The organism is Streptomyces sp. NPDC024632 (assembly GCF_055559175.1).
Genome location: NZ_JBVHLD010000006.1, coordinates 122727 through 234612, shown reverse-complemented (window position 1 = coordinate 234612; position 111886 = coordinate 122727). Strand labels below are relative to the sequence as shown.

At 70.6% G+C, this 111886-nt stretch carries 113 protein-coding genes, 4 tRNA genes and 1 pseudogene (1 of these 118 running past the window's edge); 28 read left to right on the top strand and 90 right to left on the bottom strand.

The window, feature by feature from the left end; translation table 11 throughout:
* Positions 1 to 807: the 3' portion of a DUF389 domain-containing protein gene (locus tag ACZ37P_RS14940; RefSeq protein ID WP_355340169.1), read on the top strand. 126 nt of this gene lie to the left of the window's left edge; the window shows 807 of its 933 coding nt (coding positions 127-933); its start codon lies off the left edge, out of view; the stop codon is at positions 805 to 807.
* Positions 808 to 838: 31 nt separating this feature from the next.
* Here ACZ37P_RS14940 and glmM read toward each other — a convergent pair whose 3' ends face one another.
* From glmM to ACZ37P_RS14920, 4 genes are all read right to left on the bottom strand, one after another.
* Positions 839 to 2197 (bottom strand): phosphoglucosamine mutase, encoded by a 1359-nt coding sequence (gene glmM, locus ACZ37P_RS14935; RefSeq protein WP_355340172.1) that lies wholly within the window; start codon positions 2195 to 2197, stop codon positions 839 to 841.
* A 250-nt stretch (positions 2198 to 2447) separates the two neighbouring features.
* Positions 2448 to 2963 carry a 30S ribosomal protein S9 gene (gene rpsI / locus ACZ37P_RS14930; protein ID WP_188283331.1) on the bottom strand — a complete coding sequence of 172 codons (516 nt, stop codon included), beginning with the start codon at positions 2961 to 2963 and terminating at the stop codon, positions 2448 to 2450.
* 39 nt (positions 2964 to 3002) lie between these two features.
* Complete coding sequence (gene rplM / locus ACZ37P_RS14925) at positions 3003 to 3446, bottom strand: 50S ribosomal protein L13 (RefSeq protein ID WP_355340175.1); 444 nt, start codon at positions 3444 to 3446, stop codon at positions 3003 to 3005.
* A 309-nt stretch (positions 3447 to 3755) separates the two neighbouring features.
* The gene (locus ACZ37P_RS14920) at positions 3756 to 5378 is read right to left on the bottom strand and encodes an ABC-F family ATP-binding cassette domain-containing protein (RefSeq protein WP_391050425.1); all 1623 of its coding nucleotides are present in this window, start codon (positions 5376 to 5378) and stop codon (positions 3756 to 3758) included.
* A 136-nt stretch (positions 5379 to 5514) separates the two neighbouring features.
* On the opposite strand from ACZ37P_RS14920, the gene ACZ37P_RS14915 reads away from it, so the two are divergent.
* Positions 5515 to 7011 carry a hypothetical protein gene (locus tag ACZ37P_RS14915; protein WP_467346703.1) on the top strand — a complete coding sequence of 499 codons (1497 nt, stop codon included), beginning with the start codon at positions 5515 to 5517 and terminating at the stop codon, positions 7009 to 7011.
* Here the strand turns inward: ACZ37P_RS14915 and truA are convergent.
* The 34 genes from truA to ACZ37P_RS14745 form a co-directional block, all read right to left on the bottom strand.
* Positions 7001 to 7873, bottom strand: coding sequence for a tRNA pseudouridine(38-40) synthase TruA (truA, locus tag ACZ37P_RS14910; RefSeq protein WP_355340183.1), 873 nt, complete (start codon positions 7871 to 7873; stop codon positions 7001 to 7003). The two genes, ACZ37P_RS14915 and truA, sit on opposite strands and share 11 nt — an antisense overlap.
* A 155-nt stretch (positions 7874 to 8028) precedes the next feature.
* Positions 8029 to 8580 carry a 50S ribosomal protein L17 gene (rplQ, locus tag ACZ37P_RS14905; RefSeq protein ID WP_355340186.1) on the bottom strand — a complete coding sequence of 184 codons (552 nt, stop codon included), beginning with the start codon at positions 8578 to 8580 and terminating at the stop codon, positions 8029 to 8031.
* 176 nt (positions 8581 to 8756) lie between these two features.
* A complete protein-coding gene (locus ACZ37P_RS14900; protein WP_033177813.1) occupies positions 8757 to 9779 on the bottom strand; it encodes a DNA-directed RNA polymerase subunit alpha in 1023 nt (340 codons plus the stop codon).
* Between the two features lie 127 nt (positions 9780 to 9906).
* Positions 9907 to 10533, bottom strand: a complete 627-nt coding sequence (gene rpsD / locus ACZ37P_RS14895; protein WP_355340190.1) for a 30S ribosomal protein S4 — start codon at positions 10531 to 10533, stop codon at positions 9907 to 9909.
* Between the two features lie 26 nt (positions 10534 to 10559).
* The gene (gene rpsK / locus ACZ37P_RS14890; RefSeq protein WP_006376016.1) at positions 10560 to 10964 is read right to left on the bottom strand and encodes a 30S ribosomal protein S11; all 405 of its coding nucleotides are present in this window, start codon (positions 10962 to 10964) and stop codon (positions 10560 to 10562) included.
* 68 nt (positions 10965 to 11032) lie between these two features.
* The gene (gene rpsM / locus ACZ37P_RS14885) at positions 11033 to 11413 is read right to left on the bottom strand and encodes a 30S ribosomal protein S13 (protein ID WP_188284659.1); all 381 of its coding nucleotides are present in this window, start codon (positions 11411 to 11413) and stop codon (positions 11033 to 11035) included.
* Between the two features lie 198 nt (positions 11414 to 11611).
* A complete protein-coding gene (gene rpmJ, locus ACZ37P_RS14880; RefSeq protein WP_003956441.1) occupies positions 11612 to 11725 on the bottom strand; it encodes a 50S ribosomal protein L36 in 114 nt (37 codons plus the stop codon).
* Positions 11726 to 11762: 37 nt separating this feature from the next.
* Complete coding sequence (gene infA, locus ACZ37P_RS14875) at positions 11763 to 11984, bottom strand: translation initiation factor IF-1 (RefSeq protein ID WP_003956442.1); 222 nt, start codon at positions 11982 to 11984, stop codon at positions 11763 to 11765.
* 162 nt (positions 11985 to 12146) lie between these two features.
* Positions 12147 to 12983 carry a type I methionyl aminopeptidase gene (gene map, locus ACZ37P_RS14870; protein WP_467346700.1) on the bottom strand — a complete coding sequence of 279 codons (837 nt, stop codon included), beginning with the start codon at positions 12981 to 12983 and terminating at the stop codon, positions 12147 to 12149.
* 133 nt (positions 12984 to 13116) lie between these two features.
* On the bottom strand, positions 13117 to 13776 hold the full coding sequence (locus ACZ37P_RS14865; protein ID WP_355340197.1) for an adenylate kinase: 660 nt from the start codon (positions 13774 to 13776) through the stop codon (positions 13117 to 13119).
* Positions 13776 to 15092 carry a preprotein translocase subunit SecY gene (secY, locus tag ACZ37P_RS14860; protein ID WP_093713225.1) on the bottom strand — a complete coding sequence of 439 codons (1317 nt, stop codon included), beginning with the start codon at positions 15090 to 15092 and terminating at the stop codon, positions 13776 to 13778. The genes ACZ37P_RS14865 and secY overlap by 1 nt, the downstream gene beginning before the upstream one ends.
* Before the next feature lie 257 nt (positions 15093 to 15349).
* Positions 15350 to 15805, bottom strand: a complete 456-nt coding sequence (rplO, locus tag ACZ37P_RS14855) for a 50S ribosomal protein L15 (RefSeq protein WP_355340200.1) — start codon at positions 15803 to 15805, stop codon at positions 15350 to 15352.
* Between the two features lie 2 nt (positions 15806 to 15807).
* A complete protein-coding gene (rpmD, locus tag ACZ37P_RS14850) occupies positions 15808 to 15990 on the bottom strand; it encodes a 50S ribosomal protein L30 (protein WP_030890715.1) in 183 nt (60 codons plus the stop codon).
* On the bottom strand, positions 15990 to 16595 hold the full coding sequence (rpsE, locus tag ACZ37P_RS14845) for a 30S ribosomal protein S5 (protein WP_093713222.1): 606 nt from the start codon (positions 16593 to 16595) through the stop codon (positions 15990 to 15992). Before rpsE ends, rpmD begins: the two co-directional genes overlap by 1 nt.
* A gap of 42 nt (positions 16596 to 16637) precedes the next feature.
* The gene (gene rplR, locus ACZ37P_RS14840; RefSeq protein ID WP_188284655.1) at positions 16638 to 17021 is read right to left on the bottom strand and encodes a 50S ribosomal protein L18; all 384 of its coding nucleotides are present in this window, start codon (positions 17019 to 17021) and stop codon (positions 16638 to 16640) included.
* A 2-nt stretch (positions 17022 to 17023) separates the two neighbouring features.
* A complete protein-coding gene (rplF, locus tag ACZ37P_RS14835; protein ID WP_188284654.1) occupies positions 17024 to 17563 on the bottom strand; it encodes a 50S ribosomal protein L6 in 540 nt (179 codons plus the stop codon).
* Between the two features lie 21 nt (positions 17564 to 17584).
* Positions 17585 to 17983 carry a 30S ribosomal protein S8 gene (gene rpsH / locus ACZ37P_RS14830; RefSeq protein ID WP_355340206.1) on the bottom strand — a complete coding sequence of 133 codons (399 nt, stop codon included), beginning with the start codon at positions 17981 to 17983 and terminating at the stop codon, positions 17585 to 17587.
* 231 nt (positions 17984 to 18214) lie between these two features.
* Positions 18215 to 18400, bottom strand: coding sequence for a type Z 30S ribosomal protein S14 (locus tag ACZ37P_RS14825; protein WP_030890724.1), 186 nt, complete (start codon positions 18398 to 18400; stop codon positions 18215 to 18217).
* A gap of 3 nt (positions 18401 to 18403) precedes the next feature.
* Entirely contained in the window at positions 18404 to 18973 is a 570-nt protein-coding gene (gene rplE / locus ACZ37P_RS14820; protein WP_188284652.1) for a 50S ribosomal protein L5, read from the bottom strand.
* Complete coding sequence (gene rplX / locus ACZ37P_RS14815) at positions 18973 to 19296, bottom strand: 50S ribosomal protein L24 (protein ID WP_188284651.1); 324 nt, start codon at positions 19294 to 19296, stop codon at positions 18973 to 18975. The genes rplE and rplX overlap by 1 nt, the downstream gene beginning before the upstream one ends.
* Positions 19297 to 19299: 3 nt before the next feature.
* Positions 19300 to 19668: a 50S ribosomal protein L14 gene (gene rplN / locus ACZ37P_RS14810; RefSeq protein WP_031524788.1), complete on the bottom strand. Its 369-nt coding sequence runs from the start codon at positions 19666 to 19668 to the stop codon at positions 19300 to 19302.
* 103 nt (positions 19669 to 19771) lie between these two features.
* On the bottom strand, positions 19772 to 20059 hold the full coding sequence (gene rpsQ / locus ACZ37P_RS14805; RefSeq protein ID WP_188284650.1) for a 30S ribosomal protein S17: 288 nt from the start codon (positions 20057 to 20059) through the stop codon (positions 19772 to 19774).
* Positions 20059 to 20292 carry a 50S ribosomal protein L29 gene (gene rpmC / locus ACZ37P_RS14800; protein ID WP_093713214.1) on the bottom strand — a complete coding sequence of 78 codons (234 nt, stop codon included), beginning with the start codon at positions 20290 to 20292 and terminating at the stop codon, positions 20059 to 20061. The genes rpsQ and rpmC overlap by 1 nt, the downstream gene beginning before the upstream one ends.
* Positions 20292 to 20711: a 50S ribosomal protein L16 gene (rplP, locus tag ACZ37P_RS14795; protein WP_188284648.1), complete on the bottom strand. Its 420-nt coding sequence runs from the start codon at positions 20709 to 20711 to the stop codon at positions 20292 to 20294. Before rplP ends, rpmC begins: the two co-directional genes overlap by 1 nt.
* 5 nt (positions 20712 to 20716) lie before the next feature.
* Positions 20717 to 21571 carry a 30S ribosomal protein S3 gene (rpsC, locus tag ACZ37P_RS14790; RefSeq protein WP_355340213.1) on the bottom strand — a complete coding sequence of 285 codons (855 nt, stop codon included), beginning with the start codon at positions 21569 to 21571 and terminating at the stop codon, positions 20717 to 20719.
* Entirely contained in the window at positions 21571 to 21918 is a 348-nt protein-coding gene (rplV, locus tag ACZ37P_RS14785; protein ID WP_188284646.1) for a 50S ribosomal protein L22, read from the bottom strand. Before rplV ends, rpsC begins: the two co-directional genes overlap by 1 nt.
* Positions 21919 to 21963: 45 nt before the next feature.
* The gene (rpsS, locus tag ACZ37P_RS14780; protein WP_033177798.1) at positions 21964 to 22245 is read right to left on the bottom strand and encodes a 30S ribosomal protein S19; all 282 of its coding nucleotides are present in this window, start codon (positions 22243 to 22245) and stop codon (positions 21964 to 21966) included.
* A 12-nt stretch (positions 22246 to 22257) separates the two neighbouring features.
* The gene (gene rplB / locus ACZ37P_RS14775; protein WP_073492405.1) at positions 22258 to 23094 is read right to left on the bottom strand and encodes a 50S ribosomal protein L2; all 837 of its coding nucleotides are present in this window, start codon (positions 23092 to 23094) and stop codon (positions 22258 to 22260) included.
* A 48-nt stretch (positions 23095 to 23142) separates the two neighbouring features.
* Positions 23143 to 23484, bottom strand: coding sequence for a 50S ribosomal protein L23 (rplW, locus tag ACZ37P_RS14770; RefSeq protein ID WP_188284643.1), 342 nt, complete (start codon positions 23482 to 23484; stop codon positions 23143 to 23145).
* Positions 23484 to 24170 carry a 50S ribosomal protein L4 gene (gene rplD, locus ACZ37P_RS14765; RefSeq protein ID WP_355340218.1) on the bottom strand — a complete coding sequence of 229 codons (687 nt, stop codon included), beginning with the start codon at positions 24168 to 24170 and terminating at the stop codon, positions 23484 to 23486. Before rplD ends, rplW begins: the two co-directional genes overlap by 1 nt.
* A 5-nt stretch (positions 24171 to 24175) precedes the next feature.
* Positions 24176 to 24820: a 50S ribosomal protein L3 gene (gene rplC, locus ACZ37P_RS14760; protein WP_188284641.1), complete on the bottom strand. Its 645-nt coding sequence runs from the start codon at positions 24818 to 24820 to the stop codon at positions 24176 to 24178.
* 14 nt (positions 24821 to 24834) lie between these two features.
* Positions 24835 to 25143: a 30S ribosomal protein S10 gene (rpsJ, locus tag ACZ37P_RS14755; RefSeq protein WP_014144312.1), complete on the bottom strand. Its 309-nt coding sequence runs from the start codon at positions 25141 to 25143 to the stop codon at positions 24835 to 24837.
* A gap of 407 nt (positions 25144 to 25550) precedes the next feature.
* Entirely contained in the window at positions 25551 to 26684 is a 1134-nt protein-coding gene (locus tag ACZ37P_RS14750; protein ID WP_467346690.1) for a hypothetical protein, read from the bottom strand.
* Between the two features lie 146 nt (positions 26685 to 26830).
* A complete protein-coding gene (locus tag ACZ37P_RS14745) occupies positions 26831 to 27049 on the bottom strand; it encodes a hypothetical protein (RefSeq protein ID WP_355340225.1) in 219 nt (72 codons plus the stop codon).
* A gap of 203 nt (positions 27050 to 27252) precedes the next feature.
* On the opposite strand from ACZ37P_RS14745, the gene ACZ37P_RS14740 reads away from it, so the two are divergent.
* The 3 genes from ACZ37P_RS14740 (at position 27253) to ACZ37P_RS14730 (ending at position 32136) form a co-directional block, all read left to right on the top strand.
* Positions 27253 to 27957 carry an ABC transporter ATP-binding protein gene (locus ACZ37P_RS14740; protein WP_355340228.1) on the top strand — a complete coding sequence of 235 codons (705 nt, stop codon included), beginning with the start codon at positions 27253 to 27255 and terminating at the stop codon, positions 27955 to 27957.
* Complete coding sequence (locus ACZ37P_RS14735; protein ID WP_467346688.1) at positions 27954 to 29720, top strand: hypothetical protein; 1767 nt, start codon at positions 27954 to 27956, stop codon at positions 29718 to 29720. The genes ACZ37P_RS14740 and ACZ37P_RS14735 overlap by 4 nt, the downstream gene beginning before the upstream one ends.
* A gap of 553 nt (positions 29721 to 30273) precedes the next feature.
* Positions 30274 to 32136 carry a PIG-L family deacetylase gene (locus tag ACZ37P_RS14730; RefSeq protein ID WP_467346686.1) on the top strand — a complete coding sequence of 621 codons (1863 nt, stop codon included), beginning with the start codon at positions 30274 to 30276 and terminating at the stop codon, positions 32134 to 32136.
* Positions 32137 to 32228: 92 nt separating this feature from the next.
* Here the strand turns inward: ACZ37P_RS14730 and tuf are convergent, their stop codons facing one another.
* The 14 genes from tuf to ACZ37P_RS14660 form a co-directional block, all read right to left on the bottom strand.
* Positions 32229 to 33422 (bottom strand): elongation factor Tu, encoded by a 1194-nt coding sequence (gene tuf, locus ACZ37P_RS14725; RefSeq protein ID WP_355340236.1) that lies wholly within the window; start codon positions 33420 to 33422, stop codon positions 32229 to 32231.
* A 184-nt stretch (positions 33423 to 33606) separates the two neighbouring features.
* Complete coding sequence (gene fusA, locus ACZ37P_RS14720) at positions 33607 to 35736, bottom strand: elongation factor G (protein WP_355340239.1); 2130 nt, start codon at positions 35734 to 35736, stop codon at positions 33607 to 33609.
* Positions 35737 to 35774: 38 nt separating this feature from the next.
* Positions 35775 to 36245 carry a 30S ribosomal protein S7 gene (gene rpsG, locus ACZ37P_RS14715; protein ID WP_093713199.1) on the bottom strand — a complete coding sequence of 157 codons (471 nt, stop codon included), beginning with the start codon at positions 36243 to 36245 and terminating at the stop codon, positions 35775 to 35777.
* 2 nt (positions 36246 to 36247) lie between these two features.
* Complete coding sequence (gene rpsL / locus ACZ37P_RS14710; RefSeq protein ID WP_014144289.1) at positions 36248 to 36619, bottom strand: 30S ribosomal protein S12; 372 nt, start codon at positions 36617 to 36619, stop codon at positions 36248 to 36250.
* A 250-nt stretch (positions 36620 to 36869) separates the two neighbouring features.
* Entirely contained in the window at positions 36870 to 37334 is a 465-nt protein-coding gene (locus ACZ37P_RS14705) for a DUF1707 and DUF4190 domain-containing protein (protein WP_366823801.1), read from the bottom strand.
* Between the two features lie 72 nt (positions 37335 to 37406).
* On the bottom strand, positions 37407 to 41306 hold the full coding sequence (locus ACZ37P_RS14700) for a DNA-directed RNA polymerase subunit beta' (RefSeq protein ID WP_355340247.1): 3900 nt from the start codon (positions 41304 to 41306) through the stop codon (positions 37407 to 37409).
* Positions 41307 to 41431: 125 nt separating this feature from the next.
* Complete coding sequence (gene rpoB, locus ACZ37P_RS14695; protein ID WP_355340250.1) at positions 41432 to 44917, bottom strand: DNA-directed RNA polymerase subunit beta; 3486 nt, start codon at positions 44915 to 44917, stop codon at positions 41432 to 41434.
* 584 nt (positions 44918 to 45501) lie between these two features.
* Positions 45502 to 45885: a 50S ribosomal protein L7/L12 gene (gene rplL, locus ACZ37P_RS14690; RefSeq protein WP_355340253.1), complete on the bottom strand. Its 384-nt coding sequence runs from the start codon at positions 45883 to 45885 to the stop codon at positions 45502 to 45504.
* An 84-nt stretch (positions 45886 to 45969) separates the two neighbouring features.
* On the bottom strand, positions 45970 to 46536 hold the full coding sequence (gene rplJ, locus ACZ37P_RS14685; protein WP_355340256.1) for a 50S ribosomal protein L10: 567 nt from the start codon (positions 46534 to 46536) through the stop codon (positions 45970 to 45972).
* Positions 46537 to 46889: 353 nt separating this feature from the next.
* Positions 46890 to 47615 (bottom strand): 50S ribosomal protein L1, encoded by a 726-nt coding sequence (gene rplA, locus ACZ37P_RS14680; RefSeq protein ID WP_355340259.1) that lies wholly within the window; start codon positions 47613 to 47615, stop codon positions 46890 to 46892.
* A gap of 101 nt (positions 47616 to 47716) precedes the next feature.
* Positions 47717 to 48151, bottom strand: coding sequence for a 50S ribosomal protein L11 (rplK, locus tag ACZ37P_RS14675; RefSeq protein ID WP_355340262.1), 435 nt, complete (start codon positions 48149 to 48151; stop codon positions 47717 to 47719).
* Positions 48152 to 48311: 160 nt separating this feature from the next.
* Positions 48312 to 49220, bottom strand: a complete 909-nt coding sequence (nusG, locus tag ACZ37P_RS14670; RefSeq protein ID WP_467346682.1) for a transcription termination/antitermination protein NusG — start codon at positions 49218 to 49220, stop codon at positions 48312 to 48314.
* 74 nt (positions 49221 to 49294) lie between these two features.
* Entirely contained in the window at positions 49295 to 49573 is a 279-nt protein-coding gene (secE, locus tag ACZ37P_RS14665) for a preprotein translocase subunit SecE (RefSeq protein WP_355340710.1), read from the bottom strand.
* Between the two features lie 106 nt (positions 49574 to 49679).
* A tRNA-Trp gene (locus tag ACZ37P_RS14660) sits at positions 49680 to 49752 on the bottom strand.
* Positions 49753 to 50107: 355 nt separating this feature from the next.
* Here ACZ37P_RS14660 and ACZ37P_RS14655 point away from each other — a divergent pair.
* Together ACZ37P_RS14655 and ACZ37P_RS14650 are read left to right on the top strand one after the other, a co-directional pair.
* Complete coding sequence (locus ACZ37P_RS14655; protein WP_355340268.1) at positions 50108 to 51346, top strand: pyridoxal phosphate-dependent aminotransferase; 1239 nt, start codon at positions 50108 to 50110, stop codon at positions 51344 to 51346.
* Positions 51347 to 51446: 100 nt separating this feature from the next.
* Complete coding sequence (locus tag ACZ37P_RS14650) at positions 51447 to 52565, top strand: adenosine deaminase (protein ID WP_467346681.1); 1119 nt, start codon at positions 51447 to 51449, stop codon at positions 52563 to 52565.
* On the opposite strand, the gene ACZ37P_RS14645 is transcribed toward ACZ37P_RS14650, so the two are convergent.
* From ACZ37P_RS14645 to ACZ37P_RS14610, 8 genes are all read right to left on the bottom strand, one after another.
* On the bottom strand, positions 52555 to 53610 hold the full coding sequence (locus tag ACZ37P_RS14645) for a UDP-N-acetylmuramate dehydrogenase (RefSeq protein ID WP_467346847.1): 1056 nt from the start codon (positions 53608 to 53610) through the stop codon (positions 52555 to 52557). The two genes, ACZ37P_RS14650 and ACZ37P_RS14645, sit on opposite strands and share 11 nt — an antisense overlap.
* 1033 nt (positions 53611 to 54643) lie before the next feature.
* The gene (locus ACZ37P_RS14640; RefSeq protein WP_355340274.1) at positions 54644 to 56089 is read right to left on the bottom strand and encodes an MFS transporter; all 1446 of its coding nucleotides are present in this window, start codon (positions 56087 to 56089) and stop codon (positions 54644 to 54646) included.
* Positions 56090 to 56206: 117 nt separating this feature from the next.
* The gene (locus ACZ37P_RS14635) at positions 56207 to 56764 is read right to left on the bottom strand and encodes a TetR/AcrR family transcriptional regulator (RefSeq protein ID WP_355340277.1); all 558 of its coding nucleotides are present in this window, start codon (positions 56762 to 56764) and stop codon (positions 56207 to 56209) included.
* A 110-nt stretch (positions 56765 to 56874) separates the two neighbouring features.
* Positions 56875 to 57303 (bottom strand): MaoC family dehydratase, encoded by a 429-nt coding sequence (locus tag ACZ37P_RS14630; RefSeq protein ID WP_355340280.1) that lies wholly within the window; start codon positions 57301 to 57303, stop codon positions 56875 to 56877.
* Positions 57300 to 57812, bottom strand: coding sequence for an FAS1-like dehydratase domain-containing protein (locus ACZ37P_RS14625; RefSeq protein WP_467346679.1), 513 nt, complete (start codon positions 57810 to 57812; stop codon positions 57300 to 57302). The genes ACZ37P_RS14630 and ACZ37P_RS14625 overlap by 4 nt, the downstream gene beginning before the upstream one ends.
* A gap of 201 nt (positions 57813 to 58013) precedes the next feature.
* Complete coding sequence (rpmG, locus tag ACZ37P_RS14620) at positions 58014 to 58178, bottom strand: 50S ribosomal protein L33 (RefSeq protein ID WP_004571794.1); 165 nt, start codon at positions 58176 to 58178, stop codon at positions 58014 to 58016.
* A gap of 86 nt (positions 58179 to 58264) precedes the next feature.
* Positions 58265 to 58337 (bottom strand) — tRNA-Met (locus tag ACZ37P_RS14615).
* 45 nt (positions 58338 to 58382) lie between these two features.
* Positions 58383 to 58455, bottom strand: a tRNA-Thr gene (locus ACZ37P_RS14610).
* Between the two features lie 576 nt (positions 58456 to 59031).
* Between ACZ37P_RS14610 and ACZ37P_RS14605 the strand changes: the two genes are divergently transcribed.
* Positions 59032 to 60309, top strand: coding sequence for an amidohydrolase family protein (locus tag ACZ37P_RS14605; protein ID WP_355340286.1), 1278 nt, complete (start codon positions 59032 to 59034; stop codon positions 60307 to 60309).
* Positions 60310 to 60319: 10 nt separating this feature from the next.
* The gene (locus ACZ37P_RS14600) at positions 60320 to 60979 is read left to right on the top strand and encodes an NAD(P)H-binding protein (RefSeq protein ID WP_402711208.1); all 660 of its coding nucleotides are present in this window, start codon (positions 60320 to 60322) and stop codon (positions 60977 to 60979) included.
* Positions 60980 to 61059: 80 nt separating this feature from the next.
* Here ACZ37P_RS14600 and ACZ37P_RS14595 read toward each other — a convergent pair.
* Positions 61060 to 61141 (bottom strand) — tRNA-Tyr (locus ACZ37P_RS14595).
* Positions 61142 to 61389: 248 nt separating this feature from the next.
* Here ACZ37P_RS14595 and ACZ37P_RS14590 point away from each other — a divergent pair.
* The 4 genes from ACZ37P_RS14590 (at position 61390) to ACZ37P_RS14575 (ending at position 64592) form a co-directional block, all read left to right on the top strand.
* The gene (locus tag ACZ37P_RS14590; protein WP_188284013.1) at positions 61390 to 61878 is read left to right on the top strand and encodes a YajQ family cyclic di-GMP-binding protein; all 489 of its coding nucleotides are present in this window, start codon (positions 61390 to 61392) and stop codon (positions 61876 to 61878) included.
* Positions 61879 to 62052: 174 nt separating this feature from the next.
* The gene (locus tag ACZ37P_RS14585) at positions 62053 to 62367 is read left to right on the top strand and encodes a hypothetical protein (RefSeq protein WP_355340301.1); all 315 of its coding nucleotides are present in this window, start codon (positions 62053 to 62055) and stop codon (positions 62365 to 62367) included.
* Positions 62364 to 63107 (top strand): hypothetical protein, encoded by a 744-nt coding sequence (locus ACZ37P_RS14580; RefSeq protein ID WP_467346676.1) that lies wholly within the window; start codon positions 62364 to 62366, stop codon positions 63105 to 63107. The genes ACZ37P_RS14585 and ACZ37P_RS14580 overlap by 4 nt, the downstream gene beginning before the upstream one ends.
* Before the next feature lie 3 nt (positions 63108 to 63110).
* A complete protein-coding gene (locus ACZ37P_RS14575) occupies positions 63111 to 64592 on the top strand; it encodes a WXG100 family type VII secretion target (protein ID WP_467346674.1) in 1482 nt (493 codons plus the stop codon).
* 134 nt (positions 64593 to 64726) lie between these two features.
* Here ACZ37P_RS14575 and ACZ37P_RS14570 read toward each other — a convergent pair whose 3' ends face one another.
* The 16 genes from ACZ37P_RS14570 to ACZ37P_RS14495 form a co-directional block, all read right to left on the bottom strand.
* Positions 64727 to 65446 carry a hypothetical protein gene (locus ACZ37P_RS14570; protein ID WP_391163457.1) on the bottom strand — a complete coding sequence of 240 codons (720 nt, stop codon included), beginning with the start codon at positions 65444 to 65446 and terminating at the stop codon, positions 64727 to 64729.
* A gap of 170 nt (positions 65447 to 65616) precedes the next feature.
* Positions 65617 to 66282 carry a hemerythrin domain-containing protein gene (locus tag ACZ37P_RS14565; protein WP_467346672.1) on the bottom strand — a complete coding sequence of 222 codons (666 nt, stop codon included), beginning with the start codon at positions 66280 to 66282 and terminating at the stop codon, positions 65617 to 65619.
* A gap of 134 nt (positions 66283 to 66416) precedes the next feature.
* On the bottom strand, positions 66417 to 66872 hold the full coding sequence (locus tag ACZ37P_RS14560) for a peroxiredoxin (RefSeq protein WP_355340316.1): 456 nt from the start codon (positions 66870 to 66872) through the stop codon (positions 66417 to 66419).
* A gap of 171 nt (positions 66873 to 67043) precedes the next feature.
* Positions 67044 to 67949 (bottom strand): MarR family winged helix-turn-helix transcriptional regulator, encoded by a 906-nt coding sequence (locus ACZ37P_RS14555; protein ID WP_355340319.1) that lies wholly within the window; start codon positions 67947 to 67949, stop codon positions 67044 to 67046.
* Positions 67950 to 68095: 146 nt separating this feature from the next.
* On the bottom strand, positions 68096 to 68488 hold the full coding sequence (locus tag ACZ37P_RS14550) for a YccF domain-containing protein (protein ID WP_391123696.1): 393 nt from the start codon (positions 68486 to 68488) through the stop codon (positions 68096 to 68098).
* Positions 68485 to 69342, bottom strand: coding sequence for a zinc metalloprotease HtpX (gene htpX / locus ACZ37P_RS14545; protein ID WP_188284004.1), 858 nt, complete (start codon positions 69340 to 69342; stop codon positions 68485 to 68487). The genes ACZ37P_RS14550 and htpX overlap by 4 nt, the downstream gene beginning before the upstream one ends.
* Positions 69343 to 69538: 196 nt before the next feature.
* Positions 69539 to 71143 (bottom strand): NADH-quinone oxidoreductase subunit N, encoded by a 1605-nt coding sequence (locus tag ACZ37P_RS14540; RefSeq protein WP_467346669.1) that lies wholly within the window; start codon positions 71141 to 71143, stop codon positions 69539 to 69541.
* Entirely contained in the window at positions 71143 to 72708 is a 1566-nt protein-coding gene (locus ACZ37P_RS14535; protein WP_467346668.1) for a complex I subunit 4 family protein, read from the bottom strand. Before ACZ37P_RS14535 ends, ACZ37P_RS14540 begins: the two co-directional genes overlap by 1 nt.
* Before the next feature lie 7 nt (positions 72709 to 72715).
* The gene (locus tag ACZ37P_RS14530; protein WP_355340333.1) at positions 72716 to 74710 is read right to left on the bottom strand and encodes an NADH-quinone oxidoreductase subunit 5 family protein; all 1995 of its coding nucleotides are present in this window, start codon (positions 74708 to 74710) and stop codon (positions 72716 to 72718) included.
* The gene (gene nuoK, locus ACZ37P_RS14525; RefSeq protein WP_391050406.1) at positions 74707 to 75123 is read right to left on the bottom strand and encodes an NADH-quinone oxidoreductase subunit NuoK; all 417 of its coding nucleotides are present in this window, start codon (positions 75121 to 75123) and stop codon (positions 74707 to 74709) included. The genes ACZ37P_RS14530 and nuoK overlap by 4 nt, the downstream gene beginning before the upstream one ends.
* Positions 75123 to 75797, bottom strand: a complete 675-nt coding sequence (locus ACZ37P_RS14520; RefSeq protein ID WP_467346665.1) for an NADH-quinone oxidoreductase subunit J family protein — start codon at positions 75795 to 75797, stop codon at positions 75123 to 75125. Before ACZ37P_RS14520 ends, nuoK begins: the two co-directional genes overlap by 1 nt.
* Positions 75794 to 76450 carry a NuoI/complex I 23 kDa subunit family protein gene (locus tag ACZ37P_RS14515; protein ID WP_467346664.1) on the bottom strand — a complete coding sequence of 219 codons (657 nt, stop codon included), beginning with the start codon at positions 76448 to 76450 and terminating at the stop codon, positions 75794 to 75796. The genes ACZ37P_RS14520 and ACZ37P_RS14515 overlap by 4 nt, the downstream gene beginning before the upstream one ends.
* 1 nt (position 76451) lies before the next feature.
* Positions 76452 to 77414 carry a complex I subunit 1/NuoH family protein gene (locus ACZ37P_RS14510; protein ID WP_355340345.1) on the bottom strand — a complete coding sequence of 321 codons (963 nt, stop codon included), beginning with the start codon at positions 77412 to 77414 and terminating at the stop codon, positions 76452 to 76454.
* Complete coding sequence (locus ACZ37P_RS14505) at positions 77407 to 78489, bottom strand: NADH-quinone oxidoreductase subunit C (protein WP_467346661.1); 1083 nt, start codon at positions 78487 to 78489, stop codon at positions 77407 to 77409. Before ACZ37P_RS14505 ends, ACZ37P_RS14510 begins: the two co-directional genes overlap by 8 nt.
* Positions 78486 to 79094: an NADH-quinone oxidoreductase subunit B gene (locus ACZ37P_RS14500; protein ID WP_355340351.1), complete on the bottom strand. Its 609-nt coding sequence runs from the start codon at positions 79092 to 79094 to the stop codon at positions 78486 to 78488. Before ACZ37P_RS14500 ends, ACZ37P_RS14505 begins: the two co-directional genes overlap by 4 nt.
* Entirely contained in the window at positions 79085 to 79453 is a 369-nt protein-coding gene (locus tag ACZ37P_RS14495; RefSeq protein ID WP_467346659.1) for an NADH-quinone oxidoreductase subunit A, read from the bottom strand. Before ACZ37P_RS14495 ends, ACZ37P_RS14500 begins: the two co-directional genes overlap by 10 nt.
* Before the next feature lie 248 nt (positions 79454 to 79701).
* Between ACZ37P_RS14495 and ACZ37P_RS14490 the strand changes: the two genes are divergently transcribed.
* Both ACZ37P_RS14490 and ACZ37P_RS14485 read left to right on the top strand, forming a co-directional pair.
* On the top strand, positions 79702 to 80898 hold the full coding sequence (locus ACZ37P_RS14490) for a sensor histidine kinase (protein WP_355340354.1): 1197 nt from the start codon (positions 79702 to 79704) through the stop codon (positions 80896 to 80898).
* A 167-nt stretch (positions 80899 to 81065) separates the two neighbouring features.
* Positions 81066 to 82397, top strand: coding sequence for a sensor histidine kinase (locus ACZ37P_RS14485; RefSeq protein WP_467346656.1), 1332 nt, complete (start codon positions 81066 to 81068; stop codon positions 82395 to 82397).
* Between the two features lie 200 nt (positions 82398 to 82597).
* On the opposite strand, the gene ACZ37P_RS14480 is transcribed toward ACZ37P_RS14485, so the two are convergent.
* Positions 82598 to 83566: a quinone oxidoreductase family protein gene (locus ACZ37P_RS14480; RefSeq protein ID WP_355340360.1), complete on the bottom strand. Its 969-nt coding sequence runs from the start codon at positions 83564 to 83566 to the stop codon at positions 82598 to 82600.
* Between the two features lie 159 nt (positions 83567 to 83725).
* Between ACZ37P_RS14480 and ACZ37P_RS14475 the strand changes: the two genes are divergently transcribed.
* The 3 genes from ACZ37P_RS14475 (at position 83726) to ACZ37P_RS14465 (ending at position 87604) form a co-directional block, all read left to right on the top strand.
* Positions 83726 to 84385, top strand: coding sequence for a response regulator transcription factor (locus ACZ37P_RS14475; protein ID WP_355340363.1), 660 nt, complete (start codon positions 83726 to 83728; stop codon positions 84383 to 84385).
* 206 nt (positions 84386 to 84591) lie between these two features.
* Complete coding sequence (locus tag ACZ37P_RS14470) at positions 84592 to 86547, top strand: 2-oxoacid:acceptor oxidoreductase subunit alpha (RefSeq protein ID WP_391050402.1); 1956 nt, start codon at positions 84592 to 84594, stop codon at positions 86545 to 86547.
* Positions 86540 to 87604 carry a 2-oxoacid:ferredoxin oxidoreductase subunit beta gene (locus ACZ37P_RS14465; RefSeq protein ID WP_355340369.1) on the top strand — a complete coding sequence of 355 codons (1065 nt, stop codon included), beginning with the start codon at positions 86540 to 86542 and terminating at the stop codon, positions 87602 to 87604. The genes ACZ37P_RS14470 and ACZ37P_RS14465 overlap by 8 nt, the downstream gene beginning before the upstream one ends.
* A gap of 102 nt (positions 87605 to 87706) precedes the next feature.
* On the opposite strand, the gene ACZ37P_RS14460 is transcribed toward ACZ37P_RS14465, so the two are convergent.
* From ACZ37P_RS14460 to ACZ37P_RS14440, 5 genes are all read right to left on the bottom strand, one after another.
* Positions 87707 to 88498, bottom strand: a complete 792-nt coding sequence (locus ACZ37P_RS14460) for an ABC transporter permease (protein WP_355340372.1) — start codon at positions 88496 to 88498, stop codon at positions 87707 to 87709.
* On the bottom strand, positions 88495 to 89481 hold the full coding sequence (locus ACZ37P_RS14455; protein ID WP_467346845.1) for an ATP-binding cassette domain-containing protein: 987 nt from the start codon (positions 89479 to 89481) through the stop codon (positions 88495 to 88497). Before ACZ37P_RS14455 ends, ACZ37P_RS14460 begins: the two co-directional genes overlap by 4 nt.
* Before the next feature lie 163 nt (positions 89482 to 89644).
* Positions 89645 to 90499, bottom strand: coding sequence for a DUF4097 family beta strand repeat-containing protein (locus tag ACZ37P_RS14450; RefSeq protein ID WP_355340375.1), 855 nt, complete (start codon positions 90497 to 90499; stop codon positions 89645 to 89647).
* A gap of 90 nt (positions 90500 to 90589) precedes the next feature.
* Positions 90590 to 91108: a toxin-antitoxin system HicB family antitoxin gene (locus ACZ37P_RS14445; RefSeq protein ID WP_355340378.1), complete on the bottom strand. Its 519-nt coding sequence runs from the start codon at positions 91106 to 91108 to the stop codon at positions 90590 to 90592.
* Positions 91109 to 91436: 328 nt separating this feature from the next.
* A complete protein-coding gene (locus tag ACZ37P_RS14440; RefSeq protein ID WP_467346652.1) occupies positions 91437 to 91805 on the bottom strand; it encodes a winged helix-turn-helix transcriptional regulator in 369 nt (122 codons plus the stop codon).
* A gap of 100 nt (positions 91806 to 91905) precedes the next feature.
* Here ACZ37P_RS14440 and ACZ37P_RS14435 point away from each other — a divergent pair, with 100 nt between their 5' ends.
* The 4 genes from ACZ37P_RS14435 (at position 91906) to ACZ37P_RS14420 (ending at position 97807) form a co-directional block, all read left to right on the top strand.
* Positions 91906 to 92787: an NmrA family NAD(P)-binding protein gene (locus tag ACZ37P_RS14435; protein ID WP_467346650.1), complete on the top strand. Its 882-nt coding sequence runs from the start codon at positions 91906 to 91908 to the stop codon at positions 92785 to 92787.
* Positions 92788 to 92997: 210 nt separating this feature from the next.
* A complete protein-coding gene (locus ACZ37P_RS14430) occupies positions 92998 to 95145 on the top strand; it encodes an acyltransferase family protein (RefSeq protein ID WP_467346648.1) in 2148 nt (715 codons plus the stop codon).
* A 144-nt stretch (positions 95146 to 95289) separates the two neighbouring features.
* Positions 95290 to 96246, top strand: a complete 957-nt coding sequence (rarD, locus tag ACZ37P_RS14425; RefSeq protein WP_355340390.1) for an EamA family transporter RarD — start codon at positions 95290 to 95292, stop codon at positions 96244 to 96246.
* Positions 96247 to 96391: 145 nt separating this feature from the next.
* Complete coding sequence (locus tag ACZ37P_RS14420; RefSeq protein ID WP_467346646.1) at positions 96392 to 97807, top strand: Ig-like domain-containing protein; 1416 nt, start codon at positions 96392 to 96394, stop codon at positions 97805 to 97807.
* Positions 97808 to 97866: 59 nt separating this feature from the next.
* Here ACZ37P_RS14420 and ACZ37P_RS14415 read toward each other — a convergent pair whose 3' ends face one another.
* A complete protein-coding gene (locus tag ACZ37P_RS14415) occupies positions 97867 to 98319 on the bottom strand; it encodes an ATP-binding protein (protein WP_355340396.1) in 453 nt (150 codons plus the stop codon).
* A gap of 356 nt (positions 98320 to 98675) precedes the next feature.
* Between ACZ37P_RS14415 and ACZ37P_RS14410 the strand changes: the two genes are divergently transcribed.
* Positions 98676 to 99545 (top strand): helix-turn-helix domain-containing protein, encoded by an 870-nt coding sequence (locus ACZ37P_RS14410; protein WP_402711227.1) that lies wholly within the window; start codon positions 98676 to 98678, stop codon positions 99543 to 99545.
* Complete coding sequence (locus ACZ37P_RS14405) at positions 99542 to 99739, top strand: DUF397 domain-containing protein (protein WP_402711228.1); 198 nt, start codon at positions 99542 to 99544, stop codon at positions 99737 to 99739. The genes ACZ37P_RS14410 and ACZ37P_RS14405 overlap by 4 nt, the downstream gene beginning before the upstream one ends.
* A 307-nt stretch (positions 99740 to 100046) precedes the next feature.
* Here ACZ37P_RS14405 and ACZ37P_RS14400 read toward each other — a convergent pair whose 3' ends face one another.
* The 6 genes from ACZ37P_RS14400 to ACZ37P_RS14375 all read right to left on the bottom strand — a co-directional run bounded on the left by ACZ37P_RS14400 (position 100047) and on the right by ACZ37P_RS14375 (position 106306).
* Positions 100047 to 100454, bottom strand: coding sequence for a DUF4259 domain-containing protein (locus tag ACZ37P_RS14400; protein ID WP_467346643.1), 408 nt, complete (start codon positions 100452 to 100454; stop codon positions 100047 to 100049).
* Positions 100455 to 100470: 16 nt separating this feature from the next.
* The gene (locus ACZ37P_RS14395) at positions 100471 to 101334 is read right to left on the bottom strand and encodes an NAD-dependent protein deacetylase (RefSeq protein WP_391163488.1); all 864 of its coding nucleotides are present in this window, start codon (positions 101332 to 101334) and stop codon (positions 100471 to 100473) included.
* 42 nt (positions 101335 to 101376) lie between these two features.
* The gene (locus ACZ37P_RS14390; RefSeq protein WP_355340408.1) at positions 101377 to 102267 is read right to left on the bottom strand and encodes an ABC transporter permease; all 891 of its coding nucleotides are present in this window, start codon (positions 102265 to 102267) and stop codon (positions 101377 to 101379) included.
* 223 nt (positions 102268 to 102490) lie between these two features.
* On the bottom strand, positions 102491 to 103501 hold the full coding sequence (locus tag ACZ37P_RS14385; protein ID WP_467346640.1) for an ABC transporter ATP-binding protein: 1011 nt from the start codon (positions 103499 to 103501) through the stop codon (positions 102491 to 102493).
* A 155-nt stretch (positions 103502 to 103656) separates the two neighbouring features.
* A complete protein-coding gene (locus ACZ37P_RS14380; RefSeq protein ID WP_467346639.1) occupies positions 103657 to 104976 on the bottom strand; it encodes a LolA family protein in 1320 nt (439 codons plus the stop codon).
* Between the two features lie 310 nt (positions 104977 to 105286).
* Positions 105287 to 106306 carry a polyprenyl synthetase family protein gene (locus tag ACZ37P_RS14375; RefSeq protein WP_355340417.1) on the bottom strand — a complete coding sequence of 340 codons (1020 nt, stop codon included), beginning with the start codon at positions 106304 to 106306 and terminating at the stop codon, positions 105287 to 105289.
* Positions 106307 to 106853: 547 nt separating this feature from the next.
* On the opposite strand from ACZ37P_RS14375, the gene egtA reads away from it, so the two are divergent.
* The 4 genes and pseudogenes from egtA to egtD all read left to right on the top strand — a co-directional run bounded on the left by egtA (position 106854) and on the right by egtD (position 111709).
* Positions 106854 to 108128 (top strand): ergothioneine biosynthesis glutamate--cysteine ligase EgtA, encoded by a 1275-nt coding sequence (gene egtA / locus ACZ37P_RS14370; RefSeq protein ID WP_355340420.1) that lies wholly within the window; start codon positions 106854 to 106856, stop codon positions 108126 to 108128.
* Between the two features lie 324 nt (positions 108129 to 108452).
* Positions 108453 to 109817 carry an ergothioneine biosynthesis protein EgtB gene (egtB, locus tag ACZ37P_RS14365; protein ID WP_467346638.1) on the top strand — a complete coding sequence of 455 codons (1365 nt, stop codon included), beginning with the start codon at positions 108453 to 108455 and terminating at the stop codon, positions 109815 to 109817.
* Positions 109817 to 110608: pseudogene (egtC, locus tag ACZ37P_RS14360) on the top strand (ergothioneine biosynthesis protein EgtC); the annotation flags it as partial. The gene egtB and the pseudogene egtC, both read left to right, overlap by 1 nt.
* Before the next feature lie 108 nt (positions 110609 to 110716).
* Entirely contained in the window at positions 110717 to 111709 is a 993-nt protein-coding gene (gene egtD / locus ACZ37P_RS14355; RefSeq protein WP_355340722.1) for an L-histidine N(alpha)-methyltransferase, read from the top strand.
* Positions 111710 to 111886: the final 177 nt, after the last annotated feature.

Genomic DNA, 111886 nt, shown 5'->3' with positions numbered 1-111886 from the left:
GTGCTGACCTGCGACGTGGCGCGGGAGGCGGCCGACGGCCTGCTGGCCGGGCTGCGTGAGCTGGGCGTGGCGGAGACCGGTTCGATCGCGGTCGAGAACATCGACCTGACGCTGTCGACGAGCGCGGAGAAGGCCGAGGAGGACGCGCCGGGCGAGGGCGCGGACGCGGTGCTGTGGGAGTCGCTGGTCGAGGAGACCCACGAGGAGTCGACGCTGACGGTCACGTACATCGCGTTCCTGACGGTGGCGACGATGCTGGCCGCGTACGGCGTGATGCTGGACAGCTCGATCCTGATCGTCGGCGCGATGGTGGTCGGGCCGGAGTTCGGGCCGCTGGCCGGGATCTGTACGGGGGTGGTGCGGCGTCAGCGCCGCCTGGTGGGGCGGTCGGTGGCGGCGCTGCTGATCGGCTTCCCGGTGGCGATGCTGATCACCGGCGGGTTCAGCGATCTGATGAGCCTGTTCGGGCTGTTCACGCAGGCGCGGTTCGACGCGCCGCACCCGGCGACGGAGTTCATCTGGCAGCCGACGTGGGATTCGTTCGTCGTCGCGTTCCTCGCCGGGATCGCCGGAATCCTCTCCCTGACCTCGTCCAAGTCGGGCGCGCTGGTGGGCGTGGCGATCTCGGTGACGACGGTGCCGGCCGCCGCGAACGCCGCCCTGGGGATCAGCTACGGGGCCTGGGGCGAGGCGTGGGGCTCCACCTTGCAGCTCGTGATCAACCTGGCGGGCATCGCGGTGGCGGGCACGTTGACGCTGCTCGCCCAGAAGTGGCTCTGGGCGAAGCGGCACGTACCCGCCGGCTGACGACGTACGGTCGGCCCCCGCGCGGGGCGGCTCAGCCCAGGGTGGACTTGACGACGTCGGCCAGCCGCCCGGCGACGGACTGGGCGTGGTCGATGTCGGCGGCCTCGACCATCACGCGCACCAGCGGCTCGGTGCCGGAGGGCCGCAGCAGGACCCGGCCGGTGGTGCCCAGCTCGGTCTCGGCCTCGGCGACGGCGGTCAGCAGCTCGGGCGTGGAGTCGACGCGGCTCTTGTCGACGTCCGGCACATTGACCAGCACCTGCGGCAGCCGCACCATGACCCCGGCCAGGTCGGCCAGGGTGCGCTTGGTGGCGGCGACGCGGGCGGCCAGCAGCAGACCGGTCAGGGTGCCGTCGCCGGTGGTGGCGTGGTCGAGCACGATGACGTGCCCGGACTGCTCGCCGCCGAGCGCGTACCCGTGCTCCTTCATCGCTTCCAGGACGTAGCGGTCGCCGACGGCGGTCTGCACCATCTCGATGCCTTCGCGTTCCATCGCCAGCTTGAAGCCGAGGTTGGACATCACGGTGCCGACGACGGTGTTCTCGCGCAGGGCGCCGCGCTCGCGCAGCGACAGGGCGAGGATCGCGAGGATCTGGTCGCCGTCGACCTCCTCACCGGTGGCGTCGACGGCCAGGCAGCGGTCGGCGTCGCCGTCGTGCGCGATGCCGAAGTCGGCGCCGTGCTCGACCACGGCGGCCTTCAGCAGCTCCAGGTGGGTGGAGCCGCAGCCGTCGTTGATGTTGAGCCCGTCGGGCTGGGCGCCGATGGTGATGATCTCGGCACCGGCGCGCGAGAACGCCTCGGGCGAGACGCGGGAGGCCGCGCCGTGCGCCTCGTCCAGGACGACCTTCAGGCCGTCGAGGCGGTTGGGCAGCACCGCGATGAGGTGGGCCACGTACTGGTCGAAGCCCTCGTCGTAGTCGCGGACCCGGCCGACGCCGCCGCCGGTCGGGCGGTTCCAGGGGGCGCCGGTGCGGTGCTCCTCGTAGATCGCCTCGATCCGCTCCTCCAGCTCGTCGTCGAGCTTGTGGCCGCCGCGCGCCAGGAACTTCACGCCGTTGTCCGGCATCGCGTTGTGGCTCGCGGAGAGCATCACGCCGAGGTCGGCGCCCAGCGCGCCGGTGAGATACGCCACCGCCGGGGTGGGCAGCACACCGACCCGCAGGACGTCCACGCCCGCGCTCGCGAGGCCCGCCACGACGGCCGCCTCCAGGAATTCGCCCGAGGCGCGCGGGTCGCGCCCCACGACCGCCACCGGCCGGTGGCCCGCGAAGCTGCCCGCTTCGCCGAGCACGTGTGCCGCCGCGACCGACAGGCCGAGAGCAAGCTCGGCGGTGAGGTCGGCGTTGGCCATGCCCCGCACGCCGTCGGTGCCGAAGAGTCGTCCCACAGTGTTTCCTCCGATGATCCGTGCGGTCGTGCGGCCGTCCCGGGACGCGACGATCCCTGCGCCGCCGGGCCTCCCGTGCCCCGCGGTCCGCGCCCCCGGTGCGGGGACATGGCTCCACCATCCAGGGCTCAGAGCCATATCAACAGACAAATGTGCCGATTCCCAGGAATGCGAACGCCTCGGAGGCACAAAGTGTCTCCGAGGCGTTCGATGCGCCCGGCGCGGGTTTGGTTCCCGCGCCGGAGGCGACTTAGCGCTTGCTGAACTGCGGGGCCTTGCGGGCCTTCTTCAGACCGGCCTTCTTCCGCTCGACCGCGCGGTCGTCACGGGTCAGGAAGCCGGCCTTCTTCAGCGGGCCGCGGTTGTTGTCCACGTCCGCCTCGTTGAGCGCGCGGGCGACGCCCAGGCGCAGGGCACCGGCCTGGCCGGAGATGCCGCCGCCGCTGATGCGGGCCACGACGTCGTACCGGTTGTCCAGCTCGAGCACCTTGAAGGGCTCGTTGACTTCCTGCTGGTGCACCTTGTTGGGGAAGTAGCCCTCAAGGGTGCGGCCGTTGATCTTCCACTTGCCGCTGCCCGGAACGATCCGGACACGGGCGATGGACTGCTTGCGGCGGCCGGTGCCGGCGGCCGGCTGCGGGTCGCCGAAGCGCGAGGCGAGCGACTCGGAGGTGTACTCCGACTCGGGGGTCTCGGACTCGAAGGTCGTGATCTCCTCGAAGGTCTCTTCACCCTCGACGACGGTCTCGGCAGTGGTCTCAGCCACGATTCTCCTCAGATTCTTTCTGGTAGCTGGTGGCCGGTACTACTGCGCGACCTGGGTGATCTCGAACGGCACCGGCTGCTGGGCAGCGTGCGGGTGCTGGTCGCCCGAGTAGACCTTCAGCTTCGAGAGCATCTGACGGCCCAGGGTGTTCTTCGGGAGCATGCCCTTGATGGCCTTCTCCACGGCCTTCTCCGGGTTCTTGTCGAGCAGCTCGTCGTAGCGCACGGAGCGCAGGCCGCCCGGGTACCCGGAGTGGCGGTACGCCATCTTCTGGGTCTTCTTGTTGCCCGACAGGTGCACCTTGTCGGCGTTGATGATGATGACGAAGTCACCGGTGTCGACGTGCGGGGCGTAGATGGGCTTGTGCTTGCCCCGCAGGAGGGTCGCGGCCTGGGTGGCCAGACGGCCCAGGACAACGTCCTGCGCGTCGATTACGTGCCACTGGCGGGTGACATCGCCGGGCTTGGGGCTGAACGTACGCACGGTCGCCTTCGCTTCTTCAGTGATGGTGTCTCCACGAGCCCGTGAGGGGCCGGGGAAACGGGTCCTTGTACAAGGCCACCCGGACGATCAGGCCAGCCCTGGCGGCATTCGGGGACGCAACCCGTCTGCCTGCCGCTGGTCATCGGCCCGGTGGACCGGCGTAAGGGCCCCTCACGTGAGATAGAGCAAGCCAATACGCATAACGACATCGAAGAATACCCGCGCGCCCCCGTACGGGTCAAAACGCGTCGGATTCCCGGGCCGGGAGGGGCCGTTCGGGACCCGTGGGGACCGGGCGTCCGCCGGGCCCTACCGCTTGCGCTCGACCCGCCGCTCGTCCCAGACCGGCTCGGTGGACTCCCTGACCAGACCGTCGGACCCGAAGACCAGATAGCGGTCGAAACTGCGCGCGAACCACCGGTCGTGCGTCACCGCGAGCACCGTGCCGTCGTACGACTCCAGGCCCTCCTGAAGGGCCTCGGCGCTCTCCAGGTCGAGGTTGTCCGTGGGCTCGTCCAGCAGCAGCGCGGTGGTCCCGGCCAGCTCCATGAGCAGGATCTGGAAGCGGGCCTGCTGTCCGCCGGAGAGCTTGTCGAAGGGCTGGTCGCCCTGCCGCTCCAGCTCGTACCGCCGCAGGACGCCCATGGCGCGGCCCCGGTCGTGCGCGTGGTCGCCCCACAGGATGTCGACCAGGGTGCGGCCGAGCAGTTCCGGGTGCGCGTGGGTCTGCGCGAAGTGGCCGGGCACCACCCGCGCGCCGAGCTTGAACGTCCCGGTGTGCGCGACGCTCCCGTCCCCGGCGAGCAGCCGCAGGAAGTGCGACTTCCCCGACCCGTTGGAGCCGAGCACCGCGACCCGCTCGCCGTAGTAGACCTCCAGGTCGAACGGCTTCATCAGACCGGTCAGCTCCAGCTTCTCGCAGGTCACCGCCCGTACCCCGGTACGTCCGCCGCGCAGCCGCATCCGGATGTCCTGCTCGCGCGGCGGCTCCTGCGGGGCGCCCGCGTCCTCGAACCGCTTCAGCCGGGTCTGCGCCGCGTGGTAGCGGGACGCCATGTCGGGGCTGTTCGCCGCCTGCTGGCGCAGCCGCAGCACCATCGCCTTGAGCTTGGCGTGCTCCTCCTCCCAGCGCCGCCGCAGCTCCTCGAAGCGCGCGAAGCGCTCCTTGCGGGCCTCGTGGAAGGTGTCGAAACCGCCGCCGTGCACCCACACCGTGGACCCGGCCGGGCCGGTCTCGACGGCGACGATCTTCTGCGCGCTGCGGGCCAGCAGCTCCCGGTCGTGGCTGACGAACAGCACCGTCTTCTTGGTGAGGGCGAGCTGCTCCTCCAGCCAGCGCTTGCCCGGCACGTCCAGGTAGTTGTCCGGCTCGTCGAGCAGCAGCGTCTCGTCGGGGCCGCGCAGCAGGGCCTCCAGAACCAGCCGTTTCTGCTCACCGCCCGAGAGCGTCTTCACCTCGCGCCACTGCGCCCGCTCGTACGGCACGCCGAGCGCGGCCATCGTGCACATGTCCCACAGGGTCTCGGCCTCGTAGCCGCGCGCCTCGGCCCATTCGGCCAGGGCGTGCGCGTACGCCATCTGCGCCGGTTCGTCGTCCTGCGCCATGATCGCCAGCTCGGCCGCGTCGACCGCCTTGGCGGCGGTCCGGATCCGCGGGTGCGCGACGGAGACCAGCAGGTCACGTACGGTGCGGTCGTCGCGGACGCTGCCGACGAACTGCCGCATCACCCCGAGGCCGCCGCTGACCGTGACCGTGCCGCCGTGCGGCTTGATCTCGCCGGAGATCAGCCGCAGCAGCGTGGTCTTGCCCGCGCCGTTGGCGCCGACCAGCGCGACCACGGCGCCGTCGCCCACCCGGAACGAGACGTCGCCGAGCAGCGCCCGCCCATCCGGCAGGTAGTACTCCAAGTGCGCTGCTTCCACATGTCCCATGTCCTGGATTCTCCCTGTGGGGCGCGATCCGCCCCAACTCGTTTTCGTGAGGTCTCCACCGGCGCGTTCACCGGTGCGTTCTCCGGTGTGTTCACCGGAATATGTGCGCGGCCTGACCGGCAATATGATGCGCGGCATGACTGATGGGCCCGGACAGCAGCCGCAGCCTCCGCAGGAACCCCCCACGAGCGCCCCCGAGGGCGAGCGCGAGGTCCTTGAGGGACGCGTCATCCCCTCTCGGCCCCAGCCGCGCCACGCCGCCGCCCAGGCACCCCCGCAGCAGCCGTCGCCGTACGACGCGCAGGCGCCGCAGGGCCCGCAGCCGCCGTCGGGGCCGGCCGCCGACCAGCCGGCCGGGCCGCCGGGGGGCTACGCGGACGACCCGCGGCGCGGGTTCCGCCACGAGCCGGGACAGTCGCAGCCGCAGGCGCCGTCCTCCGGTCCCGCGTGGTCGCCGCAGGCCGAGCAGCCGGGCGCGTACCAGGTACGGCCCGGCGTCCCCGGCCAGGGCGCGGCCCGGCCGCACGCCTCGCTGCCGCCCGCCGCCGCGGCGCCGAGTGCCGCCGAGACCCCCGCGGCTCCCGCGCCGCCGCCCGGCCCCGCCCCCGCGCGGCCCACCGGCCCGACAGGCCCGCGGCCGACCGCCCAGGGCGCACCCCGGAGCACGCCCCAGGCCCCCGCCCAGGGCGCACCCCGAAGCCCGTCGCAGAGCCCCCAGGGCGCCCCGCAGGGCGCGCCCGGCATGGGCACCCACCGTCAGCCCTTCCCGCGCCAGCAGCGCGGCGCGGGACAGCGTCGGCAAGGGGCGCACACGCCCGCCTCAGGGCCGGGCGGCCCGCCCTCGGCCGGGACACCCGACTGGGGCGCGCTCGCCGAGCAGCAGGCCGCCAGCGGCGCCAAGCGGCGCAAGCTGATGATGCTCGGCGGCGGGATCGTCGCCGTCGCGGTGATAGCGGGCGGCGTCGCCACCGCCGTCGTCATGTCGGGCGGCTCGGACGACGAGCCGGTGGCCGGGCCGTCCTCGGCCACCAGCGGCGCCACGTCGCAGTCGCCGCTGCCGCCCGCGCCCTCGTTCTCCTCGGTCGCTCCCCCGCCGCCGCCCAACCCGCTGGACTTCATCTCCAGCGCCGCCAAGGACACCGCCCCGATCACCGTGGGCGGCCTCTTCCCCGGCAAGCAGTTCCGGATCGGCGGCAACGTCTACTCCCAGACCGCCGCCGCCACCACCGCCAAGTGCGCCGACGGCGCCCGCAGCGAGCTGGCCGCCGCCCTCACCGCCAACGGCTGCCGCAAGCTGATCCGCGCCACCTACGTACGCGGCGGCGTGGCCGTCACCGTCGGCGTCGCCGTCTTCGACGACACCGCCCACGCGGCGAAGGTGCAGAAGACCGCCCACTACCTCGGCCCGCTCAACGGCGGCGGCATCAAGGACTTCTGCCACGCCGTCGCCTGCCAGATGACGTCCAACGCCGTCGGCCGCTACGCCTACTTCACCATCTCCGGCTTCAAGACCGGCAAGACCCTCACCAAGGCCGACACCACCGCCAGGCAGGCCGCCAACGACGCCTCCGACTTCGCCTTCCAGCGCGTCATCCAGCGCGGTCGCGACGCCGCGAGCGCCGCTACCCCGTAACGGCGGCAGCGGGCGCGGCGGGGGCGCACGGCAGGGTCCGTCTGTTGCGGGCCTCCACCGAGCGGGCGGCCAGCTGGTCGTCCGCCGGGTAGCCGACCTCTTCCAGGGTGAGGCCGTGCGGGCGCAGGACCTTGACGGCGGAGTGGCGCTCGCGCCCGGCCAGGACCTCGCCGGGGAAGCCGACCGGGCGGTGGCCGTCACCGACCAGGATCATCGCGCCGATCAGCGCGCGCACCATGTTGTGGCAGAAGGCGTCGGCGCGGACCGTGGCGACCGCGAGACCGTCGGCCGTACGCTCCCAGCGCAGGTCGAGCAGGGTGCGGATGGTCGTGGCGCCCTCGCGCTTCTTGCAGTACGCGGCGAAGTCGTGCTCGCCGAGCAGGAGTTCGGCCGCCGCGTTCATCCGGTCGACGTCCACCGGACGGTCGTGCCACAGCACGTGGCCGCGCAGCAGCGGGTCCACACCGCCGGGGTGGTCGCCGACGCGGTAGGCGTACCGCCGCCAGACCGCCGAGAACCGCGCGTTGAACCCGGCGGGTGCCGCCGAGACGTCCCAGACGCGTACGTCCCACGGCAGCCGTCCGGCCAGCCGCCGGCGCAGATTGCCGCCCTCGGCCGCCCACACGTCCGCGGGCAGGTCCACATGCGCCACCTGCCCGCGCGCGTGCACCCCGGCGTCGGTGCGCCCCGCGACGGTCAGCTCCACCGGCTCCGCCATCCGCAGCACCGTCGGGATCGCCGCCTCCAACTCCCCCTGCACGGTCCGCCGGGTGCGCTGCTTGGCCCACCCGGAGAAGTCCGTACCGTCGTAGGCCAGATCCAGCCGCACCCGTACGGCGCCGGGCGCCACCTCGTCGCTCACGCGCGCATTCCTCTCAGCGGGATCAGGGAACTCTGGGGACTCTGGGGACTCTGGGGACTTCGGGGGCCGGGATCGCGGGGACCAGCGGAACGGGCCCGTACCCCTCCGGCAGAGGGGTACGGGCCCGCGGGGTCGCTCCCGGGGTCTCAGAACGCTCAGGCGTCCTTGGACTCCTTGGGCTCCTCGTCGGCCGGAGCGGCGTCCTCGACCGCGTCGTCCGCGGTCTCGGGCGTGGCGTCCGCCGGCTCGGAGTCCTTCTTGAGGTCGGCCAGAGCCTCGTCACCGGCGCGGTCCTTGGCGGAACGCTTGGTGGCGGCCTCGGCCTCGCCCGTGGCGGCCTGCGCCACGGTCAGCGCCTCGACCAGCTCGATGACGGCCATCGGCGCGTTGTCGCCGCGGCGGTTACCGACCTTGGTGATCCGGGTGTAGCCACCCGGGCGGTTCTCGTACCGCGGCGCGATCTCGGTGAAGAGCGTGTGGACGACGCTCTTGTCCGTGATCGTCTGCAGCACCTGGCGACGGTTGTGCATGTCGCCCTTCTTCGCCTTGGTGATCAGCCGCTCCGCGACCGGACGCAGACGGCGCGCCTTGGCCTCGGTGGTCTTGATCCTGCCGTGCTCGAACAGCGACTTCGCGAGGTTCGCGAGCAGCAGCTTCTCGTGCGCGGCGCCGCCGCCGAGGCGGGCACCCTTCGCGGGCTGAGGCATGGTCTTTCTCCTTCTCCGCTGCACCGGCCGTACGAGGTACCGATGTCAGTGCGAACTGGCGGCTGCCAGCTCGATGGGGGTCCGGGGCGGGGCCCCGGTGCCCTCCCCGTTCGGTGCGAACCGGGAAGGCGCCCGGCGACGGCCGGGACCAGGGGTCCCGGCCGCGCCGGAGGCGATCAGTACTGCTCGGTCTCCACGAAACCGGCGTCCACGTCGTCGTCGGCGCCGAAGGCGTCGGCGGCGGCGGTGGGGTCGAATCCGGGCGGGCTGTCCTTGAGGGCCAGGCCCATGCCGGCCAGCTTCGCCTTGACCTCGTCGATCGACTTCGCGCCGAAGTTGCGGATGTCGAGCAGGTCGGCCTCGGAGCGTGCCACGAGCTCACCCACGGAGTGGATGCCCTCGCGCTTGAGGCAGTTGTAGGAGCGGACGGTGAGTTCCAGCTCCTCGATCGGCAGCGCCAGGTCAGCGGCCAGGGCGGCGTCCGTGGGGGACGGGCCCATGTCGATGCCCTCGGCGTCGACGTTCAGCTCGCGGGCCAGGCCGAACAGCTCGACCAGGGTCTTGCCCGCGGACGCCATGGCGTCACGGGGGCGCATGGCCTGCTTGGTCTCGACGTCGACGATCAGCTTGTCGAAGTCGGTGCGCTGCTCGACACGGGTCGCCTCGACCTTGTAGGTGACCTTGAGCACCGGGCTGTAGATGGAGTCGACCGGGATGCGGCCGATCTCCTGGCCCTGCTGCTTGTTCTGCACCGCGGAGACGTAGCCGCGACCGCGCTCGACGGTCAGCTCCATCTCCAGCTTGCCCTTGGCGTTCAGGGTCGCCAGGACCAGGTCGGGGTTGTGCACCTCGACACCGGCCGGGGGCGCGATGTCGGCGGCGGTGACGACACCCGGGCCCTGCTTGCGCAGGTACATCACGACCGGCTCGTCGTGCTCCGAGGAGACGACGAGCTGCTTGATGTTGAGGATGACGTCGGTCACGTCCTCCTTGACGCCCGGCACGGTGGTGAACTCGTGCAGGACACCGTCGACCCGGATGCTGGTGACAGCGGCACCGGGGATCGAGGAGAGGAGCGTACGGCGGAGCGAGTTGCCGAGGGTGTAGCCGAAGCCCGGCTCCAGCGGCTCGATCACGAACCGGGAGCGGAATTCGTCGACGACCTCTTCGGTCAACGAGGGACGCTGAGCGATCAGCATGAGTGTCGGTCCTTCATTCGTGGGCGCCCGCTATTTGACGCCCCCTGTACTACGAGGATACGGGCGGTACGACGGTTGCCCGTCGTACCGCCCGGCATCGCCTCGGTCCGTACGCCGAAGTAATTGCTTACTTCGAGTACAGCTCGACGATGAGCTGCTCCTGCACCTGGGTGTCGATCACCTGGCGCTCGGGCAGGCTGTGCACGAGGATCCGCAGCTTGCCGGCGTTGGCTTCGAGCCACGCGGGCACGGTCTTGTCGCCGGCCTCGCCCTGCGCCACCGCGAACGGGGTCAGGTTGCGGGACGACTCGCGGACCTCGACGATGTCGCTCACGGACACACGGGCCGACGGGATGTCGGTCTTGCGGCCGTTGACGGTGATGTGTCCGTGACGGACGAGCTGCCGCGCGTGGTCGCGGGACTTGGCGAAGCCGGCCCGGTACACCACGTTGTCGAGGCGGGTCTCAAGGATGCGCAGAAGGTTCTCACCGGTCTTGCCGGACTTCTGGTTCGCTTCCTTGTAGTAGTTCACGAACTGCTTCTCGAGGACACCGTAGATGCGCGCGCACTTCTGCTTCTCACGAAGCTGGAGAAGGTACTCGCTGTCCTTGGTGCGCCCGCGTCCGTGCTCACCCGGGGGGTAAGGACGGATCTCGATCGGGCACTTCGCGCTCTCGCACTTGCTCCCCTTGAGGAAGAGCTTCTGCTTCTCCCGACGGCAACGCTTGCAGTCGGCCCCGGTGTAACGCGCCATTGTCTCGTGTCTCCTGTATCAGCTTGTCAGACGCGGCGGCGCTTGGGCGGGCGGCAGCCGTTGTGCGGGGTCGGGGTGACGTCCTGGATCGAACCGACCTCGAGGCCCGTGGCCTGGAGGGAGCGGATCGCGGTCTCGCGGCCGGAGCCGGGACCCTTCACGAAGACGTCGACCTTGCGCATGCCGTGCTCCTGCGCCCGGCGGGCGGCCGACTCGGCGGCCATCTGCGCGGCGAAGGGGGTGGACTTGCGCGAGCCCTTGAAGCCGACGTGGCCGGCGGAGGCCCAGGAGATCACGTTGCCCGCGGGGTCGGTGATCGAGACGATCGTGTTGTTGAACGTGCTCTTGATGTGGGCGTGCCCATGAGCGACGTTCTTCTTTTCCTTGCGGCGCACCTTCTTGGCTGCGCCCTGACGGCCCTTAGGAGGCATGTGTCAACTTCTCCCGGTGGAGGTGGTCGGTCCTACAGCGAAGACCGCTGATGAGCGTCCGCTGAGGACTACTTCTTGCCCGGCTTCTTCTTACCGGCGATGGCGCGACGCGGACCCTTGCGGGTACGGGCGTTGGTGTGAGTGCGCTGACCGTGGACCGGCAGGCCACGACGGTGGCGCAGACCCTGGTAGCAGCCGATTTCCACCTTGCGGCGGATGTCGGCCTGCACCTCGCGACGGAGGTCACCCTCGGTCTTGAAGTTGGCATCGACGTACTCGCGCAGCTTGACGAGGTCTTCCTCGGCCAGGTCGCGGACGCGGATGTCGGGGTTCACACCGGTCTCCTTCAGCACCTGCTGGGAGCGGGAGCGCCCGATGCCGAAGACGTAGGTGAGGGCGATCTCCACGCGCTTCTCACGCGGGAGGTCAACGCCTGAAAGGCGTGCCATTTTCTTGGCTCCTGATGGTTTCGGAGGTCTTCCGCAGTGCCGGCTCCTGACCGCCGACCGCTCGTGTGCTGAGCGGTGGTACGACCAGGTCCCCGGCCTCCGCCGGAGGTGTCATCCCCTTGTGGCAGGAGATGGGCACTGCGTATGTACGTGTGTGCGTCGCGCGAAGTTCTGCGGATGCAGGTAGGTCGGCGTGCGTCAGCCCTGGCGCTGCTTGTGGCGCAGGTTGTCGCAGATGACCATGACCCGGCCGTGACGGCGGATCACCTTGCACTTGTCGCAGATCTTCTTGACGCTCGGCTTGACCTTCATGAGGTGAGGTTCTCCGGGTCTTGAGATCTACTCGTTGCTACTTGTATCGGTAGACGATCCGTCCGCGCGTCAGGTCGTACGGAGAGAGCTCCACAACGACCCGGTCATCCGGGAGGATGCGGATGTAGTGCATCCGCATCTTGCCGCTGATGTGCGCGAGGACCTTGTGACCGTTCTGCAGCTCCACCTTGAACATCGCGTTCGGCAGAGACTCGATCACGGTGCCCTCGATTTCGATGGCGCCTTGCTTTTTGGCCATGTCCTGCTTTCGGGATCGGCTACCTTGGTCGGCCCCAGACATGCCAAAAGACACGCGAGAGCCGACGTGTCAGTCTACGTCACGCCACCCGGAAAGACGAATCAGGGATGTATGCCCTGCCCCGAAGATCCTTAAGCAGGGGAACGTCAGACCGGTGGATCATCACGCCAGCGGGTCCGGAGCGGCCGTGATGCCGTACTCGGCCAGTTTGGCCTTGCCGCAGTCCTCGGCGGTCAGGACGAGGGGGCCGTCCTCGGTGAGGGCGATGGAGTGCTCCCAGTGGGAGGACCAGGAGCCGTCGTCGGACTTGACCGTCCACTCGTCGGCGAGGACGTGGGTGCGGGGGGTGCCGAGGGTGACCATCGGCTCGATGGCGAGGCAGACGCCGGGGATCAGCTTGATGCCGCGCCCGCGCTTCTTGGTGACGTAGTTCAGCAGGTGCGGGTCCATGTGCATCTGGGTGCCGATGCCGTGGCCCCCGTAGTCCTCGACGATGCCGTACTTGCCGGAGGCGGGCCGCGGCTGGCGGCGGATGTAGCCCTCGATCGCCTTGGAGATGTCCTCCAACCGGTTGCCCTTGCGGAAGGCGGCGATGCCCGCCCACATGGACTCCTCGGTGACCCGGCTCAGCTCGATCAGCTCCGGCGCGTGCCCGCTGCCCACGAAGCACGTGAAGGCCGCGTCGCCGTGCCAGCCGTCCACGATGGCGCCGGCGTCGATGGCGATCATGTCGCCGTCCTTGAGCACCGTCTCGCGGTCCGGGATGCCGTGCACCACCACGTCGTTGACCGACGTGCAGATGTTGCCGGGGAAGCCGCCGTACCCCAGGAAGTTCGGCTTGGCGCCGTGGTCGGCGATCACCTTCGCGGCGACCTCGTCCAGGTCCTTGGTGGTGGCGCCGGGCACCGCCGCGGCGCGCGTCGCCCGGTGGATCGCCGCCACGACCAACCCGGCCTCGCGCATCTTGGCGATCTGCTCGGGGGTCTTGATCTCCACCATGACGGCTGGCGCCTTCCTTGTGTACGTCAGTGCTCGGGCACCGCCAGCCCCCTCGGGGACGGCATGTGCCCACTCAACGATACGGCCGTGGCGCCCGTCAGGGCACCACGGCCGATGCCGTGCTCTGCGGCGGCTACCGCCGCTCGCCCGCGCGCAGCGCGTCCATCGCGCGCTGCGTGACCTCGGCCACCGGGCCGAGCGCCGAGATCGTCACCACAAGGTCCTGCTGCTTGTAGTAGTCGATGATCGGCTCGGTCTCGCGGTGGTAGACCTCGATCCGGTTGCGGACCTTGTCCTCCGCGTCGTCGCTGCGCTGGTACAGCTCGCCGCCGCAGACGTCGCAGACGCCCTCGGTGGCGGGCTTGCTGTACTCGACATGGAAGACGTGCGCGCTGTTGTTGCGGCACACCCGGCGGCCGGCGATCCGCTTGACAACCTCGTCCTCGGGGACCTCCAGGTCGAGCACACCGTCGAGCGCGATCCCGTGCCCGGCCATGTACGCGTCCAGCGCGCGGGCCTGGAACTCGTTGCGCGGAAAGCCGTCGAGCAGGAAGCCCTCCGCCGCGTCCGCCTGCTCCAGGCGGTCCTCCGCCATGCCGATGGTGATCTCGTCAGGTACCAGGTCACCGGCGTCCATGAACGCCTTCGCCTGCTTGCCCAGGTCGGTCCCTTGACTGATGTTGGCGCGGAACAGGTCTCCCGTGGAGATGTGCGGGATCGACAGGTTCTTGGCGAGGAACGCGGCCTGCGTCCCCTTGCCCGCGCCGGGGGGACCGACCAGGACGATTCGCATCAGCGGAGGAACCCTTCGTAGTTACGCTGCTGGAGCTGGCTCTCGATCTGCTTCACCGTCTCCAGACCGACACCCACGATGATCAGGATGCTGGTGCCGCCCAGCGGGAAGCTGCCGTTGCTCCCGTTGAAGACCGCGATGGCGACCGTTGGCACGAGAGCGATGAGACCCAGATACAGCGATCCCGGCCACGTGATGCGATTCAGCACGTAACTCAGGTACTCCGCGGTGGGGCGGCCGGCCCGGATGCCGGGGATGAAGCCACCGTACTTCTTCATATTATCCGCCACTTCCTCGGGGTTAAACGAGATAGCGACGTAGAAGAAGGCGAAGAACACGATCAGCAGGAAGTAGGCGGCCATGTAGATCGGGTGGTCGCCCTTGGTCATGTTGCGGCTGATCCACTGCGCCCAGCCCGCGGTCGACCCGGAGAACTGCACGATCAGCGCCGGGATGTAGAGCAGCGACGACGCGAAGATGACCGGGATCACACCCGCCTGATTGACCTTCAGGGGGATGTACGTGGAGGTGCCGCCGTACGAGCGGCGGCCGATCATGCGCTTCGCGTACTGCACCGGAATTCGGCGCTGGGCCTGTTCGACGAAGACCACCAGGCCGACCATCGCGAGACCGACGGCGATCACCGCGAGGAACTCCACCCAGCCGCCGGCGATCTTGCCGGAGACCTTGATCGCCCACAGCGAGCCGGGGAATCCGGCGGCGATGGCCACGAACATCAGGATCGACATGCCGTTGCCGATGCCCTTGTCGGTGATCAGCTCGCCGAGCCACATGATCATCACGGTGCCCGCGGTCATGGTGGTCACCATGGTCACGGTGGTGAAGATCGACTGGTTCGGCACGATGTCGAACTTGTTCTGGCAACTGGAGAACAGGCTGCCGGAGCGGGCGGTGGCGACGAGGCCGGTGCCCTGGAGGACCGCGAGCGCGACGGTCAGGTACCGGGTGTACTGCGTGATCTTGGTGGTGCCCGCCTGGCCCTCCTTCTTGAGGGCCTCCAGGCGTGGGATCACCACCGTGAGGAGCTGCAGGATGATGCTCGCCGTGATGTACGGCATGATCCCGAGCGCGAAGATCGTGAGCTGGAGAAGAGCGCCGCCGCTGAACATGTTCACCAGGCCGAAGAGGCTGTTGCTGCTCTTCGTGTCCTTAATGCACTGGTTGACCACCGAGTAGTCGATCCCCGGCACCGGAACATGCGCACCGAGGCGATAGATCACCACGATGCCCAACGTGAACAGCAGCTTCTTCCGCAGGTCGGGCGTCCTGAACGCCCGTGCGAACGCGGTGAGCACGGTGCCTCCTGCACCCCCCGCGCACGGCGGAAGGACGGTCTGATGAGGTACTGACTGATACGGGCAGATACGGCGCTGGCCATACGGCTGTACCACCCGCGAAAGCACACAGGCTCTGCGAACAGTAACAACCGACGTCACCCTACCCGCGAGGCGGGCTCCCTAGGAATGACCAATCGGCCAAGGAAATACAAGGAAACAACGACCGGGGATGCCCCTAGGTGCTGGGCATCCCCGGTCGTCGTGTGACATCTGACTCAGATGAGTTCGGTCACGGTACCGCCGGCGGCGGTGATCTTCTGCTGGGCGGACCCGGAAACCGCGTCCACGGTCACCTGGAGCGCCACGGTCACCTCGCCGGTGCCGAGCACCTTGACGAGCTGGTTCTTGCGTACCGCGCCCTTGGCGACCAGATCGGCCACCGTGACCTCGCCGCCCTCGGGGTAGAGGGTCGCGAGCTTGTCCAGGTTGACGACCTGGTACTCGGTGCGGAACGGGTTCTTGAAGCCCTTGAGCTTCGGGAGACGCATGTGGAGGGGCATCTGCCCGCCCTCGAAGCGCTCCGGAACCTGGTAGCGGGCCTTGGTGCCCTTGGTGCCACGACCGGCCGTCTTGCCCTTGGACGCCTCGCCACGACCCACACGGGTCTTGGCGGTCTTGGCGCCGGGGGCCGGACGGAGGTTGTGGATCTTGATCGGGCTTTCGTTACCCATGATCAGTCGACCTCCTCGACCGTGACGAGGTGGCGGACGGTCTGGACCATGCCGCGGATCTCCGGCCGGTCCTCCTTGACCACCACGTCGTTCAGCCGCTTCAGGCCGAGCGACCGCAGGGTGTCACGGTGGTTCTGCTTGCTGCCGATGTAGGACTTGGTCTGGGTGACCTTGAGGCGAGCCATTACGCACCCACCCCGGCACGCGCACGCAGCAGGGCGGCGGGCGCGACGTCCTCGATCGGCAGACCGCGGCGGGCGGCGATCTCCTCGGGGCGCTGAAGCCCCTGGAGCGCGGCCACCGTGGCGTGCACGATGTTGATCGCGTTGTCCGAGCCGAGGCTCTTGGACAGCACGTCGTGGATACCGGCGCACTCCAGGACGGCGCGCACCGGGCCACCGGCGATCACACCGGTACCGGGGGAAGCGGGCTTGAGCAGGACGACGCCCGCGGCCTTCTCGCCCTGGATCGGGTGCGGGATGGTGCCCTGGATACGGGGGACCTTGAAGAAGTGCTTCTTGGCCTCCTCCACACCCTTGGCGATGGCGGCCGGCACCTCCTTGGCCTTGCCGTAACCGACACCCACGGTGCCGTCACCGTCACCCACCACGACCAGCGCGGTGAAGCTGAAGCGACGACCACCCTTCACAACCTTGGCGACGCGATTGATCGCGACGACACGCTCGACATAGGCGGTCTTCTCGGCCTGCTGGCCGCCGTCCCGCCGGTCCTTACGGTCCCGTCGCTCGCCGCCACCGGCACCGCTTCCGCGGCGCTGGGGTCCAGCCATTGGAATTACCTCTCTTCGTTTTCCGCTAGCTACGGAACCGGATCAGAACTTCAGTCCGGCTTCGCGGGCGGCGTCCGCCAGGGCGGCGATGCGCCCCGCGTACTGGTTGCCGCCACGGTCGAACACGACAGCCTCGACGCCCTTGGCCTTCGCACGCTCGGCCACGAGCTGGCCGACCTGCTTGGCCTTGGCGCTCTTGTCGCCTTCGCCGCCGCGGATGGACGCGTCGAGGGTCGACGCGGACGCGAGCGTGTGGCCCGCGAGATCGTCGATGACCTGCGCCACGATGCCACGGTTGGAACGGGTCACGACCAGACGCGGACGCGCCTCCGTGCCCGAGACCCGCTTGCGGACGCGGATGTGGCGACGCTTGAGTGCCGCACCCTTGTACGCCTTGCCCTTGGCGATCTTCACACCGTATGCCATGGCTACTTACCAGCCTTTCCGACCTTGCGGCGGATGACCTCGCCGGCGTACTTGACGCCCTTGGCCTTGTACGGGTCGGGCTTCCGCAGCTTGCGGATGTTGGCGGCCACCTCGCCGACCTTCTGCTTGTCGATGCCCTCGACGGAGAACTTCGTCGGGTTCTCGACCTTGAAGGAGATCCCCTCGGGGGCCTCGACGAGAATCGGGTGGCTGTAGCCCAGGGCGAACTCCAGGTTGGAGCCCTTCGCCTGGACGCGGTAGCCGACACCGCTGATTTCGAGCTGCTTGCTGTAGCCCGCGGTCACGCCGGTGATCATGTTCGCCACCAGCGTGCGGGACAGGCCGTGCAGGGCCTTCGAGACACGCTCGTCGTTGGGGCGGGTGACCAGCAGAGTGCCGTCCTCGCCCTTGGCGATCTCGATCGGCGCGGCAACGGTGTGCGAAAGGGAACCCTTGGGGCCCTTCACAGCGACCGTGCGGCCGTCGATGGTGACGTCCACTCCGGCGGGAACCGAGATGGGCAGCTTGCCGATGCGCGACATTGCTATACCTCGCTTTCCCGGTTACCAGACGTAGGCGAGGACTTCCCCACCCACGCCCTTCTTCTGCGCCTGCTGGCCGGTGAGCAGCCCGTGGGACGTGGAGATGATCGCCACGCCCAGGCCGCCGAGCACCTTCGGCAGGTTGGTGGACTTCGCGTAGACCCGCAGACCAGGCTTGCTGATCCGCTTGATCCCGGCGATGGAGCGCTGCCGCTCCGGACCGAACTTCAGCTCGAGGATGAGGTTCTTGCCGACCTCGGCGTCCTCGACCTTCCAGCCGGTGATGTAACCCTCCTGCTGGAGGATCTCCGCGATGTGCGACTTGATCTTGCTGAACGGCATCTCGACGTCGTCGTGGTACGCCGAGTTGGCGTTACGCAGACGGGTCAGCATGTCCGCGATGGGGTCGGTCATGGTCATGAGTTGGCCCTGGGCCTCTCTCGCCGGGGTTTCCTATCTGTGCCATCCCTCTCCCCGAGAGGTGCGCCGCACGGTGGCGGACACGTCGGGACGGGTGCGGTACGGGGACCTACGGCGTAGTAAGTCGAATCGGGCGGCGGACGCCCAACCCTTCTACCTTACGGGAAAAAGGTTGGGCCCCCGACCGTCCAGATGCTTACCGAGAGTTCCTGGTGATCCGGATTGCCCGGACTACCAGGAGCTCTTGGTCACGCCCGGCAGCTCGCCACGGTGGGCCATCTCACGAAGGCACACGCGGCACAGGCCGAACTTGCGGTAGACGGAGTGCGGCCGGCCGCAGCGCTGGCAGCGGTTGTACGCGCGCACAGCGAACTTCGGCTTACGAGCGGCCTTGGCAATGAGAGCCTTCTTCGCCACGGCTCACGCCTCCTTGAACGGGAAGCCGAGGTGACGAAGGAGGGCGCGGCCCTCATCGTCGTTGGTCGCCGTGGTGACCACGGTGATGTCCATACCCCGGACGCGGTCGATCTTGTCCTGGTCGATCTCGTGGAACATGACCTGCTCCGTGAGACCGAAGGTGTAGTTGCCCCGGCCGTCGAACTGCTTCGGCGACAGACCGCGGAAGTCGCGGATACGCGGGAGCGCGAGCGACAGCAGGCGGTCCAGGAACTCCCACATGCGGTCACCGCGGAGGGTGACGTGGGCGCCGATCGGCTGACCCTCACGCAGCTTGAACTGCGCGATGGACTTCCGGGCCTTGGTGACCTGCGGCTTCTGGCCGGTGATCGTGGCGAGGTCGCGGATGGCGCCCTCGATCAGCTTGGAGTCGCGGGCGGCGTCGCCCACACCCATGTTGACCACGATCTTGGTGAGACCGGGAATCTGCATGACGTTCTCGTACGAGAACTCGTCGCGCAGCTTGCCCGCGATCTCCTCGCGGTAGCGCGTCTTGAGACGCGGCTGTGCGTGCGTCGTAGCGGTGTCAGTCATCAGATGTCCTCACCGGTCCGCTTGGCAACGCGGATCTTGTTGCCCTCGTCGTCGAACCGGTAGCCGACGCGGGTCACGACCTTGTTGCCGTCCTTCTCAACAACGAGCTGCACGTTGCTGACGTGGATGGGCGCCTCGGTGGTGATGATGCCGCCGGTCTTCGAACCGCGGTCGGTCTGGCCGGCCTTGGTGTGCTTCTTGACCCGGTTGACACCCTCGACGAGGACACGGTCGAGCGCGGGGTAGGCAACGATGACCTTGCCCTGCTTGCCCTTGTCCTTACCGGTGATGACCTGGACCAGGTCGCCCTTCTTGATCTTCATCGGTTACAGCACCTCCGGCGCGAGCGAGACGATCTTCATGAACTTCTTCTCGCGCAGCTCACGGCCCACCGGGCCGAAGATACGGGTGCCGCGGGGGTCGCCGTCGTTCTTGAGGATGACGGCGGCGTTCTCGTCGAACCGGATGTACGAGCCGTCGGCGCGACGGCGCTCCTTGACGGTCCGGACGATGACCGCCTTGACGACCTCGCCCTTCTTCACGTTGCCACCGGGGATCGCGTCCTTGACGGTGGCGACGATGACGTCACCGATTCCCGCGTAGCGGCGACCCGAGCCACCGAGAACACGGATGCAAAGGATCTCCTTGGCACCAGTGTTGTCGGCGACACGAAGTCGCGACTCCTGCTGGATCACGTCTATCTCCTGTTTGTCGCGTCGGTTCCCGGCGGGGCCCACTCACGGGGAGCGGGCCACCGCCGAGCCTGACGGAACGGTCCTGAGGGAGTGCCCTCAGGGATTACTTGGCCTTCTCGAGGATCTCGACGACGCGCCACCGCTTGGTCGCGGAGGTCGGCCGGGTCTCCATGAGGAGGACCCGGTCGCCGATGCCCGCGGCGTTCTGCTCGTCGTGCGCCTTGAGCTTGTTGGTGCGGCGGATGACCTTGCCGTACAGGGCGTGCTTCACACGGTCCTCGACGGCGACCACTACGGTCTTGTCCATCTTGTCGCTGACCACAAGGCCCTCGCGGGTCTTGCGGAAGCCGCGCTGCTCGTCGGTCGTCTCAGTCACATTCTTCTCGCTCATCAGGCGCTCTCCACCGTCTCCACAGTCTCGATGCCCAGCTCACGCTCGTGCATCAACGTGTAGATCCGGGCGATGTCCTTGCGGACCACCTTGAGCCGGCTGTTGTTCTCGAGCTGCCCGGTGGCCCCTTGGAAGCGGAGGTTGAACAGCTCCTCCTTCGCCTCGCGCAGCTTGTTGACGAGCTCCTCGTCACCAAGCTGGCGCAGCTCGGAAGCCTTGGTACCGGCCGCCATCACGACTCACCTGCCTCGCGCCGCACGATGCGGCACTTCATCGGAAGCTTGTGCGCGGCGCGGGTCAGCGCCTCACGAGCAACCTTCTCGTTCGGGAATGACAGCTCGAACATCACCCGACCGGGCTTGACGTTCGCGATCCACCACTCGGGAGAACCCTTACCGGAACCCATGCGGGTCTCGGCGGGCTTCTTGGTCAGCGGGCGGTCCGGGTAGATGTTGATCCAGACCTTGCCGCCGCGCTTGATGTGACGGGTGATGGAGATACGAGCGGACTCGATCTGCCGGTTGGTCACGTAGGCGGGCGTGACGGCCTGAAGGCCGTACTCGCCGAACGCCAGCTCCGTGCCGCCCTTGGCCATTCCGTCGCGCCCGGGGTGGTGCTGCTTGCGGTGCTTGACCCTACGGGGGATCAGCATGGTACTTAGCCTTCCGTTCCGGGGGTCTCCGCGGCTGCTGCCGGGGCCTCGACGGCAGGAACATCCGTCTTGGAGGCCGGGGAGCCGGACGCGCCGTCGGTCTGAGGACGACGGCCGCCACCGCCACCGCGGCCACCGCGCTCGCCACCGCGGCGCTGCGGACGCTCGTTGCCGCCACCACGCGCCGGGCGGTTGCCCGCACGGGCCGCGGCGTTGTCGGCGCGGACCTCGGCGATGTTCTTGACGTCGCCCTTGTAGATCCACACCTTGACACCGATACGGCCGAAGGTGGTCTTGGCCTCGAAGAAGCCGTAGTCCACGTTGGCGCGCAGGGTGTGCAGCGGGACACGGCCCTCGCGGTAGAACTCGGAGCGGGACATCTCGGCGCCGCCGAGGCGGCCACCGCACTGGATCTTGATGCCCTTGGCGCCGGCCTTCATGGTGCCCTGCATGCTCTTGCGCATGGCACGGCGGAAGGAGACGCGCGAGGAGAGCTGCTCGGCGACGGCCTGGGCCACCAACTGAGCGTCCATCTCCGGGTTCTTGACCTCGAGGATGTTGAGCTGGACCTGCTTGCCGGTCAGCTTCTCCAGGTCACCGCGGATGCGGTCGGCCTCCGCGCCGCGACGGCCGATGACGATGCCCGGCCGGGCGGTGTGGATGTCGACGCGGACGCGGTCACGGGTGCGCTCGATCTCCACCTTGGAGATACCGGCGCGCTCCATGCCCTGCGTCATCATCTTGCGGATGGCCACGTCTTCCTTGACGTAGTCCTTGTACAGCTTGTCGGCGTACCAGCGGGACTTGAAGTCCGTGGTGATGCCGAGGCGGAACCCGTACGGGTTTACCTTCTGGCCCATTACCGGGTCTCTCCCTTGCTGGCGACGACCACGGTGATGTGGCTGGTCCGCTTGCGGATGCGGTAGGCGCGGCCCTGGGCGCGCGGCCGGAACCGCTTGAGGGTCGGACCCTCGTCCACATACGCCTCGCTGATGAACAGCGACTCGGCGTCGGTGTGGTCGTAGTTGTGCGCGGCGTTGGCAATGGCGCTGTCCAGCACCTTGCCGACCGGCACGCTCGCGGCCTGCGGGGTGAAACGCAGGACCGCCTGAGCCTCCGTGGCGTCCATGCCACGGATGAGGTCCACCACGCGGCGGGCCTTCATGGGCGTGACGCGGATGTACCGCGCCTGGGCCCTGGCTTCCATGGTTGTCCCTTCAGTGTCTGTCTTCGTCGTCACGGTTCAGCCCGCTCAGCGACGCCGCGACTTGCGGTCGTCCTTCTCGTGCCCGCGGAAGGTGCGGGTCGGTGCGAACTCGCCGAGCTTGTGGCCGACCATCGACTCAGTGACGAACACCGGGACGTGCTTACGGCCGTCGTGCACCGCGATCGTGTGACCCAGCATCGCCGGGATGATCATCGAGCGGCGGGACCAGGTCTTGATGACGTTCTTGGTGCCTGCTTCGTTCTGTACGTCCACCTTCTTGATCAGGTGGTCGTCGACGAAGGGCCCCTTCTTGAGACTGCGCGGCATCTAAACCCGCTCCTAGCGCTTCTTGTTCGTCTTGCGGCGGCGGACGATGTACTTGCTCGATGCCTTCTTCGGCGAGCGAGTACGACCTTCCTTCTGACCCCACGGGGAGACCGGGTGGCGACCACCGGAGGTCTTGCCCTCACCACCACCGTGCGGGTGGTCCACCGGGTTCATGGCGACACCGCGGACGGTCGGGCGGACGCCCTTCCAGCGCATGCGGCCGGCCTTGCCCCAGTTGATGTTCGACTGCTCGGCGTTGCCGACCTCGCCGATCGTGGCGCGGCAGCGGACGTCGACCATGCGGACTTCACCGGACGGCATGCGAAGGGTGGCCATGGTGCCTTCCTTCGCCAGTAGCTGGACGGAAGCGCCCGCGGAGCGGGAGATCTTCGCGCCGCCACCGGGCCGCAGCTCGATCGCGTGGATCGTCGTACCCACCGGGATGTTGCGCAGCGGCAGGTTGTTGCCCGGCTTGATGTCGGCGTTGGGGCCGTTCTCGATCCGGTCACCCTGCTGGAGCTTCGCGGGGGCGAGGATGTAGCGCTTCTCGCCGTCCGCGTAGTGCAGCAGCGCGATGCGCGCGGTGCGGTTGGGGTCGTACTCGATGTGCGCGACCTTGGCGGGCACGCCGTCCTTGTCATGGCGACGGAAGTCGATGACACGGTAGGCGCGCTTGTGGCCACCGCCTTGGTGGCGGACGGTCACACGACCGGCGTTGTTACGGCCGCCCTTGCTGTGCAGCGGGCGGACCAGCGACTTCTCCGGCGTGGACCGCGTGATCTCGACAAAGTCGGCGACGCTGGAGCCACGACGGCCCGGAGTCGTCGGCTTGTACTTGCGGATACCCATTTCTCAGTCCTCGGATGAATTCAGGACTTCGACACGATCCGGCCTCCGTTAGGAGACCGGGCCGCCGAAGATGTCGATTCGGTCGCCCTCGGCAAGGGTCACGATGGCGCGCTTGGTGTTGGCGCGCTTGCCGAAACCGGTGCGGGTGCGCTTGCGCTTGCCCTGCCGGTTGATCGTGTTGACCCCGGTGACCTTGACCGAGAAGACCGCCTCGACGGCCTGCTTGATCTGGGTCTTGTTCGCGCGCGGGTCGACGACGAACGTGTACTTGTTCTCGTCCAGCAGCGCGTAGCTCTTCTCCGAGACCACCGGCTTGATCAAGAGGTCACGGGGGTCCGTGTACGTCTTGCTGGTGATCACGGGTCCGGTGGTGGTCGTGTCGTCGCTCATCAGGCTTCGCTCCCTTCGAGCTCATCCTCGGAGGCGACGGCCTTGCCGGAGGCCGACTCAGGACCGGATCCCGCCACGAAACGCTCGAAGGCGTCCTTGGTGAAGACCACGTCGTCGGAGACGAGCACGTCGTACGTGTTGAGCTGGCCTGCGTCCAGGATGTGCACCTGGGGCAGGTTGCGGGCGGAAAGCCACGCGGCCTCGTCGGCGCGCTCGATGACCAGGAGCACGTTCTTGCGCTCGCTGATCTTGCCGAGCAGGCTCTTGGCGGCCTTCGTCGACGGGGCGGAGCCCTCGACGACGCCGGAGACGACGTGGATGCGGTTGTGCCGCGCACGGTCGGTCAGGGCGCCGCGGAGGGCGGCCTTGACCATCTTCTTGGGGGTGCGCTGCGAGTAGTCACGCGGTACGGGACCGTGGACGACGCCACCGCCGGCGAACTGCGGGGCGCGGGTCGAGCCCTGACGGGCGCGGCCGGTGCCCTTCTGGCGGTACGGCTTGCGGCCACCACCGCGGACCTCGCCACGCGTCTTCACCTTGTGCGTGCCCTGGCGGGCGGCGGCGAGCTGCGCGACGACGACCTGGTGGATCAGCGGGATGCTGACCTTGGCGTCGAAGATCTCGGCCGGGAGTTCTACGGTCCCGGCGGTGTCGCCCGACGGCGACAGGACGTTGATGGTGCTCATAGCCTTCAGGCCCCCTTGGCCGCGGTGCGGACCAGGACGAGGCCGCCGTTCGGACCGGGGATAGCGCCCTTGATGAGCAGCAGTCCCTTCTCCGCGTCAACGGCGTGGACGGTCAGGTTCTGGGTGGTGACCCGCTCGTTGCCCATGCGGCCCGCCATGCGCATGCCCTTGAAGACACGGCCGGGGGTGGCGCAGCCACCGATGGAGCCCGGCGAGCGGTGCTTGCGCTGCACGCCGTGCCCGGCGCCGAGGCCCTTGAAGTTGTGACGCTTCATGACACCGGCGAAGCCCTTGCCCTTGCTCTTGCCGGTCACGTCGACCTTGACGCCTGCCTCGAACACCTCGGCGGTGATCTCCTGGCCGAGCGTGTACTCCGCGGCGTCCGCGGTGCGCAGCTCCACCAGGTGGCGGCGGGGGGTGACGTCGGCCTTCGCGAAGTGGCCCTTGAGGGGCTTGTTCACCTTGCGCGGGTCGATCTCGCCGAAGGCGAGCTGAACCGACTCGTAACCGTCGGCGTCGTTCGTACGGACCTGGGTCACAACGTTCGGACCGGCCTTGACGACAGTCACTGGGACGACACGGTTGTTCTCGTCCCAGACCTGGGTCATGCCGAGCTTCTCGCCCAGGATGCCCTTGATCTGCTTGGTCATCTTCTCCGCGCCTCTCAGAGCTTGATCTCGATGTCGACGCCGGCCGGAAGGTCCAGGCGCATCAACGAGTCAACGGTCTTGGGCGTCGGGTCGAGGATGTCGATCAGGCGCTTGTGCGTGCGCATCTCGAAGTGCTCGCGCGAGTCCTTGTACTTGTGCGGCGACTTGATGACGCAGTACACGTTCTTCTCAGTGGGCAGCGGCACCGGGCCCGCGACCTGCGCACCAGTACGCGTCACCGTCTCGACGATCTTCTTCGCCGAGGAGTCGATGACCTCGTGGTCGTAGGCCTTGAGCCGGATGCGGATCTTCTGTCCCGCCATGGCTACTCCGTAGTCCTTGTCTCTGTTTACGCTCTGACATCCGCTTCGCCGACCCACGCGGTCGGGCGTGTCGCGCCCCTTCCGTGAATTTCCGCATGCGGAAATCCCTCTTCAGGGGGTTGCGTGGGAGATAACACCCACCGGATGCCTGGTCGGAACCGCGCTCACGCTTCCCGGAAGATTCCCGTACGTCCGCCCCAGCGCTGCCCCGAGGGGCAGTTAAGGCGACGAGTACTGTGGGACTCGCTTCCGGTCCTCCCGACGGGAGGCGCGCAGCATCGGCGCTCGACCGAGCAACTTGGACAGTGTGCCATATGGGGCATGGCCGTGGCCAATCGGGCCGGAAAGCTTACCCCTCCGCGTTCAGCCGCCAAACCTGGGCTCGTTGAGGCGTGCGGCGGCGGCCCTCACAGCGAGTGGGTCGCGGTGATACGTCCTGTTCCGTCCGCTTGCACGTCGGCCGTGCCGTTGCCGCCGGTGACGGTCACCCGGATCACCACGGCCCTGGTCTTCGCGTCGCGGGCGATGTCGATCCTCCAGGAGCCGGCGCCCGCGCCCGTGACCCCGAGATTGGTCCTGGCCTCCCTGACGAGTTCCGGCATCCGCTCGTACGGCAGGTCGGTCAGCACCACGGGCAGTTGGCCCGGTGCCCACTCGTCCGGCTTCGTGCCGCGGGCCGTCATGCGGCGGTCGGTGACGCTGACGCTGACGGCGGTGGACACCCCGGCCTTGAGCAGCGCGTCGGAGGTGGCGCGCAACTGCCCTCCGATGAGGATCGAGGTGCTGACGTCGGCCGTGGTCACGCTCCGCGAGACGGTCGTGCTCGTGGCGCCGGAACCGCCGGAACGGCCGGAACCGCCGAAGGCGCCGGGGCTCGTCGCGGACGAGGAGGGCTTCGCCGGGTCGTCCGTGAAGAGGTCGCCGCGGAAGACCAGGACGACGACCGCGGCGCCGGCCAGCATGCCGAGGACGGCGATCGCGCACCAGGGTCCGGCCTTCTCCGGATTGCGGACCCGCGTGGACTCCGGCGCCGAGTCCAGCGACGCCCGCGCCGCCCGGCTCGCCCACTCCGCGTCCGGCTCGCTGACGATCGTGACGTCCCACGGCCTGTCGGGCCGGTACTCGACCACCACGATGCCGCGCACCGGGAAGTCGGGGAGGTCGACCAGATTCACCGACCGGTGGACGTGGGCCCGGAACGCGGGCCGGTCGTCCGGCGCCACGGTCAGGTCGAAGGCCACCGGCACGTCCGCGTACTCCCCGCTGGTGGCGCGCCTGCTCTCGATCATGGCGACGGCCTTGACCCGCTCCACGACCGGCCGCCGCACCCGGCGCCGCGCGCTGAACGCGGCCGTGGTCAGGACCAGCAGCGCCAGGGCCGCGATGCCGCTGCCCCACACCGCGACCTTGCCGATGGTGCCGCCGACCACGATCGCCGCCACCCCGGCGCCGAACGCCCCGCCGACCAGCAGCCCGCGCAGCAGCGCCGCAGGGCCGTTCCCGCTGGCATGAGCGGTCTCCGTGGCATCCGTCATCGTCACGAGGGGTGATTCTGTCCTGAACGAACCACCGCAGGAAGACGTTCGGGTGTCGTACCGGTGACGACCGGGGGCGGGCCCGCGCCGCGCCCCCGGTCCCGTGCCGCCGGTGAGCCCGGTGGGATCAGCGGGTCCGCGGGGTCACGGGGTCAGTGCGTGTAGAGGTACACGAAGCCGTTGGCCTGGGAGCAGAAGTAGTTGGGACCCCAGAGCGCGACGCCCGCGGCGCCCGCCGCCTGGCACTGTTCCTGCGTGTAGTAGACGCCCGAGACGTGGAATTCGCCCGCGGCGCTGGCGGAGGTCGCGGCGCCGAGCGGGGCCAGGATCGCCACCGCGGCGGCGGCGAGCAGTCCGATGCGTTGTCTCACGTTCCAACTCCTTGAACAGGGTGATTCCCTGACAGACAGTCAGGGACCGTGCGGAGGTGGTGCGATTGCGCTCGCATGCTATCCGGGCGACCCGCTATAGGTCTATACCAATGCGGCGGCGCTGTGCCGACCGGCGGCCGGGCGGCCGTACCCGTCGTACTAAGGTCACGACGTATCCACCCACCTCGGCACGGAGGCCCCGCATGAAGGCGACCAAGGGTGCGGGCGCGCTCCTGCGACTGCGGAAGGTGAGCAGGACCTACGGGGAACGCAAGGCGCTGCTGCCGCTCGACCTGAGCCTGGCGCCGGGCCGCTGCACGGCCCTGTTCGGCCACAACGGCTCCGGCAAGTCCACCCTGCTGCGGATCGCCAGCGGCCGGGACGCGCCCACCTCGGGAGAGGCGCTGTTCGCGGGCCGCACCATGAGCGAGGACGACCCCGAGGTACGCGCCAGGGTCGCGGTCGTCGGCGACACCGTCGCCTGCTACCCGGACCTGACCGTCCGCGAGCATCTGGAGCTGGTCACCGTCGCGCACGCCGTGGACGACGCAGCCGCCTGGATCGACCAGGTGCTGGCCGACCGGCGGCTGTCCGACCACGCCAACGCCCTGCCGGGCTCGCTCTCCTCCGGCCAGATGCAGTCCCTGCTGCTGGCCGCCGCCCTCGTCCGCCCCCGCGACCTGCTCGTCCTCGACGAGCCCGAGCAGCGCCTCGACCCCGACGCCCGGCGCCGCCTGGCCGAACTGCTCGTCGCGGAGAAGGCCGACGGCGTCGCCGTACTGCTCGCCACCCACCAGCCCGACCTCGCCGAGGCCGTCGCCGACCGCATGATCGCCCTGGAGGACGGCCGTGTGATCGCCACCGGCGCGCCCGCCACGGTCCTGCGCGAGCTGGGGCTGCGCCCGTGACGGCCGCGTCGATCCCGCCGCAGGCGGACGGCCGGGACCCGGTGGACGACGGCGACGACTCCGGCGTCGCAACCGACGTCGCGTCCGACCTCGGGGACCCGGACCCCGACGACGTCTGGAGCGAGGAGGACGACGACCGGACGGCCGAGACGCTGGCCTGGCTGAAGCACAAGCGCCGGGCACACCGCAGGGAACAGGGCCGGGACCTGGCCGTCCTGCTGTACTCCGTGCTGCTCGGCGGCATCGGGTACGGCAGCGGGGTGGCCGTGCACTTCCTGCGGGAGCTGGAGAACGGCGCGGACTACAGCGGGGTCGGCCGGGACCTCCAGCGCGGGCTGCCCGCGCTGTTCACGACCCTGACCGTCGCCCTCGCGCTCTTCGCGGCGCGCGACGCGCTGTGGCGCGGCCCGGTCGTCGTGCCGGGCCCCACCGTGGGCTGGCTGCTGGCCCAGCCGGTACGGCGGGCGGCGGTGCTGCGCCCGTGGTTCCGGCTCTCCGCCGGGATCGCGCTGATCCCCGGCCTGCTGGTGGGGGTCGCGGGCGGCGTCGTACTGCGCGTCACCGGGCGCGCGGCGATCGGCCCCGCCCTGCTCGGGGTGCTCCCGGCCGCGCTGTGCCTGCCGCTGCTCGCGGTCGCGCTCGGCATGGCCGTCGAGCGGCGGCCCCGGCTGATCCGGGCCGTCCAGCGGTGGACCGCGCCCGCCGTCCTGCTGCTGGGCGCGCTGACCGCCCAGACCGTCCTGGCCGCGACCGGCCACCGCTCGTCGGTCCTGGAGTGGATCGAGCTGTGGTCGGGGCCGTGGGGCTGGGCCGCGCAGCCGGTCGTACGGGCCACCGGCGGCTCGGTGCCCGGCTGGCCCGCCGCGGTCGTGCTGCTGGTGGCGCTCACCGCCGTCGCCACCGTCCGCGCGTACGGGGACGCGGCCCGCGTGCCGACCACGCAGCTCAGGGAGCGGGCGGCGACGGCCACCACCGTGTCCTCCGTGATGTGGTCGATGGAGCTGCGCGCCGCCAAGCTGGCGATCATGGAGGCGGGCGGCGCGTCCACCGCCCGCGGGCTGCGGCTGCGTCCGCCGCGCGGGCGGCTCGGCCGGCACTTCGTCGTCGAGTGGCGCGACCTGCTGGCGCTGCTGCGGGCTCCCGGGCGGCTCGGCAAGGCCGCCGTCTGGACCGCGTGCGGCGCCGCCACCGCGGGGCTCGGCGTGGACCTCGGCGGGGAGCGGCGGGTCGTCGGCCTCGTCCTCGGCCTGCTCTTCGGCTACATGGCGGTCGGCGCGCTCGCCGAGGCCGCGCGGCTGGAGACCGACGATGTGCGGCGGGCCGCCTGGGCGCCGTTCCGCTTCCGTACGCTGATGCTGCACCACGCCGTCGTGCCCGCCGTCCTCGGCGCGCTCCTCGGCCTGCTCGCCGCGGTCCCCTTCGCCGTGACCGGCACCCCCTCGGCGCTGCTGCTCATGCCCCTGTGCGCCCCGCCCTTCACCGCCGCCGCCCTCTTCTCCGCGTGCCGCGGCCCCGCCCGCACCCAGCTCCTCTTCCTCGGCGGCGGCTCCCCCGTCGGCGGGCCCGGCCCGCTGATCTTCCTCGCCTGGTACGCCGCCGGGCCCCTCGTCTCCGTCACCGCCCTCGCCCTCCTCCTCGACCCGCCCCTCGTCCACGGCCTCCACCCCGGCTCCGCCGCCCAGCTCCTCCTCCCCACCGCCCTCCTCACCGCCCTCCTTCTCCTCCTCACCACCCGCGCCGCCGACCGCCTCATCCGCCACTGACCCCTCCGGGGGTCCCCCCAAAGCCGGCGCCCTCGCGCAGGGCCAGGTCTTCAGGGGCGCGGGGAACTGCGCGCTCAGCCACCACGCTCCCGCACGTCACCACCCGCCCCGGCGGGGCAGACCGGTTGTCCCCGGACCACCGGCCGGTGGTGGGTTACCCGCGCAGTTCCTCCCCCAGCCTTCGGCCGGGAGGTGCCCCCAGCGCCCCTGACGGGGCCCACCCCCTTTCGCCCGGACGGCGAGCCGATCATTTAAGGGGCGCGAGGAACTGCGCCACCAGCCACCACGCTCCCGCACCTCACCACCCGCCCCAACGGGGCAGACCGGTTGTCCCCGGACCACCGGCCGGTGGTGGGTTGCCCGCGCCCCTGACGAGGCCCACCCCCTTTCGCCCGGACGGCGAGCCGATCTTTCAAGGGGCGCGGGGAACTGCGCCACCAGCCACGACGCTCCCGCACGTCACCACCCGCCCCAGCGGGGCAGACCGGTTGTCCCCGGACCACCCGCCGGTGGGGGTTGCCCGCGCCCCTGACGGGGCGCCGTCCTGCGCAAGGTGTCGGCGGAGGAGGGAGGCAACCTGACCGCCGCGAAGCGGCTCTTAGCGGGCGTGAAGGACCACCACAGCCCAGACCACCCCTCCCGCCGCTCCCTGCTGACGGCAGCGGTGGCGACGGCGGGAGCGACGGCCGCGGCAGCGGCCCTGAGCGGCTGCACCTCCCAGGCCCAGGACACCGCCCCGCGCCGGCTCCCGGCCCCGGCGGACCCGCTGGCGACGCAGCCGTACCGCCCGCAGGGCGACCCGCTGGTGCTCCAGGTGATGGCGCACCCGGACGACGACCTGTTCTTCATGAACCCGGACACGCTGCACTCGCTCCAGGCGGGCACGCCCGTGGTGTCGGTGTACGTGACGGCGGGCGAGTCGACAGGCGTCAACCACGAACCGTTCGGCCCGCGCAGGCGCCACCGCAGGGACCAGGCCGCGTACTCCTCCTCCCGCCACCAGGGCCTGCGGCAGGCGTACGCGACGATGCTGGGGCTGCCGCACTTCACCCGGTGGACCACCGACGTGATCGACGTCGGCGGCGGTCTGCACGCGGAGGTGGACGAGCTGCGGCACGGCGCGATGCACGCGCGCCTGGTGTTCCTCCAGGTGTCGATGCACGAGCTGAGCTCCAGCGCGAGCCTGCCGATGATGTGGGAGGTGCCGGGCACCGTGCTGTCGTACGTGGTGGCGCAGAACGCGCCCGCGCCCGCCAACGGCCGCGGCACGTACACCCACCAGAAGCTGGTGGACGTCCTGGCCGGGCTGATGGAACGTTTCCGCCCGACGGAGATCAGGACGCTCGATCCGGACCCCGACATCCAGGTGCACGACAAGCGGCATCCGACCGCCAGTGAGCAGCCCGGCTTCTCCGACCACCGGGACCACACCGCGACGGCGCTGTTCACCTGGAAGGCGATGGCGCAGTGGGTGTCGGAGTCGGCGAACGGCCCCGGCCGGGCGGTGCCCGCCTTCAGCACCACCGCGTACCGCGGCTACTACAACCACCACTGGCCGTACAACCTGCCGCCCGCGACCGTGGCGCTCAAGGCGCGCTTCCTCTTCCAGTACGGCGGCAACCAGGCGTGGCGCTGCGGGAATCCGGGCGGCTGCGGTGACTACGGCCAGGGCGAGAACGAGCCGCTGGCCAACCCCAAGGGGTGGATCCGCTCGACGCACCGCCGCTATCCGGGGGCGCGCCGGATCGTGGTCGGCGGGGCCGCGTACGAAGTGCTCGGTACGCGGGCGGTGCGGCGCGAGGAGACCCGGCCGGGCAGCGGGGTCTGGGGGCCGCCCCAGGATCTCGGCGGCGGGACGCTGGCCCCGGCGCTGTCCTGTGTACGGACCCGCGACGGCGGCACCCTGCTGTTCGCGCTGCGCTTCGCCGTCCTGGAGGGGCACGGCGGGCCGAACACCCGCGACATCGTGATGTGGCGCGACGGGGGCTGGTCCTCGCTCGGCAGTCCCGAGACGCACCCGGACCGTACGCGCAGGACCGGTGCGCCGGTCGCCGTCGCGGCCCCTGACGGCAGCGTGCACCTCTTCGCGCGCAACGCGGCCAAGGGGGTCAGCACCCGGGTGCTGACCGCCGGCGTCTGGAGCCCCTGGCGCGATCTCGGCGGCGCCGAGGTCCAGGACGGGCTGGCCGTCGTCACCGACCGCCGTGGCCGTATCCACGTCTTCGCCTCCGGCCACACCACCGTCCACCACTGGGCCCAGCCCAAGCCGGGCGGCGCCGTCGCCTACGCCCCCCTCCCGGCCCTCCCCGCCCCCGGCGGCCTCCCCTCCGCCGCCCTCACCCCTTCCGGCCCCCTGTCACTCCGCTACACCCTCCCCGCCACCCCCCGCGTCTTCCACCAGTCCCTCGCCCTCTAGGGCCGCGCCTGACGGGGCGCAACGCAAAGGTGCCCCGGATCGCGGGAAGCGATCCGGGGCACCCTCGTTGGCTCAGAGCGAGCCGCAAGCCACTACTTGTTGATCTTCGTGACCTGACCGGCACCCACCGTGCGCCCACCCTCACGGATGGCGAACTTCAGGCCCTCTTCCATGGCGATCGGCTGGATGAGCTGGACGCTCATGGCCGTGTTGTCGCCCGGCATGACCATCTCGGTGCCCTCGGGGAGGGTCACGACGCCGGTCACGTCCGTGGTGCGGAAGTAGAACTGCGGACGGTAGTTGTTGAAGAAGGGGGTGTGACGGCCACCCTCGTCCTTCGACAGGATGTAGGCCTGGGCCTCGAACTCGGTGTGCGGGGTGACCGAACCGGGCTTGATGATGACCTGGCCGCGCTCGACATCCTCGCGCTTGATGCCACGGAGGAGCAGACCGACGTTCTCACCGGCCTGGCCCTCGTCGAGCAGCTTGCGGAACATCTCGATGCCGGTGACCGTGGTGGTGGTCTTGTCCTGCTTGATGCCGATGATGTCAACGGTCTCGTTGACCTTCAGCACACCACGCTCGATGCGGCCGGTGACGACGGTGCCACGACCGGTGATCGTGAAGACGTCCTCGATCGGCATCAGGAACGGCTTGTCGACGTCACGCTCGGGGGTCGGGATCGCGGTGTCCACGGCCTCCATGAGGCCGAGGAGCTTCTCGCCCCACTCCTTGTCGCCCTCAAGCGCCTTGAGCGCGGAGACGCGCACGACCGGCAGGTCGTCGCCCGGGAACTCGTACTCGGAGAGCAGCTCACGGACCTCGAGCTCGACGAGCTCCAGGATCTCCTCGTCGTCCACCATGTCGGCCTTGTTCAGGGCGACGACGATGTACGGCACGCCGACCTGGCGGGCCAGGAGCACGTGCTCCTTGGTCTGCGGCATCGGGCCGTCGGTCGCGGCGACCACCAGGATGGCGCCGTCCATCTGCGCCGCACCGGTGATCATGTTCTTGATGTAGTCCGCGTGACCGGGGCAGTCGACGTGCGCGTAGTGACGCGACTCGGTCTGGTACTCGACGTGCGCGATCGAGATGGTGATACCGCGCTGGCGCTCCTCAGGAGCCTTGTCGATCTGGTCGAAGGCCGAGGCCTCGTTCAGGTTCGGGTACGCGTCGTGCAGCACCTTGGTGATCGCCGCGGTAAGGGTCGTCTTACCGTGGTCGATGTGACCGATGGTGCCGATGTTGACGTGCGGCTTAGTCCGCTCGAACTTCGCCTTCGCCACTGGGGTCCTCCTGGGGAGTGGATCTGTACGCCTTGCTTCATCGGCGCCAGGTGATCTTTGCTGGAATGCGGACTGCCGGGGCACCCGCCGCGCACCGTCCGGTACACACCTTCCGGTTTGCGGCGGATTGCCCCGAAGCCTGCTGTCAAGCCTAAAGGGTGAAACGCGCTGAGGATTTCAGGCGTTACTCGCCCTTGGCCTTCGCGATGATCTCCTCGGCGACGTTCCGCGGAACCTCGGCGTAGGAGTCGAACTGCATGGAGTAGCTGGCCCGGCCCGAGGTCTTGGACCGCAGGTCACCGACGTAGCCGAACATCTCCGACAGCGGAACCAGGCCCTTGACGACACGGGCGCCGCTGCGCTCCTCCATGGCCTGGATCTGGCCACGGCGGGAGTTGAGGTCGCCGATGACATCGCCCATGTAGTCCTCGGGCGTGGTGACCTCGACGGCCATCATCGGTTCGAGGAGCACGGGGCTCGCCTTGCGGGCACCCTCCTTGAACGCCTGCGAACCGGCGATCTTGAATGCCAGTTCGGAGGAGTCGACCTCGTGGTAGCCGCCGTCGATCAGGGTGACGCGGACGCCCACCATCTCGTAGCCGGCCAGGATGCCGAACTTCATGGCCTCCTGCGCACCGGCGTCCACCGACGGGATGTACTCGCGGGGGATGCGGCCACCGGTGACCTTGTTGACGAACTCGTAGGTCGCGTCGCCGCCTTCCAGCGGCTCCAGCATGATCTGCACCTTCGCGAACTGACCGGTACCACCGGTCTGCTTCTTGTGGGTGTAGTCAATGCGCTCGACCGTCTTGCGGATGGTCTCGCGGTACGCGACCTGCGGCTTGCCGACGTTGGCCTCGACCTTGAACTCGCGCCGCATACGGTCGACCAGCACCTCGAGGTGCAGTTCGCCCATACCGCCGATGATGGTCTGGCCGGTCTCCTCGTCCGAGTGGACCTGGAAGGAGGGGTCCTCCTCCGAGAGCCGCTGGATGGCGACACCCAGCTTCTCCTGGTCACCCTTGGACTTGGGCTCGATCGCGACCTGGATCACCGGCGCCGGGAAGTCCATGGACTCCAGGATCACCGGGCTCTTGTCGTCGCACAGCGTCTCACCGGTGGTGGTCTGCTTCAGGCCCATGACGGCGATGATGTCGCCCGCGCCCACCGACTCGATCTCCTCACGCTTGTTCGCGTGCATGCGGTAGATCTTGCCGATGCGCTCCTTCTTGCCCTTGACGGAGTTCAGCACAGCCGAACCCGCGTTCAGGCGGCCCGAGTAGACCCGGACGAAGGTGAGCTTGCCCAGGTGCGGGTCGCTCATGATCTTGAACGCGAGGCCGGAGAACGGCTCCTCGTCGGACGGCCGGCGCTTGATGATCTCGTCGGCGTTGCCGACGGCGTGGCCCTCGATGGCCTCGACGTCCAGCGGCGACGGGAGGTAGCGCACGACCGCGTCGAGCAGGGGCTGAACGCCCTTGTTCTTGAACGCGGTGCCGCAGAACACGGGGGTGACGGTGACGGAGTCCTTGGTCCCCTTGGAGGCCAGGGTGATCCGGCGGATGGCCGCGATCAACTGGTCCTGGTCGGGCTCCTGGCCCTCCAGGTACAGCTCCATCATGGCGTCGTCGTGCTCGGCGACGGCCTCGAGCAACTTGCCGCGCCACTCGTCGGCCGCTTCGACGTGGGTGTCCGGGATGTCGACGGTGTCGTACATCTCGCCCTTGGTCGCTTCCGCGGACCAGACCAGCGCCTTCATCTGGACGAGGTCGACCACGCCCTTGAAGTCGGCTTCCGCGCCGATCGGGAGCTGCATGACCAGCGGCACCGCGCCGAGGCGGTCCACGATCATGTCGACGCAGCGGTGGAACTCCGCGCCGGTGCGGTCGAGCTTGTTGACGAAGCAGATGCGGGGCACGCCGTAACGGTCGGCCTGACGCCACACCGTCTCGGACTGCGGCTCCACACCGGCGACACCGTCGAACACCGTGACGGCGCCGTCGAGGACGCGGAGCGAACGCTCCACCTCGACGGTGAAGTCGACGTGACCGGGGGTGTCGATGATGTTGATGGTGTGGTCGACATCATCGAGCGGCCAGTGACAGGTCGTCGCGGCCGACGTGATCGTGATGCCGCGCTCCTGCTCCTGCTCCATCCAGTCCATGGTGGCTGCGCCGTCGTGGACTTCACCGATCTTGTAGGAAACACCGGTGTAGAACAGGATCCGCTCGGTGGTCGTCGTCTTGCCCGCGTCGATGTGGGCCATGATCCCGATGTTGCGGACCCTGGCCAGGTCAAGCGAAGTGGTGGCCATGTGGCTCAGTCTTCTCTCGGTTTCGATGTGGGTGGTGACTACCAGCGGTAGTGCGCGAAGGCCTTGTTGGACTCGGCCATCTTGTGCGTGTCCTCGCGGCGCTTCACGGAAGCACCCAGGCCATTGCTGGCGTCGAGGATCTCGTTCATCAGACGCTCGGTCATCGTCTTCTCGCGACGGGCGCGGGAGTAACCGACGAGCCAGCGGAGCGCCAGCGTGTTCTGACGGCCCGGACGGACCTCGACCGGCACCTGGTAGGTCGCACCGCCGACGCGGCGGGACTTGACCTCAAGGGTCGGCTTGATGTTCTCCAGCGCGCGCTTCAGCGTGATGACCGGGTCGTTGCCCGACTTCTCACGAAGGCCCTCAAGGGCGCCGTACACGATGCGCTCAGCGGTGGAGCGCTTGCCGTGCAGGAGGATCTTGTTGACGAGCGACGTCACCAGCGGGGAGCCGTAAACCGGGTCGATGATGACCGGGCGCTTCGGGGCGGGGCCCTTACGAGGCATGCTTACTTCTCCTTCTTGGCGCCGTAGCGGCTACGAGCCTGCTTACGGTTCTTGACGCCCTGCGTGTCGAGGGAACCGCGGATGATCTTGTAACGAACACCCGGAAGGTCCTTCACACGACCGCCGCGCACGAGCACGATCGAGTGCTCCTGGAGGTTGTGGCCCTCACCCGGGATGTAAGCCGTGACCTCGATACCGCTGGTCAGCCGTACGCGCGCGACCTTGCGCAGCGCCGAGTTCGGCTTCTTCGGGGTGGTCGTGTACACACGCGTGCAAACGCCACGACGCTGCGGGGAACCCTTCAGCGCGGGCGTCTTGTTCTTCTCGACCTTGTCCTGCCGGCCCTTTCGGACCAACTGCTGGATCGTAGGCACCGTTTCTCCGGTTTCTGTGTGCCGATCTCGATAAATCTAACCTGGGGACCGACCCACGCGGTCGGGTGTGTCGCGGACCCCACACGAATCCGAACCAACGGAGAAGTGCGTATGTCGGGTGACGCGGCCTCGGTGCCCTCTCGCGGTCGCATGGCACGCGCGAGGACCCGGGCACACCCCAGGCACAAGGTCAGAGCGTACCTACCGCATCGGCTGCGGTCAAAACAAATGCAAACGCGCAGGCCGGTGACTACTCGAAGATTGCCACCACCCAGATCAGCGCCCAGAAAGCCAGCCCGAGATAACCGATCACCAACCCGGCCGTCGCCATCCCGTCACCCTGCTCACCGCGCTCGCGGATCTGCCGCTTCGCGGTGTGCCCGAGCACGACCGCGCCGATCGACGCCATCCCGAAGATCGGCGACCCGACCAATGAGCACACCAGTGCCCCGATCGCCGCCCCGTTCGTCTTCGGCACGGGCGCCACCGGCGGCGCGTACCGGAACGGCTGCGGCGCCCCGAACGTCGGAGGCACCGGATACGGCGAGGACGGCCGCGGAATGTCCGCTGTCAACCGGTCCAAGTCCCCGTACGTACGCGCCGCGTAGGCACGCCCCAACCGGTCCTCGTACTCTTCCTGCTTCAACCGCCCCTCGGTGAACGCCTCGTTCAGCACGTTCACCGCGCGCTCTCTGTCCGCATCCCCGGCAAGCATGTATCCATAATGCCGCAGAGCGGCCATCCCCGAGAGGGATGGCCGCCCTGTGTGACAGCAACGGGACGAAACTCAGCCGTTGTACGGCCCGTAGTCGTAGTCCTCCAGCGGAACGGCCTGGCCGGAGCCGGTGCCGAACGGGCTGTAGTCGATGTCGTCGTAGCCGACGGCCGAGTACATCGCGGCCTTGGCCTCCTCGGTCGGCTCCACCCGGATGTTGCGGTAGCGGGCGAGGCCCGTACCGGCCGGGATCAGCTTGCCGATGATGACGTTCTCCTTCAGGCCCAGCAGCGAGTCCGACTTGGCGTGGATCGCCGCGTCGGTCAGCACCCGGGTCGTCTCCTGGAAGGAGGCGGCCGACAGCCAGGACTCCGTGGCCAGCGAGGCCTTGGTGATACCCATGAGCTGCGGACGACCCGAGGCCGGGTGACCGCCCTCGGAGACCACACGCCGGTTCTCGGTCTCGAACCGGCCGCGCTCGACCAGCTCGCCGGGCAGCAGCTCCGCGTCGCCGGACTCGATGATCGTCACCCGGCGCAGCATCTGCCGGATGATGATCTCGATGTGCTTGTCGTGGATCGACACGCCCTGCGAGTTGTAGACCTTCTGGACTTCCTGCACCAGGTGGATCTGCACCTGGCGCTGGCCCAGAATGCGCAGCACGTCGTGCGGGTTGGTGGCACCGAAGGTCAGCTTCTGGCCGACCTCGACGTGGTCGCCCTCGCCCACCAGGAGCTTGGCGCGCTTGGAGATCGGGTAGGCGATCTCCTCGGCACCGTCGTCCGGGGTGACGACGAGCTTCTTCGTCTTCTCGGTCTCCTCGATCCGCACCCGGCCGGACGCCTCGGAGATCGGGGCGACACCCTTCGGGACACGGGCCTCGAACAGCTCGACGACACGCGGCAGACCCTGCGTGATGTCGTCACCGGCCACACCACCGGTGTGGAAGGTACGCATCGTGAGCTGGGTGCCGGGCTCACCGATCGACTGGGCCGCGATGATACCGACGGCCTCGCCGATGTCGACGAGCTTGCCGGTGGCCAGCGAACGGCCGTAGCAGTACGCGCAGGTGCCGACGGTCGACTCGCAGGTGAGGATCGAGCGGGTCTTGACCTCCTCGACACCGTGCCGCACGAGCTGGTCGATCAGCACGTCACCGAGGTCGACGTTGGCGGGCGCGATGACCTTGCCGTCCACCACGACGTCCTCGGCGAGCATGCGGGCGTACACGCTGGTCTCGACGTCGTCCGTCTTGCGCAGCGAACCGTCCGCGCCGCGCTCGGCGATCCGCAGCTTCAGACCGCGCTCGGTGCCGCAGTCCTCCTCGCGGATGATCACGTCCTGCGAGACGTCCACCAGACGACGGGTCAGGTAACCCGAGTCGGCGGTACGCAGCGCGGTGTCGGCCAGACCCTTACGGGCACCGTGGGTGGAGATGAAGTACTCCAGCACGGACAGGCCCTCACGGAAGGACGCCTTGATCGGACGGGCGATCGTCTCGTTCTTGGCGTTCGACACCAGGCCACGCATACCCGCGATCTGACGCATCTGCATCATGTTTCCGCGGGCCCCGGAGTCCACCATCATGAAGATGGGGTTGGTCTTCGGGAAGTTCGCGTTCATCGCCACGGCGACCTCGTTGGTCGCCTTGGTCCAGATCGCGATGAGCTCCTGAGTGCGCTCGTCCTTGGTGATCAGACCGCGCTCGTACTGCTTCTGGACCTTCTCGTCCTGGGCCTCGTAGGAGGCGATGATCGCCTTCTTGGCCTCGGGCACCACGATGTCCGTGACGGACACGGTGACACCGGAACGGGTCGCCCAGTGGAAGCCCGCCGCCTTCAGGTTGTCGAGCGTCGCCGCCACGATGACCTTGGGGTAGCGCTCGGCGAGGTCGTTGACGATCTCGGAGAGCTGCTTCTTGCCGACCGCGTAGTCCACGAACGGGTAGTCCTCGGGCAGCAGCTCGTTGAAGAGCGCGCGGCCCAGGGTCGTCCGCAGCCGGAACGTGTCGCCGAGCTGGTACGGCTCCTCGCCCTCGGTGGGCTCCGGCGGCACCCAGCCGCGCGGCGGGACGGTGCCCACCGGGAAGCGGATGTCGACCGGCGCCTGCATCGACAGCTCACGGCCGTCGAACGCCATGATCGCCTCGGCGGTCGAACCGAACGCCCGGTTCTCCCCGATGACCTCGCGCTCCTCGGAGTCCGTGGTCAGGAAGAACAGACCGAGCACCATGTCCTGGGTCGGCATGGTGACCGGACGGCCGTCGGCCGGCTTGAGGATGTTGTTCGAGGACAGCATCAGGATGCGGGCCTCGGCCTGCGCCTCCGCGGACAGCGGGAGGTGCACGGCCATCTGGTCGCCGTCGAAGTCCGCGTTGAACGCGGTGCAGACCAGCGGGTGGATCTGGATGGCCTTGCCCTCGACGAGCTGCGGCTCGAAGGCCTGGATGCCCAGACGGTGCAGGGTCGGTGCGCGGTTGAGCAGCACCGGGTGCTCGGCGATGACCTCTTCGAGCACGTCGTACACGACCGTACGGCCGCGCTCGACCATGCGCTTGGCCGACTTGATGTTCTGCGCGTGGTTCAGGTCCACCAGGCGCTTCATCACGAACGGCTTGAAGAGCTCCAGCGCCATGGCCTTGGGCAGGCCGCACTGGTGCAGCTTGAGCTGCGGGCCGACGACGATCACCGAACGGGCGGAGTAGTCGACGCGCTTGCCGAGCAGGTTCTGCCGGAAGCGGCCCTGCTTGCCCTTGAGCATGTCGGACAGCGACTTCAGCGGACGGTTGCCGGGGCCCGTGACCGGGCGGCCGCGACGGCCGTTGTCGAAGAGCGCGTCGACGGCCTCCTGGAGCATGCGCTTCTCGTTGTTCACGATGATCTCGGGGGCGCCGAGGTCGAGAAGCCGCTTCAGGCGGTTGTTGCGGTTGATGACACGGCGGTACAGGTCGTTGAGGTCGGAGGTCGCGAAGCGGCCACCGTCGAGCTGCACCATCGGACGCAGGTCCGGCGGGATCACCGGGACGCAGTCCAGCACCATGCCGTTGGGCTTGTTGGTGGTCTGGAGGAAGGCGGAGACGACCTTGAGGCGCTTGAGCGCCCGGGTCTTCTTCTGGCCCTTGCCGGTACGGATGATCTCGCGGAGGCGCTCGGCCTCCTCCTCCAGGTCGAAGGACTCCAGGCGCTTTTGCAGCGCCGCGGCACCCATCGAACCCTGGAAGTACGTACCGAAGCGGTCGCGCAGCTCGCGGTAGAGCAGCTCGTCGCCCTCCAGGTCCTGGACCTTGAGGTTCTTGAAGCGGGCCCACACCTCGTCGAGCCGGTCGATCTCGCGCTGCGCACGGTCGCGGAGCTGCTTCATCTCGCGCTCGGCGCCTTCGCGGACCTTGCGGCGGACGTCGGCCTTGGCGCCTTCGTTCTCCAGCTCGGCCAGGTCGGCTTCCAGCTTCTTCTGCCGGCCCTCGACGTCGGAGTCACGGCGCTGCTCGACCTGCTGGCGCTCGACGGAGACCTGGGCCTCCAGCGACGGCAGGTCGCGCGTGCGGCGCTCGTCGTCCACCCACGTGATCATGTACGCCGCGAAGTAGATGACCTTCTCCAGGTCCTTCGGGGCGAGGTCGAGCAGGTAGCCGAGGCGCGACGGAACGCCCTTGAAGTACCAGATGTGCGTGACGGGCGCGGCCAGCTCGATGTGGCCCATCCGCTCACGACGCACCTTGGCGCGAGTGACCTCGACGCCGCAGCGCTCACAGATGATGCCCTTGAAGCGGACCCGCTTGTACTTCCCGCAGTAGCACTCCCAGTCCCGGGTCGGGCCGAAGATCTTCTCGCAGAAGAGCCCGTCCTTTTCCGGCTTGAGCGTGCGGTAGTTGATGGTCTCCGGCTTCTTCACTTCGCCGTGCGACCAGGTACGAATGTCGTCCGCGGTGGCAAGGCCGATCCGCAGCTCGTCGAAGAAGTTGACGTCGAGCACTTGTCGTCAATCCCGCCTTCGGGTTCCACCCGACCAAAAAACGCGGTCGGGGTCGATTGTCAAACATGGTCTGAACGGTCCTGGGAGAGGCCGCCCGGTCCTGGAGGGACCGGGCGACCGGCCCGTCAGACCTCTTCGACGCTGCTCGGCTCCCGCCGGGACAGGTCGATACCGAGTTCTTCCGCGGCGCGGAAGACGTCCTCGTCGGTGTCACGCATCTCGATGGACATGCCGTCCGAGGACAGCACCTCCACGTTGAGGCAGAGCGACTGCATTTCCTTGATGAGCACCTTGAAGGACTCGGGGATGCCCGGCTCGGGGATGTTCTCGCCCTTGACGATGGCCTCGTAGACCTTCACGCGGCCGAGCACGTCGTCGGACTTGATGGTCAGCAGCTCCTGGAGGGCGTAAGCGGCGCCGTACGCCTCCAGCGCCCACACCTCCATCTCACCGAATCGCTGGCCACCGAACTGCGCCTTACCACCCAGCGGCTGCTGGGTGATCATCGAGTACGGACCGGTGGAGCGGGCGTGCAGCTTGTCGTCCACCAGGTGGTGCAGCTTGAGGATGTACATGTAGCCGATCGAGATCGGCTCAGGGAACGGCTCGCCGGAGCGGCCGTCGAACATCCGCGCCTTGCCGGACGGCAGGACCATGCGGTCGCCGTCGCGGTTCGGGATGGTGGACTCGAACAGACCGCGGATCTCGTCCTCGCGGGCGCCGTCGAAGACCGGGGTCGCGACGTTGGTGCCGGCGGCGACGACGTCCGCGTCGATCGCCTGGAGGCGACGCGCCCACTCCTCGCCGATACCGGAGACGTCCCAGCCCTGCTTGGCGAGCCAGCCGAGGTGGATCTCCAGCACCTGTCCCGGGTTCATGCGGGACGGGACGCCGAGCGGGTTGAGGATGATGTCGACCGGGGTGCCGTCCTCGGTGAACGGCATGTCCTCGACCGGCAGGATCTTCGAGATGACGCCCTTGTTGCCGTGACGGCCGGCGAGCTTGTCGCCGTCGGTGATCTTCCGCTTCTGCGCCACGTACACGCGCACGAGCTGGTTGACACCGGGCGGCAGTTCGTCGCCCTCCTCGCGGTCGAAGACCCGGACGCCGATGACCTTGCCGGTCTCGCCGTGCGGCACCTTCAGCGAGGTGTCACGGACCTCACGGGCCTTCTCGCCGAAGATCGCGCGCAGCAGGCGCTCCTCCGGGGTCAGCTCGGTCTCGCCCTTGGGCGTGACCTTGCCGACCAGGATGTCGCCGGCGACGACGTCGGCGCCGATCCGGATGATCCCGCGCTCGTCGAGGTCCGCGAGGACCTCCTCGGAGACGTTGGGGATGTCCCGGGTGATCTCCTCCGGGCCGAGCTTGGTGTCACGGGCGTCGACCTCGTGCTCCTCGATGTGGATCGAGGAGAGGACGTCGTCCTGGACCAGCCGCTGGCTGAGGATGATCGCGTCTTCGTAGTTGTGGCCCTCCCAGGGCATGAACGCCACCAGGAGGTTCTTGCCGAGGGCCATCTCGCCCTCGTCGGTCGAGGGACCGTCGGCGAGCACCTGGCCGACGACGACCCGGTCGCCCTCGTTGACGACGACCTTCTGGTTGAAGGACGTGCCCTGGTTGGAGCGGGAGAACTTCGCGACGCGGTACGTGGTGTACGTGCCGTCGTCGTTGGTGATGGTGACGTAGTCGGCGGAGACCTCCTGGACCACACCGTCCTTGTCCGCCTTGATGACGTCACCGGCGTCGACCGCGCAGCGGTACTCCATGCCGGTGCCGACCAGCGGCGCCTCCGCCTTGATCAGCGGCACGGCCTGGCGCATCATGTTCGATCCCATGAGCGCGCGGTTGGCGTCGTCGTGCTCCAGGAACGGGATCATCGCGGTCGCGACCGACACCATCTGGCGCGGCGAGACGTCCATGTAGTCGACGTCGTCGCCGGGGATGTAGTCGATCTCGCCGCCGCGGCGGCGGACCAGCACGCGGGACTCGGCGAACCGCAGGTCCTCGGTGAGCGGCGCGTTGGCCTGCGCGATGACGAAGCGGTCTTCCTCGTCCGCGGTCAGGTAGTCGACGTCGTCGGTGACGACGCCCTCGACGACCTTGCGGTACGGGGTCTCGACGAAGCCGAACGCGTTGACCCGGCCGTAGGAGGCGAGCGAGCCGATCAGGCCGATGTTCGGGCCTTCGGGGGTCTCGATCGGGCACATGCGGCCGTAGTGCGACGGGTGCACGTCGCGGACCTCGAAGCCGGCCCGCTCACGGGACAGACCGCCGGGGCCCAGCGCCGACAGACGGCGCTTGTGGGTCAGGCCGGACAGCGGGTTCGTCTGGTCCATGAACTGGGAGAGCTGGCTGGTGCCGAAGAACTCCTTGATGGAGGCGACGACCGGCCGGATGTTGATCAGGGTCTGCGGCGTGATCGCCTCGACGTCCTGGGTCGTCATCCGCTCGCGGACCACGCGCTCCATACGGGCCAGGCCGGTACGGACCTGGTTCTGGATCAGCTCGCCCACGTTGCGCAGGCGGCGGTTGCCGAAGTGGTCGATGTCGTCGACCTCGACGACCATCGAGGAGCCGTTCTCCCCGGTGGTCTCGGTCTCACCGGCGTGCAGCTTCACCAGGTACTTGATGGTGGCGATGATGTCGTCGGTGGTGAGCACACCGGCGTCCAGGGGCGCGTCGCTGCCGAGCTTCTTGTTCACCTTGTAGCGGCCGACCTTCGCGAGGTCGTAGCGCTTCGGGTTGAAGTAGAGGTTCTCCAGCAGGGTCTGCGCGGCCTCCTTGGTCGGCGGCTCGCCCGGACGCAGCTTGCGGTAGATGTCGAGCAGCGCGTCGTCCTGGCCCTGGGTGTGGTCCTTCTCCAGGGTGGCGCGCATCGACTCGTAGTCGCCGAACTCGTCCAGGATCTGCTCGGTGCTCCAGCCGAGCGCCTTGAGCAGGACGGTGACCGACTGCTTGCGCTTGCGGTCGATGCGGACACCGACCATGTCGCGCTTGTCGATCTCCATCTCCAGCCAGGCACCCCGGGACGGGATGATCTTGGCGGAGAAGATGTCCTTGTCGGACGTCTTGTCGATCTGGCTGTCGAAGTAGACACCCGGCGAGCGCACGAGCTGCGAGACGACGACACGCTCGGTGCCGTTGATGCAGAAGGTGCCCTTGTTGGTCATCAGCGGGAAGTCACCCATGAAGACCGTCTGGGACTTGATCTCGCCGGTCTCGTTGTTGGTGAACTCGGCGGTGACGAAGAGCGGGGCGCCGTACGTGAAGTCGCGCTCCTTGCACTCGTCCAGCGAGTTCTTCGGAGGCTCGAATCGGTGGTCACGGAAAGTGAGCGACATCGACCCGGAGAAGTCCTCGATCGGCGAGATCTCCTCGAAGATCTCCTCCAGACCCGACTTCCTGGGGACGTCCTGCCCACTGTCCAGGGCCGCCTCGACACGGGCCTTCCACGCGGCGTTGCCGAGCAGCCAGTCAAAGCTCTCGGTCTGGAGCGCGAGGAGGTTCGGAACTTCGAGCGGTTCACGGATCTTCGCGAAAGAGATGCGCAGCGGGGCGGTGCTTGCGCCGTTGTTCGAATTGGTGGTCGAGGCGTTGCGCGAGGCGGCCAAGAGGGGGTCCTTCCGAGGGCTCGGACTCACTACGCGCATACCGGTCCGCCCCTGAGCGTAAGAAGAAAGCCCTGATGGCGGACTTCTTCAGCAGTGCTCAGACGTGGGCATGCTCCTGGTGACGGGCCAGGCAGCAGCTAACAGGCAGCGCAAAGGGTCAGTGTAGCCACTCGGCACACTGATGTCCAGAGCAGAGATTCGGAGTACCGAATCATCGCCCCCTCGTCCGTCCTGCGGATCCCGCCTCGGAACCGGATCCGCGCCTGCGCCATGCATTCCCGCATCTCCCCCGATCCATGCATCCAACCCGGATCGAAGTGTCGACGCGTCCTGAGAATTGCGCGCCGCGTGCGGTTCGTCAAGGCCCTGGCCTGGCAGAGATGCTCACAGCCCCGCGCCCGGCCCCCCTGCCGGATGGCTCCCGGAGCAGGTCCCGTGCGGGAGCGATCACCTTATCCGGACGGTGGCACCGCCCCGCCACAAGGACGCGGGAACGCCGTAGGGCGGCCACCCGGATGGGTGACCGCCCTACGGCTGTCCGGCCCTGTGCGGGCCGTACGGGGACTGCTGGGTGCCGCTCGGTGTTACTTGACCTCGACCGAGGCGCCGGCGGCCTTGAGGGACTCGGCGGCCTTGTCGGCGGCAGCCTTGTCGACCTTCTCCAGGACGGGCTTCGGGGCGCCGTCCACGAGGTCCTTGGCCTCCTTCAGGCCGAGCGAGGTCAGCTCACGCACGACCTTGATGACCTGGATCTTCTTGTCACCGGCGGCGGTGAGGACGACGTCGAACTCGTCCTGCTCCGGGGCGGCGTCCGCGACGGCGGCCGGACCGGCGACACCGGCGGCGGCGACGGGGGCGGCGGCGGTGACGTCGAACTTCTCCTCGAAGGCCTTCACGAACTCGGAGAGCTCGATGAGGGTGAGGGTCTCGAACTGCTCGAGCAGCTCGGCCTGGCTGAGCTTCGCCATGATGGCGGTCCTTCCACTAATTCGGCTGGTGCCGGTTGTCGATGTCGGCGGGCGTACTCGGAGCCCGCTGGACTGCGGGAGTGGTTACTCCGCAGCCTCGGCGGGAGCCGGCGTACCGGCACCGCCCTGCTCTGCCTGCTCGGCCTGCTTGGCACGAAGCGCCTCCGCGGTGCGGACGAACTTCGAGGGCAGCGCCTGGAAGAGCGCGGCAGTCTGCGACTGCTTGGCCTTCATGGCGCCCGCCAGCTTGGCGAGCAGAACCTCGCGGGACTCGAGGTCCGCGAGCTTCTTGATCTCGTCGGCGGACAGCGCCTTGCCGTCAAGGACACCGCCCTTGATGACGAGAGCGGGGTTGTCCTTGGCGAAGTCGCGCAGACCCTTCGCCGCCTCGACCGGGTCACCGGCGACGAAGGCGACGGCCGACGGACCCGCGAACAGGTCGTCGAGCGTGCTGATCCCGGCCTCGTTGGCCGCGATCTTGGTCAGCGTGTTCTTCACCACGGCGTACGTGACGTTCTCACCGAGCGAACGGCGCAGCGTCTTGAGCTGCGCCACGGTGAGACCGCGGTACTCGGTCAGCACAGCGGCGTTCGAGGAGCGGAACTGATCCGTCAACTCGGCAACCGCGGCAGCCTTATCGGGCCTCGCCATGAGTCTCGGCCTCCTTCCGGGTGATTGCGGACCGCACGGAATTGAAGGAGGGGACTTGGCAAAAACGAACGCCCCGGCGCAGGCGCACGGGGCGTGACTCGACGGAATCGACTTCCGCTCGGCGGAAATCTCTTCCGGAGTTCATCCACGATCACCTGCGCGGGCCATCCGCAGCTAGCGGATCCTTCGGCCGCCACGCCCTTTTCGGGGCACGGCAACGACCAGCGGTCTTTGGCTTCTCGGGAAGCGTACGGGACGGGTCCTGACAACACCAAATCCGGCCCCCGTGCGGTGTGCACGGAGGCCGGACTTCGGATGGTGCCGCACGCCTTACGCGTGGCCCCGCGTCGTCATCAGACGGACGCCGGGTCCTCCTCGACGAGGAGGTTGCGGGTGCGGTTGGGGTCGACCTGGATGCCGGGGCCCATGGTGGTGCTCACGGCGGCCTTCTTGATGTAACGACCCTTGGCGGCGGACGGCTTGAGACGCAGGATCTCGTCCAGGGCCGCCGCGTAGTTCTCCACCAGCTTGGTCTCGTCGAAGGAGACCTTGCCGATGATGAAGTGCAGGTTCGAGTGCTTGTCGACGCGGAACTCGATCTTGCCGCCCTTGATGTCCGTGACAGCCTTCGCCACGTCCGGGGTGACCGTACCGGTCTTCGGGTTCGGCATCAGGCCACGGGGACCGAGCACGCGGCCCAGACGGCCGACCTTGCCCATGAGGTCCGGGGTGGCGACGACGGCGTCGAAGTCCAGACGGCCCTTCGACACCTCGTCGATCAGTTCGTCGGAGCCGACGATGTCGGCTCCCGCGGCTTCCGCGGCCGCAGCACGGTCACCGGTCGCGAAGACCAGGACCCGGGCGGTCTTGCCGGTGCCGTGCGGAAGGTTCACGGTGCCACGGACCATCTGGTCGGCCTTGCGCGGGTCGACACCCAGGCGGAAGGCGACCTCGACGGTCGAGTCGAACTTGGTGGTCGCGGTGTCCTTGGCGATCCGGACGGCCTCGAGCGGGGCGTACAGGCGCTCCGCGTCGATCTTGCCGTCGGCAGCGCGAAGGGACTTGCTGCGCTTGCTCACTTACTGCTCCTGTTGGTGAAGGGGAGTCGTGGTACGGGCCGAGCAGGCCCTGCCACAGATGAACCGGCGGGGCGTCAGCCCTCGCCTCTGTCGCTCGGGCGTCAGCCCTCGACCGTGATGCCCATGGAGCGGGCGGTGCCGGCGATGATCTTCTCGGCGGCGTCCAGGTCGTTCGCGTTCAGGTCGGGGAGCTTCGTCGTGGCGATGTCCCGAACCTGGTCGCGGGTGAGCTTGGCGACCTTCTTGACGTGCGGCTCGCCGGAGCCCTTCTCGACACCCGCGGCCTTGAGGATCAGCTTGGCCGCCGGCGGCGTCTTGGTGATGAAGGTGAAGGAACGGTCGTCGTAGACCGTGATCTCCACCGGGATCACCATGCCGCGCTGCGACTCGGTCGCCGCGTTGTAGGCCTTGCAGAACTCCATGATGTTCACGCCGTGCTGGCCCAGCGCGGGGCCGACCGGCGGCGCCGGGTTGGCCGCGCCGGCGTTGATCTGGAGCTTGATCAGCCCCGTGATCTTCTTCTTCTTGGGAGGCATTGCTCTCTCCGGGTCCTGTTGAGAGTGTTCGTGCCTGCGTACAGGCATACCGCACCACTTTAGCGGGTATTGGCCCGCATCCTGAAACCGGCCGGTGGCCGGGGGACACAGCGGCCCCCGGCCGACGGAAATCCGTCGAACGGGGGCCGCTGGAAAAGTCTCAGTTCTTCTGGATCTGGTCGAAGCTCAGCTCGACCGGGGTCTCGCGGCCGAAGATCTCGACCAGGCCCTTGACCTTCTTCGAGTCGGCGTTGATCTCGTTGATCGTCGCCTGGAGCGTCGCGAAGGGGCCGTCGGTGACGGTGACCGAGTCGCCGACCTCGAAGTCCAGCACCTGGACCTCGACCTTGCGCGGCTGGGCGGTGCCCTCGGCGATGGCGGCGGCCTCGGCCGCGGCCTCCACCTCGGGGGCGAGCATCTTCACGATCTCGTCGAGGGTCAGCGGGTACGGGTCGTACGCGTTGCCGACGAAGCCGGTGACACCGGGGGTGTTGCGGACGACGCCCCACGACTCGTTCGTCAGGTCCATGCGCACCAGCACGTAGCCGGGGAGCTTGTTCTGCCGAATGGTCTTGCGGTCGCCGTTCTTGATCTGGACGACTTCTTCCTGGGGCACTTCGGCCTGGTAGATGTAGTCCTCGACGTTGAGCGAGACGGCGCGCTGCTCCAGGTTGGACTTCACGCGGTTCTCGTAACCGGCGTAGGTGTGGATCACGTACCACTCGCCGGGCAGGGTGCGAAGCTCCTCGCGGAAGGCGGCGACCGCGTCCACGACCGGCTCGGACACGGCGGCCTCGCCGTCGTCCTCGTCCGCTTCGTCCTCAGCCGCTTCGTCCTCAGCGGCGACCGCCACGTCCTCGTCGGACTCGTCGTCCGCCTCGTCCGTGGCGGCCTCGGCGGCTTCCTCGTCCTCGTCCTCGTGGACGGCGGCCTGCTCGGCGGCTTCGCCGGCGTTCAGGTCGGCAGCCTCGGCCTGGTCGATCTCGCCGTCGGCGGCCTCGACGATGTCGAGCGCGGTGTCGTCGCCCTCAACGGATTCGTCGGCGTCGTACACGTTCGGGTCAGACACGGTGACTGCTTCTTCCTGACTTCAAGGGGTGGAACATGCGGACAGGCGCCCGTGGACCGGCGCCCACCGCGGGATCAGCCGAAGACGTACGAGACGAGCTTCGAGAATCCCCAGTCAACCACGCTGACGAGACCGATGACGACGACAACGAAGACAATCACCACTGTGGTGTAGGTGATCAGGTCGTTGCGGCTCGGCCAGACGACCTTGCGGAGTTCCGCGACGATCTGGCGGTAGAAGAGCGCCAGCCGACCGAGGGGGCCCTTCTTGCCGCGCTTGCCGCCGCGGCGGGGCTTCCGAGTCTCGTCGTCCTCGGACGTGTCAGGCTCAGGGGCCTCGATGGAGTCCGTGATCTCAGTCACTACGTCCTCACCTGACTCCGGGTCGTGGCCGTGTCGCGCCCGTCGCGCGGTACGGCGAGTGCTTTACCTGCCCACGTCCGTCGGGTGACGTGTGGAGCAGGGTCGGAGGGACTCGAACCCACAACCGCTGGTTTTGGAGACCAGTGCTCTACCAATTGAGCTACGACCCTTTGCGACTCCCCCAACGTACCGCAGCATTGCGGAACCGCGGTGCCGGTGGGAAGGCCATCGACGGATGAGTGTACGTGTTTCGCGGCCCTCCGTCGAACGCCTTGCGTCCGATCAGGTTCCGGCCGCGTTCCGTTGACGTTTTGACGCGGTGTCGACGGGGTGCCGGTGGGGTGCCGAGGAGGTGCCGGTGGGGTGCCGGCGAGGTTCCGGCGAGGCGCTGGTCAGGTGCCGGTCGGGTGCCGGTCGGGTGCCGACGGGGCCGCGGACCCCCGGCGCGCACCGGGTGTGTTCACAGTCCGGACAGGTCCGCAAACCTGGGTGCCGGGCCTCCCCCGCGTCTGGGACCATGCAGTCATGAGCGCAGCTACTCCCCCCGTACAGTCTCCCACCGACCGTCGGGTGTCGGCCCGCGTCGGGTCGATCTCCGAGTCCGCGACGCTGGCCGTCGACGCCAAGGCCAAGGCCCTCAAGGCCGCCGGGCGCCCGGTCATCGGATTCGGCGCGGGAGAGCCCGATTTCCCGACGCCCGGCTACATCGTCGAAGCCGCGGTGGAGGCGTGCCGCAACCCGAAGTACCACCGCTACACCCCGGCCGGCGGTCTGCCCGAGCTGAAGACGGCCATCGCCGCCAAGACGCTCCGCGACTCCGGCTACGAGGTCGAGCCGTCGCAGGTGCTGGTCACCAACGGCGGCAAGCAGGCCATCTACGAGGCGTTCGCCGCGATCCTCGACCCGGGTGACGAGGTCATCGTGCCCGCCCCGTACTGGACCACCTACCCCGAGTCGATCCGGCTCGCGGGCGGCGTGCCGGTCGAGGTCGTCGCGGACGAGACCACCGGTTACCGGGTCTCGGTCGAGCAACTCGAAGCGGCCCGCACCGAGCGCACCAAGGTCGTGCTGTTCGTCTCGCCGTCCAACCCCACCGGCGCCGTGTACAGCGCCGCCGACACCGAGGCGATCGGCCGCTGGGCCGTCGAGCACGGCCTGTGGGTGCTGACCGACGAGATCTACGAGCACCTGGTGTACGGCGACGCGACGTTCACCTCGCTGCCGACGGCCGTGCCCGAGCTGCGCGACAAGTGCATCGTGGTCAACGGCGTGGCGAAGACGTACGCCATGACCGGCTGGCGGGTCGGGTGGATCATCGGCCCGAAGGACGTGGTCAAGGCCGCGACGAACCTCCAGTCGCACGCCACCTCGAACGTCTCCAACGTCGCGCAGGTCGCCGCGCTGGCCGCCGTCTCGGGGAACCTGGACGCGGTCGCCGAGATGCGGACCGCCTTCGACCGCCGCCGCCGCACCATCGTGCGGATGCTCAACGAGATCGACGGCGTCGTCTGCCCGACGCCCGAGGGCGCGTTCTACGTCTACCCGTCGGTGAAGGCGCTGCTCGGCAAGGAGATCCGCGGCAAGCGCCCGGCCGACTCCGTCGAGCTGGCCGCGCTGATCCTGGACGAGGCCGAGGTCGCGGTCGTGCCTGGTGAGGCCTTCGGCACCCCCGGCTACCTGCGGCTTTCGTACGCGCTCGGCGACGAGGACCTGGAAGAGGGCGTCTCGCGGCTCCAGAAGCTGCTGGGCGAGGCGAAGGACTGAGCCCCTTCGGACGCTGCGGCGATCCGTTTTTGCATTCGGGCAAGCCCCCGTTCGGAGAAAGTGGTACCGGACGGGGGCTGTCGTATAGCAGGATCTTGGAATGGCACGCGAGGTCCGTCAGCTCCCCAAGGCACATCTGCATCTGCACTTCACCGGCTCCATGCGCCCCGGCACGCTCCTGGAACTGGCCGACCGGCACGGCGTGCACCTCCCCGAGGCGCTGACCTCGGGCGAACCCCCCAAACTCCGGGCCACCGACGAGCGCGGCTGGTTCCGCTTCCAGCGGCTGTACGACATCGCCCGCTCCTGCCTGCGCACCCCGGAGGACATCCAGCGGCTGGTCCGCGAGGCCGCCGAGGAGGACGCGGCGGACGGCTCCGGCTGGCTGGAGATCCAGGTCGACCCGACCTCGTACGCGCCGCGGCTCGGCGGGCTGATCCCCACGATGGAGATCGTGCTGGACGCCGTGCACACCGCATCGCGGGACACCGGGGTCGGCATGGCCGTGGTCGTCGCCGCCAACCGCATGAAGCACCCGCTGGACGCCCGTACGCTGGCCCGGCTCGCCGTCCGGTACGCCGACCGCGGCGTGGTCGGCTTCGGGCTCTCCAACGACGAACGGCGCGGTCTGGCACGGGACTTCGACCGCGCCTTCGCCATCGCCCGCGACGGCGGCCTGCTCGCGGCCCCGCACGGCGGGGAGCTGGCGGGGCCCTCCAGCGTCCGCGACTGCGTCGACGACCTGTACGCGGGCCGTATCGGGCACGGGGTCCGCGCCGCCGAGGACCCGCGGCTGCTGCGCCGCCTCGCCGAGAAGGGCATCACCTGCGAGGTCTGCCCGGCCTCCAACGTCGCGCTCGGCGTGTACGAGAAGGCCGAGGACGTACCGCTGCGCACCCTGTACGAGGCGGGCGTGCCGATGGCGCTCGGCGCCGACGACCCGCTGCTCTTCGGCTCCCGGCTCGCCGCCCAGTACGAGATCGCCCGCGCCTCGCACGACTTCACCGACGCCGAACTGGCCGAGCTGGCCCGGCAGTCCGTACGGGGCTCCCGCGCGCCGGAGGACGTACGCCGGCGGCTGCTGGCGGGGATCGCCGAGTGGGAGGCGACACCGGAGGGGGCCGAGGGCTCTCGTGAGGGGGTGGGCTCTCCCGAGGGGGCGGGCTCTCCCGAGGGTGCGGTGGGCTCTGCCGAGAGGGCCGTCGGGTCTACAGGCTGACGCCCACCAGGACCGGCTCGTTGACCAGCGTCACGCCGAACGCCGTGTGGACGCCGTCGCGTACCTCGCGGGCCAGCGCCAGCAGATCCTCGGCGGTCGCGCCGCCGCGGTTGGTCAGCGCCAGCGTGTGCTTGGTGGAGATCCGCGCCGGGCCGCTGCCGTACCCCTTGGTGAACCCCGCCTTGTCGATCAGCCAGGCCGCCGAGAGCTTGGTGAGGCCCTGACCGGCCTCACCTGCCGGGTACGACGGCGGCGCCGTGTCCTGGCCGAGCCGCTCCTTCGCCCGCTCGAGGAACGCGGCGTGCTCCGGGGCGGTCAGGATCGGGTTGGTGAAGAAGGAGCCCGCAGACCAGGTGTCGTGGTCGGCCTCGTCCAGCACCATGCCCTTGCCCGCGCGCAGCGCCAGCACCGTCTCCCGCGCCTTCTCCAGGGGCACCCGGTCGCCGGGTTCCACGCCCAGGGCGCGGGCGGTCTCCGCGTACTTCACCGGGGCGGAGAGCCCGCCCGCGTCCTCCAGTCCGAAGCGGACGCGCAGCACGACGTAGCGGTGCGGCTCCGCCTTGAAGCGGCTGTGGCGGTACGAGAAGGCGCACGCGTCGTTCGCCAGCGTCACCGTCTCGCGGGTCCGGCGGTCGTACGCGACGACCTCGGTGATCGTCGTCGACACCTCTTGGCCGTAGGCGCCGACGTTCTGGATCGGCGTCGCCCCCGCCGAGCCGGGGATGCCCGCCAGGCACTCGATTCCGGCCAGGCCGGCGGCGACGGTCCGCGCCACGACGTCGCTCCAGGTCTCGCCCGCGGCGACCTCAAGCGAGGTGCCGTCGAGGGTCACGCCGCGGGTGGCGATCCGTAGCGCCGTTCCCTCGAAGCCGCGGTCGCCGACGACGAGGTTGCTGCCGCCGCCGACGATCAGCAGGGGGGTGCCGGTGGTGTCCGCCGCGGCGACGGCGGCGATGACGTCGGCGTCCGAGGCCGCCGTGATCAGGCGGTGCGCGGGGCCGCCTACGCGGAAGGTTGTCAACGGGGCCAGCGGTGCCTTCTCCATTACGTCCACCCCCTCACCCTAGGGGGCCCGCCCCCTCCCTTCTTTTCCCGGCCCGCTTGCGTGGGGGGGCGTCTTTGCCCGCCCGCCCACCCGTGCGGGTGCTTTCTTCGTCTGCGGGTGCCGCTTGTGCCTGGTCGGTCCCGGCCCGGGGCACCTCCTCGGGCGACGAACCTGCGGCCACCTGCGCCTGCTTCTGCCCTTGCCCGTTCGTCCCCCTGCGGGGGCACCCCGCACCGACCCCTCCGGTCCGTCGGCGCCCGCCTGTCCGCTGTAGCTGAGGAGGGAGGGAGCCTTCGCGGCGTACCGCCCCGCGCAACTCCCCCCCCGGCCAATCCGAAAAGACCGCCCCCCCCAGAAGTGAAGGCCCCGAGCCCCCCGCCAACCAACCAAAGGCCCCCCACTCCCCACGCCCCGCCACCCGCACCCGTACCAAAAGGGCCGCCCCCCCACCCACCACGAACACCACCCGTACCTGTAGCAAAGAGGCCGCCCCCTCCCACCCACCACGAACCGCCACCCGCACCCGTACCGAACGAGCCTGTGCCACCGCCCCCGACGCCCACCCCACGGCGAACCGCCCCCCCTCCCAGCCCCCACCCACCACGAACCGTCACCCGCAGCCGTACCGGAAGAGCGGGAACCCACCCACCCCCCTCCGCCCACCCGACGGCGGACCGCCCCGCTAGCCCCCCACCCACGGCCGACCGTCACTCGCAGCCGTACCGGAGGGCCCGGAACCCACCCACCCCCCTCCGCCCACCCCACGGCGGACCGCCCCGCTAGCCCCCCACCCACGGGGGACCGTCAGGCGGCGACGGGCCGGAGGGGACGGGGCGGGGTGCCCCCGCAGATTTGCGTGCCGACAGGGCGTGGACGAATGGGAAAGGAGCAGGCAGCACGCAGCTCGAGGAGGTGCCCCGGCCCGGGACCGACACCAAGGACAGGGCGGTGGAAGAAAGGGCTGACCCCCGCACCCAAAAGCCGGGCACGGGGGTCAAGAGGGCCAGGAACAGCTATGGCGGCCAGGAAAGGGCTAGGCGGTGGGCTGGAGGTCGCGGGGGGAGGAGGACGGGGTGGAGTCGAGGGAGGTGGGAGAGGGACGGCGGGGAAGGAGGAGGGCCGCGACCGTGGCGACACCGAGCACGGCGGCACCAACCCACAGCGCAGGCGTCAACCCGTCGACAAAGGCGTCAGCCGACCCGTACCCGCCCTGCGCGGAAAAGATCGAGCCCAGCACCGCGATCCCCAGCGCTCCCCCCACCTCACGCAGCGCGTTGTTGGCCCCCGACGCGATCCCCTGCTCCGCCCCCCGCACACTCCCCATCACCAACGCCGTGGCCGGCGCCACGAACAGCGCCATCCCGGCCCCGCTGATGATCAGCGCGGGAAGCTGCGCCAGATAGGAGACGTCCGGCGAGATGATCGTCGCGAACCACCCGAGCCCGATCGCCTGAAGGGCGAGCCCGGCCGCGACCACCGGCCGCCCCCCGATCCGGTCGGAGACAATCCCGGCGATCGGCGCGACGATCATCGGCATACCGGTCCACGGCAGCATGCGCAGCCCGGCCTCGGTCGGCGAGTAGCCGACGACGTTCTGCAGGAACTGGCTGAGCAGGAAGATCGACCCGAACATCCCGGTGAACATCAGCATGCTGGCCGCGTTGATGGCCGAGAACCCGCGGCTGCGGAACAGCCGCATCGGCAGCATGGCGTTCGGCGAGGTCGCCCCGTGCCGGATGAAGGCCGCGACGAGCGCCGCGCCGCCGATGAGCCCGCCGAGCACCGGCCCGCTGGTCCACCCCTTGGTCGTGGCGTTGACCAGCGCGTAGACGACGCCGAACAGCCCGAGGCTGATGAGCGCGGTGCCGCGCGGGTCGAGCCGGGCGCCGGGCGCGGTGGACTCGTTGAGGCGCAGCCGGGCCAGCGGGATGAGGGCGATGCCGAGCGGAACGTTCAGCCAGAAGATCCACTGCCAGGAGATGTGTTCGGTCAGGCTGCCGCCGATGAGCGGCCCGCTGGCGACCGCGAGGCCGTTGACGGCGCCCCAGATCCCGAACGCGGCGCCTCGCCGCTCGGCAGGCACCGCCGCGGTGAGCAGCGTCAGCGTGAGCGGCATCATGATCGCGGCGCCGACGCCCTGGAGCGCGCGGAAGGCGATGAGCATGGAGATGGTGGGCGCGAGGGCCGCCGCGGCGGACGCGCCGGTGAAGATCGTGAGGCCGGTGAGGAAGAGCTTGCGGCGGCCGAAGCGGTCGCCCAGCGCCGCGCCGAACATCAGCAGGACGGCGAAGGTGAGCGTGTAGGCGTTGACCGTCCATTCGAGGTCGGACAGCGCCCCGCCGAGGTCCTTGCGGATGGACGGCAGCGCGGTGGTGACCACGAGATTGTCGAGGGCCGCCATGAATCCGGCGACGCTGGTGATGATCAGAGCCCAGGCGGCGGTGCCTGGCCTACGGCCTTCTGCTGCTTGCTGGGTCATGACTCCCCCTGTGGAGTGCGTACTGCGACGACTTCGAGCCGTCGTGGTTAGTTATGGATGACTAACTTCAGCGGACAGAAAAAACCGATGCCTCCGCGCCCCGAAAGGCGCGGCGCCTCACTCGGGACGGGCCGTCTCGTACAGCCCTTCCCAGATGCGGTGGTCGGCCGGGAAGCCCAGCGACACCAGGGTGTTGATCAACATTCCGTAGGCGAGGAACTGCGTGGTCTGCTCGACGTCCGCGCCCAGCTCCAGATGCAGGGTCTCCCACAGCGCCTCCCACCCCTCACGGATGGAACGGCCGAATTCGTGGTCCCCGGACGCCTCGGCGGCGGCGACCGCGACATACATCTGCATCTGCATCAGCAGCCGCTCGGGGTCGTCGGAGATCAGCGTCTGATACGCGTTCCCCATCGCCTTGAGCTTGCCCTCGTGGTCCGTCTCGTCCTCGGCCACATCGGCGAAGACCTGGCGCGTCGATTCCAGGCAGTAGGTGGCCGCCGCCAGGAACATGGCCTCCTTGTTCGGGAAGAGGCGGAAGAGATACGGCTGCGAGACGCCCACCCGGCGGGCGATCGTCTCGGTGGACGTGCCGTTGTAGCCGCCGCGGGCGAATTCGCTCATCGCCGCGCGGATGACGCTCTCGCGCCTCTCCTCTGCGCTCATCCTGACCATATGAGTAAGTTAGTGGTCCATAACTAACCTGTCAACCGCGATACAGGAGACACGGGCAAACGTAAGGGGCACCCACCTGGATGGGCACCCCTTACCTGCGCTTCTACGTCTCAGGCGAGCCGGACCACGGCGCGGGACATGCCCAGCACCTTCTGGCCCGCGGACGTCGCGGTGAGGTCGACCCGCACCCGCTGGTCGTCCAGTTTGGCGGCGACCTTCGCGGTCACCTCGATGAGCGCGCCCTGCTCGTCGTTCGGCACGACGACGGGCTTGGTGAACCGTACGCCGTACTCGACGACCGCCCCCGGGTCGCCGGCCCAGTCCGTGACGACCCGGATCGCCGAGGCCATGGTGAACATGCCGTGCGCGATGACGTCGGGCAGGCCGACCTCGCGGGCGAACTTCTCGTTCCAGTGGATCGGGTTGAAGTCGCCGGATGCGCCCGCGTACTGCACGAGCGTGGCGCGGCTCACAGGGAAGGTCCGCGCGGGCAGTTCGGTGCCGACCTCGACGTCCGCGTAACCGATCGTCGCCGTCATGCCGCGCCCTCCGCGTTCGCCGAAGCGTTCCCCGAGCCGTTCCCGCTGCCGCTGCGCGGGTCGTCCTCCGCCGCGCGGGCGACCAGCTTCGTCCAGGCGGTCACCACGTGCTCGCCGGTCTCGTCGTGGACCTCGCCGCGGATGTCGATGATGTCGTTGCCCGCCAGGGACTTGATCGCCTCGATGGTGGAGGTGACCGAGAGCCGGTCACCGGCCATGACCGGGCGCGTGTACGCGAACTTCTGGTCGCCGTGCACGACCCGGCTGTAGTCGAGGCCCAGCTCCGGGTCCTGGACGACCTGGCCGGCGGCCTTGAAGGTGATCGAGAAGGCGAAGGTCGGCGGGGCGATCACATCGCGGTGCCCGAGCGCCTTGGCCGCGTCCGCGTCCATATACGCCGGGTTCGTGTCCCCGACCGCCTCGGCGAATTCGCGGATCTTCTCCCGGCCCACCTCATAGGCGGCGGTGGGCGGATAGCTCCGCCCCACGAAGGACTGGTCCAGAGCCATCGGCACCTCCGGTGCGGGAAGCGGGCGGGAAGCGGGCGGGATCGGGGGCAGCGTACGACATACGTACGGAAGTCGTACGGGCGCGGGGGGTCGCTAGCGGTGGCGTAACGGTTCAGCTGATCCGTACGGCTCCCACCGGGCAATACGTCGAGGCCGCCCCCGGTGACGGGGACGGCCTCGCGGTACTGCTACGGCCTGGAGTCAGCGCGTTTCGCGGTGCGCGGTGTGCGCGTTGCAACGCGGGCAGTGCTTCTTCATCTCAAGACGGTCCGGGTCGTTGCGCCGGTTCTTCTTGGTGATGTAGTTCCGCTCCTTGCACTCCACGCAGGCCAGCGTGATCTTCGGGCGGACGTCTGTGGCGGCCACGTGAGTGCTCCTTGACGAACGGGGGTGATTTGAACATGAGAATAGTAGCCGACTGAGGGACCGATCCCACAATCGGCTACGGTGAGTAGCGGCGACCGGACTTGAACCGGTGACACAGCGATTATGAGCCGCTTGCTCTACCGACTGAGCTACGCCGCTTTGACGAACTGGTCCCCGCCTGGCGGCGGGGAACCGATCCATCTGAGCCCCAATACGGAATCGAACCGTAGACCTTCTCCTTACCATGGAGACGCTCTACCGACTGAGCTATTGGGGCGAGCGAGGAAGACATTACACGGTCCGCCGCGATACGTGAAATCCGTATCGGGCAGGGCACATCGGGCGTCGCGGGGCGTCACGCCCACCCCCTGATCAGGACGTGATCACCTCCCGGCCGCCGCGCGCCGGGCGGCCGACGGGCCCCGTACGAGGGCCTGTTCGCACCGCCGCGACCGCCGGACAGGAGGGCCTGTTCGCGCCGCCGCGACCGCCGGACAGGAGGGCCTGTTCGCACCGCCGCCACGAGGGTCCGCCCGCGCCGCCGCGACCGCCCGCGCCGCCGCGACCGCCCGGGCCGCGCCTGCCAGGAGCCGTACCCGCGCTCACTCTCCGCGCGGCACCGCGTCCGCCCGCTCCCGCGAATCGCGCGCCGGCGCGTACGAGTTCCGGGCGCACCGGAACGCGAGCGCGTCCGCTCCCCCGCGCGGCGCCGGCCGTACCGTGTGCCCCGTCTCACGACCCCCACCGGTACGACTAATGCCCTCCTGTCAGGTGTGTGCCGTGCTGACCCCTAAGCTCGGCTTTGCGTGATCTTGCCTCCCGCCGCCCGCCCTGCACGCACCGGAGGAGCGCGATGACCGACAGCCCTCGCGACAGTGCCCGCACCGCCGCAGAAACCGCCACCCTGCTGCTGTGCGGCGCCCGGCTGACCGACGGCCGGACCGTGGACGTACGGCTCAGCGGCCCCCGGATCGAGGCCGTGGGCACCGCCGGCAGCCTCGCGCCCGCCGCGGGCCGTACCGCCGACGGGTCGCGCCGTCCGGCCGACGGCACCCGTATCGACCTGCGCGGATATCTGCTGCTGCCCGCACCCGCCGAGCCGCACGCCCACCTCGACCTGGCGCTGACCGCGGGCGCCGCGGGGCCGCCGTCCGACGACCCCGCCGATGTGCAGCGGCGCGCCACCGAGGCCGCGCTGCTCCAACTCGGCCACGGCGCCACCGCTTTGCGCAGCCATGTGCGGATCGGCGACGTCCAGGGGTTGCAGGCGCTCGAAGCCGTGCTCCAGGCGCGGCGGGCGCTGCGCGGGCTCGTCGACCTGCACACCGTCGCCGTGCCGCGGCTGCTGACCGGCGCGGCGGGCGCGGACGGGCTCGCGATGCTGCGCGACGCGCTGAAGATGGGCGCCGCGGTGGTCGGCGGCTGCCCCGATCTGGACCCGGACCCGAGCGGGTACGCCGAGGCCGTCTTCTCGCTCGCCGCCGAGTTCGGGCTCCCGGTCGACCTGCACACCGCCGCCGACGACCCGGCCCGGCTGGCCCGGCTCGCCGCGATGGCGGGCGGTCTGCGGCCGGGCGTCACCCTCGGTCCGTGCCACGGTCTCGGCGCGCTGCCGCCCGAGGCGATCGACTCCGCCGCGCAGCGGCTGGCCGCCGCCGGGATCTCGGTCACCGCGCTCCCCCAGGGCGGCTGCGGCGCGCTGGACTCCGTACGCCGCGGCGGCGGTCCGCACACCCCGGTCCGCCGACTGCGCGCGGCGGGCGTCCGGGTCACGGCGGGCAGCGGGGCGCTGGGCGACCTGGCCAATCCGGTCGGCCGCGGCGATCCGCTGGAGGCCGCCTTCCTGCTCGCCTCCTACGGCGAGTGCGGCGCGGCGCAGGCGTACGCGGCGGTCAGCGGCCGGGCGCGGGCCGTGCTCGGGCTGCCGGAGGTACGGGTCGAGGCCGGTTTCCCGGCCGAGCTGCTGGCGGTGCGCGGGGAGGGTGTCGAGGCGGTGCTCTCCCTGGCGTACAGCCGGATCGTCATCCACCGGGGCCGGGTGGTCTCGCGGACGAGCGCGGTGCGCGAATACTGCGACTCGGCGAGCGAGGCCGCGCTCGACCTCCCGCGTCAGTCGCACCGCGAGGCGTAGCGTCACGTCCATGCGCATGGTGATCGCTGGTGGACATGGACAGATCGCGTTGCGGCTTGAGCGGTTGCTCGCCGAGCGCGGTGACAGTGTGGTCGGGCTGATCCGTAACCCGGCCCAGGCCGACGACTTGCGGGCGGCGGGCGCCGAGCCGGTCGTCCTGGACCTCGAATCGGCGACGGTCGCGGAGGTGGCCGCCGTCCTGGAGGGCGCCGAGGCGGCCGTCTTCGCGGCGGGCGCGGGTGCGGGCAGCGGGGCCGCCCGCAAGCACACCGTCGACCACGCGGCGGCCGTGCTCTTCGCCGACGCGGCCGAACAGGCGGGCGTACGGCGCTATCTGGTGGTCTCCTCGATGGGCGCCGACGCCCGGGCGAGCGGGGACGACCCCGTCTTCACCGAGTACCTGCGCGCCAAGGGCGCGGCCGACGACGACATCCGCGCGCGTACGGACCTGGACTGGACGATCGTGCGCCCCGGCGCCCTGACCAACGACCCGGGCACCGGCCGCGTCCGTCTCGCCCCCTCCACCGGCCGCGGCTCCATCCCCCGCGACGACGTCGCCGCCGTCCTGGCCGGCCTCCTGCTGACCCCCTCGACCGCCGGCCTCACCCTCGAACTCGTCTCCGGCACCGACACCATCCCCGAAGCCCTCCGCACCGCCGCCCTCCCCTAACCCCTCCCCCTCCCCCGCACACACACCAAAACGGCCCCCCGCCCTGCTCTTCAGCAGGCCGGGGGGCCGTTCTCATGATGTGGCGGCACGTGGATTCGAACCACGGTAGGCAGAGCCGACGGATTTACAGTCCGTTCCCATTGGCCACTCGGGCATACCGCCATGGGATGAAGCCGCGGATCCGCTGGGTGCGGGGTGCCGTGGCGACGACGTAAACGATACCCGATCCGGAGGGGTGGTTCGCCACCGGATTGATCACCGCCTCCCCCTTGTGTCCGCACGCACCGGACACCGCTCCTTCCCCGCGGAGATCCACACGACAGGCCCTAGTCTTTGGGGATGGTGGTCCGGGGATCGGGCCGCGGATGTGATGGAAGACAGACAAGCGATACCCAAGGAGCCCACTGAAGATGGCCGACTCCAGTTTCGACATCGTCTCGAAGGTCGAGCGGCAGGAGGTCGACAACGCCCTCAACCAGGCCGCCAAGGAGATCTCGCAGCGGTACGACTTCAAGAACGTCGGGGCCTCGATCGCCTGGTCGGGCGAGAAGATCCTGATGGAGGCGAACTCCGAGGAGCGCGTGAAGGCGATCCTGGACGTCTTCGAGACCAAGCTGGTCAAGCGGGGAATCTCGCTGAAGGCGCTGGACGCGGGCGAGCCGCAGCTCTCCGGCAAGGAGTACAAGATCTTCGCCTCGATCGAGGAAGGCATCTCCCAGGAGAACGCCAAGAAGGTCGCGAAGATCATCAGGGACGAGGGTCCCAAGGGCGTCAAGGCCCAGGTCCAGGGCGAGGAGCTGCGCGTCAGCTCCAAGAGCCGCGACGACCTCCAGTCCGTCCAGGCCCTGCTCAAGGGCAAGGACCTCGACTTCGCCCTCCAGTTCGTCAACTACCGCTGATTCCACGCCGGGAGGCCGCGGCCCGCGTCGCGGCCCTCCCGCCGGTTCCCCTGCGGACGCCGCATCCCCGTGGCCGCCCCCATCCCCGTGGCCGCCGAATCCCTGTGGCGCCCGCGCCCCCGGCGATAGGCTGCCTGGCCAAGACAGGCAACGGGGAACGGGGAAGTACCAGGCATGTCCGCCAAAGGAGATCTGACGATAAGTCTGATCGGGCTCAGCGACCTGGCGACGGGGCTGAGATCGGTCAAGACGCGGATGGACGACACCGGGCAGGTCGATCGCGCTCTCGGCAACGGGGAGTTGGGCTCGTCCAGGGCGCATGACGCGCTCGACGGTTTCATGCACGGCTGGAAGGACGGCCGTAAGGAGATCGACAGCGGCCTGGAGAGCGTCGCGAAGATGGCGCAGGCCGTCGTGGACGAGCTCACCAAGACCGACCAGGAGCTGAAGGACGCGCTGGCCAAGCACGAGGGCGGCGGTCAGCCGTGACCGTGTCCTCTTCCGCCCCCTCCGGCACGTCGCCGGTGCGCGGGGTGAACATCCTGGTGCCCAGCTCCTGGTACGAGTTCGACATCCATCCGGCCACGCGCGACGCGTCGATACGTGAGGTCGTCCGCGAACGGGTGCGGGAACGGCCGGAGTTGGCCGACTCCAGGACGGCGCTCATCCGCACGCTGACCCGTACGGCCGACGAGGCGTGGCAGACCGGGGTGCTGTACTTCGGCGCCCTGGCCGACCTGAGCGACGAGGCACCGCTGACGGCGAGCGTCACGATCGCGGTCCTGGAAGCCGACGACCGGGCGGACGGCACGGCGGACGGCGAGCGGCCCGGCGGCGGGGCAGGCGGGGCCGGTGGGGCCGGTGGGGCGGGCGGCAATCTGGCGGCGCTGGTGGCGGCGCTCAAGCCGGTCGCCGCGGGCCGCAGGCCGACCGACCCGTGGCGCCGGATCAAGCTGGTGGAGCTGCCGGACGCGGGTTCCGCCGCGCGCAGCGAGGGGATCGACGACATCGAGCTGCCGGACGACGACCGTACGGTCCGGATGGTGCTGATGCAGACCTTCGTACCGTTCCCCGGCGGCGACCCTCGGGTCGCGGTGATCAGCGGGGCGACCTCCCAACTCGCCCTCGCCGAGCCGATGCTGGAGCTGTTCGACGGCATCACCGAGACCTTCCGCTTCGTGTACGCCGACGACGACCCCTCCGCCGGGTCCGCCGAGAGGGTGAGCTGAGCCGTGACCCGACCCACCGACTGGCACAATCTCGACCTCGACAGCGACCCGACTCCCGGTGACGTCTACGAGATCAGGGCCGAGGGCAGGCGCTTCCAGACCTTCGCCGAGGACGTGGCGACCGTGCACTCGCTGCTCAGCAGCGCGGCCAAGGACCAGGCGCTCGCCGAGTGGAACGGCAAGGCCGCCGAGGCGTTCCGCGGTCAAATAGGCAAGCTGCCCGGGCAGTTGGGCAAGCTCCACGACTCCTACGGCGCGGCCGGCGACGCCCTGGTGACCTTCGCCGACTCGGTGGAGACCGAACAGTCCACCGCTGACGGCGCGTTGTCCCAGGCGCGCCTGCTGCGCAACGATCTGGCCGCGAAGCAGACCGAGTTGGCCCGCGCGCAGGTCGACGCGACCACGGCGGGCGAGGCCAAGGCGAAGCTCGACGGCTCCAAGGGGTCAGCCGGAAGCGCCGGCGGGAACGTACCGCCGCCCGACCCGGACAAGGTCCGTCAGGCGGTCCGCAACGCCCAGCAGGCCGACGCCCACAAGGACCAGGTCGCGGGCCAGGTCTCCGGGATTCAGCAGCAGTTGGCCGAGCTGCGCAAGAAGGCGCAGGACGCCGGGACCAACCACGGCACGGCGGTGGACGTCCTCAAGAAGGACCTCGACCACGCCTCCGACGTCGGCATCCACAACAAGAAGTGGTACCAGAAGCTCGGGGACTTCCTGGTCAAGGCGTGGAGCGTCATCCTCCCGATCCTCAAGGTAATCGTCGCCATCGGCGGCATCCTGCTGCTGTTCATCGGCGGCCCGCTGGCCTGGATCGTGCTGGCCGCGGCCTTGCTGGTCTTCGCCGACACCTTGGTGAAATTCATTCAGGGCAAGGCGGGTTGGGGCGATCTGCTGTTCGCCGCGCTGGACTGCATCCCGGTGATGGGCAAGGTCAGCATGCTGGTCAAGGCGGGTGAGATCGGCAAGCTGAAGTGGGCGGTGAAGATCCTCCAGGCCGAACGGAAGTACCAGAACGTCATCAAGGTGTGGAAGTACGGGGAAGACCTCAGCGGATTCCGCAAGGTCGCCTTCGGCTTCGCCAAGGGCCTGGGCAAGGACACCCTCAAGGACGCCATGAACGGCGGCTGGACGAACGTCAAGAAGAACTTCCTGGCCAACGTCGCGGGCAACACCATCGGCGCCGGGCTCTCCCCGCTGGTCGACAAGGGCTTCGCCAAGATCCCCCGGCTCTACTACAGCGGCCCGATCTCCGCGATGTCGGGCGCCGAACGCCGGGCGCTGGGCCACCTGTCGATGGACATGAACGGCCTGACGCAGCGCGGAAAGACGCTCATCGGCGCCACGAAGGGGCTGGTGACGTCGGTGACGAAGGAGACCGTCAAGAGCACGGTCTTCGGCAAGGACTTCACCATCGAGAACATCGGCTTCGGCACGCTCACCGGCTTCGGCAACTCGGGCGGCGGCTACCGCACCGGCCGGCACTGAGCGGGACGTTCACCCGAGCGGGCCGGGTCCGGTTCACCGCCAGGAGCCGGACAGACCGGGGGCCGGACAGACCAGAGGCCGGACAGACCCGGAGCCGGACAGACCAGAGGCCGGACAGACCAGGCCCGCGACCGCTACGAGCCGCGCCGTACGGCCACGTCGTACCGCGGGTCGCCGAAACCGGCGGCCCGCGCCCGGCGCAGCGCCTCATCGCCGATGTCCCGGATCGCCGGGCCGCCGCCGCGGGCCTCATCGGTCCGCTCGGCGGCTCCGGCGGCCCCGCCCTGCCTGACCAGGCTCACCCCGCGCGGCCCCGGCAGCGCGAGCACTCCCCCGATCCTGGGGTCGCCCGCGAACCAGACCTCGCGCTTGGCGTTCTCGCCGAGCACCCGCCGCCAGCGGCGGACGTCGGGGAAGCGGACCCGGATGCTCACGTCCTTGTCCGGGTTGTCGGGCACGGGCAGCCGGAAGAACGGCACGCCGTTATCGGCCACTTGGGCGACGCCGTCCAGGCGCTGCCAGGGGTAGACCTGAAGGACCCGCCAGTACCGCTTGTAGCGCGGCTGTATCAGGGCCCACCAGCCGAGGCCGAGCATCGAGGCCGTCATGAGGACGTACGCGAGCCAGGTGACGTCGATGTCGAGGAAGACGTCGAGGAAGGCGAAGACCAGGGCCCAGCCGGGGATGCCCGCGGCGCTGACGATCAGCAGCGCCCGCAGCCGCCCGCGGGACCGCGCGCACCACTCGCGCGTCGCCGGTTCCGCGACCGCGCCCTCGTACGTCACCCCGTCGTGCGTCACGCCCTCGTACGTCACGCCGTCGCGCGGCGCACCCTCGTAGGCCCCAGCAGGCACGGGAATTCCCCCTCGGGTGTGGGTGCGGCCATCGGGTCCGGCCGTCGGCGTTCGACCCTAGCAGTGCGGGTCTCCGGCGGCGCGGGCTCAAGCGCGGGCTGAACCGCGGGCTGAACCGAGGGACTCAAGCGACGGGCCGGGCCGAGGGGCTGAACCGACGGCGCGGTACGTCACGGCTTGCCGTAATCGGCCGCCCACGGGTTGAGTTCGGCGTACTGCTGCTTCCAGGCCGTGCGGTACTGGGCGGCCAGCGGCGGGGGGAAGATCGCCAGGACTTCGGCGACGCACTCGGGGGTGGCGCCGTCGAGCAGCCACGGGATGTAGCGCGGCGCGAGGCCGAGGCCGATCTGATTGCGCTGGCTGTCGGCGAACAAGGCCCAGTCGGCCGGGGACAGTTCGCGCTCGATGAGCGGCAGCGCGTCGCTCTCCTCGTGGCTGAGGTGGGCGTTCAGTTCGGTGGCGAAGGCGTCGGCGGCGTCGCCGAGGGCGGTGTGGCCGCCCTGTTCGTCGGCGAGCGCCGCGTCGATCGCGGCGATCAGCGGGTCGATCCGGTCGTGTTCCGCCTCCATCGCCTCAAGGAGTTCGAGGTCGTCGGGGCGGTCGGCGAACTGACCGCGCAGCTTCGGCCACAGGACGTCGTCCTCGGCCGTGTGATGGATGGTCAGGAATCGCTTGAACAGATCCCACCCGAAGTGAGTGGCGGTGAGCCGGGACGGGTCGTCGCCCGTGACGGCGGCGGACTTGGCGATGATCGCCACGTCGCGCCGCAGTCCGTCGTGAAAGGCGTACATCATCGTCAGATCGACGGTCTCGCCCGGCTGGTGCGGAGTGGTCATCAACGTGTCTCCCTGGAACTAGGTGAACCAGTGGATCAGGAGGAATCGCCACACCGAGGCTATAGTCAGCCTGCCGAATCGTCAATCCGCATATCTATCCGGGAGTTGAACCATTTCCGAGCCGAACCGAGCGGCTACTGAAGCTCCTTGACCACCTTCAGCGCGTCCCCGATGTGCCCGCCGATGTTCATCATCGAGGAGAACGCGTGCCGGACGACGCCCTCGCGGTCGATGACGAAGGTGACGCGGCCGGGCACGACGCCCAGGCTCGTGGCGCCGTACTGCTTGCGCACGGCCTTGTCGGTGTCGGCGAGCAGGATGAAGGGCAGCTCGTGGCGGCCGGCGAACTTCTCGTGCGTCTCGACCGAGTCGGAGCTGACGCCGATCACCTCGGCGCCCGCGTCGGTGAAGCTCTCGTAGCTGTCACGGAAGCTGCACGCCTCGGTGGTGCAGCCGCTGGTGTTGTCCTTCGGGTAGAAGTACAGCACCACGACCTTCTCGCCCAGCACATCGCTGAGCGTGACGGGCTTGCCCGTCTGGTCGGGAAGGGTGAAGTCCGGTGCCTTGGCGCCGACGTGAAGAATGGCCATGACGTCTCCTCGGTGGGATGCGGTCGGGAATGCGGTCGGGAATGCGGTCGGGGATGCGGACCGGGTATGCGGGTCGGGTATGCGGGTCGGGTATGCGGGTCGGGGGACACGGTCCGCGAGGGGCGTCGGGGACGGAAACGGTACGGGCGCCCCGCGCGCGACAGCCGGTGGTCAGACGTCCGCGCGCAGCATCTTCGTGAGCAGCGCCTTCAACTCCGCCCGGCCGTCGGTGCCGAGCCTCGTGCCCATGTCGGTCTCGGCGGCCTCGACGGCCCGCCGGGCGGTGGCCAGCGCGTCGCGCCCCGCGTCGGTCAGCCGCAGCGCGTACCGCCGCCGGTCGCGCGGGTCGCGCTCGCGCACCACCCGGCCCGCGCTCTCCAGGTCGTCGACGATCTGGAGGATCGCCTGCTCGCTGATGCCGAGCCGCCGGGCGAGCCGCTGCTGCGAACTCGCCTCGTCGGCCAGGACGGTGAGCGCGCCGAAATGCCGCGCCTGGAGGCCGACGTCGGTCAGCGCGTCCTCGATCCGGCGCCGTACGAAATGGTGGGCCTGGGCGATCAGCGGGCTCGTACGCCGTACACCGCGCTCGGGCGGGGTACGGGCCAGCAGGGTGCTCAGCAGCGCGTCGAGGCGGACGCGTTCCGCGGCGGTCAGGGCCGCGGTGAGGTGGTCGTCGCCCGCGGCCATCGCGGGTTCCATGGCCTTGACGGCGCTGCGGCCGTCGTCGGTGAGGGCGAGGACGTACGAGCGGCGGTCGCCGGGGTTGCGGGCGCGGGTGACCTGGCCCGCCTGCTCCAGCCGGTCGATCAGCTTGACCATGGTGGTGCGGTTGATGCCGAGCCGCTCGCCGAGATCCTGCTGGGAGTACGTGACGGGGGCGTCGAGCGCGTCGAGTATCTGGAAGTCGCGCGCGCCTGAGGCGCCTTGGCCCGCCGCGACGCCGAACTCCGGGGCGAGGTGATCGGCGACCCGGTTGGCGCGGATGTGTGCGCGGCGCAGAAGATGCGCCGCGTAGACGGCGAGGGCGGGCGGCAGTTCGGCGTCCGCCGTCTCGACACTGAGCGCGTAGTCGTCCACCCGGCACCTCCGCAGGTGAGGGTAGCAGGGACGACCTCCTGACCGGCCGTCAGGTACGGCGGACGGCCGGAAGGCGCTCGGCCCGAAGGCACTCGGCCCGAGGGGCGGCCCGAAGGCGCTCGGCGCGGCGGACGGCCGGAAGGCGCTCAGCGCGAGGCGAACGGCCGGTCGGTCGGCACGATCTCCTTGCCCAGGGGCATGAGCGACAGCGGGATCAGCTTGAAGTTGGCGATGCCGAACGGGATGCCGATGATCGTGACGCAGAGCAGCACGCCGGTGACGATGTGGCCGAGGGCCAGCCACCAGCCCGCGAGGATCACCCACAGCACATTGCCGACGAAGGAGCCCGTGCCCGCGTCCCGGCGCTCGACCGCGGTGTAGCCGAACGGCCAGAGCGCGTAGATGCCGATGCGGAAGGCGGCGATGCCGAACGGGATGCCGATGATCGTGACGCAGAGGAGTGCCCCTGCCAGGACGTAGCCGAGGAACATCCACACACCGCAGAGGATGAGCCAGATGACGTTCAGGATGGTCTTCACCGGTGGCCTGCCATGTCTTCGAGGCGGGAGATGCGTTCTGCCATCGGGGGATGGGTCGAGAAGAGCTTGGAGACGTCGCCCGCGCGGAATGGACTGGCGATCATCATATGGCTGGCGGTCTCCAGGCGCGGTTCGGGCGCGAGGGGCCGCTGCTGTGTGCCCGTTTCGAGCTTGCGCAGCGCGGAGGCCAGGGCCAGCGGGTCGCCGGTCAGGCGCGCGCCCGAGGCGTCGGCCTCGTACTCCCGCGAGCGGGAGACGGCCAACTGGATGACCGAGGCGGCCAGCGGGCCGAGGATCATCAGCAGCAGCATGCCGAGGATGCCGGGGCCCTCGTCGTCGTCGGAGCGGCCGATCGGGATCAGCCACGCGAAGTTGACCAGGAACATCACCACGGAGGCGAGCGCGCCCGCGATCGAGGAGATGAGGATGTCGCGGTTGTAGACGTGGCTCAGCTCGTGGCCGAGGACGCCGCGCAGCTCGCGCTCGTCGAGGATGGCCAGGATGCCCTGGGTGCAGCAGACCGCCGCGTTGCGCGGATTGCGGCCGGTCGCGAAGGCGTTCGGCGCCTCGGTGGGCGAGATGTACAGCCGGGGCATGGGCTCGCGGGCGGTGGTCGAGAGCTCGCGCACGATCCGGTACAGCTCGGGCGCCTCGAATTCGCTGACGGGGCGGGCGCGCATCGCGCGTAGAGCCAGCTTGTCGCTGTTCCAGTACGCGTACGCGTTCGTCCCCACCGCGATGACCAGGGCCACGATGAGTCCGGTCCGGCCGAAGAAGCTGCCGATGACCAGGATGAGGGCCGACAGACCGCCGAGGAGTACGGCGGTCTTCAGCCCGTTGTGCCGGCGGTGCACGGTGCGCCCTCCAAAGTGTGCGTCGGGGGGAACCTCTCCCCCTAGGAGAACCTCCTGCCCACAACAACGCCACCCGAGCGCCGCTAGTTCCCTTATGCGCACGCAGCGCTACCGGCGCGGGGCGTACGGATACGGCCCCCGGCCGGTCGGGGCCGGGGACGGACGTGCTGGTCAGAGGGGCGGAGGGAGGGCCCGGTCAGAACAGCGAGCCCTGCGCGTACCGCAGGACGAGCTGCGGCGCGCCGGACAGTGCGACCCCGGCCAGCGCGGTCAGCGTGATGGCGGCGACGAGGCCGACGGGCGTACGGGTGCCGGGTACGGCCGCGAGCGCGCCGCCGGTCGTGATGCCGCTCGCGCCGCCGGTCGTGCCGCCGGTCGTGATCGCGCTCGGGGATTGCTCGGGAGCGCCCTCGGGGCGGGTGAAGAGCAGCGCCGTCCAGCGCAGGTAGTACACGAGCGCGATGACGACGTTGACGGCCATGATCACCGCGAGCCAGCCGTGCTGCGTGCCGACGGCGGAGGAGAAGACGGCGACCTTGGCGAACAGGCCGATGACGCCCGGCGGCAGTCCGGCCAGGCACAGCAGGAAGAAGCCGAGCGCGAGGGCGGCCAGCGGGCGGGTCGCGTACAGGCCCCGGTAGTCGCTGAGCCGGCCCTGCGGGGCGGTGCGCGAGACGAGGGCGGCCACGGCGAAGGCCCCGAGGTTCACCACCGCGTACATCAGGGCGTACGCGACGGTGGTGCCGATCTCGTGCGCCGGGTCGGCGGCGGAGGACGCGGCGGCCAGCGGCACCAGCAGATAACCCGCCTGGCCGATGGACGACCAGGCCAGCAGGCGTACGGCGCCGCGCGGCACGCCGGGCCGCTGCCGGAGCGCGCCGACGTTGCCGACGGTCATGGTGAGCGCGGCCAGTACGCCGAAGGCCGGGCCCCACACGTCGTGGTAGGGCTTGAAGGCGATGACCGACACCAGGATCAGACCGGAGAAACCGGCGGCCTTGCCGACCACCGACAGATACGCGGCGACCGGCAGCGGCGCGCCCGCGTAGGTGTCGGGCACCCAGAAGTGGAAGGGGGCCGCGGCGAGTTTGAAGGCGAACCCCACCAGAGTGAGGGCCGCGCCGACCTTCGCCACGGTGACGAGTTGCGCGGGCGCGTGCGTGAGGCCGTCGGCGACGGCGGCCAGGTGCATGGTGCCGGTGGCCGCGTAGACGAAGCTGATGCCGAGCAGCGAGACGGCGGTCGCGGTCACCGATGACAGGAAGAACTTGAGCGCGGCCTCGCTGGACAGCTTGTCGCCGCGCCGCAGGCCGACCAGTGCGAAGGCGGGCAGGGTGGCGACCTCGAGGGCGACGATCAGGGTCGCCAGGTCGCGGGAGGCGGGCAGCAGCGCGGCGCCGGAGACGGAGGCGAGCAGCAGGAACCAGTACTCGCCCGCCGGGAGGTCGTCCTGGGTGTTGACCGAGAGCAGGGCCGTGAGCAGCGCGCCGCCGAGCACCAGGGCCTGGATGACCAGGGTGAAGTGGTCGGCCGCGTACGAGCACCCGCCGCCGCCCGCGGGGAGGTCGGCGGCGGTGCCGGGGTGCACGACCGTCACGCAGAAGGTGGCGTGGCGGCCCGCACGCAGCGGGATCAGGGCCAGTGCGGCCAGGACGAGTCCCGCGACGGTGGTCCAGGCCAGCAGTTCCTTGCGGGCCTTGGGCAGGAAGAGGTCGGCGACCAGGACGACGAGGGCGAGGACCGCCGGGATGGCGGCGGGGGCGAGCGCCGTCCAGTCGACGGACTGCACGAGGGACGGCATCAGTTGCCTCCGAGGAGGGTGTGCACGGCCGGATCGGTGAGGCCGAGCAGGACGGCGGGCCACAGTCCGGCCAGGACGGTGAGCGCGGCGAGCGGCGTCCAGGCGGCGAATTCGTACGCCTGGACGTCGGCGAGCGCGGGCTGCGCGTCGACGGTCTCGCGGTCGCCCATGCAGACCCGGCGGACCACGACCAGCAGGTACGCGGCGGTGAGCAGGGTGCCGAAGGCGGCGACGGCGGTGAAGGTCAGATACGCGGGGCGGCTGAGGCCCGCGGCGGGTTTGAAGGCGCCGAACATCGACAGCATCTCGCCCCAGAATCCGGCCAGGCCCGGCAGTCCGAGGGAGGCGACGGCGGCGAAGGCGACCAGGCCGCCCAGGCGCGGCGCCTTGCCGTAGAGCGCGGCTCCCGTGGCCCCGGCGAGGGTGTCGAGGTCGCTGGAGCCGTATCGGTCCTTCAGGGCGCCGACCAGGAAGAACAGCAGGCCGGTGATGAGGCCGTGGGCGATGTTGGCGAAGAGCGCGCCGTTGACGCCGGTGGGGGTCAGGGAGGCGATGCCGAGCAGGACGAAGCCCATGTGGCCGACGGAGGAGTACGCGATCAGCCGTTTGAGGTCGCCGCCGTTGCCCCGGCGGGCCAGCGCGAGGCAGGCGAGCGAGCCGTAGACGATGCCGACGACGGCGAAGGCGGCCAGGTAGGGCGCGAAGGTGTGGATGCCGTCGGGGGCCATCGGCAGGACGATCCGGACCAGGCCGTAGGTGCCCATCTTCAGCAGCACGCCCGCGAGCAGCACCGATCCGACGGTGGGGGCGGCGGTGTGGGCGGCGGGCAGCCAGCTGTGCAGCGGCCACATCGGGGCCTTCACGGCCAGGCCGAGGCCGATCGCGAGGACCGCGATCAGTTGCGTGGAGTGACTGAGTGATGACCCGTTGTCAGTGGCGAGTGCCACCATGTCGAATGTGCCCGCCTTCACGCCGATGAGGAGCAGGCCGAGCAGCATGATCACGGAGCCGAGGAGGGTGTAGACGATGAAGCGCAGTGCGGACCGCTCGCGGTCCCCGCCGCCCCAGCGGGCGATGAGGAAGTACATCGGGATGAGGACCGTCTCGAAGGCGAGGAAGAACAGCATCAGGTCGAGCACGGCGAAGGTCGCCAGCGTGCCCGCTTCCAGGAGCAGCAGCAGGGCGACGAACGCCTTGGGGCCGGGGCCCGCGGGCATTTTGAAGTAGCTGTAGAGCGCGCAGAGGAAGGTCAGCAGCGCGGTCAGGACGAGGAGGGGGAGCGAGATGCCGTCGACGCCGAGGTGGAGATGGATCTTGAGCGCGGGGATCCAGTTGAGGTCGGTGGTGGCCTGGGTCCTGGCGGGGTGGTCGTGGTCGAAGCCGGCCGCGAGGACGATCGCCAGGACGAGTACGGCGCCGGTGACGGTGACGCCGTGCCGCAGGACGGCCTGGCCGGGGTCACGGCCCTTCAGGCCGGGCGGCGGCGGGAGCAGGGCGCCGACCGCGCCGAGCAGCGGCAGCACGAGGAGTGCCGCGAGGACGTACTGGAGGGCGGTGTCGTTCACTTCGGGCTCAGCCTCCGACGGCGACGAGGACGGCGAGGACGACCGCACCGGCCAGCAGCGCGCTGAGGTAGGTCTGGACGTTTCCGGTCTGGGCCTTGCGGACGGCCGCGCCGAGCAGCCGGGGGGTGCCGCCCGCGCCGCGGACGTAGGTCTCGATGACCTCGCGGTCCAGGAAGCGGACGAGTTGCGCGGCGGCCAGCACCGGGCGGACGAACAGCGCGGTGTAGAGGGCGTCGAGGTGGAAGCCGTGGGCCGCGTGGCGGTGCAGCCTGCCCAGCAGCAGACGGCCGGGGTCGCCCGGGTCGTCGGCGGACGCGATGTCGCCGTAGATCGCCTCGTGGGTGGCGGTGGCCTCGGCCTCGACGAGGGCGGGTTCCGCGCCGGGGTCGCCGTCGGCGGTGACGACGGCTCCGACGGGGACGGCGAGCCGGGTGGCGGTGGCCGCCTTCCAGGCGCCGTAGGTGATCAGGACGCCGACCAGGGCCAGGCCGGTGCCGAGGACGGAGGTGATCAGGGTGGGGCCGAGCGGGGCGCCGCCGAACCAGTCGGGCAGCTCGCGGTAGGCGAGGCCGCCGAAGGCGATGGTGGGGACGGCCAGCACCCACAGCACGGAGGTCATCACGACCGGCTGCCTGCCGTGGTCGGGGGCCTCGGGGCCGCTGCCGCGGAAAGCCAGCAGGAACAGCCGGGTGGCGTATCCGGCGGTCAGGACGGCGGCGGTCAGGCCCGCGACGAAGACGGTCCAGCCGACGGCCGAGGGGACGTGCGCGGTGTGCCCGGCCGAGGCGTGCTCGGCGGCGCGCAGCACGGACTCCTTGGAGAAGAAGCCGGACAGCGGAGGGAGGGCCGCGAGGGCGGCGAGGGCGATGCCCATCGTCCACATGGCGTCGGGGACGCGCTTGGCGAGCGAGCCCATGCGGGACATCGCGGTGAGCGAGTTGGTGCCCGCCGCGTGGATGACGACGCCCGCGCCGAGGAAGAGCAGCGCCTTGAAGGCGCCGTGCGACAGGAGGTGGAAGACGGCGGCGTCGCGGTCGGCGACGGCCAGGGCGCCCGCCATGTAGCCGAGCTGGCCGATGGTGGAGTAAGCCAGCACGCGTTTGATGTCGTCCTGGGCGAGGGCGGCCAGGCCCGAGCCGATCATGGTGACGGCGGCCATCACGGCGAGGACGGCCAGCGCGGCGGCGGAGGCGGTGAACACCGGCAGCAGCCTGGCCACCAGATAGATGCCGGCGGCGACCATGGTGGCGGCGTGGATCAGCGCGGAGACCGGGGTGGGACCGGCCATCGCGTCGGGCAGCCAGGTGTGCAGCGGGAACTGCGCGGACTTGCCCGCGACCCCGGCGAGCAGCAGCAGCGCGATCACCGTGGGGTGGTGGAGCCGGCCGTCCGCCGCGGCGGCGAGGATGCCGCTGATCCGGAAGGTCCCGGCGTCGGCGGCGAGCGCGAACACCCCGATGAGGAAGGGGACGTCGCCGAGCTTGGTGACCAGGAACGCCTTGATCGACGCCGTCCTGGCGGCCTCGGTCTCCCAGTAGTGCCCGACCAGGAAGTACGAGCAGATGCCCATGATCTCCCAGCCGACCAGCAGCACCATCAGGTCGCCCGAGTAGACGACCAGGAACATCGCGGCGGTGAACAGCGAGACGAGGGCGGCGTACGAGGGATAGCGCGGGTCGTCGCGCAGATAGGCGGTGGAGTAGAGCTGGACGCAGGTGGCGACGAGGCCGACGAGGACGGCGATCAGGACCGCGAAGCCGTCCAGGTGCAGGGCGAGGTAGACGGGCGCGGAGCCGGTGTCGGTGAGCTTGTGGACGGCGTCGGTCGGCGCGCCGGTGCCCTGGCGGGCGGCGACGACCGCGGCCAGCACGAAGGCGGTGGCGGTGGGCAGTACGGCCAGCGGGCGTACGAAGCCGGGTGCGCGCCGGCCGAGCAGGAGTCCGGTGACCGCGCCGAGGAAGGGCAGGAGGGGGACGAGCGCGGCAAGGGCGGTCAGGGTCACGCGGCGGCCTCGGCCTTCTTGTCGGCGGCCGTGCCGTCCGGGTCGGACGCGGTGTGCTCGGACGACGCGTGCTCGGCTGATGCGTGCTCGGCTGACGCGTGCTCGGGCGGCTCGGCGAGGTCGGTGAGCCGGTCGATGTCGGAGCTGCCGCGGTTGCGGTACACGAGCAGCACGATCGCCAGGCCGAGACCGATCTCGGCGGCGGCGATCGTGATGGTGAACAGGGTGAGGGCCTGGCCGGAGTGGAGGGTGTCGCGCAGCCACACGTCGAAGGCGACCAGGTTGAGATTGACGGCGTTGAGCATCAGCTCGACGGACATCAGGACGAGGATCGCGTTGCGGCGGGCGAGGACGCCGTAGACACCGACGCAGAAGAGGAGGGCGGCGAGGACGGCCGGGTAGACGAGGTGCATCAGTTCTCCTTGCCCTGGCCGGTGGGGGTGCCGGTGGGGGTGCCGGTGGGGGTGCGGCCGCCCGTGCCGGTCCCGGCGCCCTTAGCGGTCCCGGTGTCCTTCGCGGTCCCGGTGCCCGCGCGGTCCTCGGCGGTCTCGCGGCGGGAGAGGACGATCGCGCCGACGAGGGCGGCGAGCAGCAGCACCGACAGCGCCTCGAAGGGCAGCACCCAGAAGCGGAACAGGGTCTGCCCGGTGGCGTGCGAGGAGCCCTGGACCACGCCGTGCAGGTCGATCCAGGTGGAGCGGAAGGCGTCCACGACCACCCACACCAGGGTGACCGCGGCGGCGACGGCGACCCCGAGGGCGACCCAGCGGTTCTCGGAGTCGGCGTCCGGCGAACGGCCGATGGGCGCTCTGGTCAGCATCAGTCCGAACAGCAGGAGGACGACGACGGAGCCGACGTAGATCAGCACCTGCACCCAGGCGATGAACTCGGCCGTGAGCAGCAGGTATTCGACGGCGAGGCCGCCGAGGGCGACGACCAGCCACAGGGCCGCGTGCACGAGCTGCCGGGTGGTGACGGTCAGGACGGCCGCGCCGAGGGTGACGAGGCCGATGAGGAGGAAGGCGATCTCGACGCCGGTGGGCGAGAGGAAGCCGCCCTGGCTGTGGATGGTTTCGTGGACGATCACGAGTCGCCCTCCCCCGGCGCGGAGGGTCCTTCGGTCGCCGGGTCGGTCCCCGGGTCGGTCGCCGTCGGGGCCTGCGGCCGGGCCTCTGTTTGGGCCTGCGCCTCCGCCCGGGCCTGGGCTTCCGCCTGGGCCTGGGCCGCGATGAGCTTGTCGGCGGCCTTGCGGGCGGCGGCGATCTCCTTGGGTTCCTCGGCGGCCGGGTCGAGCGCGGGAGGCGCGGGCACCGTCCACATCCAGTCGCGCAGCTTGTCGCGCTCGTGGGTGAGTTCGAGGATGTCGGTCTCGGCGTACTCGAACTCCGGCGACCAGAACAGCGCGTCGAAGGGGCACACCTCGATGCAGATGCCGCAGTACATGCACAGCGAGAAGTCGATGGCGAAGCGGTCCAGCACATTGCGGCTGCGCTCGCGCCCGCCGGGGGCGGCGGCCGGTGTCGTCTCCTTGTGGGAGTCGATGTAGATGCACCAGTCGGGGCACTCGCGGGCGCACAGCATGCAGACCGTGCAGTTCTCCTCGAACAGCGCGATCACACCGCGCGAGCGCGGCGGGAGTGCGGGCAGCGCGTCCGGGTACTGGTCGGTGACGGAACGCTTCGTCATCGTCCGCAGGGTGACGGCCAGGCCCTTGGCGAGGCCGGTTCCGGGGATGGCCATGCTAGGAGATCACCACCTTGACGACGCCGGTCAGGGCGATCTGGGCGAGGGCGAGCGGGATGAGTACGGTCCAGGCGAGTTTCTGGAGCTGGTCCTCGCGAAGGCGCGGGTAGCTGACCCGTAGCCAGATCACGACGAAGGCCAGCAGGCCGGTCTTGACCAGCGTCCACAGCCAGCCGACGCTGCCGGACCAGGGGCCGTGCCAGCCGCCGAGGAACAGCACCGTGGTCAGGGCGCACAGCACGACGATGCCCGCGTACTCGGCGAGCAGGAACAGGGCGAAGCGCAGGCCGGTGTATTCGGTGTACGCGCCGAAGATGATCTCGGAGTCGGCCACCGGCATGTCGAACGGGGGCCGTTGCAGCTCGGCGAGGCCCGCCGTGAAGAACACGAGGCCGCCGATGAGCTGCCAGGGGGTCCACCACCAGTGGTACTCCCCCACGATGCCCGGCAGTGACAGCGTGCCCGCCGCCATCGCGACCGACGCGGCGGTGAGCAGCATCGGCAGCTCGTACGCCATCAGTTGCGCCGCCGTGCGCAGGCCGCCGAGCAGGGAGAACTTGTTCGCCGACGCCCAGCCCGCCATCAGCGAGCCGAGCACGCCGATACCCATCATGGCCAGGACGAAGATCAGGCCCGCGTCCAGCGCCTGGCCGACGAAGCCGTGCGGTCCCACCGGGATCGCGATCAGCACGACGAGGTAGGGCAGGAGCGCGACGGCGGGGGCGAGTTGGAAGATCCGCCGGTCCGCGTCGGCCGGAACCACGTCTTCCTTCTGCGCGAACTTGACTCCGTCCGCCACCAGTTGGGCCCACCCGTGGAACCCGCCCGCATACATCGGCCCCAATCGGCCCTGCATATGCGCCATCACCTTGTGCTCCGCCTGCCCCACCACCAGCGGAAACACCAGGAACACAACGAGCACACCCACAAGCCGCAGCCCGACGTCCACTACGTCACCCACGTCCCTCACCTCCCCGCCCACCGTCTTCGCCTGCGGCGCGCTCATCAGACGACGCGGACCCACCACCCCGGCCGGGAGTGCCACCTGCGGTGGGCCTCTCGCCTGCGGCGGGCTCGTCGGACGGCGCGGGCTCGCCGCCACTGGCGGAACTGCCGCCAGCGGCGGGCTCGCTGACCGCAGCAGGGGTGCCGCCTGGGGCGGGCGGTTCGCTTGCGGTGGGCTTCTTGGTCGGCGCAGCGTCGCCGCGCCCCGCGGGGGTGGCGGCTGGGGGTTGTTCCCATGGGGCGTCGGGGACGCGCTTGCGTGGGGGCGCGGGGGTGTCGCCGGAGGGGGCCCCGGCAGGGGGTTGGTTGGCGGGGCTACCGGCAGGGGTTTGGCTGGTGGAGCCTTCGGTCACGCTGCGGGTGCGGCGGGCCGGGCGGTCGGCCGACGGGGTTGTACGCGCCGGGCGGTCGGCCGGGGGGGCCGTTGGGCGGGGGCCGCGGGCGGGGCGGGCGGGGGGTGGGGGGAGTTGGCCTTTTTGGGGGCCCCAGTCGTTGGGGTCGGGGACGCCGGGGGGCTGCATCTGGCGGCGCTTGGGGCCGCCGTCGTGGGACTCGCCGGGCTCCTTGGCACCGGGCCACGCCTTGGCGACGCGGGCGGCGAGGACGAAGTCCTTGCGGAGAGGGTGCCCCTCGAACTCGTCGGGGAGCAGGAGGGGCGCGAGGCCCGGGTGCCCGGTGAAGTCGACGCCGAACATCTCGTGGGTCTCGCGTTCGTGCCACGCCGCACCCGCGTAGACGCCGGTGGCGGTGGCGAGGACGGGCGCGTCGTGCGGCACGGTCGTCCGCAGCAGCAGCCGCCGGACGCCGCCGTCCAGCGCGACGACGTGCGCGCAGACCCGGAAGCCGGTGCCGGGCTCGTCGACGGCGCTCAGCCAGTCGAAGTACGTGCAGCCGAGGGCGTCCCGCGCGGCCGTGAGCGAGGCGACCCACTCACCGGCCGGCACATCGACGGTCAGGAGGTCGTACGCCTCCTGCGCGACGGCGCCCTCGCCGAAGATCTCCGCGGCCTCCCGCGGCAGCCAACCGGTCACCTCGGCCCCTCCGGCGGAGTGACGAGGCCGCTCGTCAAGGCGGCGACGGACGGGCGCGGGCCCGCGGCGGAGCCGTACCGCTCCGCCAGCGACTCGCGCGCGATCTTCTCCTGGAGCTTGAGGATGCCCTGGAGGAGCGCTTCGGGGCGCGGCGGGCAGCCGGGCACGTAGACGTCGACGGGGATGATCTGGTCGACACCCTTGGTGACGGAGTACGAGTCCCAGTAGGGGCCGCCGCAGTTGGAGCACGCGCCGAAGGAGATGACGTACTTCGGCTCGGGCATCTGCTCGTACAGGCGCTTGACGGCGGGCGCCATCTTGTCGGTGACGGTGCCGGAGACGACCATGAGGTCGGCCTGGCGCGGTCCCGGCGCGAAGGGGATGACGCCCAGCCGGATGAAGTCGTGCCGGGACATCGACGCGGCGATGAACTCGATGGCGCAGCAGGCGAGGCCGAAGTTGAAGACCCACAGGCTGTAGCGGCGGCCCCAGTTGAGCACCACCTTCATCGGCTCCGGCGCCAGCCGGGACAGCACGCCGAGACGGCGCGGCTCGGGAAGGTCCTGCGCAGGGGCCTCGGGAATCGCCTGCGGGTTCACGTCCATTCGAGGACGCCCTTCTTCCATGCGTAGAGCAGCCCGATCGCGAGGAAGCCGATGAAGACGAACATCTCCACCAGCGTCGTCGCGCCGAAGCCGGGCGCGGCGAAGACCGTGGCCCACGGGAACAGGAAGATCGCGTCGACCGCGAAGATGACGTAGAGGAAGGAGTACACGTAGTACTTGACCTGGGTGTGCGCCCAGCCCTCGCCGACCGGGTCGACCCCGCACTCGTACGTGAGCATCTTCTCGCGCGTCGGCACGACGGGCCGCAGCAGGCGGCCGGACGCGAAGGCGACGGTCACGAAGAGCACACCGACGACCGCGACCAGGCCGACGACCGAGTAGCCGTGGAAGTAGTCCACGTCCGTCCGCCCCTCGTTCACTCGTTGACCGGTGGTGTCCAGCGATCCTTGTGGATCTCTTTAGACGATCTATACGGGAGGGAGTCTAGGCCCTGGCCTCACAGGCGCACGCCCCCCGTGCGGGCACCGGTGCGCGCATCGGCGGCGGCCCCGTCGGACGCCCTCGCCCGTACCGGGGGATAACCCCACCGCCGCCTGACCTACGCACCCCATGGCGCGCCCCGCCGCTTCCCCGGCAGGCTGGACTCATGAACACCTCGCCCGCGTCCCGTCAGCCCGCCGCCCCCGCCCCGCTGCCACCCGTGCGCTTCGCGTACGACCGCGTGACGTGGCGGGAGATCGGGTATCTGCTGCTGAATCTGCCGGTGTCGATCATCGGCTTCGTCTACGTCGTGACGGTCGTGACGGTGGGCCTCGGCCTGTCGGTGACGGTGATCGGGTTGCCCCTGCTGGCGTACGGACTCGCCGGGTGCCGGCTGCTGGGGCGGGTGGAGCGGAGCCGGGCGCGCGACCTGCTGGGCGTGCACATCGACGAGCCGCGCCCGCTGAAGCGGGGCACCTTCGGTTTCCTGCCGTGGCTGTGGGCGTCGCTGAAGGACCCGGTGGCGTGGCGGCACGCCCTCTATTACGGCATCCGGCTGCCGTGGGGCATCCTCACCTTCACCTTGACGCTGGTCTCGCTGTTCGTGCTGTGGCCGGTGCTGCCGTTCCTGGCGCGCGGGCTGACGATGGTCGACCGGGCGATGGTCCGCGGGCTGCTCCAGCCGTCGGACGAGCTGGAGCGGCGGATCGAGGAGCTGGAGTCGGACCGCGGGGTCGTGGTCGACACGGCGGCGGCGGACCTGCGGCGCATCGAGCGCGACCTGCACGACGGCGCGCAGGCGCGGCTGGTGGCGCTGGCGATGGACCTCGGCCTGGCCAAGGAGAAGCTGCTGGAGGACCCGGAGGCGGCGGCCAAGATGGTGGGCGAGGCGCACGGCGAGGTGAAGGTGGCCCTTCAGGAGCTGCGGGATCTGGCGCGCGGCATCCATCCGGCGATCCTCACCGACCGCGGCCTGGACGCGGCCCTGTCGTCGGTCGCGTCGCGCTGCACGGTGCCGGTCGCGGTGACCGTGGACCTGCCCGCGCGGCCCGCGGAGGCGATCGAGGGGATCGCGTACTTCACGGTCTCCGAGCTGTTGCAGAACGTCAGCAAGCACAGCAGGGCACGGCACGCCTCGGTGGATGTGTGGCGCGCCGACGACCGGCTGATGGTGCAGGTACGGGACGACGGGCGCGGCGGCGCGGACGTGTCGGGCGGTACGGGTCTGGCCGGGCTCGGCGAACGGCTGCGGTCGGTGGACGGGCTCTTCGTGGTCAGCTCACCGGAGGCGGGGCCGACCGTGGTCACGGCCGAACTGCCGTGGCGCGACCGGGAGTTCCGCAAGGCCGGGGCCAGGCGCTGAGCGGAGCCAGGCGCTGAGCGGAGTCAAGCACCGAGCGGGGCGCTGAGCGCGGAAGCCGGGGCGGTAGGGCTAGCCCCACCCCCAAGACGCCGATCCGCACCATGGGGATGGGTGCACGCACCGGCCAGCATGGAGTCACAGAGAAAAGCAGAGAGGACGGACCGACCATGGCTTACGGCTTCCCGCCCGCCGAGCGCGCGCACGAGCGCGAGCGCGAGCACCGCCTGCCGACGGCGCTGCGCGCGCCGGTCGAGGCACGCGCCTGGCGCGAGTTCGCCTACCTGCTGATCAATCTGCCGATGTGCATCGTCGGCTTCGTCTGGACCGTGACGATGTTCTCGCTCGGCGCCGGGCTGCTGGTCACCTTCATCGGGCTGCCGGTGCTCGTGCTCGCGCTCGGCGGCTGCCGCGCGATCGGCGCCGTGGAGCGGGCCCGCGCGCGGTCGCTGCTCTGGCTGGACGTGGAGGACCCGCGGCCGGTGCGCGGCAGGAACGGCGGTTTCCTGTCCCGGCTCGGTGCGCAGCTCGGCAGCGGCGTCAACTGGCGGCACGCCGCCTACACCCTGGTCCACTTCCCGTGGGGGATCTTCACCTTCTCCGTCGCCATCAGCTTCTTCACGTACGGCTGGGGCCTGTTGACGTATCCGCTGTGGCGCTGGGTCTTCCCGGTCTACTTCGGGCAGGACGGCCTCCAGATGTACGGCGACGGGCACGGGCACGGCTGGTGGCTGCACACCCCGGCCGACATGCTGCTGTGCGTCGTGGTCGGCGGCGCGCTCGTACTGAGCAGCCCGTGGGTCTACCGGGGCATGGCGCACGTGGACCGGATTCTGGTGAGCGGTCTGCTCGGGCCTTCGCGGCTGGCGGAGCGGGTCACCGAGCTGGAGTCGGACCGCGGGGTCGTGGTCGACACGGCGGCGGCGGACCTGCGGCGCATCGAGCGCGACCTGCACGACGGGGCGCAGGCGCGGCTGGTGGCGCTGGCGATGGACCTCGGCCTGGCCAAGGAGAAGCTGCTCGAAGATCCGTCGGCCGGGGCCGTGATGGTCGAGGAGGCGCACGGCGAGGTGAAGGTGGCCCTTCAGGAGCTGCGGGATCTGGCGCGCGGCATCCACCCGGCGATCCTCACCGACCGCGGCCTGGACGCGGCCCTGTCGTCGGTCGCGTCGCGCTGCACCGTGCCGGTCGCCGTGACCGTCGATTTGCCGGCGCGGCCGGTGCCGGCCATTGAGGGCATCGCCTACTTCACGGTGTCCGAGCTGCTGCAGAACGTCAGCAAGCACAGTGGCGCTTCGCGCGCGACCGTGGAGGTGTGGCGGGTCGGTGACCGGCTCATGATGCAGGTGTCCGACAACGGGCGCGGGGGCGCCGCCGTGTCCGGTGGGTCCGGGCTCGCCGGGCTCGCCGAGCGGCTCGACTCCGTCGACGGTGTCCTCGCCGTGGCCTCGCCGCCCGGTGGCCCCACCCACATCACCACCGAACTCCCCTGGCGCGTCTAACCCCTCCGGGCCGGTCCCCTTACCCCTCCCCGCGCCCCGCCCAAAACGGCTCGCCCCTCCAAGAGGCGGTGCGCCGATCTTTTTAGGGGCGCGGGGAACTGCGCCGCCCGCCCCCACCGGGCCTTCAGCCCGAAAACAACCGCGTCTGCCCCACCGGGGCCGCGCCCCTGAGAGATCGGCGTCCCCCCGGCAGGGGGCGGCTAGGTCAGGGTGAGGAGGACTTTGCCGCGGTTGGTGCCGGCCTGGAGGGCCTGATGGGCTTGGAAGGCCGCGGCAAGCGACAACTCGGCGGTGATGTCGAGCCGAATGGCTCCGGAGGCCAGGAGGGACAGGGCGGCGAGGGCGTGGCCGCGCAGAACGGCCGGGGCGCGGAGCGCGAGGTCGTGGATGGAGTAGCCGGTGAGAGCGCGGTTGCGCTCGGAGAAGGGGAGCACCGGCAGCGTGAGGTCGGGCTGCCGGGCGGCCTCGCCGTAGGCGACCAGACGGCCGAAGGGGGCCAGAAGGGAGAGCCCGGCCAGCCGCGTCCCCCCGCCGATGGGGTCGAGCAGCACGTCGATCTCGGTGCGGGCGGCGGCCAGCTCCTCGGCGAAGGTCTCGCGCAGCAGCACCGCGTCGTAGCCGAAACGTTTCGCGTACTCGGCCTTCTCGGCCGTGCGGACCGTCCCGTACACGGCGGCGGCCCCCAGCGCGCGGGCGATCTGCGCGGCGACCGAGCCGACCCCGCCCGCGGCGGCGTGGATGAGGACGGTGTCCCCCGCGGTGAGCCGCGCGGCCCCGGCGAGCACCCCGTACGCGGTGGTGAGGACGAGCGCCGCCCCGCCCCCGTCCCGGAGGGAGATCCCGTCGAGCGGGAAGGCGAAGTCGGCGGGCGCGACCGCGTACTCGGCGTATCCGCCGCCGTCGGGCAGATAGGCGGCGACGGGGTCGCCGACGGCGAGCCCGGTGACGCCCGCGCCGAGCGCGGCGATCTCGCCGGAGACCTCCAGGCCGGGCACGGCGATCCCGTCCGGCGGACCGTAGTCGCCGAGCCGGTGCAGCACCTCGCCGTGGTTGACGCCCGCGTACGCGACCTGGATCAGCACCTGCCCGGGGCCCGGTTCCGGGACGGGGATTTCCACCGGCCGGAGCACTTCCGGGCCACCGTTGACGTCGAATCCGACCGCGCGCACACGCTCTCCTCTTGCCTGTGAGCCGCTGACGCGCGACCCCCGCCGACCTTCCGGGCGCAACCTTGCCCACCGGAACCGTATTCCCCATCAGCGCGTCGTTGCTGGGATGCTGGGGAAGACAGGGTCGGATGTGGGGGGCTGGAACGGGTGGAGGACAGGGTGCGGGTGGTCATCGCCGAGGATTCGGTGCTGCTTCGGGAGGGACTGACCCGATTGCTGACCGATCGCGGTCACGATGTGGTGGCCGGCGTCGGTGACGCCGAGGCGCTGATCAAGGTCGTACGGGAGCTGGCGGACGAGGGCGCGGCCCCCGACGTGGTGGTGGCGGACGTACGGATGCCGCCGACGCACACCGACGAGGGGGTGCGGGCGGCGGTGCAGCTGCGCCGGGACCACCCCGGCGTGGGCGTGCTGGTGCTGTCGCAGTACGTGGAGGAGCAGTACGCGACCGAGCTGCTGGCGGGCAGCAGCCGCGGGGTGGGGTATCTGCTCAAGGACCGGGTGGCCGAGGTCCGCGAGTTCGTGGACGCGGTGGTGCGGGTCGCCGAGGGCGGCACGGCGCTGGACCCCGAGGTGGTCGCACAGCTCCTGGGCCGCAGCCGCAAGCAGGACGTGCTGGCGGGGCTGACGCCGCGCGAGCGCGAGGTGCTGGGGCTGATGGCGGAGGGCCGGACGAATTCGGCGGTGGCCAAGCAGCTCGTGGTGAGCGACGGCGCGGTGGAGAAGCACGTCAGCAACATCTTCCTGAAGCTGGGCCTGGCGCCGAGTGACGGGGATCACCGTCGTGTCCTGGCGGTGCTCACCTATCTGAACTCCTGATCTGTTGACACTCTGTCTCACAGCAGACGCCTGACGGCGCGGGCCTCACGGGCACCGCGCCGTTACCTGCACACGCCACACACATGTCCGGCAGTCCGCAGGTCGGGGCCGCGCTCCCGCATCCACATTCCGGGACGTACGGGGAAGGCGACCCTTACCGACGTACGATGACCGGTGAGCCGCCGCCTCTAGGGAGGTCCGTTTCAGTGACCAGCCAGGTCAGCAGCAGCAGCCCCGTGCCCACGGAGCAGCCCGCGCATCCGCCGGTGATCGGCGATGTCCTGGGCGAACAGCGCAAACCGGCGAAAGAGACGAAACGCCTCGACCGGGTGATCATCCGGTTCGCCGGTGACTCCGGGGACGGAATGCAGCTCACCGGGGACCGTTTCACCTCGGAGACCGCGTCCTTCGGGAACGATCTCTCGACGCTGCCGAACTTCCCGGCCGAGATCCGGGCCCCCGCAGGCACCCTGCCGGGCGTGTCGTCGTTCCAGCTCCACTTCGCGGACCACGACATCCTCACGCCCGGCGACGCGCCCGACGTGCTGGTCGCGATGAACCCGGCCGCGCTGAAGGCGAACGTCGCCGACCTGCCGCGCGGCGCCGAGATCATCGTCAACACCGACGAGTTCACCAAGCGCGCGATGGCGAAGGTCGGATACGCCGCCAACCCGTTGGACGACGGGTCCCTGGAGGCGTACGCGATCCACCCGGTGCCGCTGACGACGCTCACCGTCGAGGCGCTCAAGGACAGCGGCCTGGCGCGCAAGGACGCCGAACGGGCGAAGAACATGTTCGCGCTCGGCCTGCTGTCGTGGATGTACCACCGGCCGACCGAGGGCACCGAGTCCTTCCTCCGCAGGAAGTTCGCCAAGAAGCCGGACATCGCGGAGGCCAATGTCACGGCCTTCCGCGCGGGCTGGAACTTCGGCGAGACCACCGAGGACTTCGCGGTCAACTACGAGGTGCAGCCCGCCTCCAGCGCCTTCCCCGCGGGCACCTACCGCAACATCTCCGGGAATCTGGCGCTGTCGTACGGCCTGATCGCCGCGAGCAGGCAGAGCGAACTGCCGCTCTTCCTCGGCTCGTACCCGATCACCCCGGCCTCCGACATCCTGCACGAGCTGTCCAAGCACAAGAATTTCGGCGTGCGCACCTTCCAGGCCGAGGACGAGATCGCCGCGATCGGCGCGGCGCTCGGCGCGTCCTTCGGCGGGTCGCTGGCCCTCACCACCACCTCGGGTCCCGGTGTGGCGCTGAAGTCGGAGACGATCGGGCTCGCCGTCAGCCTGGAGCTGCCGCTGCTGATCATCGACATCCAGCGCGGCGGCCCCTCGACCGGGCTGCCCACCAAGACCGAGCAGTCCGACCTGCTCCAGGCGATGTACGGGCGCAACGGCGAGGCGCCGGTGCCGATCGTGGCGCCCAGCACCCCGGCGGACTGCTTCGACGCGGCGCTGGAGGCGGCCAGGATCGCGGTCACGTACCGCACCCCGGTCTTCCTGCTCTCCGACGGCTATCTCGCCAACGGCTCGGAGCCGTGGCGGGTCCCCGACGTCCAGGACCTGCCCGACCTGCGGGTGCAATTCGCGACCGGGCCCAACCACACGGCCGAGGACGGCACCGAGGACTTCTGGCCGTATCTGCGCGACCCGGAGACGCTGGCCCGCCCGTGGGCGGTGCCCGGCACGCCCGGCCTCGAACACCGCATCGGCGGCATCGAGAAGCAGGACGGCACCGGCAACATCTCGTACGACCCGGCCAACCACGACTTCATGACCCGCACCCGGCAGGCCAAGGTCGACGGCATCAAGGTGCCCGACCTGATCGTGGACGACCCGGAGGGCGCCGCGCGGACCCTGGTCATCGGCTGGGGTTCGACGTACGGGCCGATCACCGCGGCCGTGCGCCGCATCCGGCGCGAGGGCGGCACGATCGCGCAGGCCCATCTGCGCCATCTCAACCCCTTCCCGGCCAACCTCGGTGAGGTCCTGCGGGCGTACGACAAGGTCGTGGTGCCCGAGATGAACCTCGGCCAGCTCGCCCACCTGCTGCGCGCCAAGTATCTGGTCGACGCCCGTTCGTACACGCAGGTCACCGGGTTGCCGTTCAAGTCGGAACAGCTCGCGAAGGCCCTCGTGGAGGAGAGTGCGAATGATTGAGGCGCTGTCGCTGGTGCCCAAGGCCGAGGCGAAGCAGTCCATGAAGGACTTCAAGTCGGACCAGGAGGTGCGCTGGTGCCCGGGCTGCGGGGACTACGCGATCCTGGCCGCCGTCCAGTCCTTCATGCCGGAGCTGGGCCTGGCCCGCGAGAACGTGGTGTTCGTGTCCGGGATCGGGTGCTCGTCCCGCTTCCCGTACTACATGAACACCTACGGCATGCACTCCATCCACGGCCGCGCCCCGGCCATCGCGACGGGGCTCGCCGCCTCGCGCCGCGACCTGAGCGTGTGGGTCGTCACCGGTGACGGCGACGCGCTCTCCATCGGCGGCAATCACCTGATCCACGCGCTGCGGCGCAATGTGAACCTGAAGATCCTGCTGTTCAACAACCGGATCTACGGGCTCACCAAGGGTCAGTACAGCCCCACCTCCGAGGTCGGCAAGATCACCAAGTCGACGCCGATGGGTTCGCTGGACGCGCCCTTCAACCCGGTGTCGCTGGCGATCGGCGCCGAGGCGTCCTTCGTGGCCCGCACGATCGACTCCGACCGCAAGCACCTCCAGTCGGTGCTGCGGGCGGCGGCCGAGCACGAGGGCACGGCGCTGGTGGAGATCTACCAGAACTGCAACATCTTCAACGACGGCGCCTTCGACGTCCTGAAGGAGCGCGAGACCGCGCAGGACGCCGTGATCCGGCTGGAGCAGGGGCAGCCGATCCGCTTCGGCGCCCCCGCCGAGGACGGTCTCGGTTCGAAGGGCGTCGTACGCGACCCGGCGACCGGTGACCTGAAGGTGATCGACGTGACCGTGGAGGGCAGCGCGGGAGTGCTCGTCCACGACGCGCACACCCAGTCCCCGACGACCGCTTTCGCACTGTCGCGGCTGGCGGACGCCGACACGCTCCACCACACGCCGATCGGTGTGCTGCGGGACGTGACGCGCCCGGTGTACGACACGGAGATGTCGGACCAGCTCGAAAAGGCCGTGGTGCAGCAGGGCAAGGGCGACCTCGCCGGGCTGCTGACCGGGCGGGACACCTGGACCGTCGTCGGCTGAGGCACGGGACCGCACAAGGGCGGGGGGGGGGGGGGGGGCCGCCCCCCCCCCCCCCCCCCCCCCCCCCCCCCCCCCCCCCGCCCTCGTCCGTCTCTCCCGTGCTCACCGCGTGGTCCCGCTGTTGAACAGCGAGCGCGACCAGAGGTACCCGGCCAGGCCGATACCGGCGCACCAGGCGAGCGAGATCCAGGCGTCGTGGCCGATCGCCGAGCCGGTCAGCAGCCCGCGCAGGGTCTCGGTCATCGGCGTGAACGGCTGGTACTCGGCGAACCAGCGCAGACCGGGGGACATCGAGTCGGCCGGTACGAAGGCCGAGCCCAGGAACGGCAGGAACTGGACGAGCAGCGGCTTGTTGCTCGCCGACTCGACCGTCTTGGAGATCAGGCCGAGCGCCGCCGACAGCCAGGTCACCGCGAAGGCGACGGCGGCGAGCAGCCCGGCCGCCGCCAGCCACTCCAGCGGGCTCGCGTCGGGCCGGAAGCCGACCGCGAGCGCCACGCCCATGACCAGCACGAGGCTGGTCATGGTCTGGATGACGCTGCCGACGACATGGCCGGTCATGAACGAGGCCCGCGAGATGTTCATCGTGCGGAAGCGGTTGATGATGCCCTCGGTCATGTCGGTGCAGACCGCGATCGACGTGGACATGGCCCCGGCGGCCACCGCCATGATCAGGATGCCGGGCGTCAGATACTCCAGGTACACGCTCCGGCCGCCGCCCGCTCCGAGTCCGGCGCCGATCGACCCGCCGAAGGCGTACACGAACAGCAGCAGCATGAGGATGGGCATCGCGGCCGTGCCGAAGCCGACCGCCGGGTAGCGGATCGCGTGCTTCAGATTGCGCCGCAGCATCGTCGTCGAGTCGCGCACGGCGTAGGTGAGGGTGCTGCTCATCGCGAGGTCTCCTTGGGGTGAGGGGCGGAACCGTCGCCGGTCAGGGCGAGGAAGACGTCGTCCAGGTCGGGGGTGTGCACGGAGAAGTCGGCGGTACGCACGCCGGCGGCGTCGAGCCGGTCGAGCAGCGAGCGCAGCGCGTCGAGTCCGGCGTCGCCCGCCACGCGCAGGGCCAGCTCCCCGTCGTCGCGGACCGCGCCGGGGACGGCGGCGGCGGCCCGTTCGTACTGCTCGGGGTCGGTGAACCGCAGGCGTACGTGGCTGCCGGGGATACGCGCCTTCAGCTCGTCGGCGGTGCCCTCGGCGACGATCCGGCCGCCGTCGAGCACGGCGACACGGTCGGCCAACTGGTCGGCCTCCTCCAGGTACTGCGTGGTGAGGAAGACGGTGACGCCGCTCGCGACCAGTGACCGCACGGTGTCCCACATCGTGCGGCGGCTGCGCGGGTCGAGGCCGGTCGTCGGCTCGTCCAGGAAGATCACCTTCGGGTCGCCGACCAGCGTCATGGCCAGGTCCAGGCGGCGCCGCATGCCGCCGGAGAAGAGCGCGGCGCGCTGCTTGGCGACGTCGGCGATGTCGAAGCGGGAGAGCAACTCCTGGGCCCGCGCCCGCCCTTCGGCCCTGCCGAGGTGCAGCAGGTCGGCCATGAGGAGCAGGTTCTCCTCGGCGGTGAGCAGGTTGTCGAGCGCGGCGAACTGTCCGGTGACGCCGATCGCGGCGCGGACGCCGTCCGGTGAGCCGGCCACGTCGTGGCCCGCGACCTGGGCGTGGCCGCCGTCGGCGGAGATGAGGGTGGACAGGATCTGCACGGTGGTGGTCTTGCCCGCGCCGTTGGGGCCGAGCAGCGCGAAGACGGTGCCCGCCGGGATGCGCAGGTCGATGCCGTCGAGGACGGTCTTGTCGCCGTAGGACTTGCGCAGGTCGGCGGTGGAGACGGCGGGCGGGCGCGGGTCGGCACCCCGGGCATTTCTGGGCATGGGCATGACAGAAGAAGGCATGGAGCTCTCCCGTTTCGGGGCGTGGTGAGAGGAGCGGGGTGGGGGGTGCGCGGTGAAGGATGCGCGGTGCGCGGTGAAGGGTGGGCGATCGGCGGTGCGCGGTGAAGTGGCCCGGTGCGTCGGGCCGTACGTGGCGGGGGGGGGCGGGTCAGCCGCGCGCGCGGAGGATCTCGATGTTGCCCCAGTTGGTCCTGGCGCGGACCGAGACGGTGTCCTCGCTCTGGCCGGGGGCCTCGGAGGCGGGGAGCCTGTTGCGCACCTGCCCGTGGCTGGAGCTGACGTCGAGCCAGGCGGCGGTGCCCTCGCGGACGCCGACCTCGATGGGGCCGTTGGAGGTCTCCAACTGGACCTCGCCGCGTACGACTTCGGCGACGCGCAGGTGGCCGTTGGACGTGGTGCCGGTGACCGACGCCTCGGCGCGGGCGATGTCGATGCCGCCGTTGGTGCCGCTGACCCGCAGTTCGCCGGTGACGGCGGCGAGGGTCGTGGTGCCGTTGGAGTTCTTCAGCACGGCGGTCCCGTCGACCGTGCCGATCCGCAGGCTCCCGGAGCTGGTGGCGATCTCGGCCGGGCCCTCGACCCGGTCCACGGTGACGCTGCCGTGCGACACGGCCAGATTGAGCGGCCCGGTCGTGTCGAACCGCACGTCGCCCACCGAGACCTTCACCCGCACCTCGCCGAGCCTGCCCTCGCCGTGCACCTGCGCCCACGCGCCGGTCACCTCGACCGCCGAGCCCGTGGGCAGTTCGACCGCCACGTCCACGGCGCCCGAAGGCCCGATGAGGCGGCGGCCCTTGGGGGTCCTGATGGTCAACAGGCCGCCGGAGTAGCGCACTTCGGTCTGCTCGGCCGCCTTGACGTCCTGGTCCCGCTTCGGGTCGCGGGGCCGTACCTCCACGAGGGTGTCGAGGCGGTCCTCGGCCGTGAACTGGATCGATCCGGCTTCCACGGTGCTCGTCACCGAGATGGGTTCCGGGGTGTCGAAGGGGGTGAAAGAAGGCATGGTTGTCCCGTCCTCTTGGGTCGTTGTGACGTCTCCGCAGGTGGGAGGCGGTGGGCTTCTCGTGCTTCTCGTGCTTCTCGCGCTTCTCGGCTAGCGGACCCAGCCCTTGAAGCTCTGTCCGACGGTTCTGGTGGTACGGGTCTTCTCCGTCGTACGCGGCTGGCCGCCGCCGTCGCCGACCGCCGCCGAGACGGCTCGCACCAGCCAGGCGTTGACCGACAGGCCCTCCCTGGTCGCGGCCTCCTCGGCCCGCGCCTTGAGGTGGCCCGGCAGTCGCAGATTCACCCTGGCGGTGCTGCCGTCGTCGCCCTCGACCGGTGCGGGCGGCGCCGGGGCCTGCGCCTGTGCCGGGGCCTCCTCCTGCGCGTACGGCCGCGTCACCACGAAGTCCGGGTCCAGGCCCCGGAGCCGCACGTCCACCGAGCCCGGTGCCAGGTCCCGCGTGATCTCGTCCATCGCCGCCGACAGCACATTCAGCATCGTCAACCGCGTCGCCGACTCCAGCGGTGCCGTCAGGCGCTCCGCAAGCTCCCTCGCTTCTTCGCCTCCGGCTTCGGCGGCCACCGCCAGCTCGCGGCGCAGATTCTCGACATACGGCGTCAGGTCCATGACGCCATAGTGGCACTATCATGGCACCACCCGCAACCCCCTCCCTGACACCACCCTGGCACCACGTGACACCACCCCCCCCACGCAAGGGCTTGCGTTCAGGGGCGCGGGGAACTGCGCGACCAGCCACGACGGTGGCACCGCCAAAAAACCGGCCCACCCCCCCGTGCGTTCACGCCACGCAAGGGCCCGTCTTTAGGGGCGCGGGGAACTGCGCGCTCAGCCACGACCGTGGCACCGCCAAAAAACCGGCCCCAGCGGGGCAGACGCGGTTGCGTTCGGGCTGAAAGCCCGGTGGGGGGCGGGCCGGGCAGGGCCCCGGCGAGTCTTAGAGGGTCGGCGAGACGACCGGGGGGTGGGCGGCGTCGTAGGCGGTGCGGGCGGAGAGGACGGCGGGGACGGCGGCAGCCGTCCAGATGGAGAGGGCGCGGACCTGACCGGCGGCCTCACGGCCGAGAGGGGTCAGGGAGTAGGTGACGTGCGGCGGGATGACGGGCAGAGCCCGGCGAAGGACGAAGCCGTCCCGCTCCAGCGTGCGCAGCGTCTGGGTGAGCATCTTCTCGCTGACCCCGCCGACGGCCCGCCGCAGCTCACTGAAGCGCAGCGCCGCCCCGTCGAGCAGCTCGCACAGGACAAGAACCCCCCACCGGGAGGTGACGTGTTCGAGAATGAGCCGCTCGGGGCAACTTACGTCCATGTCGGTACCTTACTTCAAGGTGGGTACTTTCCAAGAGTTAGTGCCCGGCGTACGGTGGAGCCGAAGACACCGGACCACCGCAAACAGGGAGCAAAAAGACATGAGCATCGTCGTCACAGGAGCCACCGGGCACCTCGGCCACCTCGTCATCGACGAGCTGCTCAGGCAGGTCCCGGCCACGGACGTGGCCGCCGTCGTGCGGGACGAGGCCAAGGCCGCCGACCTGGCGGAGCGCGGCGTGGAGCTGCGGATCGCGGACTACAACCACCCCGAGACGCTGAAGGACGCCTTCCACGCGGGCGACAAGGTCCTGCTGATCTCGGGCAGCGAGGTCGGCCGCCGCATCGCGCAGCACAGCGCCGTCGTGGACGCGGCGGCGGCCTCGGGCGTGGCGCTGCTGGCGTACACCGGCATCCTCGGCGGCCCGGACGCCGACCTGAAGCTGGCGGACGAGCACAAGGCGACCGAGACGTACATCCTGGCCTCGGGCCTGCCCTACGTGTTCCTGCGCAACGGCTGGTACAGCGAGGTCCAGACCGAGAATCTGGCCCCGGTCCTGGAGCACGGCGCCGTCATCGGCAACGCGGGCGACGGCCGGGTCGCGAGCGCGGCCCGCGCCGACTACGCCGCCGCGGCCGCCGCCGTCCTGACCGGTGAGGGCCACGAGAACACGGCGTACGAGCTGAGCGGCGACACGGCGTGGAGCTTCGCCGAGTACGCGGCGCTGGTCGCCGAGCTGACCGGCAGGGAGATCACGTACAAGAACGTCCCGGCCGAGACGCGCCAGTCGATCCTCGAAGGCGCGGGCGTCCCGGCGGACTTCGCGGCCATCCTGGTCGACGTGGACCACGCCATCGAGCGCGGCCTGCTCGCGCGCACCAATGGCGAGCTGTCCCGGCTGATCGGCCGCCCCACGACCCCGATCCGCGAGACCCTGGCCGCCACCCTCAAGGACACGCCCAAGGACACGCCCAAGGCGTGACCACGGCCTGACCCGGCGTGACCACGACCTGACCACGACCTGACCCCGGCCTGCACCACCCCCGCACACGACAGAGGTCCCCGGCTGTTCCGGCCGGGGACCTCCCCCGTTCACGCCCCCGCCCCGGAGCGTTGCTTGTCTTCGCGCGACGGCGCGTCCTCGTGAACAGACGGCGGGGCGGCCTCGACGCAGCGCCCCGAGGACCCCACCGTGACCACGGCCACCGCACCGCCGCACCCGCGGGACCCGCCGCGCCTGGACATCCAGGGGCTGCGCGCCGTCGCGGTCACCCTCGTCGTCCTCGCGCACGCGGGCGTCGGCGCGGTCGCGGGCGGATACGTCGGCGTCGACGTCTTCTTCGTCGTCTCGGGCTTCCTGATCACCTCGCTGCTGACCCGCGAGTCCCGCGCCACCGGCCGCATATCGGTCAGGGACTTCTACGCCCGCCGCGCGGTGCGCCTGCTGCCCGCCGCGACCCTCGTCGTGCTCGGCACGCTCGCGGGCTGCCGGCTCTTCCTGTCGAAGATCCGCTTCGCGCAGTACGCGGGGGACGCGCTCGGCAGCTCGCTCTACGCCGTCAACTTCCGGCTGGCCGCAGCCGGTACGGACTACCTCGGCGCGAGCGAACCGCCCTCCCCCTTCCAGCACTTCTGGTCGCTGGCGGTGGAGGAGCAGTTCTATCTGCTCTGGCCGCTGCTGCTCGTCCTGTGCCTGCGGTGGCGCCGCCGCCCCGCGCTCCCGGCGGCCCTGGCCCTCACCGCCCTCTGCGCGGCCTCCTTCGCGCTGAGTCTCGCCCTCACCCGCTCCTCCCCCTCCTGGGCCTACTTCGGCTCCCCCGCCCGCTTCTGGGAGCTGGGCGCGGGCGCGCTGCTCGCCCTCGGCGCGCACCGACTGGACATCCGAGCCCCCCTCGCGGCGGCCCTGAGCTGGGCGGGCCTGACCGGCATCGTCGTGGCCGCGCTGACGTATGACGACGCCACGCCCTTCCCCGGCCGTTACGCGCTCCTGCCGGTCGTCGGCACCCTCCTCGTCCTCGCGGGCGGCCCATCCCCCGGCCCCTCCCCGACCCACGCCCCCGGCCCCTCCCGGGCCCACGCCCCCGGCCGCTCCCCGACCCGCACCCGCACCCGCACCCACGCCCCCTCCCCCGCCCGCTACGGCGCCCGACTCCTGCTCGCCCGGCGGCCGGTCGCCCGGCTCGGCGGTCTCTCCTACGGCTGGTATCTGTGGCACTGGCCCCTGCTGGTCATCGGACCCGCGGCGCTGAACACCGCGCCCTCCACCGGTCTCGCCCTGGCCCTGTGCGCGGTCGCGCTGGCGCTGGCCTGGGCGACGCTGCGGCTGGTGGAGAACCCGATACGGTTCCACGCCGCCTTCCGCCGCCGTCCGGCCCTGGCGCTGCGGCTCGGCGGCGGCCTGTCGGCGGGCGCCGCGGTGGCCGTGCTGACCGCCGCCCACTTCCCGCCCGCGGTCGACTCCGGCAGACCCGCGCCCGACCTGCGGCGGGAGCTGACGGCGGCGCGCGACCGCGCGCTGCGGCTCGGGCAGCTCCTGCGGACCTCGGGTCCGAGCCTGCCGAGCAATCTCACCCCGCCCCTGGCCGAGGTCAAGCCGGTACGCTCGGCGGTCTACCGGGACGGCTGCCACGCGGGCTACGCGCGTACGAGCACACCCCCGTGCGTCTACGGCGACCCGTCCGCGGCCACCACCGTCGTCCTCTTCGGCGACTCGCACGCCGCCCAGTGGTTCCCCGCGCTCGACCGGCTGGCGCGCGAACGGCACTGGAAACTGGTGTCGTTGACGAAGGCGTCGTGCAACGCCGCGACGGTGACGACCGTTTACCAGGGCGGCCCCGCCGTCTGCGACACCTGGCGCCGGGCGGCGGTCGCCCGGATCGCCGCGCTCCGCCCCGGTCTCGTCCTCGTCTCGTCCTCGGACGCGGGCCGCCCGCTGCACCCGGCCGCCGATCCCGTACAGCAGTGGACGGACGGCTTCCGCGCCACCTTCACCGCGCTCGCGGCCTCGGGCGCGCGGGTCGCCGCCCTGCTCGACACCCCCTGGCCCGCCTCCGACGCCGTCGAGTGCGCGGCGGCCCACCCGCTGCGGCTCGGCCACTGCGCGAGCCGGCTGCCCGACGCGCTCCGGGACCCGGCGCGGCAGGGCGCGGTACGGGCGGCGGCGACGGCGGCCGGGGCCGCCGTGATCGACCCCGCGCCCTGGCTGTGCGCCACGGACGGCGCCTGCCCGGTGCTCGCGGGCGACACCCTGGTCTACCGCGACGACAGCCACATGTCCGAGACGTACGCCGACGCGCTGGCCCCGGTCCTCGGCCGCCGCCTGACCGCCCTCCTGCCGTAAGGCGGTGCCGCCCGGCCCCGGCCACCGGCCTGTCATGACCGTGGAGTGGAACGGACATGACAGGCGGGGCGGCTGCCGCTACCGTCGTCACGTCGCGCGCCGACGGCGGGTCGTACGGCCGGGGCGGTACGGGAAGGGGTCGGGATGAACGAGCGGCGCGCGGGACTGGTCTACGGCTTCGCGGCCTACGGCATGTGGGGCCTGTTCCCGCTGTTCTGGCCGCTGCTCGAACCGGCGGGAGCGCTGGAGATCCTGGCCCACCGGATGGTGTGGGCGCTGGTGGTGGTCGCCGTGATCCTGCTGGCGATGCGCCGCTGGGCGTGGATATCCGAACTGGTCAGGCAGCCCGGGCGGCTCGGCCTGATCGCCGTCGCCGCCGTCTTCGTCTCCGTCAACTGGGGCCTGTACATCTGGGCCGTCAACGCGGGCCATGTGGTGGAGGCTTCGCTCGGCTACTTCATCAACCCGCTGGTCACCATCGCGCTCGGCGTCCTCGTCCTGCACGAGCGGCTGCGCCCGGTGCAGTGGGCGGCGGTCGGCGTCGGCGCGCTGGCCGTCGTCGTCCTCACCGTCGGATACGGGCGGCTGCCGTGGATCGCCCTCTCGCTCGCCTTCTCCTTCGGCGTCTACGGCCTGGCGAAGAAGCAGATCAACATGGGCGGCCTGGAGTCGCTGGCCGCCGAGACCTCGGTGCAGTTCCTGCCCGCGCTGGTCTTCCTCGTCGTGCTCGGCGCGCGCGGCGACTCGACCTTCACCCACCACGGCCCCGGCCACGCCGCCCTGCTGGCCGCCTGCGGCCTGGTCACGGCGGGGCCGCTGGTCTGTTTCGGCATGGCGGCGACCCGGCTCCCGCTGTCCACCATCGGCCTCATGCAGTATCTGACGCCGGTCTTCCAGTTCCTGATCGGCGTGCTCCACTTCCACGAGGAGATGCCCCCCGAGCGCTGGGCCGGTTTCCTGATGGTGTGGGCGGCGCTCGTCCTGCTCACCTGGGACGCGATCAGGGGCGCACACCGCGGGCGTACGGAAGCGCGCGCGGCGCGCCAGGCCCCGGCGGTCGTGGAGTCCCCGGAGGCGACCGACTCCCCGCTGCCCGGCTGAGCCGAACGGGCGAGCGCCGACGTCCACTCGGGTGACACGGACACCGCCGCCGATTGGGTGATCTGACGATGGGTCATGCGAAGGACGTACTCGTCCGGCGGTCAGGCGCCGGCCCGCCCGAAGTGCAGGAGAACGCGTCGTGCGCATGCCGGCCAACAGACTCACCACGAGAACGGCCCGGGGGCTGGCCGCGGCGGCCACGGCCGCCGTCATGATCCCGTTGGCCGCGAGCCCGGCCGTGGCGGCGGGCTCCGCCTACGGGAGCTGGAGTCCCGAGGTGCTGCACGTGCCCGTGACCGGCTTCCCCGACGCCACCTTCAGCACCGACAGCAGCTCGCCGTCCATCCCCGGCGGCACCTCGACCTTCCTCAACGGCTCCACCCCCTTCGGCGCCGAGTACGGCAGCTCGCGCGGGCAGAACTACCTCGCCCTGCGCCCCTCGACCGGCGGCACCAACGGCCGGCCGTCGCTCACCACCGTCACCTTCGCCGCCGCCACCCCGGTCGGCTGGGGCTTCACCCTCGGCGACATCGACGCCGACCAGGTGCGGATCAGCGCGACCGGCGCGGGCGGTGTACGGCTGACGGCGGCGCAGCTCGGCTTCCAGTCGACCTTCAACTACTGCGTGGGCACGCCGAAGCCGTCCTCGTGCGGCTCCGGCCCGAACACCGACGTGCCCACCTGGGACCCCGCGACCTCGACGCTGCGCGGCAACGTGCTCGACACCAACGGCGCCTCCGGCTGGTTCCGCCCGACGGCCCCGGTGACCTCGATCTCCTTCACCTACAGCGTGCTCAGCGGATCGCCGGTCTACCAGATCTGGATGGCCGCCCCGGACGCCGACATCAGCGGCACGGTCGCCTCGGACTGCGGCATCCCGCCCGGCACGTCGGTACGGCTGCGCACCGCGACCGGCGCCGCCGTGCTCGACAGCGCGGGCCAGCCGGTGGCGGCGGCCGTCGACGCCGACGGCGCATACTCCTTCTCCGGCGTGGCCACCGGCCGCTTCCGGGTCGTGCTGCCGGTGCCCGCCGGGTACACGGCGACCGGCGCGACCAGCCGGACCGCCGACACCTCGGGCGGTGACGTGCGCGGCGCCGACTTCCGGATCGGCTGTACGCCCGAGCCCGCGCCGCCGGTGACCGTCCCCGAGAACGGCGGCCCGGTCCGGGTCCCGGTCACCCCCGACCGCGCGCCCCACACCCCGGTCACCGTCCCCGAGCCGCCGGACCACGGAAAGGTCGCGGTCGAGGGAGACCACCTCGTCTACACGCCCGACAAGGGCTACGCGGGCAAGGACTCCTTCATCTACAAGGTGACGGCGAAGGACGGGCAGCCGAAGTTCGTGAAGGTGAGTGTGGACGTCACCAGGCCGAAGCCGACGCCGACGCCGCCCAGGCCGCACCCCGCTCCCCCGGCCAACCACCCGCAGCCGCAGCAGACCGGCCCCGAACTGGCCGCCTCGGGCACCGACGGTCCCCTCGCCATGGTCGCGGGCGGCCTCGTCGCCGCCGGGGCCCTCGCGGTGACCGCCACCCGCGCGCGGAAGCGCCGCCGCTGACCCCTGCCTTCGTGTACGGCTCCGCGCCCGCCGGTACGGTTCCCGGCGGGCGCCGCGCGTCACCGCCCGAGGCCGCACTCCGCCCAGACCATCTTCCCGACGCCGTCCCGCTCCCCGACGCCCCAATGCCCGGGCCCCGCGACCGCGTTGACCAGCGCGAGCCCGCGCCCGTCCTCGTCGCTCTCCGCCGCGACCCGTGGCTCGGGCCGCCCGTCCCCCGCGTCGTGCACCTCGATCCGCACACCGCCAGGCGTCCGCACGTACCGCGTCTGCACATCGCGCCCGGCGACCCGCGCGTGCACGACGGCGTTCGTGAATAACTCCGACAGGATCAACACGGCGGAATCCGTGAGGTCTTCCAGTCCCCAGCCCTTGAGGGCCGTTTCCAGTTCGTGCCGCGCCCGCCCCACCGAACGCGGCGTACGCGGCCACAACCGGGCGACCGTTCGGGATTCGGCACCGGGCGGCTCGCCCGCCGATTCGTCGGACTGTCCAGGTGGTTCTCGGTGCATGGCCGTGCCTTCCCTCGTCGCCGAATCCCATTGACGTCGGGGCCCCCTTGTCGCCACGTCGGGGGCCCCGACGGAGGACTCACCCGGGCGCCCACAGGGAGTGGCGCCGCACGGGGGTCCTCGCCACCCGTCGCGGGGCGCGGCACCCACGCGACGGGAATCGGTACGTACTTGGCAACGCCAAGCACCGCGCCGCATCGCGATGCGAAGTAGCGCGTAGTACGAGAGTAGGCGCGGAATTGACTGCGCCGCAACCAGAACAAGTGAATGCATGCGCTCAGGTGCGTAACCGGGCCGAACTGGCCCTAGAGTGGACCTTGTTAGGGACCAAGCTGCCGGAGCAGAGGGAGGGGACCATGCCCGCAGGAGGACGGCCGACTGTGCGCAGCAGGCGACTGGGAGCCGCGCTCAGAAGGCACCGACAAGCCGCTGGCCTGGATCAACCTCAGGTCGCCGAGGTGATCGTCGCCTCTCAGACTCGCGTCAGCCGCATCGAGACCGGCCATGTGACGGCCCGTCCGATCGAGATCCGCGCGATGCTCGGCGCGTATGGGGTCGAGGACCCCGAAGTCTGCGAGCGGCTGGAAAATCTGGCCAAGAGCGCGCACCGGCGCGGCTGGTGGCTGGAGCATGCTGCGCACCTACGCGGGGAGTACGTGGACTACATCTCCCTGGAAGACGACGCCACGTACATCCGGGAGTGGCAACCCGTCCTGGTCCCAGGGTTGTTGCAGACCCCCACCTACGCCAGAGCCGCCATCACAGCCGGGCCCGGCTACGTAGCGGACGAACGCGTCGAGCAGTTGGTCAGGGTCCGGGAGGCGCGACAAGCCAAGATCGAGGCTGGCGGCACGAATTACACGGCCATCATCTGGGAGCCGGTCGTCATCCACCCGCTGTTGGCAATCGAGTCCCACCGCGAACAGTTGGAGCGCATTCTCGACGCGCGAAAAAAGCAAAACGTGACCGTTCAAGTCCTGCCGTTTTCGGCGGGAGTTCCCGTGGGCGCGACGTCCGCCTTCTCCAGCTTCAGCTTCGACACCGAACCGGTCGTCGAGGCGGTGACCATGGAAAACCTCCGTGGTACGTCCGTCCTTGAGGACCCGGACGATCTCACCGCTTACACCAACGCCTTTGACCAACTACGATCGGCAGCACTAACACCGGACGCGAGCGCGCGACTGATCCGAAACGCGCTGCGCAGTAGCAAGGAAGACGCATCGTGACCGAAATCGTGAGCCCTTACCGGAAATCTTCCTACTCCGCGCAAGAGGGCAACTGCGTAGAGGTCGCCGCCACGGCCGGCGGAGGGCGGGCCGTGCGGGACAGCAAGGACCCGGCCGGTCCGAGCCTCTACTTCACGCCCACCGAGTGGACCGCCTTCCTCGCGGGTACGCGAAACGGCGAGTTCGCTCACTAAGGCACCACGCGCCACGCGAAGGCCCCCGGAGTCGCCACCGGGGGCCTTCGCCATGTCGGCGGGCCAACGGCATGCTGCCGTCGACCAGCGCGCGGAAGTACGGATTGTTCAGGACCCCGGTATCGGCGACGACGCGTTTGGCGTGCGCCGTCACCAACGGGGCTGCGGGCGCCCGCAGGTGGGTGGTCACCGCTGTTCCCCTGGCAGGGCTCCCAGGAGGCGGTGGCCCCGGTCGGCCGGGTCGGTGCCCGAGCCGTCGGTGTCGATGACGAGCACTGGGGGCCGCTGAGCGGGCCGGGTTACGGCATCAGGTGGGCGCTTGAGGGGTGAGCGTGTGCTGGAGGCGGGTGATGGTCGCCCGCCAGGGGCCGTCAGGGGGCTCGTCCCAGAGCTCCAGCAGCTCGGAGGGTTCGGTGACGACCCGGTCCAGGGCCCTGAGGGCCGTGGCGCGCAGCGGTGTGAGGTCCGCGAGCGGCCGCTTCGGCCCGTAGTCGGGGTCGATGGGCTCACCGCCGGGGCACTGGGCGGCGACCAGAGCGGCGGCGGCCACGGCCTCTTCGGAGATGTCCGCGTCGAGGTCGCCCGTCGTGTCGATCACGCGGACGAGGGCGTCGCGGACGATGCCGGGGCGCGCGTCGGGGCTCGCGTCGTCGAGGGTGTCGCTGAGGTCCCACGCGGTGTCGTTGTCGAAGGGGCCGACGTGCCAGGTGCCCATGTCCTTCTCCCGCCGCTCAGACGGCCGCCGCGCCCAACGCCTCCGTCAGGGCGCTGAGGGTGGGGCCGAGGGGCAGGTCGAGGGTGAGCGCGGCCAGGTCGTCGCCCCTGGTGGGGCCCTGGTTGACGATCGCCACCGGGGTGCCCTGGCGGGCGGCGCGGCGGACGAAGCGCAGCCCCGACATCACGGTGAGGGACGAGCCCAGGACGAGCAGGGCGGGGGCGGCGTCGACCAGGGCGAAGGCGCGGTGGACCCGCTCGGGCGGCACATTCTCGCCGAAGAAGACCACGTCCGGCTTGAGCGTGCCGGTGCCGCAGACCTCGCAGGGCACGAGCCGGAACCGCTCGGTGCTCCCCGCCGGGAGTTCGGCGTCGCCGTCCGCGTTGGTGTGGGCGACGGCGGTGGCGCGGAAGCCGGGGTTCGCCTCGTCCAGGCGCTCGTCCAGCCGCGTACGGTCGCTGAGGTCGCCGCAGTCCAGGCACACCACCCGGTCCAGCCTGCCGTGCAGGTCGATCGCCTCCGCCGTACCGGCCGCCGCGTGCAGCCCGTCCACATTCTGCGTGATCACCCCGGTCACCGCGCCCGCCCGCACGAGCCGCGCCACCGCCCGGTGCCCGTCGTTCGGCAGCGCCCGCGCGATCGTCCGCCACCCGAGGTGGCTGCGCGCCCAGTACCGGCGCCTGGCCGCCTCTTCCCCGACGAACTCCTGATACGTCATCGGCGCCGACGTCCGCCGCCGCCCCGTCACCCCGCGGTAGTCCGGAATCCCCGACTCCGTCGACAGCCCCGCCCCGCTGAGCACCACGGCCGGCCGCCCGGCCAGGAACCCGGCCAGCACGTCCACGCCTTCCCCCAGCCCCCCGCCGACCCCGGTCTCCATACCGGCAGCGTACGCCCGCCTGACGGGCGCTAGGGGCCTGTCCTAGGCCGTCACGTCGCGGGTGGTGAAGCGGGCCCAGGCGGCCGAGCCGAAGACGGCGGCGTAGAGGGCCTGGAGGCCGAGGTTCTTGGCGATGCCGGTCCAGGTGACGGGGTCGCGGAGGATGTCGGCGAAGCTGAGCCAGTAGTGGGGGAAGAGGTAGGGCTGGAAGGCGTGGAGCTGGGGGATGTTGTCGATGATCTGGACGGTGATGAGCAGGCCGACGGTGGCGGCCATGGCGCCGATGCCGCTGTCGGTGAGGGTCGAGATGAACAGGCCCAGCGCGCCGATGCCGACCAGGGAGGCCGCGACCAGGACCGCGATCAGCAGGCAGCGCAGCATGCCGTCCGAGAGGGAGATCGTCGTGCCCGACAGCAGCGTGACGTCTCCGACCGGGAAGAGCGCGAAGCCGACGATCAGCGCCGAGACGGCGACCACCAGGGTGGCCGCCAGGCAGAAGGCCAGCACGGACGCGTACTTGGCGAGCAGCAGGCGGGTGCGGCCCGCCGGGGCCACCAGCAGATAGCGCAGCGTGCCGCCGCTGGCCTCGCCCGCGATCGAGTCGCCCGCGATCACCCCGATCGCCATCGGGAGGAAGAACGGGAGCGTGGCCGCCAGGGCGGCGAACGTCAGGAACAGGCCGTTGTTGCTCACCTGCTCGATGAACGCCGGGCCGTTGCCGTTCCCGTCCGGCCCCCCGCCCCCGCCGAGCGACCCCCCGTTACGCGTCTCGATCCGCACCGCCACGCCGACCAGCAGCGGCACCCCCGCCAGCACCGCGAACAGCGCCAGCGTCCGCCACCGCCGGAACACGGTGACCAGCTCCGACCGGAACAGCCCGAAGCTCCAGAGCAGCCGGGGCGTGCGCGGCCCGGACGGCGGCTCGGTGGCCACGGTGCCCGCGGCGGCTCCGGTTTCGGTCCCGGGGGGATCGGTGGCGGGCCCGGAGGGCCGGGCGGCGGGCTCCGGGGGCGATGCGGCCTCCGGGCCGGCCGGGCCCGGGGCGGGGGTCGGCTCAGGTCGCGGGCCGGTCGCAGGCCGGTTCTGGTCGACCGCAGGCCGGTTCTGGTCGGCCGCAGGCCGGTTCTGGTCGGCGCTCGAAGCGGCCGGCTCCGTTTCAGCCCGCGACATCGAAGCCCTCTCCTGTCAGGGCGACGAACGCGTCCTCCAGGGAGGCGCGTTCGAGGCCGAAGCCGCGGACGCGGACGCCCGCGGCGACCAGCGCGGCGTTGAGGTCGGCGAGGTCCGGCGGGTCGGGGGGCAGTTCGCCGCTGACGCGTTGGCCGTCGGTGAGGAGGGCGCCGACGCCGTGGTCGGTGAGCACGCGGGCCGCCTCCGCCGGGTCCGGTGTGGTGACGACGAGCCGCCCGCGCGTACCGGCCGCGAGGTCGGCCACCGGCCCCTGCGTGAGGAGCCGGCCGCGCGCCATGACGGCCGCGTGCGTACAGACCTGCTCGATCTCGTCCAGCAGGTGCGAGGAGAGGAAGACGGTGGTGCCGTCGGCGGCCAGCTCCCTTACCAGGGAGCGGATTTCGCGCATGCCCTGCGGATCGAGCCCGTTCGTGGGCTCGTCGAGGACCAGCAGCTCGCGCGGCTGGAGCAGGGCGGCGGCCAGTCCGAGCCGCTGCTTCATGCCCAGCGAGTACGCCTTCGCCTTCTTCGGGCCCGCCGCCGTGAGCCCGACCCGGTCCAGCGCGGAGCCCACCCTGGCCCGGCGCGTACGCGGGTCGGCCGTCGGGTCGGCCGCGTCGTACCGCAGCAGATTGTCCCGGCCGGACAGGAAGCCGTAGAGGGCCGGGCCCTCGATCAGCGCGCCCACCTTGGGCAGCACCGTGCGCTGTGCGCCCGGCATCGGGCGGCCCAGCACCCGCGCCGTGCCCGCCGTCGGCGCGATCAGGCCCATCAGCATCCGGATCGTCGTCGTCTTCCCCGAGCCGTTGGGGCCCAGGAAACCGAAGACGCTGCCGCGCGGCACCCGCAGGTCCAGGCCGTCCACGGCGAGCGTGCCGCGGTACCGCTTTGCGAGGCCGCGCGTCTCGATCACCACGTCGGCGGCGTCCGCCGCGGGCACGGTCACCGCGTCGTACGCGCTCGACCCGTTCGGCCCGGCGGCCTGCGGCTGCTGCATCGCGCTCCTCTGCGACGGGGACTGGGAAGTGTACGGCGCACGCCGCGCCCGGCCGGAACTCCCGGCTCCGGGCCTGGGCCCGGACCCGCTTCCGCGCGCCCGGTGGGTGCCCCCCGTACGGGGACGGGCACCCACCGACTGGCGTGCGAGCGACGCTACTTCGCCGCGTTCGACGCGTTCGCCGCGTCCGTCAGCGCGGACTGCGTCACCGCGCCCACGTACAGGGTGCCCTTGTCGGTCAGGAGGGCGTTGACCAGGCGGGTGTGGAAGACGGTGCCGGAGCCGAAGTCACCGGTGACGTGCCGGCCGAAGCTGTTGAGCAGGGACTGGGCGTCGCCGCCGCCCTTGCCGTGCGCGTTCTTGTCGGCGCCGGAGGGCAGGCCGCCGGGCGACGTGATGACGGCGATGGAGTCCCAGCCCTTGCCGATGACGGTGGGCTCGGCGCCGGAGGTGTGACCGGTGCCGTTGACACCGTCGAAGCCGGGCAGGCCGGTGACACCGTCAAACCCCTTCTGGCCCTTGGCGACGGCGTCGGACTCCTTGCCGGCCTCGGTGACCTTCGTGCCCTTGGGCGGGGTGAAGGTGAAGGTCGACGCGGACGGCTTGCCGAAGCTCACCTTCGTGAAGCCGATGTCCACGATGGCCTTGCCGCCGCCCTTGGGCGAGAGCGTGAACTTCAGCGGGACGCCGGTCTTGGAGTCGACGGCGATACGGATCGCGCCGACCGTGGTCTTGTCCGCGTGCTGCGGGGTGACCAGGAGTTGGTACGCGCTGTGGCCCGCGACGCGCGCGGTGCCGTCCACGGTGACCGAGGCCGTACCGTCGGCGGCCTTGAGCACCTGCTGGGCGGCGGCCTGCGGGGTGGCCGGGAAGTCCTGGGACCGGGCCCTGCTGTCGGCGCCGCCCTTGGCGTCGGCCGGGGCGGTCGCGTGATACGCCTCGTTGGACCCGCTGTCGTAGCCCCAGACCTCGGTGCCGTTGTGGATCAGGCTGTACTCGGCGGTGGGCTCGATGATCGAGACCTTCTGCCGGTCGGGGCCGTCCGCCGCCACGTGCAGGGTGTGCGAACCGGCCAGGAGCTGGGTGAGCTGGGCCTGCGGGGCCGCGGCCGAGCCCTTGCCGTCCTTGCCGTCCTTGCCGGACGGGCCCGCGGCGCTCGCGGCGCCGCCGAACAGGCTGCTCGCCGCGCCGCCGGACAGGACGTCGGGCAGCCCGAGGTCCGTACTGACCTTCACCGAGCCCGACACCGTCTGGGTGTCGGACGCCGCGATCTTCGTGAGCAACTGCTCCGCCGTCAGCGTGGGCAGCGACGGGCTGCCGGTGTCCGCGAGCGCGGGTACGAGGCTGATGGTCGCCGCCGCCACCCCCGCCACCGCGACGGGCACCGCGTACCGCATGGCCTTGCGTCCCCGCCCCCTGCCGGGCTCGTCCGATTCCGGGTGCTCCGGAAACTGTGCCGGTTGGATCCGTGCCATCGCGTCTCTACCTCCGTCGTCGCGGCGGTTCACTGCCTCGCACTCGTCCGCTCCCCGGGCCATTGTCGCCCGGTCCGCCGTGAAGTGGACGTCTCCATCACACCAAAACGGCCAACCCGCCACATCAGCCGACGGATGCAACCCTGTGTACGTCCCCGGGATGACAGACCCCGACGCCGTACTCGGGTCGGCGCAGGGCGCCACCTAGGGGACGTCGGCGATACCGACCTCACCGGCCGGTGCACGTCGCCGATGCAGCCCGACGCGGGAGCCCGACGCCGGGGCCCGACGCGGGAGCCCGACGTGGGGGCTAGCCCGCCCGGTGCACCACGATGTCGCACAGCGCCGCCAGCGCCAGCTTCGCCGTGCACTCCGGCAGCGGCGCGAGGGCGGCGCGCGCCTCGTCGGCGTACCGGAGGGTGTCACGGCGGGCCTGTTCGAGCGCGGGGTGGCCGCGCAGGAGGCTCAGGGCCTCGCCGTGCAGGGCGTCGTCGGTGAGGTCGCCGTCGAGGAGCTGGTTGAGGCGGCGGTCGGTGGCCGAGACGCCGCCCGCGGCCTGCTGGTACAGACGGCGTACGTGCAGGATCGGCAGCGTGGCGATGCCCTCGCGCAGGTCGGTGCCCGGGGTCTTGCCGGACTCGTGGCTGTCGCTGGTGATGTCGAGGAGGTCGTCGGCGAGCTGGAAGGCCAGGCCGATCCGCTCGCCGTACTGGGTGAGGGTGTGCACGACCGTCTCGTCCGCGCCGGACATCATCGCGCCGAACCGCCCGGACACGGCCATCAGCGAACTGGTCTTGCCCGCGAGGACGTCCAGGTAGTGGTCGATCGGGTCGCGGCCGTCGCGCGGTCCGACCGTCTCCAGGATCTGGCCGGTGACCAGCCGCTCGAAGGACTCCGCCTGGACGCGTACGGCCTCGGGGCCGAGGTCGGCCAGGATGTGCGAGGCGCGGGAGAAGAGGAAGTCGCCGGTCAGGATGGCGACGGAGTTGCCCCAGCGGGCGTTGGCGCTGGGCACGCCGCGGCGCACCTCGGCCTCGTCCATGATGTCGTCGTGGTAGAGCGTGGCCAGGTGGGTCAGCTCGACCACGACGGCCGCGGGGACCACCCGGGGCGCGTGCGGGTCGCCGAACTGGGCCCCGAGCATCACCAGGAGTGGCCGGAAGCGCTTGCCTCCCGCCTTGAGAAGGTGGCGCGCGGCGTCGGTGATGAACGGGACATCACTCTTGGTGGCCTCCAGCAGGCCCTCTTCGACGGCCGAGAGACCGGCCTGGACGTCGGCCTCGAGGGCCTCGTCCCACACGCTCAGCCCGAAGGGCCCGACGACGGTCACGAGGGGTACTCCTGTCGCTGATCTGGCTTCTGGCGGGGTCTGAGGGGCGGCACTGTCTACACGGGCAGCGTAGCCGGTCGGCTGTGGATCACCGCCGGGGCATCGCCCTGGAAGCGGGGTCGCGGCGTACCGGAAGCGAGGTTCCGGAATTCCCCCCGGATTCGCCCCGTATTCGCCGCGGCTTCCTCACGGGTTCCCCGCTCCGGCCGCACCGATTCCTCACTCCGGCGGCGCGGCTTCCCCCGCCCTTGCCCCTCACCTACCCCCGTCCCTGCCCTCGGCTACCCCCGCTCCGGCACTACACCAGGCCGTCTCCGACCGGGCCGGTTATGATCCGTAATGCCGGTTTTAGCGACGTAAAGACCGCCCGGAAGGGATGATGGCCGATTCGGGCGGTTGACCGAAGAACGTTCACCATTACGTAAGACGGTCCCGCAACATGGTCAACTACACTCGCGGCAGCAACAGGTGACATGTCCTCGCTTCGGGGTAGACCCCACGGGTAATCCCCGGGGAAACCCCCCAAGGAAAGAGAGGAGGTGGATCGATGGCAGCCGACCTGCGGGAAGACGAGGCGGAGGCCCACGTGCGCGGGGTCTGCTTCAAAACGGGTCCGCCCGCACGCACCGGTGTGGAATTGGAGTGGCTGGTCCACGACCGCTCCGATCCGCTGTCCCTGATATCCGTCGACCGGCTGGACGCGGCCCTCGCGCCCGTCGAACAGCCGGGCGGGCTGCCCAGCGGCAGCAGGCTCACCCGTGAGCCGGGCGGCCAGGTGGAGCTCAGCTCCCGGCCCGCCGACACCCTCGCCGCCTGCGTCGACTCCATGGCCGCCGATCTCGCGGCACTGCGACAGGCGACCGACGAGGCGGGACTCGTCCTCGTGGGACGCGGGCTCGACCCGTTCCGCGACCCTCCCCGCGTGCTCGACCATCCCCGCTACCGGGCCATGGAGAGCTTCTTCGACCGCGACGGCCCGTGGGGCCGCACGATGATGCGGCGCACCGCCGCCCTTCAGGTGAACCTCGACGCGGGCGACGACTCCGCGGGCACCTCCGGCTACCGCTTCCGCTGGGAGCTGGCGCACCGGATCGGCCCGGTCCTGGTCGCGGCCTTCGCGAATTCGCCGGTCCAGGGCGGTACGCCGACCGGCTGGGTCTCCACCCGGCAGGCGGTCTGGAGCCGGATGGACCCCAGCCGCACCCGGCAGCCGGGGCACGACGAGGACCCCCGTACCGCGTGGACGCGGTACGCCCTCGACGCGCGCCTGCTGTGCGTACGCGAGGGGCCCACCGACAGCAGCGGCGTCTGGGACGCCGCCCAGCCCGACTGGTCGGTGCCGGGCGACCTGACCTTCCGCGCATGGCTGCGGGGCGCGCCGGGCGTGCGGGCGCCGACCGTGGACGACCTCGACTACCACCTCAGCACGCTCTTCCCGCCAGTCCGCCCGCGCGGCTGGCTGGAGCTGCGGATGACCGACGCGCAGGACGGCGACGACTGGATCGTCCCGACCGTGCTGACGGCGACACTGCTGGACGACCCCGTCGCCGCCGAGGCCGCCCACGCGGCCACCGAGCCCCTCTGCGAGGACGGCGATCCGATGCCGTCCGAGGAGATGTGGCGGCGCGCCGCCCGGGTCGGCCCCGCCGACCCCGTCATCGGTGAGGCCGTACGGGCCTGTTTCGACGCCGCTGCCGGTGCGCTGGCGCGTACCGACGCGCCGGCGGCCCTGCGGCTGGCCGTCGCCGACTTCGCCGAGCGCTATCCAGAACGCGGACGATGTCCCGCCCATGACCAGTTGGACGCGCTGCGCCGCGTCTGACCCTCCGGAAGGCATGTCGTGACAAACCCTCGTACCGACGGCCGGAACACGGCCGAAAACAGTGCCTCACCCGGCACTTCCCTCACTTCTGGCGCATCCAGCACTTCGGCCGCTTCCGCCACGCCTGGCTCGGCATCGGGCGCTTCGGGCGCTTCGCGTGCTTCGGGCGCTTCGGGCGCTTCGCGTGCTCCGGGCGGTGCTGACGGGTCCGGTGACTCCGGGGCTTCCAACGGGTCCGGGGCTTCCGGCGGCTCAGGCGGCTCCGGCGGCTTTGATGTCAAGGCGCGGGCGCTCGCCGCGCTGGAGACCGCCCGGCGCAGGACCATGGCCCTCACCGACTGCGTGGACGACGCGGATCTGGCCGCGCAGCACTCGCCGCTGATGTCCCCGCTGGTCTGGGACCTGGCGCACATCGGCAACCAGGAAGAGCTGTGGCTGGTCCGTGAGGCCGGCGGCAGGCCGGGCCTGCGGCCCGACCTCGACCAGCTCTACGACGCCTTCCAGCACCCGCGCGCCGACCGTCCCGCGCTGCCGCTGCTCGGCCCCGACGAGGCCAGGGCGTACGTGGCGGAGGTACGCGCCGAGACCGTCGACGTACTGGACGCCGTCGACACCTCGCCCCACGACTCGCCGTCCCTGAAGCGGGAGCGGGCGGAACGGCTGCTCGCGGACGGCTTCGTCTTCGGGATGCTCGCCCAGCACGAGCAGCAGCACGACGAGACGATGCTCGCCACCCATCAGCTCCGCAGCGGCCCGGCCGTCCTGGAGGCCCCCGAGCCTCCGCAGGCGCCCGCGGACGCGGCCGTGCTGCCCGCCGAAGTCCTCGTCCCCGGCGGCCCGTTCACGATGGGCACCAGCACCGAGCCGTGGGCGCTGGACAACGAGCGCCCCCAGCACACCGTGGACGTCGCCGCCTTCTGGCTGGACACCGTGCCGGTCACCAACGGCGACTACCTCGCCTTCATCGCGGCGGGCGGCTACCAGGACGCCCGCTGGTGGACCGAGGAGGGCTGGCGGCACGTCCAGGACGCGGGCCTCGAAGCGCCGCTCTTCTGGTCGTACGACGACGGCGCCTCCGTCTGGACCCGGCGCGTCTTCGGCCGGACCGAGCCCGTACGGGTCAACGAGCCGGTCGTGCACGTGTGTTGGTACGAGGCCGACGCGTACGCCCGCTGGGCCGGGCGGCGGCTGCCGACCGAGGAGGAGTGGGAGAAGGCGGCGCGGCACGACCCGGCGACCGGGCGCTCGCTGCGCTACCCGTGGGGTGACGCCGATCCCGGTCCCGAGCACGCCAATCTCGGCCAGACGCACCTGCGGCCCGCGCCCGCGGGCAGTTACCCGGCCGGTGCGGCGCCCTGCGGCGCGCGTCAACTCCTGGGCGACGTATGGGAGTGGACGTCCTCGGACTTCGCGCCGTACCCGGGCTTCGAGGCGTTCCCGTACAAGGAGTATTCCGACGTCTTCTTCGGTCCCGACTACAAGGTGCTGCGCGGCGGGTCGTTCGGCGCGGACCAGGTGGCGGCGCGCGGGACGTTCCGCAACTGGGACTATCCGATCCGGCGGCAGATCTTCTCCGGGTTCAGGACGGCGCGGGACGCGTCGGGGCCGGGGGCCGGGGCAGGGTCCGGGTCGGCGTCCACGTCTCCGTCCGCGTCCCCGTCCGCGTCCCCGGAAGCCGGGCGCGGCTGATGTGCCGTCATCTCGCGTACGTCGGGCCGCCGTTGACGCTGGCCCGGCTGCTCACCGAGCCGTCGCGCGGACTGTACGAGCAGTCGTGGCAGCCGCGGCTCCAACGGCACGGCACGGTGAACGCGGATGGTTTCGGCGTGGGTTGGTACCCGCTGGAGCCCTCGCCCGAGGAGGGTGACGAGGGCTTCCCGCTCCCCGCCCGTTACCGGCGGGCCGTGCCCGTCTGGTCGGACGCCAACTTCACCGAGCTGGCCCGGACGATCCGGGCCGGCGCCGTCCTGGCGGCGGTACGGTCCGCGACCGCGGGCACCACGCAGGACGAGTCGGCCGCCGCGCCCTTCCGCGACGGCCGCTGGCTGTTCAGCCACAACGGCGCCGTCGCCGACTGGGAGCGGCTGCCCACCGATCTGACCTCCGCCGAACTGCTGGGCCTCGCGTCCCACAGCGACTCGGCGCTGTTGTGGGCGCTGCTCACCCGGCGGCTGCGGCAGGGCCAGCCGCCGGGCGGGGCGCTCGCCTCCGTCGTACGTGAGGTCGCCGCCGCCCGGCCGACCGCGCGGCTCAATCTGCTGCTCACGGACGGCCGGACGATCGCGGCCACGGCGTACGGGGACACGCTGTGGTTCCGTACCGGCCGCGATGTGCCGGGGTCCGCGGAGGCCGTGGCGTCCGGGGGGTCCGCCGCTTCCGGGAGGTCCGTGCTCGTCGCCTCGGAGCCGGACGACGCTCCGGGCGACTGGCACGAAGTCCCGGACCGGTCGCTGCTGTTGGCGACCACCGAGGGCGTACGGATCATCCCGCTGCGCCCGCCGACCCCTGTCCGTACCGCCCGCGAGGACGCCCGGGGCAAGGACCGCACACGCGAGGACCCGCACCCGCACCTTATGGAGGAGAGCAGCATGGACGAGAGCCGCACGGGTGGCAGCCGCTTCACCCTCGACGACCGGCTGCCCGCCGACTACTTCACGACCTCACTGCGCGCCGACGTGCTCGGCGGGCTCACCACCGCGCCGCGCACCCTGCCGCCCAAGTGGTTCTACGACAAGCGCGGCAGCGACCTCTTCGAGCAGATCACGCGGCTGCCGGAGTACTACCCGACCCGCGCCGAGCAGGAGATCCTGACCCGCAGGGCCCCCGAGATCGCGCAGCTCACCCGGGCCGCGACCCTGATCGAGCTGGGCTCGGGCTCCTCCCGCAAGACGCGGCTGCTGCTCGACGCGCTGACCTCGGGCGGCACGCTGTCGCGCTACGCGCCGCTGGACGTCAGCGCGTCCGCCCTCGAAGAGGCCGGTGAGGCGATCGTCCGCGACTACCCGGGGCTGCGCGTCGCCGCGACCGTCGCCGACTTCGAGAGCGGTCTCGCGCTGTCCGACGAGCCGGGCCCGCGCCTGCTGGCCTTCCTCGGCAGCACCATCGGCAACTTCGACGCGGCCCAGCGCCGCGCCTTCTACCGGACGCTGTCCCTCTCCCTCACCAGCGACGACGTCCTGCTCCTCGGCGCCGACCTGGTCAAGGACCCGGACGTCCTGATCCGCGCCTACGACGACTCGCAGGGCATCACCGCCGAGTTCAACAAGAACGTCCTGCACGTGCTCAACCGCGAGCTCGGCGCCGACTTCGACCCCGACGCCTTCGACCACGTCGCCCTGTGGAACACCGACCACGAGCGGATCGAGATGCACCTGCGCTCCCGTACCGCCCAGACCGTCAAGATCCCCGACCTCGACCTCACCACCGGCTTCACCCCCGGCGAGCACCTGCGCACCGAGATCTCCTGCAAATTCCGCCGCGACTCCCTCACGGCCGAACTCCACGAAGGCGGCTTCACCGTCCGCCACTGGTGGACCGACCCCCAGTCCCGCTTCGCCCTCCTCCTCGCCGTCCCCAACTGACCCCGCCCCGTCCCCCGGGGCAACGGCCGGTGGCCGGGTGCCCGCACGCCCCCCACGCGCCGGGGGGGGGGGGGGGGGGGGGGGGGGGGGGGGGGGGGGGGGGGGGGGGGGGGGGGGGGGGGGGGTGGGGCAGAGAGCGTGTCTGGTTGGGGGGTAGGGGAAGGGGGGGGGGGCAGA

Excerpts from the sequence above, each read along its gene's own strand:
- rplO (WP_355340200.1), bottom strand. The coding sequence starts at position 15,805 with ATGGGTAACGAAAGCCCGATCAAGATCCACAACCTCCGTCCGGCCCCC.
- egtB (WP_467346638.1), top strand. The coding sequence starts at position 108,453 with ATGGCCCTCACCGACTGCGTGGACGACGCGGATCTGGCCGCGCAGCAC.
- ACZ37P_RS14865 (WP_355340197.1), bottom strand. The coding sequence starts at position 13,776 with ATGCGAATCGTCCTGGTCGGTCCCCCCGGCGCGGGCAAGGGGACGCAG.
- ACZ37P_RS14920 (WP_391050425.1), bottom strand. The coding sequence starts at position 5,378 with ATGGGACATGTGGAAGCAGCGCACTTGGAGTACTACCTGCCGGATGGG.
- rpmC (WP_093713214.1), bottom strand. The coding sequence starts at position 20,292 with ATGGCGGCCGGTACCAAGGCTTCCGAGCTGCGCCAGCTTGGTGACGAG.
- rplK (WP_355340262.1), bottom strand. The coding sequence starts at position 48,151 with ATGCCTCCCAAGAAGAAGAAGATCACGGGGCTGATCAAGCTCCAGATC.
- rplV (WP_188284646.1), bottom strand. The coding sequence starts at position 21,918 with ATGGAAGCCAGGGCCCAGGCGCGGTACATCCGCGTCACGCCCATGAAG.
- ACZ37P_RS14515 (WP_467346664.1), bottom strand. The coding sequence starts at position 76,450 with ATGGCCATCCCCGGAACCGGCCTCGCCAAGGGCCTGGCCGTCACCCTG.
- rplC (WP_188284641.1), bottom strand. The coding sequence starts at position 24,820 with ATGACCAAGCAGATCAAGGGCATCCTGGGCGAGAAGCTCGGCATGACC.
- ACZ37P_RS14650 (WP_467346681.1), top strand. The coding sequence starts at position 51,447 with ATGGCACGCGAGGTCCGTCAGCTCCCCAAGGCACATCTGCATCTGCAC.
- ACZ37P_RS14380 (WP_467346639.1), bottom strand. The coding sequence starts at position 104,976 with ATGGCACGGATCCAACCGGCACAGTTTCCGGAGCACCCGGAATCGGAC.
- egtD (WP_355340722.1), top strand. The coding sequence starts at position 110,717 with ATGGACGAGAGCCGCACGGGTGGCAGCCGCTTCACCCTCGACGACCGG.
- fusA (WP_355340239.1), bottom strand. The coding sequence starts at position 35,736 with ATGGCCACCACTTCGCTTGACCTGGCCAGGGTCCGCAACATCGGGATC.
- rplL (WP_355340253.1), bottom strand. The coding sequence starts at position 45,885 with ATGGCGAAGCTCAGCCAGGCCGAGCTGCTCGAGCAGTTCGAGACCCTC.
- rpsD (WP_355340190.1), bottom strand. The coding sequence starts at position 10,533 with ATGGCGCGTTACACCGGGGCCGACTGCAAGCGTTGCCGTCGGGAGAAG.
- ACZ37P_RS14460 (WP_355340372.1), bottom strand. The coding sequence starts at position 88,498 with ATGAGCAGCACCCTCACCTACGCCGTGCGCGACTCGACGACGATGCTG.
- ACZ37P_RS14655 (WP_355340268.1), top strand. The coding sequence starts at position 50,108 with ATGAGCGCAGCTACTCCCCCCGTACAGTCTCCCACCGACCGTCGGGTG.
- ACZ37P_RS14585 (WP_355340301.1), top strand. The coding sequence starts at position 62,053 with ATGTCCGCCAAAGGAGATCTGACGATAAGTCTGATCGGGCTCAGCGAC.
- ACZ37P_RS14915 (WP_467346703.1), top strand. The coding sequence starts at position 5,515 with ATGACTGATGGGCCCGGACAGCAGCCGCAGCCTCCGCAGGAACCCCCC.
- rpmJ (WP_003956441.1), bottom strand. The coding sequence starts at position 11,725 with ATGAAGGTCAAGCCGAGCGTCAAGAAGATCTGCGACAAGTGCAAGGTG.
- rplQ (WP_355340186.1), bottom strand. The coding sequence starts at position 8,580 with ATGCCTCAGCCCGCGAAGGGTGCCCGCCTCGGCGGCGGCGCCGCGCAC.
- rplP (WP_188284648.1), bottom strand. The coding sequence starts at position 20,711 with ATGCTGATCCCCCGTAGGGTCAAGCACCGCAAGCAGCACCACCCCGGG.
- ACZ37P_RS14415 (WP_355340396.1), bottom strand. The coding sequence starts at position 98,319 with ATGCACCGAGAACCACCTGGACAGTCCGACGAATCGGCGGGCGAGCCG.
- rpsJ (WP_014144312.1), bottom strand. The coding sequence starts at position 25,143 with ATGGCGGGACAGAAGATCCGCATCCGGCTCAAGGCCTACGACCACGAG.
- rpsK (WP_006376016.1), bottom strand. The coding sequence starts at position 10,964 with ATGCCTCCTAAGGGCCGTCAGGGCGCAGCCAAGAAGGTGCGCCGCAAG.
- rpsE (WP_093713222.1), bottom strand. The coding sequence starts at position 16,595 with ATGGCTGGACCCCAGCGCCGCGGAAGCGGTGCCGGTGGCGGCGAGCGA.
- ACZ37P_RS14440 (WP_467346652.1), bottom strand. The coding sequence starts at position 91,805 with ATGGACGTAAGTTGCCCCGAGCGGCTCATTCTCGAACACGTCACCTCC.
- rpsM (WP_188284659.1), bottom strand. The coding sequence starts at position 11,413 with ATGGCACGCCTTTCAGGCGTTGACCTCCCGCGTGAGAAGCGCGTGGAG.
- rplE (WP_188284652.1), bottom strand. The coding sequence starts at position 18,973 with ATGACTGACACCGCTACGACGCACGCACAGCCGCGTCTCAAGACGCGC.
- ACZ37P_RS14635 (WP_355340277.1), bottom strand. The coding sequence starts at position 56,764 with ATGGTCAGGATGAGCGCAGAGGAGAGGCGCGAGAGCGTCATCCGCGCG.
- ACZ37P_RS14490 (WP_355340354.1), top strand. The coding sequence starts at position 79,702 with ATGAACACCTCGCCCGCGTCCCGTCAGCCCGCCGCCCCCGCCCCGCTG.
- ACZ37P_RS14500 (WP_355340351.1), bottom strand. The coding sequence starts at position 79,094 with ATGGACGTGAACCCGCAGGCGATTCCCGAGGCCCCTGCGCAGGACCTT.
- rpsS (WP_033177798.1), bottom strand. The coding sequence starts at position 22,245 with ATGCCGCGCAGTCTCAAGAAGGGGCCCTTCGTCGACGACCACCTGATC.
- rpsQ (WP_188284650.1), bottom strand. The coding sequence starts at position 20,059 with ATGAGCGAGAAGAATGTGACTGAGACGACCGACGAGCAGCGCGGCTTC.
- ACZ37P_RS14455 (WP_467346845.1), bottom strand. The coding sequence starts at position 89,481 with ATGCCCATGCCCAGAAATGCCCGGGGTGCCGACCCGCGCCCGCCCGCC.
- infA (WP_003956442.1), bottom strand. The coding sequence starts at position 11,984 with ATGGCCAAAAAGCAAGGCGCCATCGAAATCGAGGGCACCGTGATCGAG.
- ACZ37P_RS14485 (WP_467346656.1), top strand. The coding sequence starts at position 81,066 with ATGGCTTACGGCTTCCCGCCCGCCGAGCGCGCGCACGAGCGCGAGCGC.
- rplW (WP_188284643.1), bottom strand. The coding sequence starts at position 23,484 with ATGAGCGACGACACGACCACCACCGGACCCGTGATCACCAGCAAGACG.
- map (WP_467346700.1), bottom strand. The coding sequence starts at position 12,983 with ATGGTGGAGATCAAGACCCCCGAGCAGATCGCCAAGATGCGCGAGGCC.
- ACZ37P_RS14645 (WP_467346847.1), bottom strand. The coding sequence starts at position 53,610 with ATGGAGAAGGCACCGCTGGCCCCGTTGACAACCTTCCGCGTAGGCGGC.
- ACZ37P_RS14630 (WP_355340280.1), bottom strand. The coding sequence starts at position 57,303 with ATGACGGCGACGATCGGTTACGCGGACGTCGAGGTCGGCACCGAACTG.
- rarD (WP_355340390.1), top strand. The coding sequence starts at position 95,290 with ATGAACGAGCGGCGCGCGGGACTGGTCTACGGCTTCGCGGCCTACGGC.
- ACZ37P_RS14605 (WP_355340286.1), top strand. The coding sequence starts at position 59,032 with ATGACCGACAGCCCTCGCGACAGTGCCCGCACCGCCGCAGAAACCGCC.
- nuoK (WP_391050406.1), bottom strand. The coding sequence starts at position 75,123 with ATGCACCTCGTCTACCCGGCCGTCCTCGCCGCCCTCCTCTTCTGCGTC.
- ACZ37P_RS14395 (WP_391163488.1), bottom strand. The coding sequence starts at position 101,334 with ATGGAGACCGGGGTCGGCGGGGGGCTGGGGGAAGGCGTGGACGTGCTG.
- ACZ37P_RS14385 (WP_467346640.1), bottom strand. The coding sequence starts at position 103,501 with ATGCAGCAGCCGCAGGCCGCCGGGCCGAACGGGTCGAGCGCGTACGAC.
- rpsG (WP_093713199.1), bottom strand. The coding sequence starts at position 36,245 with ATGCCTCGTAAGGGCCCCGCCCCGAAGCGCCCGGTCATCATCGACCCG.
- rplX (WP_188284651.1), bottom strand. The coding sequence starts at position 19,296 with ATGAAGATCAAGAAGGGCGACCTGGTCCAGGTCATCACCGGTAAGGAC.
- rpsH (WP_355340206.1), bottom strand. The coding sequence starts at position 17,983 with ATGACCATGACCGACCCCATCGCGGACATGCTGACCCGTCTGCGTAAC.
- ACZ37P_RS14465 (WP_355340369.1), top strand. The coding sequence starts at position 86,540 with ATGATTGAGGCGCTGTCGCTGGTGCCCAAGGCCGAGGCGAAGCAGTCC.
- ACZ37P_RS14640 (WP_355340274.1), bottom strand. The coding sequence starts at position 56,089 with ATGACCCAGCAAGCAGCAGAAGGCCGTAGGCCAGGCACCGCCGCCTGG.
- ACZ37P_RS14625 (WP_467346679.1), bottom strand. The coding sequence starts at position 57,812 with ATGGCTCTGGACCAGTCCTTCGTGGGGCGGAGCTATCCGCCCACCGCC.
- rplR (WP_188284655.1), bottom strand. The coding sequence starts at position 17,021 with ATGGCATACGGTGTGAAGATCGCCAAGGGCAAGGCGTACAAGGGTGCG.
- ACZ37P_RS14705 (WP_366823801.1), bottom strand. The coding sequence starts at position 37,334 with ATGCTTGCCGGGGATGCGGACAGAGAGCGCGCGGTGAACGTGCTGAAC.
- ACZ37P_RS14900 (WP_033177813.1), bottom strand. The coding sequence starts at position 9,779 with ATGCTGATCGCTCAGCGTCCCTCGTTGACCGAAGAGGTCGTCGACGAA.
- ACZ37P_RS14740 (WP_355340228.1), top strand. The coding sequence starts at position 27,253 with ATGAAGGCGACCAAGGGTGCGGGCGCGCTCCTGCGACTGCGGAAGGTG.
- ACZ37P_RS14560 (WP_355340316.1), bottom strand. The coding sequence starts at position 66,872 with ATGGCCATTCTTCACGTCGGCGCCAAGGCACCGGACTTCACCCTTCCC.
- ACZ37P_RS14565 (WP_467346672.1), bottom strand. The coding sequence starts at position 66,282 with ATGACCACTCCGCACCAGCCGGGCGAGACCGTCGATCTGACGATGATG.
- ACZ37P_RS14445 (WP_355340378.1), bottom strand. The coding sequence starts at position 91,108 with ATGGACCTGACGCCGTATGTCGAGAATCTGCGCCGCGAGCTGGCGGTG.
- ACZ37P_RS14435 (WP_467346650.1), top strand. The coding sequence starts at position 91,906 with ATGAGCATCGTCGTCACAGGAGCCACCGGGCACCTCGGCCACCTCGTC.
- rpmD (WP_030890715.1), bottom strand. The coding sequence starts at position 15,990 with ATGGCTCGCCTCAAGGTCACCCAGACCAAGTCCTACATCGGCAGCAAG.
- ACZ37P_RS14590 (WP_188284013.1), top strand. The coding sequence starts at position 61,390 with ATGGCCGACTCCAGTTTCGACATCGTCTCGAAGGTCGAGCGGCAGGAG.
- egtA (WP_355340420.1), top strand. The coding sequence starts at position 106,854 with ATGGCAGCCGACCTGCGGGAAGACGAGGCGGAGGCCCACGTGCGCGGG.
- ACZ37P_RS14410 (WP_402711227.1), top strand. The coding sequence starts at position 98,676 with ATGCCCGCAGGAGGACGGCCGACTGTGCGCAGCAGGCGACTGGGAGCC.
- ACZ37P_RS14420 (WP_467346646.1), top strand. The coding sequence starts at position 96,392 with ATGCCGGCCAACAGACTCACCACGAGAACGGCCCGGGGGCTGGCCGCG.
- ACZ37P_RS14600 (WP_402711208.1), top strand. The coding sequence starts at position 60,320 with ATGCGCATGGTGATCGCTGGTGGACATGGACAGATCGCGTTGCGGCTT.
- rplJ (WP_355340256.1), bottom strand. The coding sequence starts at position 46,536 with ATGGCGAGGCCCGATAAGGCTGCCGCGGTTGCCGAGTTGACGGATCAG.
- rplF (WP_188284654.1), bottom strand. The coding sequence starts at position 17,563 with ATGTCGCGCATCGGCAAGCTGCCCATCTCGGTTCCCGCCGGAGTGGAC.
- rplB (WP_073492405.1), bottom strand. The coding sequence starts at position 23,094 with ATGGGTATCCGCAAGTACAAGCCGACGACTCCGGGCCGTCGTGGCTCC.
- ACZ37P_RS14540 (WP_467346669.1), bottom strand. The coding sequence starts at position 71,143 with ATGCCGTCCCTCGTGCAGTCCGTCGACTGGACGGCGCTCGCCCCCGCC.
- ACZ37P_RS14400 (WP_467346643.1), bottom strand. The coding sequence starts at position 100,454 with ATGGGCACCTGGCACGTCGGCCCCTTCGACAACGACACCGCGTGGGAC.
- rpsC (WP_355340213.1), bottom strand. The coding sequence starts at position 21,571 with ATGGGCCAGAAGGTAAACCCGTACGGGTTCCGCCTCGGCATCACCACG.
- ACZ37P_RS14450 (WP_355340375.1), bottom strand. The coding sequence starts at position 90,499 with ATGCCTTCTTTCACCCCCTTCGACACCCCGGAACCCATCTCGGTGACG.
- rplD (WP_355340218.1), bottom strand. The coding sequence starts at position 24,170 with ATGAGCACCATCAACGTCCTGTCGCCGTCGGGCGACACCGCCGGGACC.